Origin of the sequence: Herbidospora galbida, from assembly GCF_005233835.1 — a bacterium.
Taxonomy (GTDB): Bacteria; Actinomycetota; Actinomycetes; order Streptosporangiales; family Streptosporangiaceae; genus Herbidospora; species Herbidospora galbida.
On the sequence record NZ_SZQA01000027.1, the window covers coordinates 1 to 111,496 of the forward strand.

114 protein-coding genes (1 of these 114 cut by a window edge) are annotated in these 111,496 nt (G+C 71.0%); 63 read left to right on the forward strand and 51 right to left on the reverse strand.

The features are described from left to right. Positions 1-165: 165 nt before the first annotated feature. The 6 genes from FDA94_RS25100 (at position 166) to FDA94_RS25125 (ending at position 7,189) form a co-directional block, all read left to right on the forward strand. Complete coding sequence (locus FDA94_RS25100; RefSeq protein WP_246060144.1) at positions 166-798, forward strand: hypothetical protein; 633 nt, start codon at positions 166-168, stop codon at positions 796-798. After that, positions 795-1,871, forward strand: a complete 1,077-nt coding sequence (locus tag FDA94_RS25105) for a C40 family peptidase (protein WP_246060145.1) — start codon at positions 795-797, stop codon at positions 1,869-1,871. The genes FDA94_RS25100 and FDA94_RS25105 overlap by 4 nt, the downstream gene beginning before the upstream one ends. A gap of 6 nt (positions 1,872-1,877) precedes the next feature. Continuing rightward, the gene (locus FDA94_RS25110; RefSeq protein ID WP_137249543.1) at positions 1,878-2,270 is read left to right on the forward strand and encodes a (deoxy)nucleoside triphosphate pyrophosphohydrolase; all 393 of its coding nucleotides are present in this window, start codon (positions 1,878-1,880) and stop codon (positions 2,268-2,270) included. Between the two features lie 72 nt (positions 2,271-2,342). Next, entirely contained in the window at positions 2,343-3,875 is a 1,533-nt protein-coding gene (locus FDA94_RS25115) for a hypothetical protein (protein ID WP_137249544.1), read from the forward strand. Between the two features lie 105 nt (positions 3,876-3,980). Beyond that, a complete protein-coding gene (locus FDA94_RS25120; RefSeq protein WP_137249545.1) occupies positions 3,981-4,943 on the forward strand; it encodes a hypothetical protein in 963 nt (320 codons plus the stop codon). A gap of 224 nt (positions 4,944-5,167) precedes the next feature. Continuing rightward, the gene (locus FDA94_RS25125; RefSeq protein ID WP_137249546.1) at positions 5,168-7,189 is read left to right on the forward strand and encodes a glycosyl hydrolase family 28-related protein; all 2,022 of its coding nucleotides are present in this window, start codon (positions 5,168-5,170) and stop codon (positions 7,187-7,189) included. A gap of 210 nt (positions 7,190-7,399) precedes the next feature. Here FDA94_RS25125 and FDA94_RS25130 read toward each other — a convergent pair whose 3' ends face one another. From FDA94_RS25130 to FDA94_RS25160, 7 genes are all read right to left on the reverse strand, one after another. Then, positions 7,400-8,146, reverse strand: coding sequence for a succinate dehydrogenase/fumarate reductase iron-sulfur subunit (locus FDA94_RS25130; protein ID WP_062339010.1), 747 nt, complete (start codon positions 8,144-8,146; stop codon positions 7,400-7,402). Then, entirely contained in the window at positions 8,143-10,044 is a 1,902-nt protein-coding gene (locus FDA94_RS25135) for a fumarate reductase/succinate dehydrogenase flavoprotein subunit (RefSeq protein WP_137249547.1), read from the reverse strand. Before FDA94_RS25135 ends, FDA94_RS25130 begins: the two co-directional genes overlap by 4 nt. A gap of 3 nt (positions 10,045-10,047) precedes the next feature. Continuing rightward, positions 10,048-10,833 carry a hypothetical protein gene (locus FDA94_RS25140; protein WP_137249548.1) on the reverse strand — a complete coding sequence of 262 codons (786 nt, stop codon included), beginning with the start codon at positions 10,831-10,833 and terminating at the stop codon, positions 10,048-10,050. Between the two features lie 166 nt (positions 10,834-10,999). Next, positions 11,000-11,452: a response regulator gene (locus FDA94_RS25145; protein ID WP_137249549.1), complete on the reverse strand. Its 453-nt coding sequence runs from the start codon at positions 11,450-11,452 to the stop codon at positions 11,000-11,002. After that, positions 11,445-13,004: a sensor histidine kinase gene (locus tag FDA94_RS25150; RefSeq protein WP_137249550.1), complete on the reverse strand. Its 1,560-nt coding sequence runs from the start codon at positions 13,002-13,004 to the stop codon at positions 11,445-11,447. Before FDA94_RS25150 ends, FDA94_RS25145 begins: the two co-directional genes overlap by 8 nt. Position 13,005: 1 nt before the next feature. After that, positions 13,006-14,160 (reverse strand): PP2C family protein-serine/threonine phosphatase, encoded by a 1,155-nt coding sequence (locus FDA94_RS25155; RefSeq protein ID WP_137249551.1) that lies wholly within the window; start codon positions 14,158-14,160, stop codon positions 13,006-13,008. A 48-nt stretch (positions 14,161-14,208) separates the two neighbouring features. Then, positions 14,209-15,141, reverse strand: a complete 933-nt coding sequence (locus FDA94_RS25160) for a LysR family transcriptional regulator (protein ID WP_137249552.1) — start codon at positions 15,139-15,141, stop codon at positions 14,209-14,211. A 153-nt stretch (positions 15,142-15,294) separates the two neighbouring features. Here FDA94_RS25160 and FDA94_RS25165 point away from each other — a divergent pair, with 153 nt between their 5' ends. From FDA94_RS25165 to FDA94_RS25175, 3 genes are read left to right on the forward strand one after another with little or no spacing between them, the layout of a single operon-like run. Then, a complete protein-coding gene (locus FDA94_RS25165; RefSeq protein ID WP_342778523.1) occupies positions 15,295-16,032 on the forward strand; it encodes a succinate dehydrogenase cytochrome b subunit in 738 nt (245 codons plus the stop codon). Then, complete coding sequence (locus FDA94_RS25170; RefSeq protein ID WP_137249553.1) at positions 16,029-17,954, forward strand: fumarate reductase/succinate dehydrogenase flavoprotein subunit; 1,926 nt, start codon at positions 16,029-16,031, stop codon at positions 17,952-17,954. The genes FDA94_RS25165 and FDA94_RS25170 overlap by 4 nt, the downstream gene beginning before the upstream one ends. Then, positions 17,951-18,697: a succinate dehydrogenase/fumarate reductase iron-sulfur subunit gene (locus FDA94_RS25175; protein WP_137249554.1), complete on the forward strand. Its 747-nt coding sequence runs from the start codon at positions 17,951-17,953 to the stop codon at positions 18,695-18,697. Before FDA94_RS25170 ends, FDA94_RS25175 begins: the two co-directional genes overlap by 4 nt. A 65-nt stretch (positions 18,698-18,762) precedes the next feature. Here FDA94_RS25175 and FDA94_RS41375 read toward each other — a convergent pair whose 3' ends face one another. Further along, positions 18,763-19,344, reverse strand: a complete 582-nt coding sequence (locus FDA94_RS41375) for a Clp protease N-terminal domain-containing protein (RefSeq protein WP_137249555.1) — start codon at positions 19,342-19,344, stop codon at positions 18,763-18,765. A gap of 2 nt (positions 19,345-19,346) precedes the next feature. Beyond that, complete coding sequence (locus tag FDA94_RS25185; RefSeq protein ID WP_030451855.1) at positions 19,347-19,580, reverse strand: hypothetical protein; 234 nt, start codon at positions 19,578-19,580, stop codon at positions 19,347-19,349. Positions 19,581-19,741: 161 nt separating this feature from the next. Between FDA94_RS25185 and FDA94_RS25190 the strand changes: the two genes are divergently transcribed. Beyond that, positions 19,742-21,355 carry an ABC transporter ATP-binding protein gene (locus tag FDA94_RS25190; protein ID WP_246060146.1) on the forward strand — a complete coding sequence of 538 codons (1,614 nt, stop codon included), beginning with the start codon at positions 19,742-19,744 and terminating at the stop codon, positions 21,353-21,355. After that, positions 21,352-23,088: an ABC transporter ATP-binding protein gene (locus tag FDA94_RS25195; protein ID WP_137249557.1), complete on the forward strand. Its 1,737-nt coding sequence runs from the start codon at positions 21,352-21,354 to the stop codon at positions 23,086-23,088. Before FDA94_RS25190 ends, FDA94_RS25195 begins: the two co-directional genes overlap by 4 nt. On the opposite strand, the gene FDA94_RS25200 is transcribed toward FDA94_RS25195, so the two are convergent. Continuing rightward, positions 23,085-25,115, reverse strand: a complete 2,031-nt coding sequence (locus FDA94_RS25200) for a prolyl oligopeptidase family serine peptidase (protein WP_137249558.1) — start codon at positions 25,113-25,115, stop codon at positions 23,085-23,087. The genes FDA94_RS25195 and FDA94_RS25200 overlap by 4 nt on opposite strands. 19 nt (positions 25,116-25,134) lie before the next feature. On the opposite strand from FDA94_RS25200, the gene mshB reads away from it, so the two are divergent. The 5 genes from mshB to FDA94_RS25225 are packed head-to-tail and all read left to right on the forward strand — an operon-like array spanning position 25,135 to position 28,299. Beyond that, positions 25,135-25,923, forward strand: a complete 789-nt coding sequence (gene mshB, locus FDA94_RS25205; protein ID WP_137249559.1) for an N-acetyl-1-D-myo-inositol-2-amino-2-deoxy-alpha-D-glucopyranoside deacetylase — start codon at positions 25,135-25,137, stop codon at positions 25,921-25,923. Between the two features lie 9 nt (positions 25,924-25,932). Further along, complete coding sequence (locus FDA94_RS25210; protein WP_137249560.1) at positions 25,933-26,376, forward strand: DUF6113 family protein; 444 nt, start codon at positions 25,933-25,935, stop codon at positions 26,374-26,376. A 5-nt stretch (positions 26,377-26,381) separates the two neighbouring features. Next, positions 26,382-26,870 carry a flavin reductase family protein gene (locus FDA94_RS25215; RefSeq protein ID WP_137249561.1) on the forward strand — a complete coding sequence of 163 codons (489 nt, stop codon included), beginning with the start codon at positions 26,382-26,384 and terminating at the stop codon, positions 26,868-26,870. Positions 26,871-26,885: 15 nt separating this feature from the next. Next, positions 26,886-27,320: a hypothetical protein gene (locus FDA94_RS25220; RefSeq protein ID WP_137249562.1), complete on the forward strand. Its 435-nt coding sequence runs from the start codon at positions 26,886-26,888 to the stop codon at positions 27,318-27,320. Positions 27,321-27,348: 28 nt separating this feature from the next. Beyond that, complete coding sequence (locus FDA94_RS25225) at positions 27,349-28,299, forward strand: MBL fold metallo-hydrolase (RefSeq protein ID WP_246060147.1); 951 nt, start codon at positions 27,349-27,351, stop codon at positions 28,297-28,299. Here the strand turns inward: FDA94_RS25225 and FDA94_RS25230 are convergent. The 8 genes from FDA94_RS25230 to FDA94_RS25265 form a co-directional block, all read right to left on the reverse strand. Beyond that, positions 28,292-29,002 (reverse strand): hypothetical protein, encoded by a 711-nt coding sequence (locus tag FDA94_RS25230; RefSeq protein WP_137249564.1) that lies wholly within the window; start codon positions 29,000-29,002, stop codon positions 28,292-28,294. The two genes, FDA94_RS25225 and FDA94_RS25230, sit on opposite strands and share 8 nt — an antisense overlap. A 10-nt stretch (positions 29,003-29,012) precedes the next feature. Next, on the reverse strand, positions 29,013-29,975 hold the full coding sequence (locus FDA94_RS25235) for a GH25 family lysozyme (RefSeq protein ID WP_137249565.1): 963 nt from the start codon (positions 29,973-29,975) through the stop codon (positions 29,013-29,015). A 46-nt stretch (positions 29,976-30,021) separates the two neighbouring features. Then, entirely contained in the window at positions 30,022-31,851 is a 1,830-nt protein-coding gene (locus FDA94_RS25240) for a sigma factor-like helix-turn-helix DNA-binding protein (RefSeq protein ID WP_062339028.1), read from the reverse strand. A gap of 48 nt (positions 31,852-31,899) precedes the next feature. Beyond that, positions 31,900-33,954, reverse strand: a complete 2,055-nt coding sequence (locus tag FDA94_RS25245) for a UvrD-helicase domain-containing protein (protein WP_137249566.1) — start codon at positions 33,952-33,954, stop codon at positions 31,900-31,902. A 6-nt stretch (positions 33,955-33,960) separates the two neighbouring features. After that, the gene (locus FDA94_RS25250) at positions 33,961-35,667 is read right to left on the reverse strand and encodes a hypothetical protein (protein ID WP_137249567.1); all 1,707 of its coding nucleotides are present in this window, start codon (positions 35,665-35,667) and stop codon (positions 33,961-33,963) included. Between the two features lie 105 nt (positions 35,668-35,772). After that, entirely contained in the window at positions 35,773-36,525 is a 753-nt protein-coding gene (locus FDA94_RS25255) for a class I SAM-dependent methyltransferase (protein ID WP_137249568.1), read from the reverse strand. Positions 36,526-36,608: 83 nt separating this feature from the next. Then, entirely contained in the window at positions 36,609-37,700 is a 1,092-nt protein-coding gene (locus FDA94_RS25260) for an ABC transporter substrate-binding protein (protein ID WP_137249569.1), read from the reverse strand. 46 nt (positions 37,701-37,746) lie between these two features. After that, positions 37,747-37,953 (reverse strand): putative acetyltransferase, encoded by a 207-nt coding sequence (locus FDA94_RS25265; protein ID WP_137249570.1) that lies wholly within the window; start codon positions 37,951-37,953, stop codon positions 37,747-37,749. Between the two features lie 97 nt (positions 37,954-38,050). On the opposite strand from FDA94_RS25265, the gene fdxA reads away from it, so the two are divergent. From fdxA to FDA94_RS25280, 3 genes are read left to right on the forward strand one after another with little or no spacing between them, the layout of a single operon-like run. Further along, the gene (gene fdxA / locus FDA94_RS25270; protein ID WP_137249571.1) at positions 38,051-38,377 is read left to right on the forward strand and encodes a ferredoxin; all 327 of its coding nucleotides are present in this window, start codon (positions 38,051-38,053) and stop codon (positions 38,375-38,377) included. 25 nt (positions 38,378-38,402) lie between these two features. Beyond that, positions 38,403-39,488: a succinyldiaminopimelate transaminase gene (gene dapC / locus FDA94_RS25275; RefSeq protein WP_170991116.1), complete on the forward strand. Its 1,086-nt coding sequence runs from the start codon at positions 38,403-38,405 to the stop codon at positions 39,486-39,488. Positions 39,489-39,544: 56 nt separating this feature from the next. Continuing rightward, positions 39,545-40,156 carry a DUF4178 domain-containing protein gene (locus FDA94_RS25280; protein ID WP_137249573.1) on the forward strand — a complete coding sequence of 204 codons (612 nt, stop codon included), beginning with the start codon at positions 39,545-39,547 and terminating at the stop codon, positions 40,154-40,156. 6 nt (positions 40,157-40,162) lie between these two features. On the opposite strand, the gene FDA94_RS25285 is transcribed toward FDA94_RS25280, so the two are convergent. Further along, entirely contained in the window at positions 40,163-40,888 is a 726-nt protein-coding gene (locus tag FDA94_RS25285; RefSeq protein WP_246060148.1) for a hypothetical protein, read from the reverse strand. Between the two features lie 92 nt (positions 40,889-40,980). Between FDA94_RS25285 and dapE the strand changes: the two genes are divergently transcribed. From dapE to FDA94_RS25300, 3 genes are all read left to right on the forward strand, one after another. Further along, on the forward strand, positions 40,981-42,027 hold the full coding sequence (gene dapE, locus FDA94_RS25290; protein ID WP_137249574.1) for a succinyl-diaminopimelate desuccinylase: 1,047 nt from the start codon (positions 40,981-40,983) through the stop codon (positions 42,025-42,027). A 185-nt stretch (positions 42,028-42,212) separates the two neighbouring features. Continuing rightward, positions 42,213-42,983, forward strand: a complete 771-nt coding sequence (locus FDA94_RS25295) for an LOG family protein (RefSeq protein ID WP_137249575.1) — start codon at positions 42,213-42,215, stop codon at positions 42,981-42,983. Beyond that, positions 42,983-43,552, forward strand: coding sequence for an LOG family protein (locus FDA94_RS25300; protein WP_137249576.1), 570 nt, complete (start codon positions 42,983-42,985; stop codon positions 43,550-43,552). Before FDA94_RS25295 ends, FDA94_RS25300 begins: the two co-directional genes overlap by 1 nt. A gap of 9 nt (positions 43,553-43,561) precedes the next feature. Here the strand turns inward: FDA94_RS25300 and FDA94_RS25305 are convergent, their stop codons facing one another. Next, a complete protein-coding gene (locus FDA94_RS25305; RefSeq protein WP_137249577.1) occupies positions 43,562-43,759 on the reverse strand; it encodes a hypothetical protein in 198 nt (65 codons plus the stop codon). Positions 43,760-43,785: 26 nt separating this feature from the next. Between FDA94_RS25305 and FDA94_RS25310 the strand changes: the two genes are divergently transcribed. Beyond that, positions 43,786-44,139 carry a hypothetical protein gene (locus tag FDA94_RS25310; protein WP_137249578.1) on the forward strand — a complete coding sequence of 118 codons (354 nt, stop codon included), beginning with the start codon at positions 43,786-43,788 and terminating at the stop codon, positions 44,137-44,139. Beyond that, on the forward strand, positions 44,133-44,678 hold the full coding sequence (locus tag FDA94_RS25315; RefSeq protein WP_137249579.1) for a DNA-3-methyladenine glycosylase I: 546 nt from the start codon (positions 44,133-44,135) through the stop codon (positions 44,676-44,678). Before FDA94_RS25310 ends, FDA94_RS25315 begins: the two co-directional genes overlap by 7 nt. On the opposite strand, the gene FDA94_RS25320 is transcribed toward FDA94_RS25315, so the two are convergent. Beyond that, a complete protein-coding gene (locus FDA94_RS25320) occupies positions 44,668-45,435 on the reverse strand; it encodes a PaaX family transcriptional regulator (RefSeq protein ID WP_137249580.1) in 768 nt (255 codons plus the stop codon). The two genes, FDA94_RS25315 and FDA94_RS25320, sit on opposite strands and share 11 nt — an antisense overlap. A gap of 183 nt (positions 45,436-45,618) precedes the next feature. On the opposite strand from FDA94_RS25320, the gene FDA94_RS25325 reads away from it, so the two are divergent. Together FDA94_RS25325 and FDA94_RS25330 are read left to right on the forward strand one after the other, a co-directional pair. Beyond that, positions 45,619-45,786 (forward strand): DUF3117 domain-containing protein, encoded by a 168-nt coding sequence (locus FDA94_RS25325; protein ID WP_083502187.1) that lies wholly within the window; start codon positions 45,619-45,621, stop codon positions 45,784-45,786. Positions 45,787-45,937: 151 nt separating this feature from the next. Further along, a complete protein-coding gene (locus tag FDA94_RS25330) occupies positions 45,938-47,317 on the forward strand; it encodes a leucyl aminopeptidase family protein (RefSeq protein WP_137249581.1) in 1,380 nt (459 codons plus the stop codon). On the opposite strand, the gene FDA94_RS25335 is transcribed toward FDA94_RS25330, so the two are convergent. Continuing rightward, positions 47,301-47,930: an O-methyltransferase gene (locus FDA94_RS25335; protein WP_137249582.1), complete on the reverse strand. Its 630-nt coding sequence runs from the start codon at positions 47,928-47,930 to the stop codon at positions 47,301-47,303. The genes FDA94_RS25330 and FDA94_RS25335 overlap by 17 nt on opposite strands. 127 nt (positions 47,931-48,057) lie before the next feature. On the opposite strand from FDA94_RS25335, the gene sigE reads away from it, so the two are divergent. From sigE to FDA94_RS25355, 4 genes are all read left to right on the forward strand, one after another. After that, on the forward strand, positions 48,058-48,687 hold the full coding sequence (gene sigE, locus FDA94_RS25340) for an RNA polymerase sigma factor SigE (protein WP_030451823.1): 630 nt from the start codon (positions 48,058-48,060) through the stop codon (positions 48,685-48,687). Further along, positions 48,684-49,217, forward strand: a complete 534-nt coding sequence (locus FDA94_RS25345) for an anti-sigma factor family protein (RefSeq protein WP_137249583.1) — start codon at positions 48,684-48,686, stop codon at positions 49,215-49,217. The genes sigE and FDA94_RS25345 overlap by 4 nt, the downstream gene beginning before the upstream one ends. A 184-nt stretch (positions 49,218-49,401) precedes the next feature. After that, positions 49,402-50,784: a S1C family serine protease gene (locus FDA94_RS25350; protein ID WP_137249584.1), complete on the forward strand. Its 1,383-nt coding sequence runs from the start codon at positions 49,402-49,404 to the stop codon at positions 50,782-50,784. A gap of 75 nt (positions 50,785-50,859) precedes the next feature. After that, entirely contained in the window at positions 50,860-51,216 is a 357-nt protein-coding gene (locus FDA94_RS25355) for a sec-independent translocase (RefSeq protein WP_062339048.1), read from the forward strand. Between the two features lie 133 nt (positions 51,217-51,349). On the opposite strand, the gene FDA94_RS25360 is transcribed toward FDA94_RS25355, so the two are convergent. Continuing rightward, complete coding sequence (locus FDA94_RS25360) at positions 51,350-52,489, reverse strand: Mrp/NBP35 family ATP-binding protein (RefSeq protein WP_137249585.1); 1,140 nt, start codon at positions 52,487-52,489, stop codon at positions 51,350-51,352. Between the two features lie 136 nt (positions 52,490-52,625). On the opposite strand from FDA94_RS25360, the gene FDA94_RS25365 reads away from it, so the two are divergent. Beyond that, positions 52,626-53,003 carry a MarR family winged helix-turn-helix transcriptional regulator gene (locus FDA94_RS25365; RefSeq protein ID WP_246060149.1) on the forward strand — a complete coding sequence of 126 codons (378 nt, stop codon included), beginning with the start codon at positions 52,626-52,628 and terminating at the stop codon, positions 53,001-53,003. Here the strand turns inward: FDA94_RS25365 and FDA94_RS25370 are convergent. Next, positions 52,962-53,435: a DUF1003 domain-containing protein gene (locus FDA94_RS25370; protein WP_137249586.1), complete on the reverse strand. Its 474-nt coding sequence runs from the start codon at positions 53,433-53,435 to the stop codon at positions 52,962-52,964. The genes FDA94_RS25365 and FDA94_RS25370 overlap by 42 nt on opposite strands. After that, positions 53,428-54,636: a magnesium transporter MgtE N-terminal domain-containing protein gene (locus FDA94_RS25375; protein WP_137249587.1), complete on the reverse strand. Its 1,209-nt coding sequence runs from the start codon at positions 54,634-54,636 to the stop codon at positions 53,428-53,430. The genes FDA94_RS25370 and FDA94_RS25375 overlap by 8 nt, the downstream gene beginning before the upstream one ends. Positions 54,637-54,717: 81 nt before the next feature. Here FDA94_RS25375 and FDA94_RS25380 point away from each other — a divergent pair, with 81 nt between their 5' ends. Further along, on the forward strand, positions 54,718-55,665 hold the full coding sequence (locus FDA94_RS25380) for an EamA family transporter (protein ID WP_342778525.1): 948 nt from the start codon (positions 54,718-54,720) through the stop codon (positions 55,663-55,665). On the opposite strand, the gene FDA94_RS25385 is transcribed toward FDA94_RS25380, so the two are convergent. Together FDA94_RS25385 and FDA94_RS25390 are read right to left on the reverse strand one after the other, a co-directional pair. Next, complete coding sequence (locus FDA94_RS25385) at positions 55,649-56,014, reverse strand: hypothetical protein (RefSeq protein ID WP_137249588.1); 366 nt, start codon at positions 56,012-56,014, stop codon at positions 55,649-55,651. The two genes, FDA94_RS25380 and FDA94_RS25385, sit on opposite strands and share 17 nt — an antisense overlap. A 32-nt stretch (positions 56,015-56,046) precedes the next feature. Continuing rightward, on the reverse strand, positions 56,047-56,607 hold the full coding sequence (locus FDA94_RS25390) for a biotin transporter BioY (protein ID WP_137249589.1): 561 nt from the start codon (positions 56,605-56,607) through the stop codon (positions 56,047-56,049). 115 nt (positions 56,608-56,722) lie between these two features. On the opposite strand from FDA94_RS25390, the gene FDA94_RS25395 reads away from it, so the two are divergent. Then, positions 56,723-57,658, forward strand: coding sequence for an HpcH/HpaI aldolase/citrate lyase family protein (locus FDA94_RS25395; protein ID WP_170991117.1), 936 nt, complete (start codon positions 56,723-56,725; stop codon positions 57,656-57,658). A gap of 19 nt (positions 57,659-57,677) precedes the next feature. Here FDA94_RS25395 and FDA94_RS25400 read toward each other — a convergent pair whose 3' ends face one another. Then, on the reverse strand, positions 57,678-58,235 hold the full coding sequence (locus tag FDA94_RS25400) for a DUF6529 family protein (RefSeq protein ID WP_137249591.1): 558 nt from the start codon (positions 58,233-58,235) through the stop codon (positions 57,678-57,680). Positions 58,236-58,268: 33 nt separating this feature from the next. Continuing rightward, positions 58,269-58,946: a hypothetical protein gene (locus FDA94_RS25405; protein ID WP_137249592.1), complete on the reverse strand. Its 678-nt coding sequence runs from the start codon at positions 58,944-58,946 to the stop codon at positions 58,269-58,271. A gap of 146 nt (positions 58,947-59,092) precedes the next feature. Between FDA94_RS25405 and FDA94_RS25410 the strand changes: the two genes are divergently transcribed. Further along, on the forward strand, positions 59,093-60,022 hold the full coding sequence (locus tag FDA94_RS25410; RefSeq protein ID WP_137249593.1) for a CPBP family intramembrane glutamic endopeptidase: 930 nt from the start codon (positions 59,093-59,095) through the stop codon (positions 60,020-60,022). 513 nt (positions 60,023-60,535) lie between these two features. On the opposite strand, the gene FDA94_RS25415 is transcribed toward FDA94_RS25410, so the two are convergent. Further along, the gene (locus FDA94_RS25415; protein ID WP_137249594.1) at positions 60,536-60,802 is read right to left on the reverse strand and encodes a hypothetical protein; all 267 of its coding nucleotides are present in this window, start codon (positions 60,800-60,802) and stop codon (positions 60,536-60,538) included. A gap of 84 nt (positions 60,803-60,886) precedes the next feature. Between FDA94_RS25415 and FDA94_RS25420 the strand changes: the two genes are divergently transcribed. Then, complete coding sequence (locus FDA94_RS25420) at positions 60,887-63,625, forward strand: proline-rich domain-containing protein (RefSeq protein WP_137249595.1); 2,739 nt, start codon at positions 60,887-60,889, stop codon at positions 63,623-63,625. Here the strand turns inward: FDA94_RS25420 and FDA94_RS25425 are convergent. Further along, on the reverse strand, positions 63,622-63,987 hold the full coding sequence (locus FDA94_RS25425; protein WP_137249596.1) for an NUDIX domain-containing protein: 366 nt from the start codon (positions 63,985-63,987) through the stop codon (positions 63,622-63,624). The two genes, FDA94_RS25420 and FDA94_RS25425, sit on opposite strands and share 4 nt — an antisense overlap. A gap of 72 nt (positions 63,988-64,059) precedes the next feature. On the opposite strand from FDA94_RS25425, the gene FDA94_RS25430 reads away from it, so the two are divergent. Genes FDA94_RS25430 through FDA94_RS25440 form a run of 3 tightly spaced genes read left to right on the forward strand, consistent with a single transcriptional unit; the run spans position 64,060 to position 66,255 of the window. Then, positions 64,060-64,689, forward strand: a complete 630-nt coding sequence (locus FDA94_RS25430) for a DUF6758 family protein (protein WP_137249597.1) — start codon at positions 64,060-64,062, stop codon at positions 64,687-64,689. 10 nt (positions 64,690-64,699) lie between these two features. Continuing rightward, positions 64,700-65,416 carry an MBL fold metallo-hydrolase gene (locus FDA94_RS25435; RefSeq protein WP_137249598.1) on the forward strand — a complete coding sequence of 239 codons (717 nt, stop codon included), beginning with the start codon at positions 64,700-64,702 and terminating at the stop codon, positions 65,414-65,416. Positions 65,417-65,445: 29 nt separating this feature from the next. After that, positions 65,446-66,255 carry a RecB family exonuclease gene (locus tag FDA94_RS25440; protein ID WP_170991118.1) on the forward strand — a complete coding sequence of 270 codons (810 nt, stop codon included), beginning with the start codon at positions 65,446-65,448 and terminating at the stop codon, positions 66,253-66,255. Between the two features lie 386 nt (positions 66,256-66,641). On the opposite strand, the gene FDA94_RS25445 is transcribed toward FDA94_RS25440, so the two are convergent. Together FDA94_RS25445 and FDA94_RS25450 are read right to left on the reverse strand one after the other, a co-directional pair. Next, on the reverse strand, positions 66,642-67,517 hold the full coding sequence (locus tag FDA94_RS25445; protein WP_137249600.1) for an alpha/beta fold hydrolase: 876 nt from the start codon (positions 67,515-67,517) through the stop codon (positions 66,642-66,644). Between the two features lie 66 nt (positions 67,518-67,583). After that, a complete protein-coding gene (locus FDA94_RS25450; RefSeq protein WP_137249601.1) occupies positions 67,584-69,278 on the reverse strand; it encodes a DEAD/DEAH box helicase in 1,695 nt (564 codons plus the stop codon). 351 nt (positions 69,279-69,629) lie between these two features. Between FDA94_RS25450 and FDA94_RS25455 the strand changes: the two genes are divergently transcribed. Then, positions 69,630-70,283: a ferritin-like fold-containing protein gene (locus FDA94_RS25455; RefSeq protein WP_137249602.1), complete on the forward strand. Its 654-nt coding sequence runs from the start codon at positions 69,630-69,632 to the stop codon at positions 70,281-70,283. 328 nt (positions 70,284-70,611) lie between these two features. On the opposite strand, the gene FDA94_RS25460 is transcribed toward FDA94_RS25455, so the two are convergent. The 5 genes from FDA94_RS25460 to ligD (FDA94_RS25475) form a co-directional block, all read right to left on the reverse strand. Beyond that, a complete protein-coding gene (locus FDA94_RS25460) occupies positions 70,612-70,842 on the reverse strand; it encodes a DUF3107 domain-containing protein (RefSeq protein ID WP_062339067.1) in 231 nt (76 codons plus the stop codon). A gap of 87 nt (positions 70,843-70,929) precedes the next feature. Next, complete coding sequence (locus FDA94_RS25465; protein WP_030451799.1) at positions 70,930-71,550, reverse strand: TetR/AcrR family transcriptional regulator; 621 nt, start codon at positions 71,548-71,550, stop codon at positions 70,930-70,932. 115 nt (positions 71,551-71,665) lie between these two features. Then, positions 71,666-71,842 carry a hypothetical protein gene (locus FDA94_RS39440; protein WP_170991119.1) on the reverse strand — a complete coding sequence of 59 codons (177 nt, stop codon included), beginning with the start codon at positions 71,840-71,842 and terminating at the stop codon, positions 71,666-71,668. A gap of 22 nt (positions 71,843-71,864) precedes the next feature. Next, entirely contained in the window at positions 71,865-72,731 is an 867-nt protein-coding gene (gene ligD, locus FDA94_RS25470; RefSeq protein WP_137249603.1) for a non-homologous end-joining DNA ligase, read from the reverse strand. After that, positions 72,728-73,657: a non-homologous end-joining DNA ligase gene (gene ligD / locus FDA94_RS25475; RefSeq protein ID WP_246060150.1), complete on the reverse strand. Its 930-nt coding sequence runs from the start codon at positions 73,655-73,657 to the stop codon at positions 72,728-72,730. Before ligD (FDA94_RS25475) ends, ligD (FDA94_RS25470) begins: the two co-directional genes overlap by 4 nt. A gap of 77 nt (positions 73,658-73,734) precedes the next feature. On the opposite strand from ligD (FDA94_RS25475), the gene ku reads away from it, so the two are divergent. Then, entirely contained in the window at positions 73,735-74,565 is an 831-nt protein-coding gene (ku, locus tag FDA94_RS25480; RefSeq protein ID WP_137249604.1) for a non-homologous end joining protein Ku, read from the forward strand. On the opposite strand, the gene FDA94_RS25485 is transcribed toward ku, so the two are convergent. Together FDA94_RS25485 and FDA94_RS39445 are read right to left on the reverse strand one after the other, a co-directional pair. Further along, positions 74,562-74,804 carry a hypothetical protein gene (locus tag FDA94_RS25485; RefSeq protein ID WP_137249605.1) on the reverse strand — a complete coding sequence of 81 codons (243 nt, stop codon included), beginning with the start codon at positions 74,802-74,804 and terminating at the stop codon, positions 74,562-74,564. The genes ku and FDA94_RS25485 overlap by 4 nt on opposite strands. A 252-nt stretch (positions 74,805-75,056) precedes the next feature. Then, on the reverse strand, positions 75,057-75,629 hold the full coding sequence (locus FDA94_RS39445) for a hypothetical protein (protein ID WP_170991120.1): 573 nt from the start codon (positions 75,627-75,629) through the stop codon (positions 75,057-75,059). A gap of 184 nt (positions 75,630-75,813) precedes the next feature. Here FDA94_RS39445 and FDA94_RS25500 point away from each other — a divergent pair, with 184 nt between their 5' ends. The 12 genes from FDA94_RS25500 to FDA94_RS25555 all read left to right on the forward strand — a co-directional run bounded on the left by FDA94_RS25500 (position 75,814) and on the right by FDA94_RS25555 (position 93,514). Next, positions 75,814-76,701, forward strand: coding sequence for an alpha/beta fold hydrolase (locus FDA94_RS25500; protein ID WP_281286626.1), 888 nt, complete (start codon positions 75,814-75,816; stop codon positions 76,699-76,701). A gap of 65 nt (positions 76,702-76,766) precedes the next feature. Then, a complete protein-coding gene (gene moeZ, locus FDA94_RS25505; RefSeq protein WP_137249607.1) occupies positions 76,767-77,948 on the forward strand; it encodes an adenylyltransferase/sulfurtransferase MoeZ in 1,182 nt (393 codons plus the stop codon). Between the two features lie 32 nt (positions 77,949-77,980). Beyond that, positions 77,981-78,700 (forward strand): hypothetical protein, encoded by a 720-nt coding sequence (locus FDA94_RS25510; protein ID WP_246060151.1) that lies wholly within the window; start codon positions 77,981-77,983, stop codon positions 78,698-78,700. Then, on the forward strand, positions 78,694-79,893 hold the full coding sequence (locus FDA94_RS25515) for a S8 family peptidase (protein ID WP_246060152.1): 1,200 nt from the start codon (positions 78,694-78,696) through the stop codon (positions 79,891-79,893). Before FDA94_RS25510 ends, FDA94_RS25515 begins: the two co-directional genes overlap by 7 nt. An 88-nt stretch (positions 79,894-79,981) precedes the next feature. After that, positions 79,982-80,779 (forward strand): hypothetical protein, encoded by a 798-nt coding sequence (locus tag FDA94_RS25520; protein WP_246060153.1) that lies wholly within the window; start codon positions 79,982-79,984, stop codon positions 80,777-80,779. Continuing rightward, complete coding sequence (locus FDA94_RS25525) at positions 80,773-81,900, forward strand: S8 family serine peptidase (RefSeq protein ID WP_137249609.1); 1,128 nt, start codon at positions 80,773-80,775, stop codon at positions 81,898-81,900. The genes FDA94_RS25520 and FDA94_RS25525 overlap by 7 nt, the downstream gene beginning before the upstream one ends. A 67-nt stretch (positions 81,901-81,967) precedes the next feature. Continuing rightward, positions 81,968-82,327, forward strand: coding sequence for a hypothetical protein (locus tag FDA94_RS25530; RefSeq protein WP_137249610.1), 360 nt, complete (start codon positions 81,968-81,970; stop codon positions 82,325-82,327). Further along, positions 82,324-82,629: an MGMT family protein gene (locus FDA94_RS25535; protein ID WP_137249611.1), complete on the forward strand. Its 306-nt coding sequence runs from the start codon at positions 82,324-82,326 to the stop codon at positions 82,627-82,629. Before FDA94_RS25530 ends, FDA94_RS25535 begins: the two co-directional genes overlap by 4 nt. 51 nt (positions 82,630-82,680) lie before the next feature. Continuing rightward, positions 82,681-85,569: a CDP-glycerol glycerophosphotransferase family protein gene (locus FDA94_RS25540; RefSeq protein WP_137249612.1), complete on the forward strand. Its 2,889-nt coding sequence runs from the start codon at positions 82,681-82,683 to the stop codon at positions 85,567-85,569. 49 nt (positions 85,570-85,618) lie between these two features. Beyond that, positions 85,619-87,100 (forward strand): beta-N-acetylhexosaminidase, encoded by a 1,482-nt coding sequence (locus tag FDA94_RS25545; RefSeq protein WP_212735505.1) that lies wholly within the window; start codon positions 85,619-85,621, stop codon positions 87,098-87,100. A gap of 19 nt (positions 87,101-87,119) precedes the next feature. Further along, positions 87,120-90,284: an ATP-dependent helicase gene (locus tag FDA94_RS25550; RefSeq protein WP_137249614.1), complete on the forward strand. Its 3,165-nt coding sequence runs from the start codon at positions 87,120-87,122 to the stop codon at positions 90,282-90,284. Continuing rightward, on the forward strand, positions 90,278-93,514 hold the full coding sequence (locus FDA94_RS25555) for an ATP-dependent helicase (RefSeq protein ID WP_137249615.1): 3,237 nt from the start codon (positions 90,278-90,280) through the stop codon (positions 93,512-93,514). Before FDA94_RS25550 ends, FDA94_RS25555 begins: the two co-directional genes overlap by 7 nt. Here the strand turns inward: FDA94_RS25555 and FDA94_RS25560 are convergent. Genes FDA94_RS25560 through FDA94_RS25575 form a run of 4 tightly spaced genes read right to left on the reverse strand, consistent with a single transcriptional unit; the run spans position 93,493 to position 98,721 of the window. Further along, positions 93,493-94,533, reverse strand: a complete 1,041-nt coding sequence (locus FDA94_RS25560) for a type III PLP-dependent enzyme domain-containing protein (RefSeq protein ID WP_137249616.1) — start codon at positions 94,531-94,533, stop codon at positions 93,493-93,495. The two genes, FDA94_RS25555 and FDA94_RS25560, sit on opposite strands and share 22 nt — an antisense overlap. Next, on the reverse strand, positions 94,530-96,035 hold the full coding sequence (locus tag FDA94_RS25565) for an IucA/IucC family protein (RefSeq protein ID WP_137249617.1): 1,506 nt from the start codon (positions 96,033-96,035) through the stop codon (positions 94,530-94,532). Before FDA94_RS25565 ends, FDA94_RS25560 begins: the two co-directional genes overlap by 4 nt. Continuing rightward, the gene (locus FDA94_RS25570) at positions 96,026-97,591 is read right to left on the reverse strand and encodes an IucA/IucC family protein (protein ID WP_137249618.1); all 1,566 of its coding nucleotides are present in this window, start codon (positions 97,589-97,591) and stop codon (positions 96,026-96,028) included. The genes FDA94_RS25565 and FDA94_RS25570 overlap by 10 nt, the downstream gene beginning before the upstream one ends. Continuing rightward, positions 97,588-98,721: an ATP-grasp domain-containing protein gene (locus tag FDA94_RS25575; protein ID WP_246060154.1), complete on the reverse strand. Its 1,134-nt coding sequence runs from the start codon at positions 98,719-98,721 to the stop codon at positions 97,588-97,590. Before FDA94_RS25575 ends, FDA94_RS25570 begins: the two co-directional genes overlap by 4 nt. Before the next feature lie 80 nt (positions 98,722-98,801). Here FDA94_RS25575 and nudC point away from each other — a divergent pair, with 80 nt between their 5' ends. After that, positions 98,802-99,716 carry an NAD(+) diphosphatase gene (gene nudC, locus FDA94_RS25580; protein WP_137249619.1) on the forward strand — a complete coding sequence of 305 codons (915 nt, stop codon included), beginning with the start codon at positions 98,802-98,804 and terminating at the stop codon, positions 99,714-99,716. 22 nt (positions 99,717-99,738) lie between these two features. Here nudC and crcB read toward each other — a convergent pair whose 3' ends face one another. The 5 genes from crcB to FDA94_RS25605 are packed head-to-tail and all read right to left on the reverse strand — an operon-like array spanning position 99,739 to position 102,085. Next, a complete protein-coding gene (crcB, locus tag FDA94_RS25585) occupies positions 99,739-100,101 on the reverse strand; it encodes a fluoride efflux transporter CrcB (RefSeq protein ID WP_137249649.1) in 363 nt (120 codons plus the stop codon). An 8-nt stretch (positions 100,102-100,109) separates the two neighbouring features. Beyond that, positions 100,110-100,439: a DUF190 domain-containing protein gene (locus FDA94_RS25590; protein WP_137249620.1), complete on the reverse strand. Its 330-nt coding sequence runs from the start codon at positions 100,437-100,439 to the stop codon at positions 100,110-100,112. After that, positions 100,436-100,834, reverse strand: a complete 399-nt coding sequence (locus FDA94_RS25595) for a fluoride efflux transporter FluC (RefSeq protein WP_212735506.1) — start codon at positions 100,832-100,834, stop codon at positions 100,436-100,438. Before FDA94_RS25595 ends, FDA94_RS25590 begins: the two co-directional genes overlap by 4 nt. Positions 100,835-100,838: 4 nt before the next feature. After that, the gene (locus tag FDA94_RS25600; protein ID WP_062339085.1) at positions 100,839-101,090 is read right to left on the reverse strand and encodes a mycoredoxin; all 252 of its coding nucleotides are present in this window, start codon (positions 101,088-101,090) and stop codon (positions 100,839-100,841) included. A 59-nt stretch (positions 101,091-101,149) separates the two neighbouring features. Further along, on the reverse strand, positions 101,150-102,085 hold the full coding sequence (locus FDA94_RS25605) for an alpha/beta hydrolase (RefSeq protein ID WP_246060155.1): 936 nt from the start codon (positions 102,083-102,085) through the stop codon (positions 101,150-101,152). A gap of 149 nt (positions 102,086-102,234) precedes the next feature. Between FDA94_RS25605 and FDA94_RS25610 the strand changes: the two genes are divergently transcribed. The 6 genes from FDA94_RS25610 to FDA94_RS25635 all read left to right on the forward strand — a co-directional run bounded on the left by FDA94_RS25610 (position 102,235) and on the right by FDA94_RS25635 (position 106,812). Beyond that, positions 102,235-104,277 carry an ATP-dependent DNA helicase UvrD2 gene (locus tag FDA94_RS25610; RefSeq protein ID WP_137249621.1) on the forward strand — a complete coding sequence of 681 codons (2,043 nt, stop codon included), beginning with the start codon at positions 102,235-102,237 and terminating at the stop codon, positions 104,275-104,277. Next, the gene (locus tag FDA94_RS25615; RefSeq protein WP_137249622.1) at positions 104,274-105,140 is read left to right on the forward strand and encodes an acyl-CoA thioesterase; all 867 of its coding nucleotides are present in this window, start codon (positions 104,274-104,276) and stop codon (positions 105,138-105,140) included. Before FDA94_RS25610 ends, FDA94_RS25615 begins: the two co-directional genes overlap by 4 nt. A gap of 133 nt (positions 105,141-105,273) precedes the next feature. Beyond that, positions 105,274-105,492, forward strand: a complete 219-nt coding sequence (locus FDA94_RS25620) for a hypothetical protein (protein WP_137249623.1) — start codon at positions 105,274-105,276, stop codon at positions 105,490-105,492. Between the two features lie 124 nt (positions 105,493-105,616). Further along, a complete protein-coding gene (locus tag FDA94_RS25625) occupies positions 105,617-105,880 on the forward strand; it encodes a WhiB family transcriptional regulator (protein ID WP_030451771.1) in 264 nt (87 codons plus the stop codon). 52 nt (positions 105,881-105,932) lie between these two features. Continuing rightward, entirely contained in the window at positions 105,933-106,115 is a 183-nt protein-coding gene (locus FDA94_RS25630; protein WP_137249624.1) for a hypothetical protein, read from the forward strand. A gap of 166 nt (positions 106,116-106,281) precedes the next feature. Then, on the forward strand, positions 106,282-106,812 hold the full coding sequence (locus FDA94_RS25635; RefSeq protein ID WP_137249625.1) for a DUF4240 domain-containing protein: 531 nt from the start codon (positions 106,282-106,284) through the stop codon (positions 106,810-106,812). Between the two features lie 54 nt (positions 106,813-106,866). Here the strand turns inward: FDA94_RS25635 and FDA94_RS25640 are convergent, their stop codons facing one another. Continuing rightward, complete coding sequence (locus tag FDA94_RS25640; protein ID WP_137249626.1) at positions 106,867-108,201, reverse strand: ABC1 kinase family protein; 1,335 nt, start codon at positions 108,199-108,201, stop codon at positions 106,867-106,869. Next, positions 108,198-109,310 (reverse strand): ThiF family adenylyltransferase, encoded by a 1,113-nt coding sequence (locus FDA94_RS25645; protein ID WP_137249627.1) that lies wholly within the window; start codon positions 109,308-109,310, stop codon positions 108,198-108,200. The genes FDA94_RS25640 and FDA94_RS25645 overlap by 4 nt, the downstream gene beginning before the upstream one ends. Before the next feature lie 437 nt (positions 109,311-109,747). Between FDA94_RS25645 and FDA94_RS25650 the strand changes: the two genes are divergently transcribed. The 4 genes in view from FDA94_RS25650 to FDA94_RS25665 are tightly spaced (at most 41 nt apart) and all read left to right on the forward strand, a layout consistent with a single transcriptional unit that may run on beyond the window. Continuing rightward, on the forward strand, positions 109,748-110,263 hold the full coding sequence (locus FDA94_RS25650) for a M48 metallopeptidase family protein (RefSeq protein WP_137249628.1): 516 nt from the start codon (positions 109,748-109,750) through the stop codon (positions 110,261-110,263). Further along, the gene (locus tag FDA94_RS25655; protein ID WP_137249629.1) at positions 110,257-110,841 is read left to right on the forward strand and encodes a hypothetical protein; all 585 of its coding nucleotides are present in this window, start codon (positions 110,257-110,259) and stop codon (positions 110,839-110,841) included. Before FDA94_RS25650 ends, FDA94_RS25655 begins: the two co-directional genes overlap by 7 nt. Before the next feature lie 41 nt (positions 110,842-110,882). After that, entirely contained in the window at positions 110,883-111,263 is a 381-nt protein-coding gene (locus tag FDA94_RS25660) for a helix-turn-helix transcriptional regulator (RefSeq protein ID WP_212735509.1), read from the forward strand. 5 nt (positions 111,264-111,268) lie between these two features. Next, a protein-coding gene (locus tag FDA94_RS25665; protein WP_137249631.1) for a VOC family protein crosses the window boundary here: on the forward strand, positions 111,269-111,496 show its 5' portion. It continues 192 nt past the right edge of the window; 228 of the gene's 420 nt are visible here — the first part of the coding sequence; the start codon lies at positions 111,269-111,271; its stop codon lies off the right edge, out of view.

Consider the following 111,496-nt stretch of genomic DNA (forward strand, 5'->3'; position numbering starts at 1 on the left):
AGAGCCGGCGCGGCCGGCCGATCGGCCCGCCCGCTCCTCCGACGCGCCGCCGCTGTGGCTGCCGGGCCGCTCCGACAGCGGTCGCGGCGGCGGGGGCGGCGGTAGCGGCAGTGGTGGTGACAGCGCCGCGCCGTTCTGGCTGCGGCCCCGCGACAAGGACTGATCATGAACGACGGCCGGAGGAAGGGCCTGTTCGTCGCCGCCGTCGTCGTACTGGCCGCGCTCGGGATCTATTTAACGACCCTGGACGACGGCGGCGGCGAGGTCGGGACGGCAGGCCCCGTTGGGCCGGAATCCACGCGCACGGTCACCGCTCCGCCGGTGGCCGTGCCGAGCCAGGTGGCGACCACGCCGTCGGCCGAGTTCGACGTCTACTCCTACCTGCCGCTGTCGCGTGACCAGCTCGGCGCGGCGGCCGACCTGGCCCGGCGGTTCACCGCCGCCTACGGCACCTACAGCTACGACGACCCGGTGGGCCGGGCTGGCCGGCTCAAGGCGTTCACCACGGTCGAGTTCGGCGACGACCTGACCCGTACGGTCACCTCCCCGGCCGCCGTCGAGCACGACTCGGCCGACCAGATCGTGTCGAAGGGGTCGGCGCGGCTGAAGTCGATCCGCGACATGTCGGCCAACTCGGTCGTCGTGGTCGTCGAGGGCACCGCCGAGATCACCGCGGTGAGCGGGGCCAGGAACCAGGTGGAGGACTACGCGGTCACCGTCGTCCAGGCCGGCGCCGACTGGCGGGTCTACGACCTGCAGCTGGCCGGCAGCGGCCAGGACGGGGACGTCACCCCGTGACCACGACCCGGCTCGCGAAGTGGAAGTGGCTGGCCGGGCTGCTGGCGGTCGTGGTCCCCCTGACCATGTTCGGCGCGATCGTGCTGATGACGCCGCTGCCCAACATCATGATGGGCGGCGGCTCGGCGGCCTGCGAGGTCGACACCTCCGACCTGTCGGAGACCGCGCAGGAGGACATCCCGCCGGAGATGCTGGAGCTCTACAAGCGGCACGGCGAGACCGTCGGCGTGCAGTGGAACGTGCTGGCCGCCGTCGGCAAACGCGAGACCGACCACGGCCGGTCCGAACTGCCGGGCGTGCAGAGCGGCACCAACTACGCGGGCGCGGCCGGGCCGATGCAGTTCCTCATCAGCACGTGGGGCGGCAAGGCGCGGATCCCGATCCCGTCGGAGTTCAACGGCTACGCCTCCGACGGCGACGACGACGGCGTCGCCGACGTCTACAACCCCGCCGACGCGATCCTGGGCGCGGCCAAGATGCTCAAACGCAACGGCGCCCCCGACGACCTGCGCAAGGCCCTGTTCGTCTACAACCGCGCCAACTGGTACGTCGACCAGGTGCTGGAGATCGCCGCCAAGTACGCCCAGTCGGGCTCGGTCGACGTGCCGCCCGAGGCCAACCCGGCCTGCGAGGTCGCCTACGACGCGCCCAACGCGGTGGTCGACCGGATCCTCGACTACGCCCTCGCGCAGCGCGGCAAGCCCTATGTCTGGGGCGGCACCGGGCCCGACGGCTACGACTGCTCGGGGATCATCTACATGGCGTACCGGAACGCGGGGTTGAACATCCCCCGCACCACGTTCGGGCAGTGGCCGTTCGGGGTGCGCATCGACGCCGGCGAAGAGCAGGCCGGCGATCTGGTGTTCTTCAACTCCGGCCCCGGGACCTCGGCCGACAACCCCGGCCACGTGGGGATGGTCGTCTCGCCGGGCAAGATGGTCGAGGCGCGCTGCACGCTCTGCGGCCCCATCAAGGTGACCACCTACCGCGACCGCGGCGCCATCGTCGGCTTCACGCGGCCGCTGCAGAATCCCGATGTGCTGGAGCAGCTCAAGCGTCAGGCCCTAACCTAGGCAGGCATGACACAGGTCGTCGTAGGGGCCGCGATCATCGCGGACGGCCGTCTGCTGAGCGCTCAGCGGGCCGAACCGCCGGAACTTCGCGGCGGATGGGAGTTTCCCGGCGGGAAGGTCGACCCGGGAGAGAGCGACCTCGACGCGCTCATACGCGAGTGCGAGGAGGAGCTCGGGGTCACGGTCGAACCGGGCAAGAAGGTGGGCGGCGACTGGCCGCTCAGCAACGGCTACGTGCTGCGGATCTGGCTGTCGACCATCGTGTGCGGGCGTACGCCGGAGGCGCGCGAACACCTGGCCCTGCGGTGGCTCGAGCCGTTCGAGTTCGAATCGGTGCCGTGGTTGCCCGCCGATCTCCCCATCGTCCGGGAGGTCCAAGATCTCCTCAAGGAGGGTTGAGTCGCCCCTCTCCGGCCATAACGATTACTGAGTGTAATCGGGGAGGGGATTCTGGTGGTCGCAGGACGTGTGGTGTCCCTAGTCGGGGCCGGAATCCTGGCGCTGTCGGCCGCACCGGCCATGGCCTCGGAGGATCCCGGCCGGTGGATGAGAACCGGCGACGTCTGGCGGTTCCGCCTGGCGCTCCCCTGTGATCACGCGGCGTGCTCGGGGCCAGATGAGGCGACCGCGCCGGGCTGGCGCTGCCCCGTCCAGACGAGTCCCGACCAGCCCGACCAGCCCGCCCAGACGATGACGGGCCCGGGGCTGTTCGTCGAGGCGCCGGCCGCGATGCGCCTGAACCTCGACACGGCCGAGCTGGCCCGCCGGGTGGCCGTCGTGTGCGCCCGCCTCAGCTCGCTGCCGCCCGGGAAGCTGAGCGCGCTCGCGGCGACGGGCGAGCTGGCCGACGGCGTGACCCAGTCGGCCGAGTCGGCCTCGGTGGCCGACGCGGAGGCCCGCGCCCTCGCCGGCCAGTTCGCCGAGGAGGCCGCCCGGGTGACCTCCCACGCCCCGGCGCAGGCGGGCGACTCCCAGGGCCACCCGCTGGTGTACGCCGCCGACAGCCAGGTCGTGCAGCAGATGGCCGAAGCGCAGGACCACAGCATGGTCGCGCCGCCGATGCAGCCCTTCGATAGCCAGGCCCAGCCGCCGGTCTACGCTCCGGCCGACCCCTCGACCCAGGAGATCATGTCGCGGCCCCGGACCCGGCACGCCGAGGGCCGGAACCGCCCGAGGGTCCGGGGGGCCGAGGAGCAGGGCCGCCCGAGGGCGCGTGGCGAGAAGCAACGCCGGCCCCGGGTGCACAAGGGCGAAATGCGAGACCGGCCCCGGATCACCGAGGCCGAGATGCCGAACTGGCCCGAGCTCCAGGGCGGGCCGGAGCAGGGCCCGCCGCAGGGCCCGCCGCAGGGCCCGCCGCAGCTTCCCGGTGGGGGAGAGCAGGGAGGGCCCAAGGGTCCCCAGCTCGTCGAGCCCATGGCTCAGCCGCAGGCCATGCCCGGCATCCCGGTGCCCGAGATGCCGGCCAATGTCAACCCTGGTCAGAGCCCGCTCGTCGACGGTGCGCCCGGCAAGCAACCGGATCTGCCCCCGGCGCCTCAGCCCGGCCAGGAGCCCCAGGTCGCCCCTGGTCAGATGGCGATCGGGGAGCCCGCCGGTCCGGGCGGGAACATGCCGCAGGGACCGCAGGGGGTGCCGCACCCGATGCCGAACGCGGCCCCCGCGCCCATGCCGGGCGAGCTGATGCAGGAGCCGTTGTCAGGAGCGTTGTCGAATCTGCCGCCGCTCCCGCAGTTGCCGCCGGGCGCGCCGCTGCCGCCCGGGATGGTCGAGGGCGGCACGCCGCCCGAGCTGCTGATGCCGATGGCGACGCCCACGCCGAGCGGTCCGCCGCTGACCCGGTCGCTGAACAACACACAGGCGATCGCGCAGGAGGATTCGGGTCTGGACCTCGTCAAGGGCTGGCCGGGCGTGGTGGCCGCGATCGCGGCCCTGATCGCCGTGCTGGCGCTGCAGATGCGGCTCGGACGGCGCAAGGTCGTTTCCGACCCGCAACCAAAGTGAGGTTTGCCGTTACTTTGCCGGACTAGTATTTGTTTGACGTACGGAGTCAGGCAAAAGCGGCGGAGGAACCCGGTGGTCGGTCGAGCACCCAGGAGAGCCGCGGCGGTGCTGGCCGCGGTGGTCGGTTCGCTCGGCGTGGCCGTGATGGTGGCGGCCGGCGCGAGCGCCGCCAACCCGGTCGATCCATGTGACGTGAACCAGTCCTGCGACACGGTGACCACGACGGTCACCATGACGCCGTCGCCGACCCCGTCGGAGGCCGTGGTCACCGTCACCCAGACGGTCACCCCGTCGCCGACGAAGAAGCCGACGACCCCTCAGGCGCAGCCGACGCAGGACGAGGAACCGACGCAGGAGCAGCCGATCCCGACGGTGACGCAGGAGCAGCCGGTCGCGCCGCCCACGAACGACGTCGCGCCGCCGCCCGCCGAGACGGTGCCGAGCGAGCCGGCCGAGTCGGAGCCCGGCGTCAGCCTGGCCCCGGCCGAACCGCCCGCCGGCACCCAGCCGTCCCAGGGCATGAACGAGCCGGTGCCCGAGACGGCCCAGGTGGAGATCCGCAACGCGACGCCCTACTTCGACGAGGTCACGCTCAGCCGCAAGCTGGCCGTCCCGGCCGCCGTGCTGGTGCTGCTGGCGCTGCTCGCCTGGCTGATCTTCGAGGGCCGGCTGCGCCGCCTGGCCCACGCGGCGGCGGTCCGCAAGGCGGGCCCGCAGCTGCCGCCGAACATGGCGATGATGCCCTACCCGGGCTACCCGATGCAGCCCTACGGCCCGCAGGCCTACGCGCACCCCTACGGCCCGCAGCCGTACGCGCAGCCCTATCCGCAGCAGCCGCCGCAGCAGGTCGTGAACTACGTCCCGGTGCCCTACCCGATGCCGTTCCCGACCCCGGCCGCCCCGCCGGCGCAGGACTACACGCAGCCCTACGTCTACCAGCAGCAGCCGCCGACGCCTCCGCCGGCACCCACGCCGCCGTCGCCGACCTATGCCAAGGGTTACGTCCTCGAAAGCTCCAACCATCCGCCCGACGACGACGAGACGCAGCAGGGCCGCCGCCCCTACTGATCAGACCCTGTGACAGCCCTCCTGACCGGAGGGCTGTTTCTTTTTGTGCACATGACGTCCGACCTGGTCGTGCGTTGCGTTCGCGCGCAACACGCGACTTCAAAGCGCGCAAGAAAGCGAGAGCGTTACGAAACTATTTCGCAGGACTCTTGTGGAGCGGGGCACGGGCGACCTACTGTCACCTCACCCTCAGGTGTTCACCCCCCGACAGAAACGAGCACGAGATGTCACGAAGAGTGGCGTTGGCGGCGGTCACGGCCACCGCCGTGGGCTTGGGCCTGGTGGTGGCCGGCCCGGCGGCGGCTCATCAGACGGCTCATCAGACGGCGACCCCGACCGCGGTGACGCGGGCCGCACTTGACCCGTCGCTGGTGGCGGGCCGCGGCGCGAACGTCCCGTTCGTCGAGCAGGAGGCCGAGAACGCGGCCACCAACGGCGTCGTGATCGGCCCCGACAGGAACGCGTACACGCTCCCGGCCGAGGCCTCGGGCCGCAAGGCGGTCAAGCTGGCCCCCGGGCAGTGGGTGGAGTTCACCCTGCCGAAGGCCGCCAACGCCGTCACCGTTCGCTACAGCGTCCCCGACGCCCCGAACGGCGGCGGCATCACCGCTCCGCTGAACCTGACCGTCAACGGCGGCAACAAGAAGACCCTGACGCTGACCAGCCAGTTCGCGTGGCTCTACAACCAGTATCCGTTCACCAACGACCCGAACGCCGGGCTGCTGCACCCCGACTGGTGGATCACCGAGTGCCAGTGCGTGCCGGCCGCGACGAGCCCCACGCCCGAGATCACCAAGCCGTTCCGGCCGATGCACTTCTACGACGAGCAGCGGCTCCTGCTCGGCAAGACGTACAAGGCCGGTGACAAGGTCCGGCTGACCGCCCCGGCGAACACCAACGCCGCCTGGACGGTCATCGACCTGCTCGACTCCGAGGTCGTCGGCGCCCCCCACGTGCGGGTGCTGGCCGCCAACGTGCTGCTGTTCGGCGCCGACCCGACCGGCCGCAAGGACTCGGCCCCGGCCATCGAGAAGGCCATCGCGTTCGCCAAGCGGAGCAACCTGAAGGTCTACATCCCGCCGGGCACCTACCAGGTCAACCGGCACATCATCGTCGACGACGTGACGATCGAGGGCGCCGGGTCCTGGTACACGATCATCAAGGGCAAGGAGGTCGCGCTGCCGACCCCGGCCCCCGACGGCTCGGTGCACACCGGCGTCGGCTTCTACGGCAAGGACGCCGCCGACGGCGGCAGCCGCAACGTGCACCTGTCGGGCTTCACCATCGAGGGCGACGTACGGGAACGGATCGACACCGACCAGGTCAACGGCATCGGCGGCGCGATGAGCGACTCGACGATCAAGGGCCTGTACATCCGGCACACCAAGGTCGGGCTCTGGTTCGACGGCCCGATGGACAACATCAAGGTGACCGACAACATCATCGTCGACCAGATCGCCGACGCCCTGAACTTCCACGGCGGCGTGACCAACTCGGTGGTGGCCAACAACTTCATCCGCAACACGGGTGACGACGGCCTGGCCATGTGGTCGGAGAAGAACCCCAACGTCGGCAACGTCTTCGACCGCAACACCGTGCAGACCCCGACGCTCGCCAACGGCATCGCGATCTACGGCGGCAAGGACAACGTCGTCTCGAACAACCTGGTGGCCGACCCGCTGCGTGAGGGCTCCGGCCTGCACGCCGGGTCCCGCTTCGGCGCCGAGCCCTTCACCGGCACCCTGAAGTTCACCGACAACACCACGGTCCGGGCCGGCACCTTCGACCTGAACTGGCGGCTGGGCCTCGGCTCGATCTGGTTCTACGCGCTCGACCGCTCGATCGAGAACGACATCCAGGTCACCGGCGACCACTACCTCGACAGCACCTACAACGCGATCATGATGGTGAGCGAGTGGGGCGTGAAGGACCTCTACTCGATCACCGGCGTGAAGTTCAAGAACGTCAGAATCGACGGCACCGGCACGTCGGTCCTGAGCGCCCGCGTCAAGGGCGGCGCGTCGTTCGAGAACGTCGACGCCCGCAACGTCGGGGCCGTCGGCATCAACAACTGCGGCTCGTTCAACTTCCCGCCGACCGGCTCGGAGTTCTCCGTGACCGACCTCGGCGGCAACGACGGCGGCGGCACCACCGGCCCGTGGGCCGGCGCCTGGCAGCTGCCCAACACCATCACGTGCGACGACCGCCCGCCGGTCGTGGCGCCCCCGGCCCCGTCCCCCTGGTAGTCCCCTGAGCGAAGGCCGGCCCTGCTCCCGGGCCGGTCTTCCTTCTTTGCTCCGTTACGGCTCCGCCCACCCCGGCCCCGACCGCCGTCTCCGCCGCCCGCCGCATCCGGCGCCGGCCCCCGCTCCCGACCCGGCCGCGACGAGAACCGTCCGGCGGGAAGAACGAGAAAGCCGGCCTGGAGAACCAGGCCGGCCTTTTCACGGGTGGGGTCAGCGGCGGAAGATCTTGTTGCCGAGCCACACCAGCGGGTCGTACTTCCGGTCGACCACGCGCTCCTTCATCGGGATCAGCGCGTTGTCGGTGATCTTGATGTGCTCGGGGCACACCTCCGTACAGCACTTGGTGATGTTGCAGTAGCCCAGGCCGTGGTCCTCCTGCGCGGAGTCCTTGCGGTCGGCCACGTCGTAGGGGTGCATGTCGAGCTCGGCGATCCGCATGAGGAAACGCGGCCCCGCGAAGTGGGTCTTGTTCTCCTCGTGGTCACGGATCACGTGGCAGACGTTGTTGCACATGAAGCACTCGATGCACTTGCGGAACTCCTGCGAGCGCTCCACGTCGATCTGCTGCATGCGGTATTCGCCCGGCTTCACGTCCTTCGGCGGCGTGAACGACGGGATCTCGCGGGCCTTCTGGTAGTTGTACGACACGTCGGTGACCAGGTCTTTGATGACCGGGAAGGTGCGCATCGGGGTGACCGTGATGGTCTCGTCCTCGGTGAAGGTCGACATGCGGGTCATGCAGCCCAGGCGCGGCTTGCCGTTGATCTCCATCGAGCACGAGCCGCACTTGCCGGCCTTGCAGTTCCAGCGCACCGCGAGGTCGGGCGCCTGGGTGGCCTGCAGCCGGTGGATGACGTCGAGGACGACCTCGCCCTCGTTGACCTCGACCGTGAAGTCCTCCAGGCGGCCTTCTCCGCCTTCGCCGCGCCAGACGCGGAACTTGCCCTTGTAACTCATGACAACTCCTTGGCCGCGGCGTCGTACTCCGCGAGTTCATCCTCGGTGAGGTACTTCGAGAGCTCGGCCCGGTCGAACAGGGTGATCAGGTCGCCGCGCATGGACACCTGGGTCTTCTCGACGACCTGGACGTCGGAGCCGTCGGGCTTGGCCGAGCAGACCAGCAGCTTGCGGCGCCACTCCGGCTCCATCGCCGGGTAGTCGTCGCGGGTGTGGCCGCCCCGGCTCTCCTGCCGCAGCAGCGCGGCCTTGGCGACGCACTCGCTGACCAGCAGCATGTTGCGCAGGTCGATGGCGAGGTGCCAGCCGGGGTTGTAGATCTTGCCGCCGGGGGCGGTCGTGTTGGTCGCGCGCTCCTTGAGCTTCTCGACCACCTGCAGGGCCTCGGCGACCTCGTTCTCCTTGCGGATGATGCCGACCAGGTCGTTCATCGTGCGCTGGAGCTCGTGGTGGACCTCGTAGGGGTTCTCGCCGCCCTGGCGCTCCAGCGGGGCCAGCGCCTCGGCGTGGGCCTCCTCGACGCCGGTCACCTGCGGGCGCTTGGCGCCCAGCGAGTCGACGTACGCCGCCGCGCCCGCGCCCGCCCGGCGGCCGAAGACCAGCAGGTCGGACAGGGAGTTGCCGCCCAGGCGGTTGGAGCCGTGCATGCCGCCCGACACCTCGCCGGCCGCGAACAGGCCGGGCACCGAGGCCGCGCCGGTGTCGGCGTCGACCTCGACGCCACCCATGACGTAGTGGCAGGTCGGGCCGACCTGCATCGGCTCGGCGGTGATGTCGACGTCGGCCAGCTCCTTGAACTGGTGGTGCATCGACGGCAGCCGCTTGATGATCTCGGCGGCCGGGAGCCGCGAGGACACGTCCAGGAAGACCCCGCCCTGGGGTGAGCCACGGCCGGCCTTGACCTCGGCGTTGATCGCGCGGGCGACCTCGTCACGCGGCAGCAGCTCCGGAGGGCGGCGGTTGTTGGCCTGGTCGGTGTACCAGCGGTCGCCCTCCTCCTCGGTGGTGGCGTACTTGTCCTTGAAGACGTCCGGGATGTAGTCGAACATGAACCGGCGGCCCTCGGAGTTCGTCAGCACGCCGCCGTCGCCGCGGACCGACTCGGTCACCAGGATGCCCCGGACCGACGGCGGCCAGACCATGCCGGTCGGGTGGAACTGGATGAACTCCATGTTGATCAGGTTCGCGCCCGCGAGCAGGGCCAGCGCGTGGCCGTCGCCCGTGTACTCCCAGGAGTTCGAGGTGACCACGAACGACTTGCCGATGCCGCCGGTGGCCAGGACCACGGCCGGGGCGTCGAAGACGATGAACTTGCCGGTCTCGCGCCAGTAGGCGAAGGCGCCGGAGATCGCGTCGCCGTCCTTCAGAAGACGGGTGACGGTGCACTCGGCGAAGACCTTGATGTAGGCCTCGTAGTCGCCGTGGACCTCGAAGTCCTCCTGCTGCAGGGCCACCACGCGCTGCTGGAGGGTGCGGATCATCTCCAGGCCGGTGCGGTCGCCGACGTGGGCCAGGCGCGGGTATTCGTGCCCGCCGAAGTTGCGCTGGCTGATCTTGCCGTCTTTGGTGCGGTCGAACAGCGCGCCCCACGCCTCCAGCTCCCAGACCCGGTCGGGAGCCTCCTTCGCGTGCAGCTCGGCCATCCGCCAGTTGTTCAGGAACTTGCCGCCCCGCATGGTGTCGCGGAAGTGGACCATCCAGTTGTCGTCGGAGTTGACGTTGCCCATCGCCGCCGCCGCGCCGCCCTCGGCCATGACGGTGTGCGCCTTGCCGAACAGCGACTTGCAGATGATCGCGGTGCGCTTGCCCTGCTGACGTGCCTCGATCGCCGCCCGGAGGCCGGCTCCGCCGGCTCCGATGACGACGACGTCGTATTCGTGACGTTCCACGGTGAACAGTCCTTACGCGAACGGGAAGGTGATGACGCCCTTGGCCACCATGCGGACGTAGAAGTCGGCGATCATCACCGAGAACAGCGACGCCCACGCCAGCTGCATGTGCTTGGCGTTGAGCTTGGAGACGAAGGTCCAGGCCCGGTAGCGCAGCGGGTGCTTGGAGAAGTGGTTCAGCCGCCCGGCGGTGATGTGCCGGCACGAGTGGCACGACAGCGTGTACAGCACGATCAGGGCCGCGTTGATGAGCAGGATCCAGGTGCCCAGCCCCGCCGGCTTGTGGATCAGTGCGAGGATCGCGTCATAGCTCAGGATGGCGCCGATCAGGATCGCACCGTAGAAGAAGTAGCGGTGGACGTTCTGGATGACCAGCGGGAGGCGGGTCTCGCCGGTGTACTTCTTGTGCGGCTCACCGACGGCGCAGGCGGGCGGGCTCAGCCAGAACGACCGGTAGTACGACTTCCGATAGTAGTAACACGTGAACCGGAAGCCGGCCGGCAGGCCGAGGATGATCAGGCCGGGCGGCAACGCGAACCAGTCGCCGATCGGGGCCCAGCCGAACAGCCGGGCGCCCTCCGGGCACGCCGTCGTCAGACACGGCGACGAGAAGGGCGCGATATAGGGCTCGACGAAGTAACTCTTGTCGAAGATCGCCCAGAAACCGTAGATCAAGAAGAAGGTGAGACCGGCGAACGTGAGCGCCGGGGCGAGCCACCATCGGTCGGTGCGGAGCGTACGCACCTTGAGCTGAGCGCGTTGTTTTCTGGCCGGGCTCTCGGCCGTCTGCTGGGTCATCGGAGACCTTCCACCGGAACTGACCGCGTGACGCCGTGTTGGGCGGCTCGCGCCGAACCGCCGCGTCGCCACGCCGTATTGGTGGGGGCTACGTTACGACCATGTCATAGATACGTGTGAGGAGGGTCACTGACTTCTGGCCTGTGATTCCTGTCACGTTTCTTGATCATGACCCCCTGTGGGAATTGCCCGGGAGCTTCACGACAGTCACGAAGAAATCATCGATCTGTCGTACTACCCGGATGAACTGGTCGAAATCCACCGGCTTGGAGACGTACGCGTTGGCGTGCAGCTTGTAGCTCCGCACGATGTCCTCCTCGGCCTCCGACGTGGTCAGCACCACCACGGGGATCGAGCGCAGCTCCGGGTCGGCCTTGATCTCCTCCAGCACCTCCCGGCCGTCCTTACGCGGCAGGTTGAGGTCGAGCAGGATCAGGTCGGGACGGGGTGAACCGTCGTATTCGTCCTCGTGGCGGAGGAACCGCAACGCCTGCTCGCCGTCGTTGACGATGTGCAGCTTGTTGCGGACCTTGTTCAGTTCGAAGGCCTCCTGTGTGAGCAGCACGTCACCCGGGTCGTCTTCGACCAGCAGGACGTCGATCCAGCGCAGCTCATTCATCAGTGGCCTCCAGAGTCCAGCGGAACGTGGTGCCCTTGTGATCGGGGCTCTCTTCGAGCCAGATCCGGCCACCGTGATATTCGACGATCTTCCGGCACAGCGCCAGCCCGATGCCGGTGCCGGGATAGACGTCCCGGGGGTGCAGGCGCTGGAAGATCAGGAAGATGCGGTCGGCGTACTTCGCGTCCACACCGATGCCGTTGTCGGAACAGGCGAACTCCCACATTCCGTCTTTACGCTCGGCGGTGACGACGATCTTCGGGGGCTCTTCGGACCGGAACTTGATCGCGTTGCCGATCAGGTTCTGGAAGAGCTGGGTGAGCAGCAGCTTGTTGCCGCTGACCACCGGCAGGTCGTCGTGGACGACCGTGGCGCCGGTGTCCTCGATGCGGGCGCCCAGGTTGTCGAGCGCGGTCTGCAGCGCCTCGGTCGTCGAGGTGGGCACCCGGTCGCCGGTGACCCGGCCGACCCGGCTGAAGTCGAGCAGGTCGTTGATCAGCAGCTGCATGCGCTTGGCGCCGTCGACGGCGAACTTGATGTACTGCTTGGCCCGGTCGTCGAGCTGGTCGCCGTAGCGCTGTTCGAGCATCTGGCTGAAGCTGGAGACCTTGCGCAGGGGCTCCTGGAGGTCGTGGCTGGCGACGTAGGCGAACTGCTCCAGCTCGCTGTTCGAGCGCTTGAGCTCGGCGGCCTGGTCGGCCAGGGCCTGCTGCGCCCGCTGGGTCTCCCGCCACTCGCGCAGCACCCGGCGGCGCATCGCGTCGACGTGGCCCGACAGTTCGGCCATCTCGGCCGGGCGGGTCACGTTGAGCCGGGTGTCGAAGTCGCCCGCGGCGACCTGGCGTACCTGGGCCTGGAGGGCCGCGACGGGCCGTAGGACGACGTAGCGGACCAGGAGCGTGAAGGCGATCGCGGCCAGCAGCAGGACGGCGGCGAGGGTGGCGAGCGCGCCGTAGAAGACGTCCCAGCCCCGCTCCAGGCGGCTCGCGGCGTCGCCGTGGAGGAGGGTCAGGTGGCTCTGCTGGGCGGCCAGGGCGGCGCGGACGGCGCCGAACGCCTCGGTGTTCACCGGCGCCAGGTTGGAGGCCGTGTCCTTGCCGGTCTCGGGCACCTGCCGGACGATCTCCTGGGCGTAGACCCTTCGCCAGTTGTCGGTCGCGGCGAACAGGCGGTCGGCCTCGTCCCGCAGCTCGGGCACACGCGGCAGCAGGGCCTCGATCTTGGCTTTGGCGGTCGCCGACGCCTTCTCGGCGATGTCGTAGTCCTGCAGGTAGAAGGCCTCGTTGGTGCGGCCGTAGCCGCGCATGGTGCTCTCTTCGTTGGAGATCGACGTCGACATCTCCAGGGTGTGGAGCACGAGCGGGTCGATCACCTCGATGAGCGTCGCCCGGGCCTCGCGGGTGTCGTTCATCGTCTTGAGGGTGAACGCGATCGACGCCGCGAACAGCAACGTCACGATCGCGCCGACCAGGAGGAACCAGCGGCCCGCGGGGAGCCTGCCCAGCCCGCGCGGCGGCTTGGGCGGGGCGAGCGGACTGAGGGTCCTGCTCATGTCACCTCCGGGAGAGCGCGACGGCCGCGAGATCGTCGGTCAGCGCGTCGGCGTGCATGGTCTTGACCTCTTCGATCAACTGGTCGAGGAAGATACCGCCCTGCTCGCGGACCAAACGGATCAGCCCCTCGGTGCCCAGCAGGTCGCGGCCGTCGCCCACGGTGGCCTCGATGAGCCCGTCGGTGTAGAAGAGGAGCGACCAGGGCCCGCCCAGGGTGATGTCGACCGGAATCCACTCCATGTCGGGGAAGATCCCGAGCGGTGGACCCGACGGGATCTCGGTGACCACCTCGACGTCGTCACCGAGGATAACCACGGGCGGCGGGTGCCCGACCACGTAGAGCCGGGCCGAGTCGAGGCCGGGGGCGATCGTCGCGGTGACGAGCGTGGTGAAGATCTCCGGTGAGCCGCGCTCCAGCCGCAGCACCGAGTCCATCGTCCGGAGCACCCCGTTGCCGTCGAGCCCGGCCAGGGTGAGGGTCCGCCACGCGATGCGCAGGGCCGCGCCCAGCGCGGCCTCGTCGGGCCCGTGCCCGCAGACGTCGCCGACCAGGACGTGGATCGCCCCGTTGCCGGTCTGGATGGTGTCCCAGAAGTCGCCCGCGAGCAGCCCCGCCTCGCGGCCGGGCAGGTAGGTCGACTGGTGGACCAGGGCGTCGGTGTGCAGGATCGGCGTCGGCAGCAGCCCGTGTTCGAGCCGGGCGGTCTCCTCGCGGATCAGGCGCTGGGCCACCAGCTCGCGTTCGGCGATGTCGCCGCGCTTGCGCTCCATGGCGTAGCGGATCGCGCGGGCCAGCAGCTTGCCGTCGACGTCCTGCTTGATCAGGTAGTCTTCGGCGCCGGCCGCGACCGCGTCGATGGCGATCTGCACGTCGTTGAGGCCAGTCAGCACGACCACGGCCGTGTCGGGCGCCATGGCGGTCACCTGGCGGACGGCGTCGAGACCCATCGCGTCGGGCAGCGACAGGTCGACCAGGACACAGCTCACTTCGGCGGTGAACCGGTCGCGTCCCTCGGCGAGGCTGCGGGCCCAGATGATCTTCGGCGGCTTCTGCGCCTCGGCCAGCAGCTCCTCGACAAGGAAAGCGTCCTCGGCGTCGTCCTCGATCAGGAGGAGGGTGACGAGGTCGGGCAGACCATGGGAGAGAGCGGGCACGAAGGCCTCTTTCCAGAGGAGGGCACCCCAAATAGTAGCGACAGGCTACTAGTGCTGGGGGAGCGCTTCGACGCCTTCTGGGAGGGTGCCCTCGCGGGTCGCTTCGTCGAGGAAGCCCAGCAGAACGGCCCTGAAAGCCTGTGCCGCACGGGTCGGCTCAACATCCTTGCGGTGCGCCAGCGCAACGGTTCTGCGCAGCCCCGGCAGCAGGGGGGCGCCGACCAGGCCGGGCCGTCCGTCGAGCACCATCGAGGGCACCACGGCCACGCCGAGTCCGGCTTCGACGAAGCGGAGGACGGCGTCCATCTCGCCGCCCTCCACGGCGAACCGGGGTTCGAACCCCGCCTGCCGGCACGCGTTCAGGGTGGCCTCGCGCAGGTCGTACCCGCGCCGGAACATCACCAGCGGACGGCGCCGCAGCTCGTCGATGCGCACATGGGACCGGCGGGGGGCGGCCAGATGGGCGGGGGTGGCCACGACGAGGTGCTCCCGGAGGATCTCCTCGGTGACCAGCGACGGGTCGTCGCTCTGCAGCGGCAGGATGATCAGCGACAGGTCGAGCTGCCCCCGGGCCAGCGCCCGCACGAGGTCGCGCGAGCCGCCCTCCTCGACCTGGATCTCCACCCCCGGATAGTCGTGGTGGAACCGGGCGAGCGCGTCGGCCAGCAGCCCCGCGCACAGCGACGGCGTGGCCCCGAGCCTGACCCGGCCGCGCCGCAGCCCGGCGAGTTCGGCGACCTCGCGCCGGGCCGTCTCGGCGTCGGCCAGCATGCGCCGCGCCAGCGGCAGCAGGGCCTCCCCGGCGGGGGTGAGCGTGACGTTGCCGCGCGCCCGGCTGAACAGGGGCGCGCCGAGGTCGGTCTCCAGGGTCTTGATCTGCTTGCTCAACGACGGCTGGGCCACCCGCATCCGCTCGGCCGCGTGGGTGAAGTGACGCGTCTCCGCCACCGCCACGAAGTAGGCGAGCTGCTGCAACTGCACAGTTCATCACCTTACGGCTGTGACTTTCGTCGCATGCGATCACCCTGGCCGGAAGGGCTTCCGCGCCAGGCCAGAGCACATAGCCACCGGCTATCGAAACGAGAACCTCGATGACTTGGACGTCGATTGTGCAGGTACTTAGCGTCCTGTTACGTGACTGCCACTATCGACCGGGGCAAGGCCACCGAACCGGTCACCCAGATACCCACCAGGCCCCGGCGATCCCGGCGCCGGGTCTCGTCGAACTCTCTCAAGGCCGTCATGGCCGTGTCGGGCGCGGTCCTGGTCTTCTTCCTGGTCGCCCACATGGCCGGCAACCTGAAGATCTTCGCCGGCGCCGAGTCGTTCAACGGCTACGCCGCCTGGCTGCGCGAGGTCGGCTACCCGCTGCTGCCGCACCGGGGCCTGCTGACCCTTCTCGAGGCGGGCCTGGTCGTCGCGATCGCGGCCCACATGTACTCGGCGATCGTGCTGGCCCGCCGGGCGGCGCACGCCCGCCCGGTCAAGTACGCCGCCCGCGTGAAATCCCGCGCCAACGGCTACGCGACCCGCACCATGCGCTGGGGCGGCGTGATCATCTTCTTCTTCGTGATCTACCACCTGCTCGACATGACCTTCGGCGTGGCCAACCCCGAGGGCCACGAGGCCACCCCGTTCGCCCGGATGGTGGCCGGGTTCGAGCCGGCCCGGTGGTACATCACGGTGTTCTACGTGATCTCGGTGGTCATGGTGGGCCTGCACCTGCGGCACGGCCTGTGGAGCGCCCTGCAGACCCTCGGCCTGGCCCGGCGCTACCCGGTTCTCACATTGAGCGCGGCGGCGCTGAGCGGCCTGCTGACGATCGGCTTCCTGGTCGTCCCGCTGGCGATCACGTTCGGAGTGGTGAAATGAACTACCAGCTCGGTGAGCCGATCAAGGACACCAAGGCGCCCGAGGGCCCGATCGAAGACCGCTGGGAGAAGCGCAAGTTCTCGGCGCGGCTGGTCAACCCGGCCAACAAGCGCAAGATCAACGTCATTGTGGTCGGCACCGGCCTCGCGGGCGGCTCTGCCGCCGCGACCCTGGGCGAGCTCGGCTACAAGGTCAAGTCGTTCTGCTACCAGGACTCGCCCCGCCGGGCCCACTCGATCGCCGCGCAGGGCGGCATCAACGCGGCCAAGAACTACCGGGGCGACGGCGACTCGATCTACCGCCTCTTCTACGACACCGTGAAGGGCGGCGACTTCCGCGCCCGGGAGTCGAACGTCTACCGCCTCGCCCAGGTGTCGGTGAACATCATCGACCAGGCCGTGGCCCAGGGCGTGCCCTTCGCCCGCGAGTACGGCGGCCTCCTCGACACCCGCTCCTTCGGCGGCGCCCAGGTGTCGCGCACCTTCTACGCGCGCGGCCAGACGGGCCAGCAGCTGCTCCTCGGCGCCTACTCGGCGCTGGAGCGGCAGATCGCGGCCGGGACCGTCGAGATGCACACCCGCCACGAGATGCTCGAACTGATCGTCAGCGACGGCCGGGCGCGCGGCGTCGTGGTGCGCGACATGGTCACCGGCGAGGTCGAGACCCACCTGGCCGACGCGGTCGTGCTGGCCACCGGCGGCTACGGCAACGTGTTCTTCCTGTCGACCAACGCCAAGGGCTGCAACACCACGGCGATCTGGCGGGCCCACCAGAAGGGGGCCGTGTTCGCCAACCCCTGCTACACCCAGATCCACCCGACCTGCATCCCGGTCTCCGGCGAATACCAGTCGAAGCTGACCCTGATGTCGGAGTCGCTGCGCAACGACGGCCGCGTGTGGGTGCCCGTGAAGGGCGGCGACACCCGTCCGGCGGCGGAGATCCCCGAGGACGAGCGCGACTACTACCTGGAGCGCATCTACCCGGCGTTCGGCAACCTGGTGCCGCGTGACATCGCCTCCCGCGCCGCCAAGAACGTCTGCGACGAGGGCCGCGGCGTCGGGCCGGGCGGCCTGGGCGTCTATCTCGACTTCGCCGACGCGATCGCCCGTCTCGGCCGGGACGCCGTGGAGAAGAAGTACGGCAACCTCTTCGAGATGTACGAGCGCATCACCGGCGAGGACCCGTACACCCAGCCGATGCGCATCTACCCGGCCGTCCACTACACGATGGGCGGGCTCTGGGTCGACTACGACCTCCAGTCGTCCATCCCGGGCCTGTTCGTGATCGGCGAGGCCAACTTCTCCGACCACGGCGCCAACCGCCTCGGCGCGAGCGCGCTGATGCAGGGCCTGGCCGACGGCTACTTCGTGCTGCCGACGACCATCGGCGACTACCTGGCCGACGCGCACAAGTTCGACGCCATCGACGACCAGCAGGTCGCGGAGGCCGAGATCGCGGTGAAGAACCGGATCGAGAAGCTGCTGTCGGTGAACGGCACCCGCACCGCCGACTCCTTCCACCGCGAGCTCGGCAAGCTCATGTGGGACTACTGCGGCATGGAGCGGACCGAGGAGGGCCTGCGCAAGGCCCTGGAGCGGATCCCCGAGCTGCGCGCGGAGTTCTGGCGCGACGTCAAGGTCAGCGGCGTCAACGAGGAGCTCAACCAGGCCCTCGAACGCGCCGGCCGGGTGGCCGACTTCTTCGACCTGGCCGAGCTCATGTGCCTGGACGCCCTGCACCGCACCGAGTCGTGCGGCGGCCACTTCCGGGCCGAGTCGCAGGACGCCGACGGCGAGGCCCTCCGCGACGACGAGCACTTCGCCTACGTCGCGGCCTGGGAGTCCACCCCCGACGGCCCGGTCCTGCACAAGGAAGACCTCGAGTACGAGTACGTGAAGATGACCCAGCGGAGCTACAAGTGAACCTCACCCTGAAGGTCTGGCGGCAGAGCGGCCCCGACGACGACGGGAGGCTGGTCCGCTACCAGATCGAGGACGTCTCCCCGGACATGTCGTTCCTGGAGATGCTCGACGTGCTCAACGAGCGGCTCATCCTGGCGGGCGACGACCCGATCGCCTTCGACCACGACTGCCGCGAGGGCATCTGCGGCATGTGCTCGATGATGATCGACGGCGTCGCGCACGGCCCGCAGAAGAACACCACCACGTGCCAGCTGCACATGCGCCACTACAACGACGGCGACACCATCGTCATCGAGCCCTGGCGGGCCCGCCCGTTCCCGGTGGTGAAGGACCTGGTCGTCGACCGGTCGGCGTTCGACCGCATCATCCAGGCGGGCGGCTTCATCTCCGTCCCGGCCGGATCGGCGCCAGACGCCCACGCCACCCCGGTGCCGAAGCTCGACGCCGACTCGGCGTTCGACGCGGCGACCTGCATCGGGTGCGGCGCGTGCGTGGCGGCCTGCCCGAACGGCTCGGCCTCGCTGTTCACCGCCGCCAAGATCACCCACCTGGGCCTGCTCCCGCAGGGTCAGCCCGAGCGCGGCTCCCGGGCCCGCGCCATGGTCGAGCAGATGGACGAGGAGGGCTTCGGCGGCTGCACCAACACCGGCGAATGCACCGCGGTATGCCCTAAGGGCATTCCTCTCGACACGATCGCTCGCATGAACGCCGACTACCTGAGAGCATCCCGCAAGTCTGGGTAGGGACAGGGACGCTCGATCCCCCGCCAAGGTCCAAATGGCCGGTCTTGGCGGGGGATCGTGCTTTTTCAGCGCCGGCCGCTGGCCGGAGAGCCGAGTTCCTCGACGAGCGCCTCGCGGACCCGCGCCGGGGAGATGCCGGCCTCGACGATGATCTGCATGGCCAGGCCCTCGCCCTCGCGGAGCACACCCAGCAGGACGTGCCCGTCGGTGATGGCCTTGTGCTTGAGCGCGATGGCCTCGCGCAGCGACAGCTCCAGCGTCTTCTTCGCGCGCGGGCCGAAGGGGATGTGCTTTCCGCTGCGCAGGTGGCCCCGGTGGTCGCGGACCGGTTCGCGGTCGAGGGCGCCGGGCCCGAAGGCCTCCTCGACCTTCTCCCTGATGGCGTCGAGGTCGATGCCGATGGTGCTGAGCAGTTCGGCGTCGAGGTCGGGCCCGCGCCCGCCGGGCTGGTTGAGGATGTCGCGCAGCCGGGCCTCGGCGCCTCCGTGGTCGAGGCCCGTGAGGACGCGGGCGGCCAGCGACTCCGGGTCCCGGAGCATGCCCAGCAGGAGGTGTTCGGTGCCGATGCGCGGATGGTTCAGGCGCCGGGCCTCCACCTGGGCGGCGGAGACGACCCGGCGGGCGTCGTCGGTGAATCGTTCGAACATCGTCAGTCTCCCCGTCTGAGCAGGCCGCGCCCGCCCGCGTACTTCTTGTGGACGGCCTGTCTGGTGACGTCGAGGTGGACGGCGATGTCCTGCCACGACCAACCCTGCTCACGGGCGTTCTCGACCTGGAGGGCCTCCAGGCGGTCGACGAGGATCCGTAGCGCCCTCACGGCCCGCAGACCGATCGAGGGATCACGGCTGCTCGCGTCGGAGGCGAGCTGCGCTGTCTCGTTCATGGTGTCAATGTAGGTTGACGTCACCCTTCATGTCAACCCGCGTTGACGTAAATGGCTGGACGGCCGTTCAGCGAGGTTGCCACGCTGGAAGGATGCGCGCTCTTCCGGCCGGCGATCCCGGCGAACCAGACACGCGCGGGCCCGGCAGATACCTCTGGTGGATGGCTCGCGAACAGGGCCTGCCCCTCTGGCTGGGCATCACCTATGCCCTCGCCTGGTGGGTCGCCCAGGCACTCATCCCGGCCGCCCTCGGCAGCGGTGTCGACGCGATGATCGACAAGGACGTCCGCGGGCTCGCGCAGTGGTCGGCGGTGGTCTTCGCGCTCGGGGTGGTGCAGGCCGTCACCGGCATCCTGCGGCACCGCTGCGCCGTCTACACCTGGCTCAACGCCGCCTACAAGACCGTCCAGCTCACCAGCCGCCAGGCCACCCGCCTCGGCGCGACCCTGCCCAAGCGCCTGTCGACCGGTGAGGTGGTGAGCGTCGGCAACTCCGACATCGCCCACATCGGCAACGCGATGGACATCATCCTGCGCGGGTCCGGCGCGGTCGTCGCGGTCGCCGTGGTCACCGTCATCATGCTGTCGGCCTCGCTGCCGCTCGGCCTGCTCGTGCTGATCGGGGTGCCGGTGATGGCGCTGGCGATCACGCCGCTGCTCAAGCCGCTGCACCGCCGCCAGCACGCCCAGCGCGACCTCCAGGGCGACCTCGCCACCCGGGCCGGCGACATCGTCGCGGGACTGCGGGTGCTGCGCGGCATCGGCGGCGAGCAGGTCTTCGCCGACCGCTACCGCGTCGAGTCGCAGCGCACCCGGGGCGCGGGAGTGCGGGTCGCGTCGGTCGAGTCGCTGCTCGAAGGAGCGCAGGTGCTGCTGCCCGGCCTGCTGGTCGCGGCGGTGACGTGGCTGGGCGCGCGGTTCGCGCTCGCGGGCGAGCTGTCGGCGGGCGAGCTCGTCTCCTTCTACGGGTACGCCGTCTTCCTCATCGCCCCGTTGCGCACGCTGACCGAGGCGGCCGACCGGCTGACCAAGGGCGCCGTGGCCGCGAAGCGGGTCGTCCGCATCCTGTCGCTGGAGCCCGAGATCACCGGCGGGGCCGCCCAGCTCCGCCACGGCGACCTGCGCGACGAGGAGTCGGGCGTCGTCGTCCGCGAGGGCGTGGTCACCGCGCTCGCCGCGGCCATCCCGGAAGAGGCCATCGCCATCGCCGACCGGCTGGGCCGCTATTCGGACGGCCGGGTGACGCTCGGCGGCGTGCCGACGGAGGACCTGCCCAAAGCGGCCCTCAGGGCGCACGTCGTGGTCGCCGACAACGCCGCCGCGCTGTTCGCCGGGACCCTCCGCGACGAACTCGACGTCAGGGGGAACGGCGACGTCGAGGCGGCCGTCCACGCGGCCTGCGCGGAGGACATCGTCGACGCGCTGCCCGACGGCCTGGACACCCACGTGGCCGAGGCCGGACGGGAGTTCTCCGGCGGCCAGCAGCAGCGGCTGCGGCTGGCCAGGGCGCTGACCGCCGACCCGGAGATCCTCATCCTGGTCGAGCCGACCAGCGCGGTCGACGCCCACACCGAGGCCCGGATCGCCGAACGCCTCGCCAAGGCCCGCGCCGGGCGGGCCACCCTGGTCGTCACCACGAGCCCGCTCGTGCTCGACCGGGCCGACCACGTCTACTACGTGGAGCACGAGAAAGCGGTGGCCGAGGGCACCCACCGCGAGCTGCTGACCGCCAGCACCGCATACCGTTCCACCGTCACCCGGGGGGAGGACCGATGAGCCGAGAGATCCTGCCGGTCGCCGACAAGGCGCAGGTACGCGCCTACGCCCGGCGCCTGATGGTCAAGTATCCGAGGCGGCTGTCGGCCGCGCTGGCCCTCCACGGGCTGGCCGCGCTCTCCGGCCTGGCCGGCCCGGCGCTGCTGGGCGGCCTCGTCCAGGACGTCGCCGACGGCGCCAGGGACGTGAACGTCAGCGTGATCGCGCTGGCCATCGCCGGTTTCGTCGCCGCCCAGGCGGTGCTGACCCGGTTCGCGGTCTTCGCGTCCTCGCGCCTGGGCGAGAGGGTGCTCGCCGAGCTGCGCGAGGAGTTCGTCGACCGGGTCCTCGCGCTGCCGCTGTCGACGGTCGAGCGGGCCGGTTCGGGCGACCTGATCACCCGGACCTCCCGCGACGTCGACGCGCTGTCGCGGACCGTCCGCCACGCCGTGCCGGAGATCCTGATCGCGCTGGTCACCGGCGTGTTCATGGTCGGCGCGCTGTTCGTGGTCGGCGGACCGCTCATGGCGGTGCCGTCGCTGCTGGCGGTGCCGCTGATCTGGATCTCCACCCGGTGGTACCTGAACCGGTCGGGGCCCGCCTATCTGCGTGAGGGCGCGGCGTACGCCACCCTCACCGAGGGACTCGCGCAGACCGTCGAGGGCGCCCGCACGGTCGAGGCCCTGGGCCTGGAGGATCGCCGCCGCGACCGGACCGACGAGGACATCCGGGGCTCCTACGCGGCCGAGCGCTACTCGCTGAGCCTGCGGACCGTCTGGTTCCCGGCGGTCGAGATGGGCTACGTCATCCCGGTCGTCGCCACGCTGTTCATCGGCGGCCTGTTCTACACGCAGGACTGGGTCACGGTGTACCAGGTGACCGCGGGCACGCTCTACATCCAGCAGCTCGTCGACCCGCTCGACCGGCTGCTGTCGTGGATCGACGAGCTCCAGGTCGGCAGCGCCTCGATGGCCCGCCTCCTGGGCGTCGCCAACGTGCCCGACGACCGGGCCCCGTCCGGGGCGACCCCCGACGGCGACGCGATCAAGGCCGAGGACGTGCGGTACGCGTACCGGGAGGGACACGACGTCCTGCACGGCATCGACCTCGACGTCAGGCCGGGTGAGCGCCTGGCCATGGTGGGCCCGTCGGGGGCCGGCAAGTCGACCCTCGGGCGGCTGCTGGCCGGCATCCACGGGCCCCGGACCGGCACGGTCACCGTCGGCGGCGCCTCGCTGGTCGAGCTGCCGCTCGGCGAGCTGCGCGGCCAGGTCGCCCTGGTCACCCAGGAGCACCACGTGTTCAAGGGGACGCTGCGCGACAACGTCCTCATCGGCCGTCCCGAGGCCGATGACGACGCCGTGAGGCAGGCCCTGGAAGCGGTCGACGCCTGGGAGTGGGCCGAGAAGCTGGGCCTGGACGCCGAGGTCGGGTCGGGCGGGGTGAGCGTCTCGCCCGCGCAGGCGCAGCAGCTCGCGCTGGCGCGGCTGGTGCTGGCCGACCCGCACACGCTGGTGCTGGACGAGGCGACCTCGCTGATCGACCCCCGCCAGGCCCGCCACCTGGAGCGGTCGCTGGCGGCGGTCCTCGACGGGCGCACCGTGATCGCCATCGCGCACCGTCTCTACACGGCCCACGACGCCGACCGGGTGGCCGTCGTCGAGGACGGCCGGATCAGCGAACTCGGCTCCCACGAGGAACTGGTCGAGGCCGGCGGCCCCTACGCCGCCCTGTGGGACAGCTGGCGACGTTAACCGAGGGCACGGCGCAGGAACTCGACCTGGAGCAGCAGGAGGTTCTCGGCCACGACCTCCTGCGGCGTCATGTGGGTGACGCCCGACAGCGGCAGCACGGTGTGCGGCCGCCCGGCGGCCAGCAGCGCCGACGACAACCGCAGTGTGTGGGCGGCCACCACGTTGTCGTCGGCCAGGCCGTGGATCAGCATCAGCGGGCGCTCCAGCTTCTCCGCGTCCGCGAGGAGCGAGGAGTGCTCGTAGTGGCCCTCCGACGGGTGGCCCAGGTAGCGCTCGGTGTACGCCGTGTCGTAGAGCCGCCAGTCGGTCACGGGGGCGCCCGCGATGGCGGCGTGGAACACGTCGGGCCGCCGCAGCACCGCCAGGGCCGCCAGGTAGCCGCCGAACGACCAGCCCCGGATCGCGACCTTGGTCAGGTCGAGGTCGGGGTGGGGCATCGACTGGAGCACCTCGACCTGGTCGTCGAGGGTGATCGTGAAGTCGTGGTGGACCTCGCGCTCGAAGGCCGGGCCGCGTCCGGGCGTGCCGCGCCCGTCGGAGACGATCACCGCGAAGCCCTGCTCGGCCCACCACTGCGGCTCCAGGAACATCCGGTGCGAGTGGAGCACCCGCTGGGCGTGCGGCCCGCCGTAGGGGTCCATCAGGACGGGCAGCTTGGCCGACCCCTCGACGTGCCACGACGGCAGCAGGACGGCCGTGGAGAGCTCACGGGAGCCGGCCCGCGACAGGGAGATCCGCAGGTCGAGACCGGGCCGCTCGGCCACGCTCGCGATCGGCGCCGAGCTCCCGTCGAGCCGGATCACCCGCACCGACACGCCCTCGTGGTCGAGCGACTGGGCCACCACGACGGTCACGCCGCCGCTGCGGCGTCCGGTGAACACGCCCGCGTCGGTCGAGAGGGGGCTGAGGGTCCCCTGGGCGTACGCCCACAGCTGCACCTGTGCCGGGTCACCGCCGCTCGCGGTGAACAGCACGACGTTGTCGTCGACGTCGACCACGCTGCGGACCTGCAGCGACGGCGGCGTCACCGGGTCGGCGCCGACGAACAGCCGCCGCCCGCCGTCGGCGTCGGCGACCCAGACCACGGCGCCGTCGGCGGTGTGCGCCGGGACGCCCGGAGCCGCCTCGACCCACGCTTCGTCGACGTCTTCCCTGATCAGGGTGGTGCCGCCGGTCGTCGGGTCGACCGAGAGCAGCCGTAGCGACCTCTGGTCGCGGGCCAGCGTCACGATGAGCGGCCCGAACGCGTCCCAGGAGGCGGTGACGAGGTATTCGTGCTCGAACGGCACCTCGGTGCGGATCCCGTCGAGCCCCACGATGTAGAGGTTGACCCGCGCATTGGCGGTGCCGGCCGCCGGATAGGCGACCGAGACCGGGTCGCTGCCCGGGTTGGCCGGGTCGGCGATGTGCCAGATCTGCACCGGCGAGTCGTCGACCCGGGCGACCAGCAGCGCCGAGGCGTCGGGCGACCACCAGTAGCCGCGCATCCGGTCGAGCTCCTCGGAGGCGATGAACTCGGCCAGGCCCCAGGTCGCGCCGTCTTCCCCGGCCACCTCGAAGTCGGAGCCGGTCTCCAGGTCCTGCACCCGCAGGCGCCCGCCGCTGACGTAGGCGACCTTGCCGCCGTCGGGGGACAGGCGAGGGTCGATCACCCCGCCCGGGGTCTTCAGCCACCGGATCTCGCCGGCCTCCCAGACGTACAGGGCGCCGGAGAGGGTGAAGACGATCCGGTGCCCCGCGTAGGAGAACCCGACCACGCCGCCGGCCGACTCGCGGGCGCGCTCACGCCGGGCCCGCTCCTCCGGTGGCAGCTCCTCCTCGGCCGCGCCGAGGATCAGCGGGTCGACGAGCAGCCGCTCCTCGCCCGAGGCGACGTCGAGTTCCCACAGGCAGGTCACGGGGTCGGTGCCCGACTTGGTCCGCTGGAAGATCACCTTGTCACCGGAGGGGGTGAGGGTGAATCCGCGCGGCACCCCGAGCGTGAACCGGCGGGTCCGGGCATGCAGGCGAGGGAAGCTCTCAGTCATAGCCCCTTATAGTGCCAGCATGCTCGACCGACGCCTCCTCCTCGTCCACGCCCATCCCGACGACGAGACGATCGGCACCGGTGCCACGATGGCCCGCTACGCCGCCGAGGGCGCCCACGTGACCCTGGTCACCTGCACCCGCGGCGAAGAGGGCGAGATCATCCCCTCGACCCTGTCCCACCTGGGCCCCGACGACCTGGGCGCCTACCGCGAGCGGGAGCTGGCGGCCGCCTGCCGGGCGCTCGGCGTCGACGACCACCGCTTCCTGGGCTACCGCGACAGCGGCATGATGGGCGCGGCCTCCAACGACGACCCCCGCTGCTTCTGGCGGGCGCCGGTCGACGAGGCGGCCGAGCGGCTCCTCCAGATCATCGACGAGGTGCGCCCCCAGGTGATCGTCACCTACGACGAGAACGGCCTCTACGGCCATCCCGACCACATCCAGGCCCACCGGGTGGCCTGGCGCGCGTTCGAGCAGGCCGGCACGGTCGCGAAGTTCTACCAGACCGCCCAGCTCCGCTCCGAGATGCTGGAGGCGGCGGCCCGCATGGAGATCTTCCGGCCCGAAGACGTCGACGCCCTCGGCTACGGCCGCGAGACGGTGACCACCTCGATCGACGCCCGCGCCTACCTCGACGCCAAGCTCAACGCCCTGCGCGCCCACGGCACCCAGATCACCGTCGACGCCCCCCGCTTCGCCCTGTCGAACGGCGTCGGCCAGGAGGCCCGCGGCGTCGAACACTTCGTACGCAAAGCGGGACCCTCCGTGACGGGGTGCGAGGACGATCTGTTCGCCGGCATCGGCTAGCCTCGCCCCATGATGGTGAACGCCGCTCCCGAGACCGCCGAACACGACGACGGTCCGAGCGGCGCCGAGCCCGCGGTCACCGGCGCCGCCTACGGCGTGCTCTTCATGCTCGGCCTGGTCGTGGGCGTCGTCGGCGCCTTCGAGCACGAGTGGTATCTGTTCGGCACCCTGCCCGTCGGGGGCGTGCTGGCGGTGCTGGTGCTGTTCGCGGTCCCCTATGCGATGGGCCGGCTGATGGGCACCCGCCTGGCCGCCATGGCGGTGGCCGTCGGCTGGGTGATCCCGTCGATGATCCTGGCGGGCCCGCGCCCGGAGGGCGACCTGGCCATCGCCGCGACGCTGGGCGGATACATCTACCTTTACGGCGGTCTGGTGGCCGTCGCCCTGGCCGTCGTCCTCGCCCCGTCAACGGGAGGGTCCTGGCTGCTCAGGCAGAACGTCCGCATAAGGTAAGGTGCGTGCTCGCCGACAGGGATCTTTACCGGAAGGTGGCCGGCCGTTTCGCGACCGGGATCGTCATCGTCACGACGGTCGACCCGTCGGGGACCGACCACGCGATGACGGTCAACTCCTTCGCCTCGGTGTCGCTCGATCCCCTGCTGGCCCTGTTCTGCGCCGAGAAGATCGCCCGCTTCCACGACACGGTGATCAGCGCGGGCGTGTGGGGCGTCTCGGTCCTCGGTGAGGACGACGAGGAGGTCTCCCGCTACCTCGCCAAACGCGGCCGGCCGCTGGAGGGCCAGCTGACCGGGTTCCCGCACCACCGCGGCGCGCTGGGCGTCGCGCTGCTCGACAGCGCCATCGCCACCCTGGAGTGCCGGACCGTCGCCGTCCACGAGGCGGGCGACCACTCGATCGTCGTCGGCGGTGTGGAGACCGTGGCCACCCCGCGTGACGCCGCGCCGCTCATCTACCACCGGGGTCACTACTCGTTCCTGGCCGAGTGAGCGCATGATGTGCTGATGGGGCCGTACTTCCGCTTCCGCCGCGCCGTCAACTGGATCAACCTCTCGACCCCGCTGGGCCTGCTGATCGCCCGCATCGGCGGGGCGACCCTGCACAAGGGCGAACTCGGTCTCGTGTACGCCCACGGCTACCGCCTCTCGTTCCCCATCGCCGGGGCCTTCACCGTCGGGAACGTCGTGCTCACCAAGCACCCCCACGGCTACCTGAGCGGACGGCTCCTCCTGCACGAATCCCGCCACGCCAGCCAGTACGCCGCCTGCGTCGGCCTGCCGATGCTCCCGCTCTACGTCCTGTCGGTGCTGGTGTCGGTGCTGACGTGCGGGAACCCGGCGACGTACAACCCGTTCGAGCGCATGGCCGACCTCGACGACGGCGGCTACGCGCGGGTGCCCCCGTGGTGGCGGCGCGGCCGATCGCGCGGCGACGCATAATTCCCGTGTCAGGGGGATCTTCAAGAGGGTGACCCAGACGCACATTCCCCTCGAAGCACCGCGCTGGAGCGGGGGTTTCGCCGACCGGCTGCTCTCCCCGCTCGCCTCGTTCAAGGAACTGGCCTCGGTCGTCGGGTACGGCGAACTGCGCACCGACATCGGCGACGCCGACCAGATCCCCGTCCACCGCGACGGCCTGCCCTTGGCCACCGGCACCGACGCCCTGGTCACCTGGGTCGGCCACGCGACCTACGTCGTCCAGATCGGCGGCCTGACCGTGCTGACCGACCCGGTGTGGTCGCGCAAGATCCCCGGAGTCCGCCAGCGCCTCACCCCGCCCGGCGTCGCCTGGTCCGACCTGCCGCCGGTCGACGCGGTCGTCATCAGCCACAACCACTACGACCACCTCGACGCCCCGACGATCCGGCGCCTGCCCAGAGACACCGCCGTGCTGGTCCCGGCGAACCTGGCCGCGTGGTTCACCCGGCGCGGCTTCACCAACGTGGTCGAGCTCGACTGGTGGGAGTCGGCCCACGTGGGGGACGTCCGCTTCGACTTCGTCCCGGCCCGCCACTGGTCCCGCCGGGGGCTGTTCGACACCTGCCGGACGTTATGGGGCGGCTGGCTGCTGTCGTGGCACGACCAGAAGATCCTTTTCGCCGGCGACACCGGCTACGGCGACCACTTCGCCGAGATCGGCCGCCGCCACCCGGGCATCGACGTGGCCCTGATGCCGGTCGGCGCCTACGAGCCCCGCTGGTTCATGAAGAGCTTCCACGTCGACCCCGCCCAAGCGGTCGAGGCCACCCTCGACACCGGAGCCCGCCGCATGGCCACCATGCACTGGGGCACCTTCGTGCTGTCGGGCGAGCCGCTGCTGGAACCCGTCCAGGAGGCCCGCCGCGAGTGGACCCGGCGCGGGCTCCCGCCCGCCGACCTGTGGGACCTGGCCGTGGGGGAGACCCGCGCGATCAGCTGAGCGCGGGCGGGCGGCCGATGTCGATCGAGAGGTCGAGGGCCAGGATGTGGTCGGCGTGCAGGAAGGTCTCGAACTTCGACCCCGGGGGGACCTCGCGGTCGTCCTCCAGTTCGCGGAGGACGCGCAGCGCCCTCGGTGTGTCGAGGTCGTCGTCGAAGGCCTCGGTCAGCGCGGCGGCGCGGTCGGCGGCGATCGGGGAGCTGGGCAGCTCGGCCCACTCGGCCACCCTCCGGCGCCACCGGCGGATGGTGTCGCCGGCGTCGCGGAGGGCGTCGGGCGCGAGGGTGGTCTCGTCGCGGTAGTGGTGCTCCATGAGCGCGAGGCGGACCGACAGGGGGTCGAGGCCGTCGGGAACCGGCCCGTCGAGGGTGGCGGCGCTCCTGACCCGGTGCCGGACGGCCGCGTCGTCCACCGCCTCGTCGGTGTCGCTGAGGTAGAGGTCGACGCGGCCGCCCAGGAGGCGCAGCGCCCCCGCCATCCCGTCGGGGACGTGCTCGGCCGGGCGCACGTTCAGTGGCGTCAGGTCGCCGTCGAGGCTCCGGCAGGCGACCACCCGTACGCTCGACCGTTCGAGCACCCGCCGGATCAGGTCGGCGTACACCTGCCCCGGCAGATCGGCGGAGGCGTACGCGCGCAGCCCGCGCGTGCCGGGAGGCAGGAGCGGCTCCACGAGCCGGTGACGGGTGTCATAGAGCCGCAACATGCTTCCGACATTACTTGAGGGTCACCTTTATCGACCCGACGAGGAAGTTGATGCCGACCGGCTTCGAGCCCCTCGGCCTCGTCGAGAACTTCAGCGTGACGCTCCGGCCGGGGGCCAGGCTGTTGATCGCGCACTTGACGGTGGTCGCGGTGCGCTTGCACGCCTTCGGCGCGTAGGTGAGGCGGTTGTTCCCGAACGTCTTGCCCGAGATGTTGATCTTCGTGGCCTGCTTGGCGCCGGTGTTGGTGATCTTGAGGGCGTACTGCGACCGGCTCTTCGCGCCCCCGGAGATCAGCAGCCGGACCGGCGGGTCGGCCAGCGCGTGGAGCTGCGACAGCGAGCCGTTGAAGGCGTCGGAACCGCCGGCGTGGTCGGCCTTCTCGGCCTTCTGCCAGAACGTCCACTTCTGCCAGGCCGACGGCAGTTCACCCGGGTCGGCGCCCCAGCGGGCGATCCAGAGGGGGTTTTTGGCGAACTTCTTGGTGTCGCCGGTGCAGGTCTTCCACCAGGAGGTGGTCGTGTAGATGATCGCGTCGCGCTTGGTCCACGCCTTGTATCGGGACAGCCAGTCGCCGATCCACTTGACCATCTCGTCCTGGTCGAGGCCGTAGCAGCTGTTCAGGCCGTTGCGGTTGTTGTAGGGGTTGTCCTCGACGTCGAGCACCCCCGGCAGCGTCCGCCCCTCCTTGGTCCAGTTGCCGCCGTTGCGGACGAAGAAGTCGGCCTGGTCCTTGCCGCTCGACTCGTGCGGCTGGGCGAAGTGGTAGGCGCCCCGGTACATCCCCTCGGTCAGGGCGCCGGAGAACTGGGCGCCGAATCTCGGGCTCTTGTAGTCGACACCTTCGGTGGCGTGGACGAAGACGAACTCCGCGCCCTTGCCCTTCACGTCGGTCCAGTTGACGTCACCGGTCCAGTTGCTGACGTCGGCCCCCATGACGGTCGTCGACGCGACCAGTAACAAAGCGGCGTACATTCATGATCCTTCCCCGTGCGGAGAACGATCGTCCCACAAACGTTCTTTACAGATAGAGAAGAATGTCGCGATCCCCGCGTTCTCTCAGCCTTCCGAGGACGTCGTCCTTGCCCGCGCCGTCGGGCATGCCGATGCGGGCGCCGATCAGCCGCAGGCCTTCGGCCTCGGAGGCGACGGGGGCGGTGTATCCGATGAGGTGGAGGGCCTTGTTGAGCGGCGGCAGCCCGGCCGCGCCCTGCGGCAGGAACCGGGTCAGCAGCTCGCCGCCGTCGGAGACGGTCAGGAAGACGTGGTCGCCCTCGCCGGCGTTGTATTCGGCCAGGATCGGGCGGATCGAGCCCATCGTCGGCTGGTTGTGCCACGAGATCACCACCTCCCCCTGCGGGGTCGAGGCGGTGAGCTGGCCGCCGGGCGCCATGCCGAGGTGGGCCGCGAACCCGGTCGGCAGCGGGGAGCCCGAGCCACGCAGGTGCTCGGCGTTCACGTCGACCCGGTGCCACCAGCGGCCGTCGCGGCTGCGGAAGCAGCGGCGGGTCATCGACACGTCGCGGCGCGGCTGGTAGTCGGCCGGTTCGGCGCCCGCGACTCTGATCCAGCCGCGCTGGGTGCGCTCGAACCCGGGGCCGCCGGCGTAGGCGCGCACCGAGCTCTCGCTCACCTCGTAGCGGGAGGTCAGCGACGCCACGATCGTGTTGACCGAGGCCTCGCCGCCGGCCTTCTCGATCTCGCGGGCGATCATCTCGCGGATGCCGAGATACTCCTCGCCGCCCCAGCGGGCCAGGCCGTACTTGTTGCGGTCGAGCCGGAGGAAGCGGTCGTCGGCGGTCAGCTGGTTGCGGATGCCGACCAGGCTGTAGTCCTCGCCGATCCGGTTCTGGATCTCCTCGGGCGTGAGCGGGGTGCCGGCCACGGCCAGCACGGCCTCGGCCTTGTCGTTCACGCTCCTCGGCCACGGCACGACATGGCCTTCGAGCAGCCGCAGCTGCGGCACCGCCCCAAGCCAGCGCTCCCCGACGTCTTCGCGCACCCCGAGCTGGGCGACCATGCCGACCGCCTCGCCCAGCGGCACGGGCCCGTCGGTGAACAGCTGCCGCGTCTTCTCCCGCAGCTCGTCGGCGCCCCCGGCCACCAGCCACCCGTCGACCTGGTCGTAGCCGGTCAGCAGCGTGCGGACGAACCGCCAGGCCGGGATGCCCAGCGTGGCCAGCTCGGTGCGGTGCCAGGGCACCGCCGCCATCAGGTCGTCGGCCGGCACCGCCGACCCGAGCCGGGTGCGCAGCCACGTGAGGTGGGCGGTGAGCGGGGTCGCCTCCTGGCCCCGCAGCCAGTTGTCGACGTGGTCGCGCAGGTCGCGCTCGATCTGCCGGATGCGCTCGCGGGTGACCGAGAACCGCTGCGCCAGTTCGTCGAGGGTGGCGCGGTGCTCGGCGTAGAGCCGGTCGCGGGCGATCGCGCGCTGGCGGTCGTCGAGCCGCTGGAACAGCTCGTCGATGATCTCGGGCAGCGGCCTTTCCGGAACGGCGGGCGGCACGCTGGCCAGCGGGTTGAGCGGCTCGGTGTCCATGAGCCGGTCGAGCACCCCGGCGAACAGCAGCCGGACGCTGTCGCGGCTGCCCGGCGTGCGCTGGCTCTCGGCCGGAGCGGTGAACCGCAGCAGCGGCATGATGTCGCCGAGGATCAGGTGTCCCCAGCAGGCGGACGTGAGATCGGCCAGTTTGGCCGCGATCTGGGCCGGCCCGACCGTGGCGCAGGCGCGGTCGATCGGGAGCGCCTGCCACCACGAGTTCGGGAGGCCGGGATCGCTGGCGATCGGCTCCACCTGGCTGGGCGCGGTCCAGCGCAGGGGGGGCACGATGTCGCTCAGGCTCAAATTCATGCAGGTCCAACCGGCAAGGGGAATATATCCGCAGTTCAGATTAGGGGATCAGGCGGGAAGGAAGGGACTCGCGCGACCGGAGTAGGACACGTAGAGCAACTCGTTCGCCCGCGTGCACGCGACATAGAGCAACCCCCGTTCCCGCTGCAGGTCGTGCGCTCGTGCCATCGGATCCTCGGCGTGGGGCGTCAGCGCGTCGGGCGCCGGGATGATCCCCTCAGCGACACCTATCACGGCCACCCGCCGGAACTCCAGCCCCTTCATACCGTGCAGCATCGTGACTTTCACCTCGATACCCGCGTCGCGCAGGGCGGCGCGGGCCATCCGGACGATCTCGACCGTGCGGGCGGTGACGGCGATCTCCTCGGGGGCCACGCCGTCGGCCAGCCAGTCGCTCACATGGGCGACCAGGCCGCCGATCTCGGCCTCCTGGGAGACGTACTCGCGCACCAGCGGGCGCGGGCCGTGGACGGTGGAGCGGTAGCCGTACATCTCGGCCGCGCCCTCGACCAGGCCGTCGACGGGGCCGCCGCCCCGGAGCCGGACGCCGAACGAGAGGATCTCGTGCGGCAGCCGGTAGGAGATCTTCAGGTGGAACCGGCGGACCGGGATGCCCATGCCGGCCAGCGCCGCGCGGGTGTCGAACATGCGCTGGTGGGGGTCGCCCACGATGAACATGTCGTTGGGACCGGGCGGCACCGCCGCCCGGAGCAGCCGCCACTGCGCAGGGTGCAGGTCCTGAGCCTCGTCGATCACCACGTGCTTGTACGGCTCCCGCCGCGGCGCGTCGCTCTCGAGCACGTCGGTCGTACGCCCGAGCAGCTCGGCGCCCTCGGAGGCCAGCTGGAGCAGGGTGCGCCGCCCCGACTCGCGCAGGCGGCCCTCGACGTGCTCCACCGCCCGCCACACGCTGGTGCGGATGTCGGAGTTCAGCTGGACGCCCCGGCCGGGCCGTTCGGCCGCCAGGTACTCCTCCAGCGTCCGCAGGTTCTGGGAGAGGATCACCTGCTCCCACTCGCGCAGCAGGAACGCCGCGCCGAAGCGGCTCCCGGCCGCCTCCTCCCACAGCTTGGTCACGTCGCCGACCAGCGTGGGGGCCTTGCCCTCGTGGGCCGCGACGATGCGGTGGGCCAGCCGGTCGACGTTGGTGACCTCGACCCGCTTGCGCACGATCTCGTCGTCGATGATCAGGTCGAGCTTGGCCGACAGCTCGTTGGCGAGCACCTGCGAGAAGGTGGTCAGCAGGATCGGCCCGCTGTTCTCCTTGGCCAGGTAGGCCGCGCGGTGCAGCGAGATCACCGTCTTGCCGGTCCCGGCGCCGCCGGTGACCAGGACGGGCCGGTCGTAGACCGGCCAGTTGGCGTAGGTGTACTGCGGCGCGTAGAGGAACGTGCACCAGTGGGGCTTGGTCAGCACCCGGTCGAGCTCGACCCGGTCGGCGGCGAAGGCGGCCTGGCCGGGGGAGCGGTGGAGCGCGGCCTCGAGGTCGTCGAGGTCGAGGTTCTCGGCGGTGGTGACCCGGCAGCCGTCGAGTTCGCGCCAGGCCTCGGCCAGTGATCCGCCCCGGGCGAGGACGGCGAGGGGGGCGTACTGGCTCTCGGGGAGCAGGGGTTCCACGGCGGCCAGGTGGGCGTCGGTGGCCATCATCCGGACCATCGGCAGCAGCAGTTCCTGGTCGATGCCGATGTCGATCAGGTCGGTCTCGCAGATGTGGCCGTAGAGGCGCTTGCTCGATCCGGCCGCCGACCGGCGGAGGGCGGGCTCGACGCGGGCCAGAGCCTCGGCGTCCCAGACCTCGATGACGCCGATCGCGGAGTTCACGGTGAAGCGGTGCCGTTGCGCGTAGGTGTAGGCCTCGGCGTCGGGCAGTACCGTGACGAGCCAGTAGACGTCGCGCTGGCGTACGGCCACCGCCCGGTGCCGGTCGGCCAGGCGTAACGTCGTCACGCGGGGGTCGCGCGCGTTCCGCACCCGCTCGGGCACGGGGCCGGCGGGCGAGTTGTGCAGAAACCGTCTGACGGACACCACGGCGTCCCGCCGCACCGGGCGGGCCAGTGCGGCGAGTTCCTGAGTGAAGTCCAGGGAGACGGCGAGGCGGGGCATGGGGGCCTAACCCAGCAGGGACAGCAGGTCTCTGTCCCCACGTTCTCGGAGGCGGGCCCGCAGTTCGTCGGGCGGGGTCGGGCCGGTCAGGCCGATGCGCGTGGCGATCACGCGGTCGGCCTGGTCGGAGTTTCCGCCGGGGGCCGTGTAACCGACCAGGCGCAGCGCCCGCGCGATCGTGTCGCCGGAGTTGGCGGCGGGGAGATGGCGGACCCTGAGCATGCCCTCGTCGGAGAGGGTGAGAAAGATATGGCTGCCCTCCTTGGCCGCGACCTCGCTGAGGATGCGGCCGAGCGAGTCGATGGCGGGGGACTCCCGCCAGGTCATCGTGACGTCTCCGGCGGCGCTGCGCACCGTTCTTTCGCCACCCGGCGACAACCCCAGGTAGAGGGCGAAGCCCTCCGGGAGGCCGACCGACGTGCCCGCCAGATGACCGGCGTCGACGTCGACCCGCAGCCACCATCGCCCGTCGGGCTGACGGAAGCAGCGCTGCGTCTGCGACACGTCCGACGGCCGGGGCGGAGCGGGTGGAGCCGGTGGAGCCGCCGGAGCGGGCGCCGCGCCGTTGGGACTCTGTATCCGCAACTGCGGGACGTTCTCCAGCCACTCCTTGGCGACCTCGGGGTGGATGCCGAGGGAGGAGACGAGTTCGAGGGCCCGGGACACGGTCGGCGGGCGTTCGGCGTTCACGATCAGGCCGCGGGTGCGTTCGTGCAGCTCGGCCAGGTCGCCCTGGACGACCCAGTCGCCGGAGACCTGGTAGCCGGGCAGCGTGGCCAGCACGAACTGCCAGGCGAGGACGTCGAGGGAGGCCAGCTCGCGGGTGTGCCACTCGGCGGCGTTGACCAGCCGCGACTTGGGCGCGGCCACGCCGAGGAGGTCGGTCAGGTTGAGCAGGTAGCCGCGGTAGCGGGCGGCGGGCGGCGAGGCGAGCCATTCCTTGAGCCGGGCGCGCAGCGTGTTCTCGGTCACCTCGATGAGGCTCGCGGGCACGCCGAGCAGCTTGGAGAGGGACTCGGGCGAGGTGGGGGAGTCGGTGAAGACCCGGTTCTGCGCGACCATCCAGCTGTGGTCGTCGAGCGAGGCGAAGACCCGGTCGATCACGTCGGGGAAGTCGGGGTCGTCGTCCTCCCCCGTGAGCCGGGGCTGCGGGACCACCGGCGGCTGGGTGGCGTCGTCTTCGGGCTCCTCGGCCCGCGCCTTGGTCTCGAAGGGCGCTCTGAAGGGGGTCTTGAGCGCGGCCCTGGTCTCGTAGGGTTCCTCGGGCTCGGGATCCTCGGGCTCGGGTTCCACCGGCGTCCTGGACGGCACCTCGGTGGCCGCCAGCTTCGACAGCACCGCCGAGTAGAGCGCCGCGAGTAACGGCCGGGCCTTCACGAACGGCTGCTCGGTCAGCTCACGGCCGGTCAGCGCCAGCAGGCCGGGCCACGACCCCGCCCGGTCGAGCGCGATCCCCACCTGGGGGTCGTCGGCGTCGTCGGGGTCGAGCACGTGCAGCGCGGGCAGCACGTCGCCCACCGCCGCGGCCGGCCACTGTTCCAGGGTCAGGTCGGTCAGCAGCTCGGACAGGGCGTCGACCCCGAAGGCGGGCAGCACCCGGCCCATCGGGAGCGAGCGCCACCACGCGTCGGGTAATCCGGCCCGACCAGCCAGGATGGTGGCAGCGTCACTCCAGCGCAGCGGTGGCACGAGGTCACTCAGGCAGAAGTTCATCGCTATCCCCATCACTTCCGTAAGACCAGACCATAGTCTGGCAAATCCCCTGCCGTGGCGGGAGTTTCATCCGTGACGAACAGCCACAAACGATGGTGTCACCCTTCAGTGGCGCACCGCTGCGAAACGGAGTCTCACGTAGTCGGCCATCCAGCCGGCGTCGTTGCGGAGGGCGGGGGCGGCGAGTTCGTTCACCCGCCGGAGCAGCGGCTCGACCGTCGCCGGGGGCACGCCGTCGAGCAGCGACCCGGCGAACATCCGCACCCAGTCGGCGGCGCCGTTGGGGCACTCGTCGAGCGGCGTCGGCCGGTCGAAGTGCTCCAGGATGCGCAGGGTGAACCCGGCGCGTTCCAAACGGACGGCGTACTCGGCCGGGCTGGGGAAGAACCAGGGGAGTTCGGGCTCGCGCAGGCCGTGCTCGCGCCAGGCGGTCAGCATGGCCGAGGTGAGGGCGGCGCAGTTGCCGGCCCCGCCGAGCTCGGCCACGAACCGGCCGCCCGGCCGCAGCGCGTCGCGGACGGAGTCGATGACCGCGTCGGGGTCGCGGCTCATCCAGTGGAGGGCCGCGTTGGAGAACACCGCGTCGAACGGCTGGGCGACGGTGAAGTCGTGGCCGTCGCCCACGGCGAAGTCGAGCCGGGGGAACTGGGCGATGGCCGTCTCGATCATCGCCTGTGAGCCGTCGATCCCCAGCACGTAGGCCCCGCGGACGGCGATCTCGCCGCTCAGCACGCCCGTACCGCAGCCGAGGTCGAGCACGCGCTCACCCGGCTGCGGGTCGAGCAGCTCCACGAGGGGAGCGCCCTGCGCCGAGACATAGCCGAAGGAGCTGTCGTAGGCGCGAGCGTTCCACCTCATGAGCGTAGGTGTGTCATATCGCAAGATCGGCTCACTTCCACGGTTGTCCGCATAGAGTACGCCAGCCGTGGAATCAATGTTTTTCAGCTCATTTGCTGAGACCAGTGTTTCTGGAGATACATCTTGGCCGCGTCCTGCTGCGGGATGGTCATGAACACCGGCGTCCCGTTCGCCTTCGGCAGCTTCCCTGCCGCCTCGTTGTCGAGGGTGCTCTTCATCTGCATGGCCTCCATCCGCGAGGGCCGCGCGTAGCCCCTGAGCAGGATGTTCTGGCCCTCGTCGGAGAACAGGAACTCGGTCCAGAGCCGGGCCGCCGCCGGGTGGGGCGCGCTCGCGCTGATGGCCTGCACGTAGGGCGAGGCCAGGATCGCGCCCGCCGGGATGGTCACCTGCCAGGTGGCCGCGTTGGCGGCCGACCGGGCCGCGTTCAGGTAGTCCCAGTCGAGCACCGCGGCGGCCTGCTCGGGCGCGGCGGCGACCGCCCCGGCCTTCTTCAGCGCCGCGAAGGCCTGCACGCCCTTGCGGGCGTCGAACTTGCCGCCCTGCGCCGAGGACTGCATCGAGGCCGCCATCACGCCGTTGAAGCCGCTCGCGTTCTTCAGCGGGTCGCCCGCGAGCGCGACCGTGGTCCCGGCCGGGCGGCCGGCGGGCTTGAGCAGTTCGGCGTACGACGCCGGCGCCTTCATCTTGCGCGGGTCGTAGCCGATCGACATGTAGCCGCCGTAACCGGCGTACCAGGTGCCGTTGGCGGCCTTGACCTCGTCGGGGATGTCGGTCCAGCCGGTCACCTGGTAGGGGGCGAACTTGGCGGCGTTGGCCAGGGCCACGTCGATGCTGAGGTCGAAGACGTCGGGCTTCTGGGCCGTGGCGACGGCGTCGATCTGCTGCTGGCTGTTGGCCGCCGGGTTGAGCGACTCGATCTGGATGCCGTACTTGTCGGCGAAGACGTCCATCAGCTCGCCGTGGTTGACCCATTCGCGGGGCAGCCCGACGACGGTGAGCTTGCCCTCCTTCTGGGCGGCCTCGACCAGCCGGTCGAAGTTGCCGAAGCCCGCCTGGAGGCTGGCGCCCTTCACGTTGACCGGCGGGAGGGCCTTGGTCTCGCCGCCCTGGGACGAACAGGCCGCGAGGGCCAGCAGGGCCGCCAGCGCGGGAGTGGTCACGAGTCTGGTCACGGATCGAATGCTTGGGGCCGGGTCGCGCCGCGTCGAGACGGCACGCTCAGCCAGGGACGACCTTTGCCGCCGCCATGACCCTTTCTGGGAACTCCACGAGGGTGCCGTCGCGCTTGCGTACCGAGAGCACGCCGTTCTCCCAGGCCTCCAGCACGCCGACGACGTCGCGGAAGCCCTCGGGCAGCGCCCTGCGGACGGTGACGCGCCTGCCGACGTCGGCCGGCGTGATGGTCACCTTGAGCTGGAAGGCCATGACATTGGCCCCTCCTGTTCCGGCCACCTGACAGTCACCGCAATACTAGGACGGAGCAACCTGCGGCCCATGTCGTGCCGGAAAGAAGGAGCTAGAGGTGACCTACGTCATCGCGCAGCCTTGCGTGGATGTCCTGGACAAGGCGTGCATCGAAGAGTGCCCTGTCGACTGCATCTACGAGGGCGAGCGCATGCTCTACATCCACCCCGACGAGTGCGTCGACTGTGGGGCGTGCGAGCCGGTCTGCCCGGTGGAGGCCATCTTCTACGAAGACGACCTGCCCGAGCAGTGGAAGGACTTCTACAAGGCCAATGTTGACTTCTTCGAGGACCTGGGCTCGCCCGGCGGCGCCTCGAAGGTTGGCAAGATCGAGAAGGACCATCCGACCGTGGCCGCGCTCCCGCCGCAGGCGGAAGACCACTGACGCCCAGCACTGGAGAGAGTCCTTCGTGATCGCCCTGCCCGACTTCCCGTGGGACAGCCTGGCCTCGTACAAGACGACCGCCGAGGCTCATCCCGACGGCATCGCCGACCTGTCGGTCGGCACCCCCGTCGATCCGGTTCCCGAAGTCGTGCGCAGGGCGCTCGCCGAGGCCGCCGACAGCCCGGGTTATCCGCTCACCTACGGCACCGCCCGGTTGCGTGAGGCCGCGGCGGGCTGGCTGGCCCGCCGCCACGGCGTGACGGCCGACCCGGCCGGCGTGCTGCCCACCATCGGTTCCAAGGAACTGGTCGCCTGGCTGCCGACCCTGCTCGGTGTCGGCCCCGGCGACAAGGTGATCTTCCCGGCGCTGGCCTATCCGACCTACGACGTGGGCGCCCGGCTGGCCGGGGCCGAGCCCTTCCCGACCGACGGCCTGCTCTCGCTCGGCCCCGAGCGGGTGCCCCTGGTCTGGGTCAACTCGCCGAGCAACCCCACAGGCAAGGTGCTGCCGGCCGAACACCTGGCCAAGGTGGTCGCCTGGGCGCGCGAGCGCGGCGCGGTCGTCGCCTCCGACGAGTGCTACATCGAGCTCGGCTGGGAGAAGCGGCCCGTCTCGATCCTGCACCCCGACGTGTCGGGCGGCTCCCACGAGGGGCTGCTGGCCGTCCACTCGCTCTCCAAGCGCTCCAACCTGGCGGGCTACCGCGCCGCTTTCGTGGCCGGTGACCCGGTCCTGGTGAAGCGCCTGCTCGAGGTGCGCAAGCACGCCGGCATGATCGTGCCGGAGCCCGTCCAGGCCGCCATGACGGCCGCCCTCGACGACGACGCGCACGCCGACGAGCAGCGCGAGCGCTACTCGGCCCGGCGCACCGCCCTGCGGGCCGCGCTCGAATCGGCCGGCTGGCGGGTCGACCACTCGGAGGCCGGCCTCTACCTGTGGGCCACCGACGGCACCGGCTGCTGGGACCAGGTCGCCCGGCTGGCCAAGCTCGGCATCCTGGTGGCGCCGGGCAGCTTCTACGGCACCGCCGGAGAGAGCCACATCCGGGTCGCGATCACCGCCACAGACGAAAGAATCGCCGCAGCGGTCGCACGACTCACAGTCGCATAGCGAGCCGCCCTCATACGGGCGGATATGGCGCGTTTGTGTTGATAGGATCGCGCGCCATGACGACAGCGGTGGTGCTCGGTCTGTGCCTCGCGGCGGTGGTCGTCGTGCTGGTCGCCTACTTCGCCACCGCTCGCCGGGAGGGGCGTGGCCGGGCCCGTACGGCAGTCGAGGTCGAGGCCGACTTCTACGACGAATTCGCGGAGCTCGACTATTTCGACCCCCGCACCATCCAGGTCGGCGACACCGCCACCGTGGAGGGATCCCGGTTCAAGGCCATCGGCGCCCTCCACCTGATGCGGCAGGGCGACGAGTGGACCGAGCACCTGCTCGACGACGGCAGCCGCCGCGTCCACTGGCTCTCGGTCCAGGAGCGGCCCGAGGGCCTTGAGGTCATGCTGTGGACGCCGGTCCAGGCGCAGGGCATGGTCCCGGCCAAGAGCATGCTCATCATGGAGGGCGTCGAGTTCTTCCCCGGCGACCGGGGCACCGTCGCCTACCGGGCCGAGGGCATGACCGGCCTGCCCGAACGCGGCCTGCTCGACTTCGCCGACTACCGCGCCCACGACGGCCGCCTGCTGTCGTTCCAGCGCGTCCAGGGCGGCCAGTGGGTCGCGTCGTACGCCTCGCCGCTGACGCCGGGCTCGATCCAGGTCGACCGCAAGCCCTGAGAGGGCCTAGCCCTCCTTGACCGGCTGCCACCCGTCTTGACCGGCGGAGGCGCTCCACACGTAGCCGTCGTGGACGACCTGGCGCAGCCCGTAGACCGGGGCGTGGGTGACGAACCAGGTCGCCTTCAGCCAGTCTTCCCGGGAGGCGCCCCTGGCCCGGTTGAACTCCTTCTTCGCCGCGGCGTCCTGCGGGGGCGGCGGCGACTCCTTCGGCGGATACCAGCAGTGGACCGCCCGGGGCTGGTCGCCCCGGAAGGCGGTGGCCAGGATCTCGGCGCTGCGCCGGTGGTCGGCGTAGGCGCCGCCGTCGGCCGACCGCTGCACGGCCTGGGCGGCGTCGTGGAGGCTCATGTCGAGGTAGCCGTCGACCTTCTCCAGGGCGGCGAAGAAGCGGCGGGTGGAGTAGACCGGGTCCATGATCTGCTTGACCGTGCCCCAGCCCTGGGAGGGCCGCTGCTGGAAGATGCCCACCGAGTCGCGGTCGCCGAAGGAGATGTTGGTCATCTTCGACTCCTGGATCGCCGTGATGTAGGCGATCTCCAGCGCCTGCTTGGGCAGCTTGCGCCGGGCCGCGACGGCGGCGATGGTGGCCGCCACCTGCGACTGCTCCAGATCGAGGTCGAGCGTGCCCGCCGGGACGGTGATCGTGCACCCCTCGCCCAGCACGAACGTGTCGGCCTTTTTCATCAGCTGGTAACCGGCGAAGAAGATCGCTCCCGCCAGAACGACCACGATGGCCACGATGGTCAGTGCTGTTCTGGATGGACGCCGTGTCACAGCCCAAGAACCTACCTTCTCGCGGCCCTGCCGTAGGCTCGGCAGACATGCGACTTGATCAGGACGTGAGGACGTTGACCGCCGATCTGGTGGACGTCCGATCGGAGAGCGGTGACGAGCAGGTCCTGGCCGACGCGATCGACGAGGCGCTGCGGCGGCTGCCGCACCTGACCGTCGACCGCCACGGCAACAACGTGGTGGCCCGCACCAACCTCGGCCGGGCCGAGCGGGTCGTCGTGGCGGGCCACCTCGACACGGTGCCGATCGCCGACAACGTGCCGAGCCGGGTCGAGGGGAACCGCCTGATCGGCTGCGGCGGCACCGACATGAAGGCCGGCGTGGCCGTACAGCTGAAACTGGCTCTGCTCAGCGCCCCCAACCGCGACCTGACCCTCGTCTTCTACGACCTCGAAGAGGTCGAGGCGGCCCGCAACGGCCTCGGCCTGCTGGTGCGCGAGCACCCCGACTGGGTGCGCGGCGACTTCGCGGTGCTGATGGAGCCGACCGACGGCGTGATCGAGGGCGGCTGCCAGGGGACCATCCGGGCCGAGATCCTCTCCCGCGGCGTACGCGCCCACAGCGCCCGCAGCTGGCTCGGCTTCAACGCCATCCACGGGTCCGCCGAGATCCTGAACCGGCTCGCCGGCTACACGCCCCGCGAACCGGTCGTCGACGGCCTGGCCTACCACGAGGGGCTCAACGCGGTGCTGATCCGCGGCGGCCACGCCGGGAACGTCATCCCCGACGAGTGCGTGGTGACGGTCAACTACCGCTTCGCCCCCGACCTCACCGAGGAACAGGCCCAGAACCACCTGCGCGAGGTCTTCGACGGCTTCGAGGTGACGATCACCGACTCGGCCCCCGGCGCGCGGCCCGGCCTGGAACACCCGGTCGCGGCGGCATTCACGAGAGTGGTCGGCGGCGAACCCCGCGCGAAGGTCGCATGGACCGATGTGGCCCGTTTCTCCGCACTTGGAGTTCCGGCGGTGAACTACGGTCCGGGCGATCCGGCGATGGCTCACAAAGTCGACGAATACGTCGAACTCGACAAGATCGTCGAGGCTGAGCGCGTCATGACCGCCTGGTTGACCTGAGGAAACTGCCTGCAGAAAGAAGAAAGTGGCTTTCCTCGCCGGCCATTTGGCGGGGAAAGCCACTTTCCGTCCCGAGCAGCACCCTCGACTGTTAGACGCGGCCTGAACGAAATCCGGTTCCCCGGTTCCGTGTGGATTCTCAAGATTTTTTCCACGGCCATCCTGAGGGGCTAGCGTGGCGTCTCATGAACACGATTCGCCGTGAACGTCGCCAGGGGCCGCAGCTGCTCCGGGGCGAGATGGTGCCCGACTCCACCCACGACCAGCGCCTGCTCGACCGGCGCGGACCGGCCGACTGGCTCCACATGGACCCGTGGCGGGTGCTGCGCATCCAGGCCGAGTTCGTCGAGGGCTTCGGCTCCCTGGCCGAGCTGCCGCCGTCGGTCACCGTCTTCGGCTCGGCCCGCACCAAGCCCGACTCGCCCGACTACGAGCTCGGCGTCCGCCTCGGGGCCGCGCTCGCCGACGCCGGCTACGGCGTCATCACCGGCGGCGGCCCCGGCTGCATGGAGGCCGCCAACAAGGGCGCGATGGAGGCCGGCGGCATCTCCGTGGGTCTCGGCATCGAGCTCCCGCACGAACAGTCGATGAACGAATACGTCAACCTGGGCGTCGAGTTCCGCTACTTCTTCGTCCGCAAGACCATGTTCGTCAAGTACTCCTGCGGCTTCGTCACCCTGCCGGGCGGCTTCGGCACTCTCGACGAGCTGTTCGAGGCGCTGACGCTCGTCCAGACCCGGAAGGTCACCTCGTTCCCGGTGATCCTCATGGGTTCCTCGTTCTGGGGCCCGATGGTCGACTGGATCAAGTCGTCGCTGCTGGGCGAGGGCAAGATCTCCCCCCAGGACGTCGACCTGATCAGGGTCACCGACGACGTCGACGAGGCCGTGCGGATCATCGTGGAGGCCGACCGCCGCCGTGAGCAGGAGGCGAGCCTCGTGGGAGACGCCCAATAATGTTCGTCTGCGTTTTCTGCGCCTCCTCCCAGAAGATCGACCCGAAGTACTTCCGGCTGGCCGCCGACGTCGGCGCCGAGCTCGCCCGGCGCGGCCACCACCTCGTCAGCGGGGGCGCGATCGTGTCGTGCATGGGCGAGGTCGCCCGCGCCGCCCGAGCCGGCGGCGCCCAGACCATCGGCGTGATGCCCCAGGTCCTGGTGGACATCGAGATCGCCGACACCGACTCGACCGAGCTGGTCGTCACGACCGGCATGCGCGAGCGCAAGAGCGTCATGGACGCCCGCTCCGACGCCTTCCTGGTCCTCCCGGGCGGCATCGGGACGATGGAGGAACTCTTCGAGATCTGGACCGCCCGGGTCCTCGGCATCCACCAGCGCCCGCTGGTCCTGCTCGACCCGTGGGGCCTCTACACCCCTCTGAAAGACCTCGTCGAGGGCATGTACGACCAGGGCTTCACCCGCCCCGACGTCTTCGACGGCATCGCCTGGGCCACGACCGTCGAAGAGGCCTTCGACCTGCTCGAACAGCCCACTCCCCGGATCACCCCCGGGGTCGACGAGGCCTAGCCGGCAGGCCTACGCGAGCCCGCGCCGGGCCAGGGCCGGTGGCCTGCGCCCGGCGATGGCCTCGGTCATGGCGACCGCCTGCCCGATCGCCTCGGCGTGAGCCGGGTCGGCCAGGCGGAACTCGGCCGGGCCGCGCCAAGCGGCGAGGGCGGCCACGGCGATGGCCTCGTCGAGGTCGGCCGGCAGCTCGATGATCTCAGTTGCCACGTGGTCGATGCTCTCACGCTCACCACATGTGGCACGATTCGTATGTGCTGGTCGTACTCGTTCTCGCCGCGCTCGCGGTCGTGGGCTGTGTGGTCTGGGTCTCCATGGGCCAGGGCGGGGCGATGGCGGAGTTCCCGCCCGACGTGCCGCCGCTGGAGCTCCCCGACGCCGCCCAGGTGACCGCCGTCGACCTGGTGACCGTGCAGTTCCCGGTCGGCCTGGTCGGCTACCACACCGGTTCCGTCGACGAGACCCTCCAGCGGGCCGCGACCGCCATCCGCGACCGCGACACCCGCATCGCCGTCCTGGAGCAGAAGGTGGCCGAGCTCATGGCCGGCCGCCTCCAGGCCAAGTCACTCGATTCGGAAGAAGCATGGTAGAGATCGTCCGCTGCGCCTGGGCCACGAGCGATCAGCTCTACCTCGACTACCACGACCACGAGTGGGGCCGCCCGGTCCACGGCGACGACAAGGTCTACGAACGGGTCACCCTGGAGGCCTTCCAGTCGGGCCTGGCGTGGATCACGATCCTGCGCAAGCGCGAGAACTTCCGCCGGGCCTTCGACGGCTTCGCCATCGAGAAGGTCGCGGCCTACACCGAGAAAGACGTCGAACGCCTGATGGCCGACGCGGGCATCGTCCGCAACCGGGCCAAGATCGACGCCGCCGTCGCCAACGCCAGAGCGGCCCTGGAGCTCCCCGAGGGCCTGTCGGCCCTGGTCTGGAAGTACGCCGAGCCCGACTCCCCGGTGCGCAAGACGATGGCCGACATCCCCTCGTCGACGCTGAACTCCCAGGCGCTGGCCAAGGAGCTCAAGAAGAAGGGCTTCCGGTTCGTCGGCCCCACCACCGCCTACGCCCTGATGCAGGCGATCGGCCTGGTCAACGACCACATCGAAGGCTGCGTGGCTAGGACGTGAGGGTCCGCTCCACGAAGGCCGCCGCCTGCGGCATCAGCCGCGAGGCCTCCTGCTCGAAATAGGCCCGCGCCTTGTCGCCCGGCCACCCCGAGGGCAGCAGCGCCGCCGGGAGCCCCGGGTCGCGGAACAGGAAGTTCCGCCAGGTGTGCACCAGCCGCGACCTGACCGCGAAGACCTGGTCGTCGGGGGAGTCGTCGGGCAGCCCGTCGATCAAGGGCCGGGCCCCCGCGAGCCACTCCTCGTACGCCCGCCCGATCGCGTCGAGATCCCAGGCCCTGGCCAGCAGATCGACCGGATCGCCGTCGAGCACGGCCTCGAACCGGTCGGCGTGCAGATCGAGCTGGTCGAGCTCGGCCGAGGCCCGGGGGCCGATCCAGGTGGTCTCCGAGAGGGGGGCGTACCCGAGGAAGGACAGGTGGGCCCGCAGGCGCTCACGCCGGGTCCGGTCGCGGACGGGTTCGATCACCAGCAGGTGCCAGCGGCCCGGCCAGGTGATCGTGCCGCCCCGGTAGACCCGGGCGGCGGCCTCGTCGAGACGTCGCACGCATTTCGGCGTGGCCGCGTATCCGGGCCCCTGCGGCAACCTGACCGGATCGAGCCACCCCTGCCGGACCATCCGGGAGATCGCGGTCCGGACGGCGGGCGCGGCGATCTCGAGAGGGGCCAGCAGCCGGACCAGGGCGGCCACCGACGCCTGGCCTCCCCGGCTGCGCAGATGGTCGCCGTAGAGGTCGAAAAGCGCGGCTCGGGCGTTCATCCCACCCAGTGTGGAGTCAGGAACTTGCTCCGACAATCCATAGGCGAACCGCTTTGATCCTCAACCGAGTCCTCTCCCGTTACCTTTTTGAACCCGGAGGCGGGATAATAGGACATCACAGAAGACGTGAATGCGCCGGCCACCCTTCATTGGACGGCCGACAACGCGGGAAGGGATACACGCATGGCGGCGATGAAGCCGCGGACTGGTGACGGTCCGCTGGAAGTCACCAAGGAAGGCCGGGGCATCGTCATGCGGGTCCCGCTCGAAGGTGGCGGCCGGCTTGTCGTCGAGCTATCGGCGGATGAGGCCAGCGCCCTCGGTGACGCGCTGAAGAACGTGGTCGGCTGACTACAGCCGGATATCGAGCGACGTCGGCCCCGCCGCGGACTTCCGCGCCGGGGCCGAATTCCTTTGGGGCAGATTCCCAGCACGAGCCACGGCCGGCCGCGGCTCGTGTCCTCAGGGCAGATTCCCAGACATTCCCCGACGTGGAGAGACCGTGCCCATAGAGACCACCGTGACCACCGTGGCCCGTGCGGACGGTGACGCCGAGTTCCTCGCCGTCCCGTTCGGCCCTGACCTGGCCCCCGACGTCGAGCTGCCGGTCTCCGCGCCGGCCCTGCTCGCGCACTACGAGGCCAAGGGCGAGCCCGGAGAGGTCGTCGAGATACCCGTCGCCGCCGCCGACGGCGTGCGCCGCGTCCTCCTGTACGGCACCGGCCCGGCCCCGGCCGATCTCCGCAAGGCGGGCGCCGCCCTGGCCGGCCGCGTCAACGGCCGCGAGCGCCTGACCATCGTCGCCCCGACCGAGGGCGACGTGGCCGAGCTGGTCGCCGGAGCGCTGCTGGGCACCTACACCTTCAAGCTGGGCGAGCCGAAGACCACGCCGGTCCACGAGATCGTGCTGTCGGGCGCCGACGACGCCGCGGTCGCCCGGGGCAAGGCGGTGGCCAAGGCCACCAGCGACGCCCGCGACCTGACCAACACCCCCGCCTCGATCAAGTCACCGGCCTGGCTGGCCGAGCAGGCGATCGCGCTGGCGGGCGAGGGCGTCGAGGTGACCGTCGACACCGAGCTGGTCGGCTTCGGCGGCATCCGCGCCGTCGGCCAGGGGTCGGTCAACCCGCCCTGCCTGATCAAGATGACCTACGCTCCCGAGGGCGCCACCCGCCACGTCGTGCTGGTCGGCAAGGGCATCACCTTCGACAGCGGCGGCCTGTCGCTGAAGCCGTCGGCGTCCATGAAGGACATGAAGACCGACATGGCCGGCGGCGCCGCCGTGATCGCCGTCCTGTCGGCGCTGCGGGCCTTCGACGTGCCGGTCAAGGTCACCGGCCTGATCGCCTGCGCCGAGAACTCCATCGGCGGCAACGCCCAGCGCCCCAGCGACGTGATCACCCAGTACGGCGGCCGGACCGTCGAGGTGCTGAACACCGACGCCGAAGGCCGCCTGGTGATGGCCGACGCGATGGCCTACGCCGACCGCCACCTCGACCCCGACGTGCTGATCGACATCGCGACGCTCACCGGCGCCGCCAAGGTCGCCCTCGGCACCGGTTTCGGCGCCCTCTACGCCACCGACGACGCCCTGGCCGCCGGCCTGCTGGCCTCGGCCGCCCGCAGCGGCGACCGGCTCTGGCGGATGCCGCTGATCGACGACTACCGGACCGCCCTCGACTCCGACGTCGCCGACCTCGCCAACGTCGACAAGAAGGGTGGCCTGGGAGCCGGGTCGGTCCAGGCCGCCCTGTTCCTCCAGGAGTTCACCGGCGGACGCCGCTGGGCCCACCTCGACATCGCCGGCCCGGCTCGCAACGAGAAGGGCGGCACGGGCTTCGGCGTCAGGCTGCTGCTCGACTGGCTCAGTTCGTCAGCTTGACGGCGGCGAGCAGGCCGTCGCCCAGCGGCAGCATCAGCGGGCGCAGCCGCTCGTCGTTCCTGACCACGCGGCCGACCTCGCGGACCGCGACCGATTCGGGGTCGCGCTGCGTGGGGTCGGCCACCCGGTCGTGCCACAGGGCGTTGTCGAAGGCCACGATCCCGCCGGGCCGCAGCAGCCGCAGCGCCTCGCCCAGGTAGTCGCCGTATTCCTGCTTGGCGGCGTCGCAGAAGACCAGGTCGTAGCCGCCGTCGGCCAGCCGCGGCAGCACGTCGAGGGCCCGCCCCACGATGAGCCGGGTGCGCCCGCTGGCGAACCCCGCCTCGGCGAAGGTCTGGCGGGCCAGCCGCTGGTGCTCCGGCTCGACGTCGACGCTGGTCAGCGTGCCGTCAGAGCGCATTCCCCGCAGCAGCCACAGGCCCGAGACACCACAACCGGTGCCGATCTCGACCACCGACCGCGCGTTGACCGCGGTCGCCAGGAAGCAGAGCGCGGCGCCCCCGCCGGGCAGGATGGGCGTGGCGCCCACCTCCTCGCCGCGCTGTCGCGCGTTGCGCAGGACGTCGTCCTCCGGGACGAAGTCCTCCGCATGGGCCAGGCTCGCCGTGTTCATGGTTGGCAAGCGTAGGGGAGTACGCCCCGATCGGGAACTCACGCCGCAACGGGGACGTTGCAGCTTTGAACGGTCTTTGTTTAGTCCGTTCGCCGCTGGTACGCAGGAAGGGGCGAAACCAGGCACTATGGCTGTAGCAACGGTCCTGGAGAGAGGATTGCCGGTGGACGATCACGACCACCAGGCGGGTGCTGAGGCGTCCACCTGGACACCTCCCACCTGGGAGGAGGTCGTCAGAAACCACTCGGCACGGGTATATCGGCTCGCCTACCGGCTGACCGGCAACGTCCACGACGCCGAAGACCTGACTCAAGAGGTCTTCGTCCGGGTGTTCCGCTCTTTGTCCAGCTACCAGCCGGGCACGTTCGAGGGCTGGTTGCACCGCATCACCACCAACCTGTTCCTCGACGGCGCCCGCCGCAAGCAGCGGATCAGGTTCGAGGGGCTGGCCGACGACGCCGCCGAGCGCATGCACGGCCGCGAGCCGTCCCCCGAGCGGGCCTACGACGACAACCACCTCGACGCCGACATCCAGGCCGCGCTCGACGCGCTCGCGCCTGAGTTCCGGGCCGCCGTGGTGCTCTGCGACATCGAGGGCCTCTCCTATGAGGAGATCGCGGCGACGCTGGGCGTCAAGCTCGGCACCGTCCGCAGCCGCATCCACAGGGCGCGCGCGCAACTGCGTGACGCGCTCGATCACCGCGCGCCGCGCGGTGACCAGCTTCCCCCTTCATCGTTCACCCGGGAGGGAGCATGACGCATCTTGGTGAGCGCGTTTCCGCGCTGATCGACGGCGAGCTCGCGCACCACGAGCGCGAGCGCGCCCTCGCCCATCTCACGTTCTGCGCCGACTGCCGCGACGAGGTCGACGGGATGCGGGCGCTGAAGAGCCGCCTGCGCTCCCTCGACCCGCCCGCGATGCCGGCCGACCTGACGATGTCGCTGCTGCGGTTGGGAGACATGGGCCCTCCGGCCCGCCCGCTATCGGGTCAGCTGCCCCGGCAGCTGCCCGGCCCCTACAGCATCGCCCCCGCCGACACCCGCCCGGCCCGCCGTCCTTTTGGCGCGACCGGCCCCGGCCGTAGCCCCCGCCGCCGCGCGGCCGGTTACGTCGCGGTCGGGGTGGCCTCGGCGGCGGTCGCCCTCGGGTCGCTCTTTCTGGTCAACGGCGAGCCTCGCCCTGCCCCCGCGCCCGAGATGATGTTCCCCCCGCAGGTCACCGCGTCACCCCACAGCCGGCTGCCGGGTTCTCCGTCGCCCGGTCCCTCGCCCAAGCTTGTTCCTTGACGCGACTAACCGGCACCACGTCTGGGCAGTGAGACGGCATACGATCTGGCGTGAGAACACGGGTCGTATGCCTGGAGCGAGACGCTGACGGCCGAAGGCCGGCTGCGTCTCGCGTCGGAATCTGCCCCGAAGAAGCTGAGACTGGGTGGCGGCCCCGCCACAACCGCTGGGAGTGACTGCACCGATGACCGACGACACGCGTGACGACGACGCGTACGGGCGGCCTGAGTTCTATCCGGCGGGCGAGTGGGGCGAGGAAGACCACGCCCCCCGCCAGCCCCAGCAGCCGGGCGCGGCCCACCCGCCGCCCCCGCTTCCCGGCGGAGAGCCGACCCAGACCTATTTCCCGCCACCCCCGCCGCCCAACGCCTACGGCATGGGGCAGGGGTGGGCGCCGCCGCCCGGCGCGACCGCCGAACTGCCGCGGCGGGAGCGCCGCGCCGGTCCCCGGACCGGCACTCTGGCCGCGCTCGGCCTCGTGGTCGCGCTGGTGGCCGGAGGCGCGGCCTCCTGCGGCACCTATCTGCTGACCCGCCCGACCGCCGGCATCGACCCCGGCTACGCGATCCCGACCCCGGCCGCCGCGCCGACCGGGCGGGCGCCCGAGTCGGTCGCCGGGGTGGCCGCCAAGGTGCTGCCCAGCGTCGTCTCGCTCGAAGTGCAGGGCAGCGGGCAGGCGGGCACCGGCTCCGGGTTCCTGATCCGGGGCGGTTACATCGTCACCAACAACCACGTCGTGGCCGCCGCGGCGCGGTCGGGCGGGGCGATCCGCATCCGGTTCGCCAACCGCCAGTCGACCACCGCGCAGATCGTGGGGCGCGACCCCAACTCCGACATCGCCGTGGTCAAGCCCGACGAGACGTTCGGCTCGCCCGAGGTGGCGCTGGGCAACTCCGACTCGATGGTGGTCGGCGACCCGGTCATCGCGATCGGCTCGCCCCTCGGCCTGAGCGGCACGGTCACCACCGGCATCGTCAGCTCGCTCAACCGGCCCGTCGAGGCCGGCGGTGAGAGCGGGCGCGACTCGGCGCTGATCAACGCCATCCAGACCGACGCGGCGATCAACCCCGGCAACTCGGGCGGCCCGCTGGTCAACGGCCGAGGCGAGGTCATCGGCGTCAACTCGGCCATCGCCACGATAGGGGCCGGCCAGCAGCTGGGCGGCCAGCAGTCGGGCAGCATCGGGCTCGGCTTCGCCATCCCGGTCAACCAGGTCCGCCGGATCGCCGAGGAGCTCATCTCGACCGGCTCGGCCCGCACGTCCCGGATCGGGATCACGATCGACCAGAGCTACCAGGGTCAGGGCGTCCGCATCGCCGACGCCCCCGACCGGGGGGTGCCGCCGATCACGCCGCAGGGGCCCGCCGACAAGGCCGGGCTCCGGGCCGGCGACGTGATCCTCGAGGTCGACGGGCAGCCGATCAGCGACAGCCGTGAGCTGATCGTCACGATCCGCAGCAAGACGCCGGGCGACCGGGTCCCGTTCAAATACAGCCGGGCGGGCGCCGAGCGAACAGTTGATGTCGTGATCGGGGCGGCGCCCGCTCCGTCGGCCCAGCCCTCGTAGCACGCCTGTCCGGGCAGTAGTGTGATGGCCAACGTCTGATTCACGACGGTTCGGGCAGGGCAAGGGAGATCTACGGTGTTCGGACTCGGCTGGGCGGAGATCCTGGCGCTCGTGGTGATCGCGCTGCTCGTGTTCGGGCCGGAGAAGCTGCCGGGAGTCGCCTCGCAGGCGGGCCGGACGCTCCGGCAGATCCGGCAGATGGCCAACAACGCCCGCACCGACCTCGAGGCCAACCTGGGGCCGGAGTTCAAGAACTTCGACCCGACCGACCTCAACCCCAAGAACTTCGTCCGCAAGCACCTGCTCGACGACGTCGAGAAGGACTGGAACGCCACTCCGGAGGAGACGGCCGCGGCCGACCCGCCGCCCCCTCCGGTGACCGTCGAACTGACGGCGGGCGAGATCCCGCCCTACGACAACGAGGCGACCTGAGCCGAACGAAAAGGCCCGCTCCCTAGGAGCGGGCCTTTTGCTTGGGCGGGCGCGGCCGGTTGGCGCCGGTTGCGGCGCCGCCCGGACGCGACGGGCGGTGTCAGGGTGGGCGGAGCCGTAACGGAAGAAGCTTTTAACGGCCGGCCGGGCTGATGTCGAGCTTCATGCCCTTGAGGCCGCCCCTCTTCTTGCTGAGGCCCGCGGCGATGCGGCGGAGTTCGGCGGCGGCCGGGGCGTCGGGGTCGGTGAGGACGAGGGGCTTGCCCTCGTCGCCGCCCTCGCGGAGGCGCATGTCGATCGGGATCTGGCCCAGCAGCGGGACCCGGGAGCCCAGAGTGCGGGTGAGCGCGTCGGCGACGGTCTGGCCGCCGCCCTCGCCGAACACCGAGATGCGCTCGTCGCAGTGGGGGCAGGGCAGCCAGGACATGTTCTCGATCACGCCGGCGATCTGCTGGTGGGTCTGCGCGGCGATCGACCCGGCCCGCTCGGCCACCTCGGCGGCGGCCTGCTGGGGCGTGGTCACCACGAGGATCTCGGCCGACGGCATGCGCTGCGCGACCGAGATCGCGATGTCGCCGGTGCCCGGCGGCAGGTCCATCAGCAGGACGTCGAGGTCGCCCCAGAACACGTCGGCGAGGAACTGGTGGAGCGCCCGGTCGAGCATCGGGCCGCGCCACACCACCGCGCTGTTGCCCTCGGGCTTGAACATGCCGACCGAGATGACCTTGATGTCGTGGGCCACCGGCGGCATGATCATGTCTTCGACCTTGGTCGGCCGCTCGCCGACGCCCAGCATGCGGGGCACGCTGTGGCCGTAGATGTCGGCGTCGACGACGCCGACCTTGAGGCCGGAGGAGGCCATCGCGGCGGCCAGGTTGACCGTCACCGACGACTTGCCGACGCCGCCCTTGCCGCTGGCGACCGCGAAGACGCGGGTCAGCGAGCCGGGCTGGGCGAACGGGATCTCCTTCTCGGGGCCCCGGTTGCCGCGCAGTTTGGTCTGCAGAGTTTTACGTTGTTCGGCGCTCATCACGTCCATCTCCACGGAGACGCGCGTGACGCCCTCGATCTTGGAGACGGCGGCGGTGATGTCGCGGGTGATGGTGTCTTTCATCGGACACCCGGAGACCGTGAGGTAGACGCCTACGCGCACCAGCCCGTCAGGGGCGATGTCGATGCTCTTGACCATGTCGAGCTCGGTGATCGGCCGGCGGATCTCGGGGTCGTTGACCGTCGCCAGAGCCGCGGTCACCACTTCTGGGGTCGGTGCCATGTAGTCATGCTACGAACTGGCGACCTGTCATACGAATCGAGGTCGCGCCTCTAGGATTGCGCGCGTGAGTCCGACAAGTCCGCCTGTCCTGTCGGCGGAACAAATCGAGGTCTGGCGCACCATGCAGCGTGCCCAGATGCGGATCACCCGGAGCATCGAATCCGACCTCCTGGAGTCCCACGATCTGGCGATGGCCTCGTACGACGTGCTTCTCCAACTGTCCGAGGCGCCCTACAAGCGGCTGCGGATGAACGACCTCGCCGGCCGGGTGCTGCTGTCGCGCAGCGGGCTGACCCGGCTGATCGACCGGCTGCAACGCGACGGCCTGGTCGAACGGCAGGCCTGCCCCAGCGATGCGCGCGGCCTCTACGCCGTGCTCACCGACAAGGGCACGGCCCTGCTCGACGAGGCCACCCCGACCTACCTGCGCGGCGTGCGGGCCCAGTTCGTCGACCGGCTGAGCGGGGCCGAGCTAGGGCAGTGTGCCGCGCTTGCCGTCAAGCTGATCGACTAGCCACTCGGCCTCGGCCTTGATGAAGTCGCGCGTGGCGACCTCGCCCAGGGCGATGCGCAGCGAGGCGATCTCCCGGGTCAGATATTCGAGCTCGGCCCGGTTCTGCTCCGCCGCGTGGCGGTCCTGCTCGCCCTGAACCCGGTCGCGGTCGTCCTGGCGGTTCTGCGCGAGCAGGATCAGCGGGGCGGCGTACGACGCCTGGAGCGAGAGCATCAGGGTCAGGAAGATGAACGGGTAGGGGTCGAACCTCATCGGGCCCAGAGTGTTCCAGGCGACCCAGACGATCACGAATGCGGTCATGTAGACGAGGAACCTGGCCGTGCCCAGGAAGCGGGCGAACTTCTCCGACCATTTGCCGAACGCCTCGGGGTCGTACCGGATGGGCAGTTGCCTGCGCAGTTCGCGGGGCTGGTCGAGCCGGCTCTCAGTCATGTCGCTCCCGCCAGTCTTCGGGCAGCAGGTGGTCCAGAACGTCGTCGACGGTGACCGCGCCGATCAGGCGGCCGTCCTCGTCGATCACCGGGGCCGCCACCAGGTTGTAGGTGGCCAGGTAGGAGGCCACCTCGGGGAGATAGAACTCGGGCCTGATCGGGTCGACGCTGCCGTCGACGAGTGAGCCGATCAGGGCGAAGCTGGGCTCGCGGAGCAGCCGCTGGATGTGGGCGATGCCGAGGTAGCGGCCGGTGGGGGTCTCGGTCGGGGGGCGGGCCACGAAGACCTGGGCGGCGATCGAGGGCGGCTGCTCGCGGTTGCGCAGCCGGGCCAGCGCCTCGGCGACGGTGGCGTTCGGGGGCAGGATGACGGGCTCGGTGGTCATCATGCCGCCGGCGGTGTCTTCGGCGTAGCCGAGGAGGCGGCGTACCGGATCGGCCTCTTCGGGGATCATCAGGGCCAGCAGGCTCTCGGCCTGGTCGGGTGGGAGCTCCTGGAGCAGGTCGGCGGCGTCGTCGGGGCCCATGTGCTCCAGCACGTCGGCGGCCCGTTCGTCGTCGAGGTTGCTCAGGACCGTGACCTGGTCGCGTTCGGGGAGCTCCTCCAGCACGTCGGCCAGCCGGTCGTCGTCGAGCGCGGCGGCGATCTCGGCCATCCGCTTGCCGGGGAGTTCCTGGAGCACTCCGGCCAGGTCGGCGGGGCGCATCGCGTCGAAGGCGGCCAGCAGGCTCTGGGCGCCCTGGTCCTTCTGCGCCACCTCGAAGCCGCTGACCTGGCCCCAGTCGACGACCGTGGTCTCGCCCCGGCGGCGGGTGCCGCGCCGGAAGGCGACCTTGGTGATCAGCCAGTCGGGCGGGTCGGGCTGCTCCATGGCCAGGTCGAGGACGGTGCCGGGCTCCTCGCCGACGGTGATCTTCAGGTCGAGGAGCTCGCCGATGGCCAGGGTCTCGGACTCGCGCTGCTCGAAGCGGCGCAGGTTGAGGCGTCCGGTGAAGATGACCGCCCCGGCCTCCACCGAGATCACCCGGGTGACCGGCAGGAACACCCGGCGGCGCGGCTGGACCTCCACCACGTAGCCGTGGACGCGCGGGGGCAGCGGGCCGCGCAGTGCGACGACCACGTCCCGGATCCGGCCGATCTTGTCACCGGCGGGATCGAACACCGCGAGCCCGGCCAGCCGGGCCACGAAGATCCGCTCCACCTTGGCAGGTTATGGGGATGCCCCGGTCCGGACGGATATGACAGGATCAAAGTAGGTCAACGGTAGTTACAGGGAAGAGTCATGATCCGGTCAGTCAGCCTTGGAATCGCGGCCGTGTCCGCCGTGTGCTTCGGGTTCTCCGGACCCATGGCGAAGTATCTGAACGCAGCCGGGCTCGCCCCGCTGGAGTCGGTGTGGGTGCGGATGGCCGGGGCCGGGCTGCTGCTCCTCGCCGCGCTGGCGCTGCTGCGGCCCGCCGCGCTGCGCATCCCCCGTTCCCAGTGGCTCTTCTTCGGGGTGTACGCCCTGGTCGCCGTCGCCGGAGTGCAGGCCCTGTACTTCCTGGCCATCCAGCGGCTGCCCGTCGGCGTGACGCTGCTGATCGAGTACACCTCGCCCGTCCTGGTCGTGCTCTGGGTGCGGTTCGTCCGCCGGATCAGGCTGCCGAAGGCGGCCTACATCGGCGCGGTGATCGCGGTGGCCGGGCTGGCGGTCGTGGTCGAGGTCTGGGACGGGCTGCGGCTCGACGCCCTCGGCCTGGTGCTGGCCCTGCTGGCGGCGGCGTGCTGCGCGGGATACTTCCTGATGAGCGACAACCTGCACGTCGACCCGCTCGGCCTGGTGGCCTGGGGCATGATCGGCGCGGCGGTCGTGCTGCTGCCGTTCGCGCGGCCCTGGTCGATCGAGTGGGCGGTCTTCGGCGACGTCGTGACCGTGGCGGGCAACACCCTGCCCGTCGCCGGGGCGGCCGGCTGGCTGATCCTGGTGGCGACGGTGGTGGCGTACATCGCGGGCGTGACCGCGGTGCGGCGGCTGTCGGCGGCGGTGGGGGCGACGGTGGCCTCGCTGGAGGTCATCACCGGCGCGCTGATCGCCTACTTCCTGCTGGGGGAGGCGCTGGGCGCCTACCAGATCATCGGTGGTGCGGTCGTGCTGCTCGGCGCGCTGCTGGCCCAGACGGCGACCGTACGGCGGGCTCCCGCTGAGGCGCCCGCCGCGCGCGAGCCCGTGCTCAACCCGTCGGCCTGAGCCGGACCACCGAGGAGCGCCTGGCCCACCGGGCGGGCAGCCCGGCCGCGTCGGGGGCGTTCAGCCGCTCCTTGGCGAGGGCGGCCACCACCTCGGGGCTGGTCTTCTGGTCGACGACCTCGACCGCCGCGGGGAAGCGGACGAGCTGGGCGCCGTTGTCCTTGCTCCGGAGCACGACCTCGATCTCGTGCTGGGCGGTGAGGCCGGGGAGGTTCTGCTCCCCGCCCCCGACCACCATGTAGATGGCGTCGTCATGCCAGACGTGCCAGGCCAGGCGGGTGCCCTCGGGCAGCACCACCCACAGCACGCTCGACCGCTTCGCGGCGTCTTCGATCAACGCGAGGCTCATGACGGCCAGTTTTCCATAGGTCAAAACGCCTGTCAGGAGGCGATTTTCCATGCTGCGGGAAGCAGTCCCGCGGCGATGAGGACCTTCAGCCCGTCGCCGATCAGGAAGGGCACGACGCCCTTCTCGATCGCGGTCGCCAGGCTCATGTCGGCGGCCACCGCCAGCCACGGCACGCCGACGAGGTAGATCAGCACGGTGCCGACGATCATCGTCACGACGGTCTTCCCGACGGTGCGGTCGCCGCCCCGCCCGGCCAGCGCGCCGACGACCGACGCGGCCAGGAAGAAGCCGACCACGTAGCCGAGCGTGGCGTCGCCGGCGGCGGTGAACCACGGCACGCCCGCGAGGCCCGCGAGCAGGTAGAGGGCCATGCCGGCGGCGGCCCTGTAGAGGCCCAGGGTGGCTCCGGAGAGCAGGACGGCGAAGGTCTGCAGGGTCACCGGCACGGGGCTGCCCGGCACCGGGAACGCCACCTGGGCGGCCAGGCCGGTCAGCGCGGCGGCGCCGACGACGAGCGCGACGTCGCGGACGATCGTGCCGGGGATGAGGTCGGACAGAACCGCGGGACGGCTCGCGGCGACGGCTCGGGACATTGTCTGGCTCCCTGATGGAAGAGGCATTACCTCCTTATTAATCACATAGATCACCCGGGATCCCCGTATGCGCCCTGGCACAACGTCCACTGCCCGGCTTTGTAGGGTTGGGCGCATGCGCGCGCGACGTACGTGTCTGGCGGTACCCGGGAGCAACCCCCGATTCCTGGAGAAGGCCCAGGGGCTGCCCGCCGACGAGGTGTTCCTCGATCTGGAGGACTCGGTGGCCCCGCTGGCCAAGGAGCCGGCGCGGGGGAACATCGTCGCCGCGCTGAAAGAGGGCGACTGGGGCGGCAAGACCGTCGTCGTGCGGGTGAACGACCTGTCGACCTCGTGGACCTACCGCGACGTCATCGAGGTGGTCGAGGGCGCGGGCGACCGGCTGCACTGCCTGATGCTGCCCAAGGTCGAGGACGCGTCCCACGTCCGGTGGCTCGACGTGCTGCTGACGCAGGTCGAGAAGGCCGTCGGGCTGCCCGTCGGCGCCATCGGGATCGAGGCGCAGATCGAGAGCGCCCGGGGGCTCGTGAACGTCGACGAGATCGCCCAGGCCTCGCCCCGGGTCGAGACGCTGGTGTTCGGGCCGGCCGACTTCATGGCGTCGATCGGGATGCGCACGCTCGTGGTGGGGGAGCAGCCGCCCGGCTACCCCGAGGGCGACGCCTACCACTACATCCTGATGCGCATCCTCATGGCGGCCAGGGCCCACGGCCTCCAGGCGATCGACGGGCCCTACCTGCAGATCAAGGACGTCGACGGGTTCCGCCGGGTCGCGGCGCGCGCGGCGGCGCTGGGGTTCGACGGCAAGTGGGTGCTGCACCCCGGGCAGATCGACGCCGGGAACGAGGTCTTCTCGCCCGCGCAGGACGACTACGACCACGCCGAGCTCATCCTCGACGCCTACGACTACTACACGACGGTCGAGAGGCGCGGCGCGGTGATGCTCGGCGACGAGATGATCGACGAGGCGTCGCGCAAGATGGCGCTGGTGGTGGCGGCCAAGGGCCGCGCCGCAGGGCTCGCCCGAACTCGCCGGTTCGAGCGGCCCTGAAGCGAGCCGGCCTGCTCTCTCAGAACTGGACGCCGATCGTGGTGAAGAACCAGAACGACGAGGTCAGCCAGAGGCCGATCAGCAGGGTGAACAGCAGGCCGCCGACGACCGGCAGCGTCCAGCCGGGCAGGCCGCGCTTGGGCAGCGACAGCATCTTGGTGACGAACACGCCGTAGAAGACGCAGCCGAAGATCGAGTGGAACATGACGCGCGGGTCGTCGTAGCGCGCGCCCACCGAGTAGAGGCAGTGGAAGGCGACCGGCACGGTGGCCAGGAACGCCAGGCGTCCCGACCAGCGGTGCACCACTCCGGGCCACGAGCCCCGCACGGGGATCTTGCCCCAGATGGCGAACGCCGAGAACACCTGCACGATCGCCAGGAGCGCGGCGAGCGTGGTCAGCCAGACCTTCATGGCCAGCGGGCCGGAGAAGCCGGCCAGGCCGTAGGCGAAACCGGTCGGGGGGTGCAGTTCGCCGTACACGCCGAGGGCGGCGGCGACCAGGCCGCCCGCGAGCACGGGGATGACGAGGGCGGCGACGGCGCCACGGTTCTGTGGGGCGACTTGGGTGTGAGACATCTCAGGCTCTCAAGCGTTCGGGGGCGTCGGGGTTCAGGAGGCCGGGGCAGCCGGGGACAGGAAGGAGTCGATGAACTGGTCGGGGTCCTGCGGGGTGAGGGGGATGCCGTACCACTCCTGGACGCCGCCGTCGAAGGCCGCCGCGGCCTCGCCGGAGTTCTCGCCGAGCATGATGCGGCCGACCGACTGGCCGTTGGGGAGCTTGATCCAGCCGCCGACGACACGAGCGCCGCGGACCTGGGCGGTGGCGCGGTAGAGGCCCGAGGGCTTCTTCACGGTGGCGGCCGAGAAGCGCCAGCTCTTGTTCTTGTACTCGATGCGGCCCTGCGCCTTGCCACCGCGCAGGGCGGCGGTGACCAGGGTGTCCTTGCCTTCGAGGGTGACCGTGTTGTCGGCGGCGGTGCCCCTCAGCCACGCCTCGATCTTGCCGTCGCAGAAGTAGCCGACGACCTTGCCCTTCCTGATCGAGATGGCGATCAGGCCGCCGTTCTGGTCGACGACGCCCGCGTAGTCGGCCTTCTTGGGGGTGGGATCCTCCTCCTGCTCGGGAGCGGCCACCTCTTCGGGTTCCTGGGTCGCGTCGGGGGTGGCCTCCTCGGTCGCCTCGGGCGTGGCCAGCGGGTCGGCCCCCCCGGCCGCCGCCGGGACGGCCGCGGTCTCCTGGATCTGGGGGGAGGCGGTCGCGCTGGCCACCGTCAGGCCCGCGGTCATCACCACTCCCACGGCCAATGTGTAAATGGGTCCTAGCCGGCTCATGTTCCGTCTCTCCTGAGTTTGTTTCCTGTCCCAGAGTGAATCGCGGCGGGCCGCGTCTGTCTGTGGACTAATGCGCACTCGTCTGTGATGAGAATGGGGACGTGATCCAGCAGCCATCGCTCACGTCGTGGATCGTCCCGCCGCCTCCGGGTCTGCGGTACGACCAGCTCGCGCGCACTCCCGTGCACCGCTGGTGGCGGCCCCTGCTCGGGACCGTGCTGGTCGTGGTCGTCTACGTCGCGCTGACGGCGGCGCTCGGCCTGGTCGCGATCCTCCTCATGGCCGTGTCCGGGGCCACGCCGATGGCGCTGTCCCCGGGGCGGATCCTCTTCGAGGATCCGGTGCTCGACCTCGCGTTCCAGCTCGTGTCGATCGCGATCCTGATCCCCCTCTTGCTGGGGGCGGCCTGGCTGGTGCAGCGGCGCCCTCCCGGAACTCTGTCGTCGGTCGCGGGACGGGTCCGGTGGCGGTGGCTCCTGCGGTGCGTTCCATTGGCGGTCCTCGCGGTGGTGCTGGGGGAGGTCGCCCAGAGCCTGGTCCTGCTGGCGACGGGGGTTTCTCCGGGATACGGCTGGGCGGGCTGGTCGAATCTGCTGGTGCCGTTGCTGGTGATCCTTTTCCTCGTGCCCATGCAGGCGGCTGCAGAGGAGTACGCGTTCCGGGGCTGGGTGGTTCAGGCTTTCGGCGCTTATTTGCGCAATCCCTGGTGGGGGATCATCATTTCGTCGGCCGTGTTCGCGGCCTTCCACGGCTACACCGACTTCGGAATCGCCTACACGTTCGGGTTCGGCGTGCTGATGGGATGGCTGTCGGTCCGCACCGGCGGGCTAGAGGCGGCCATCGCGCTGCACGCGGTCAACAACGTGGGGGCGTTCGGGGTCGCGGCGGTGGCGGGGGAGCTCGGCTCGGCGCTGCAGCAGGGTTCGCTGCCCTGGCAGAGCCTGGTGGGAACGATCGTGCAATTTGGTGTTTTTGGGGTTGGTGTCGTGGTTTTGGCTCGTAAGTCGGGAATTTCAGTGGAGGGCGGATAAATCTCACTAGAGAGGAGGTGATCGTGGGTTGCGGGAGGGGTATCAGAGGGATTGCGTCCCTCCCAGACATATGTGGAACGGTCCTGATAGAGGAGGTAAGTGGCCGTGCCCCCCGAAGACGAGGAGCAGCCGGATGTGCCCCCGAAGCTCCACCACTCGCCACCGGGCCCTGCCACGACCCCTGAGGAGAGTTCCCGCCCGCGCACCTCACCCTGGGCCCTGCCCCCCTTCGCCGCCCCGACTCCGGAAGACCCTCCGGTACGCGGCCGCCGGCCCTACGACGCCGCGGCCGAACTCGACGACCCGGAGCCCCGTCCGGGCGACCTGGAGACGACCCAGCCCCGGCGCGCGATCGGCTCGTTACCCTTCGAGGCTCTGGGCGAGCGCCGCCATGGGCCGATCGGGCCGCGCCCGGGCGAACCTCAGGACCAGGTGATCTGGCCTCTGGGCAAATCTCCGTTACCCCCGCCGCCTGCGCCCTCGGGCGAGGGCGAACCTGCCAGAGCGGAGGCTTCAGACCCGCTGGGCTTGCCCGAGCGGGCGGGCGAGGGTCTCGGTGGCGCACGTGGCGCTGATTCCTATGAGGATGCCGGTCGTCCTGTGGGCGCGGTGGAGGGCCTTGGCGGTTCGCGGGGCGCTGATCCGTATGGCGAGGTCGACAGGTCGCGAGGTGCTGAGCCGTATGGCGAGCCCGGTCGGCCCATAGGCGCGGTCGCCGGGCTCGGTGGGGCGGGCGACGATGATCTGGGTCGATCGCGTGATCCCCTCGGAAGCCCGCATACGGACGTGGGGTCTCCCAGTGATGTGGCGCGTTCAGGGGGCGGAGTCGCTCGGGAGGGCGGACTGCCGCCCGGCGTCGAGCCCATGTATCCCCTCGACCCCGCCGTGCGCGGTGAAGAGGCGACGCCTGAGGGGATCTATCCGCCCGACCCCGGGTTGCGGCAGAGTCGGCCGTCTGATTTTCCGCCTCGGCATCACCGTCCCTACTCCACTCCGCAGCGGCCCGATGACGACGAGCGGCCCGGGCGCAGAGAGTATCCGGACAAGCTGGTCGCATCCGGGCCGCCGCGTGAGCATGGGATCCGGGTCCGGCCGGCCATCGCCGCGGAGCCCGAGTTCGTTCCGGAGCCCGAGTTCGGGCCGGGGCGGCGGGAGAAGGACGTACCGGCGGCGGTTCCGGCTGTTCGGAAGGGGCCGCCCGAGCGGATCGGGAAGCCGCCTGGTGGGCGGCCGTTGCGGCCCGACGTGCTGGCCACGCTGGGGCCGCCGCGTGGCGGGAAGCACGGGCGGCGAGGCGTGCGGGCGCAGCGGCGGCGGCCGAGGATCGGGTTGCCGTTGCTGGTCATCGTGGCGGTCATCACGGCCGCGGCGTTCGGGCTGTTCGTGGTGCGGTGGGCGACGGCGCCGGCGACGTCCGGGATCCGGCTCGCCGTCGGCGACGGGCAGTCGGGGGACTCGGCGTTCCAGGCCCCGGGGCTGCCGGGCAACGGCTCGCGGCAGGTGCTGACCTCGGTCGCCTCGTCGGGGTCGACGATCGTGGCGGTCGGCACCGACACCACCAGCGCCATCGCGCGGCCCCTGTTCATCGTCTCGGTCAACGACGGCAAGGACTGGACCCTCGGCGAGGTCAACGGGCCGCCCGGCTACGAGGCCGCGCCGGGATCGCCCGGCCGGGTCGTCGGGAGCGGCGGGAAGTGGCTCGCGGTCAGCACCGACCCCGCCGGGCCCGAAGGCAGAGGCATGTGGACGTCGGCCGACGGCCAGTCGTGGGCGGCGGTTGACCCGGCCCGGCTCGGGATGTTCCTCGAATCTGACCGGGTGACCGATCTGGCCCGGACCGCCACCGGGTTCGTCGCCGTCGGCAGCACCATGCAGGCCGACGGCACCCCGGGCGCGGTCGCCTGGACCTCCGCCGACGGGCAGGCGTGGACGCGGGTGGAGACCCCGAGGATCGGCACCCCGGACATGATCCGCACCGTCAAGGCGGTCGTGGCCAAGGGAGACAAGGTCGTCGCCCTGGCCGAACCGGGCGCCGGCACCGCGACCGTGATCCTGCGATCGGACGACGGGGGGCGGACGTGGCTGCGTACGGCGACGGCCCTGCCCGACATCAGGCCCGAGACGGGCGCTCTGGCGGCGTCGGGTGACGGCTTCGTGCTGGTGCCGACCGGGCAGCGGTTCTCAGGTCCGGGTGTACGGGTCCACTGCTCGCCCGAAGGCCAGAACTGGACCGCCTGCGGGACCATCGGCCCGCTCAGCCCGGCCGGGAGCGGCGTGCGCGGGCTGGCCGCCTCGGGGGCGGGCCTGGCCGCCGTGGTGGAGTCGGCGTGGGAGGAGTACGCCCTCTTCACCAGCGACGACGGCCGCGACTGGCGCAAACGGGCCGACCTCGGCCTCATCCCGGGGACCCTGCGCGGGCTGACCATCACCGACAGCGGACGCCTGGTCGCCGGTGGCGACAAGCGCGGCGCGGGTGACGTGGAGAACCTGCCCGTCCTGATGACGGCGGAGAAGGGCAAGGCCGCCAGGGCAGTGCCGCTGGAGAGCGTGCCGGGCCTGAACCGGCTGGCCCGCAACACCTCCGGCGTGCTGGCGGCCGGGGGCGCGTTCGTCGCGGTCGGCTCGGCCAACGGCGACGCCGGCATCTGGACCAGCGGCAACAACGGCGCCAACTGGCGGGCGATCAACTCCCAGTGGCTCGGCGGCTCGGGCCGGCAGGCGCTCTCGGACGTCGCCTACGGCCCCAAGGGCTGGCTCGCGGTCGGCAGCACGATGGCCGACCTGCTGGTGACCAAACCGCTGCTGGTGGTGTCGTCCGACGGCAAGGGCTGGCGGCCGGGGCCGGAGATGTCCGCGCCCGAGGGCCACTACTACCTGGCCCCCCAGACGGTCGCCGCCGGCCCCAAGGGCTACGTGCTGGCCGGGGAAGACCAGACCGGCGCCGGGATCGGCCCCGCGCTCTGGTTCACCGGCGACCTGAAGAAGTTCACCCGGGTGGGCGAACTGCCCGCCGGGGCGGCCGAGGTGCGCATCCACGACGTGGCCGCGACCGACGACGGCTTCGTGGCCATCGGCGGAACCGGCCGCTCCGAACGGGAGAACGGGGTCGTCTGGGTGTCCGGTGACGGGCTGAAGTGGGAGGCCAAGAACCGCGTCCTGCCCGACGACGCCCAGTCGGCCGGCCTGCGCCACATCGTCGCCCGCGACGGAAAGCTGATCGCGACCGGCACCGCCCTGACCGACGACGGCACCCGGCCCTTCTCGGCCGTGAGCGGCGACGGCGGCGACAGCTGGGAGTTCGCCTGGCTGCCCGCCGAAGCGCCGGCCGTGGTCCTCGACCTGACGGCCAGCGAGCGCGGCATCGTCGCCGTGGGCGCCCACGGGACGGGCAGCGAGGTCGACAGCTCGGTATGGGCGTCGGAAGACGGTCTGGTGTGGGTCCGGCACGGGCTCGTGGAAGACGGGCTCGGCGGGGTGGGCGCGCAGTGGCTGGAGGCGGTGACGATCTCGGGCCAGCGGGTGATCGCGGTGGGCCGCTCGACGACGAGCAAGACCGACAACATCACCATCTGGCGCAGCACCCTGTCCTCGGGGGACGCCTAACGGGGGAGGTCGTTCAGGAAGTCGAGGAGGCCCTTCGTCAGCGGGAGTCGTACAAGATCATCGGTGGTGGCCCATGTGGCCGCCGCCGCGTCGTCGCCCGGTCTGAGGTCGCCGCCGGTCACGTGGGCGTGGTAGTCGAAGATCTCATAGAAGCCGATCACGATCGTTCCGGCCAGAGCGCCCACCTGGATTTCCAGGCCGGTCTCCTCGCGGATCTCGCGGCGCAGGGCGTCGTCGTCGGTTTCGCCCTCTTCGACGCGGCCGCCGGGCAGGGACCACAGGCCCTCCGACGGCGGGTGACCGCGCTGGATGAGCAGGAGGCGACCCTCGGTGTCGCGGATGATGGCCCCCACACAGCGCATAACGCCAAGATTACGGCTAAAAGGTCCGGGGGGCCTTGACGGGTCCCGGGCATCGGAGCACGGTGAGTAACTGTGAGAGCCGCGCCCACCTGTCCCCGGTGCTTCGGCCAGCTGAGCGAGCCCAATGTCTGGTCAAGCGCCTGGCGGTGTCTCGTACACGGCGAGGTGCTGCCCTATCGCTCCCATCGGCCCGGTACGGCCGCCGTCGAACTGATCCGGGGTTCGACTGTGCCCGTCTGGCTGCCGTGGCCCCTGCCCGCCGGATGGCTGGTGACGGGGTTCGGCGAGGCCGGTGACCGGGCCACCGTGGTCGCGGTCTCCGGGCCCTCGCTCAGCTACGGGCCCGCCGATCTGCTGATCATCTCCGAGGAGCCGGGCGTGGGTCTGGGGTCCGCGTACGCCGGCCTCCCCGGTCCCGACCCCGGTGACATCGTCACCCGGACACCGGTCACCAAGATCGACGCCAACGGGCACTCGATCCCGCTCTGGGTGGTGCGGAACGGCGTACCGGGGGACAGAGCGGTTTATGTCGGTGAGGCCGCCGGGCGGTGGCTCTGGACCATCGCGTGGCCCGCCGAGGCCGGGAATCTGATCACTCTGATGCAGCTCGCGCTTGCCGATCTCCGCGATCTCGAGTGGGACGTGCCGTTCGGGGCGTTCTCTCCACGTCTGACGGGGGAAGGCGCAGCGGGAACGGGCTAGAGTGCTGTTCGTGACAGCGCGTATCGAGCGAGTGGTGACCTCGGGGGTCGTCGAGATCGACGACGTCGAGCACAAGGTTGAGAACAACACCTGGATCGTGGGTGACGACGAGGAGGTCATCGTCATCGACCCCGCGCGTGACGCGGAGAAGATCCTGGAGAAGGTCGGCGAGCGACAGGTTCTCGCCGTCATCTGCACTCACGGGCTGCCCGACCACGTCGGCGGCGCCATCGAGGTGGCCGCCCGCGACGAGGCCGTGATCGCCCTGAGCCCCAAAGACAAGCGTCTGTGGCGGCAGACCTGGGAAGACACCTGGCCCGACATCGAGATGGAGGACGAGGGCCTGTTCGCCGTCGCCGACACCGAGCTCGAGGTCATGAACACCCCGGGTGTGACGGCGGGCGGCGTGTCGCTGCTGGCCGAGTCGCTGGGCGTCGTGTTCACCGGCAAGACCCTGCTGGCCGACGGCCCGGGCAAGCTCGGCGGCGAATACCCGGCCCTGGCCGACCAGCTCACCTCGATCGGCGAGCGGCTCTTCACCCTCCCCGGCGACACCCGGGTCCTCCCGGCGCACGGCGAGGAGACCACGATCGGCGATCTGGAGCCCCTGTTCGACCGGTGGCTCTCCGGTTCGCTGACCGCCGACCCCGAGGAGCAGCAGCCCGAAGGCCCGCTGACCGACGGCACCCGCGTGTCGGGCATCCGCCTCAACGCCGACGACGACTGAGCGCGGTGGAGCAGCTCCCCCTGGAAGGAATGCCGCGGCGGCTCTTCTCGTGTACGCCGTCGCGGCTCAACTCCTGGCTCGACTGCCGCCGGCGTTACCGATTCACCTACCTCGACCGCCCCGCGCCCCAGAAGGGCCCGCCGTGGGCGCACAACAGCGTGGGCGCGTCGGTCCACAACGCCCTTGCGGCATGGTGGCGGGAGCCCTACGAGCGCCGGACCCCGCTGTCGGCGGCGATCCTGGTCTCCAACGGGTGGATCACCGAAGGCTTCCGCGACGCCGAACAGTCGCTGAGATGGCGTGACCGGGCCCGCAAGATGGTCTCCGGCTACACCGCCACGCTCGACCCCTCCGACGAGCCGGTCGGCGTGGAGCGCACGGTCGCGACCCGCACGTCGGTCATGGCCCTCTCGGGCCGCATCGACCGCCTCGACCGCCGCGGCGACGAACTGGTCGTGGTCGACTACAAGACCGGCCGCAGGCCGCTGACCAGCGACGACGCGCGGGGCTCCCTGGCCCTGGCGGTCTACGCCGTCGCGGCGAGCCGGGTGTTACGACGGCCCTGCCACCGGGTTGAGCTGCACCACCTGCCGACCGGCGAGGTCGTGGAGTGGGAACACACCGACGAGTCCCTGGCCCGTCACCTGTCCCGGGCCGACCAGATCGCGGCCGAGGCCCAGGAGGCCGACGAGGCCTACCGCGCGGGCGAGGCGACGGATGAAACTTTCGCGCCGTCGCCTGGCGTGCTCTGCTCATGGTGCGACTTCCGCAAACACTGCCCGGAGGGCCAGGCGGCCGCCCCCGACAAGGAACCGTGGGACGGTCTGGCCCCGATCTAGGCGGGCGGCGCCGCACTTGGCGACGCGGGCATCGCCCGGAGCAAGCGCGAACAGACCGCCCGTTGAATATTCAGGCGGCTGGGCCGCCCGAAATTTCGATATATCGCCCCTTGCGAAGCTTGGCTCGCCCCTTGTGAGGACGGCGCCCCACCTCAGCACGCCCCATGCCGTCGATCACGGGCGGCCATCGAGGGCGACGCCGCCCCCGCACCTTGTTCCTCGACGTTCCTCGACATCGTGTAGGTGGCCGAGACCGGGCTCAACCATGGCACGGCCGGCGCCGGAGCGGGGCACATGTGGCAGGCCGTCAGATGCAGGAGAGCCGCAAAGGCCGGGAACCCTGCTGATGTCAGGGCTTCGGCGCCTTCCCGGGAAGCCAGGCTTCGTCAGCGGGCCAGCATGGTGCTTTCGGCGGTGTTCCAGAAGCGGGTCAGTGCCGCCGCCGTCGTCTCCGGGGCCTCCACCGCCGGGGAATGGACTGCCCCCGGCACCACGACGCACTCGCAGTCGAGCCGGTCGGCCATCTCCGCCTGCAGTCTCGGTGGCCAGCCGTCGTCGTGCTCCCCGTAGAGGACCAGGGTCGACAGGCCCGTTTCGGCCAGTTCGTCGACGCGGTCGTCAGCGTCGAGGACGGCTCGGCCCATGCACTCCAGCCCGACCAGCGAGTTGGCGAACAGCCTCCGGCGGAGGAAGGCCACGATCTCCTCGGGCACGCCGGCGCGCAGGGCGTCGGGTTCCATCTTCTCGGTCCACATGGCTTCCAGGCCCAGCTGGGGCATCTTCTCCAGCATGCGCCGGCCGGCCACCTCGCGGGCGCCCACCATCCCCGCAGGGCCGGAGCTCATGAGGGTGTAGGACGCCAGTTTGCCGGTGCCGTCGAGGACGGTCTCACGGGTGACAAGGCCGCCGAACGAGTGGCCCAGCAGGTGGACGGGCTCTCCGCCGCCCACGACGGCCACCAGGGAGTCGACGTCGCGGCCCAGGGCCGCGCACGTGTAGGCGGCGGGGTCGTCGGGGCCGGGTGTCTCGAACTGGCCTCGCAGGTCGATGGCCACCACGCGGCGGCCTGCCTGGGCCAGCGTCTGCAGCACCGAGAGGAAGTCTTCCTTGCTGCCGGTGTAGCCGGGCACCAGCAGGGCCGGCCACCGGTCGGGCAGCCCGCTGCCGGGCAGGGCCTCCAGGGCGGCGAACACCCCTTCAGGGGTTTCGATCCGCTTGGGGCTCACCCCGGGTGGCAGGTCCAGGAATCTCGGCGTACTCACGTGAAGCCACGATACTGAAACCCGCAGGGCGCCGCAGATGAGCAGCGGAGCCCTGCGGTGTTCGGGCTAGTTCCGGCGCGGGCGCGGGCGGTTGCCGCCGGAGCCGGAGTGACGGCCGTTGCCGCGCTGGGCCTTGCGCTCGGTGGCGGCCGAGGGCGCGGGCAGATCGTCTTCGGTGGCCAGATCGGGCGAACGGAAGATGATCGCGAACGGGCTGGCCGGGATGATCTTCTCGGGTTCGGCCGGCCGGGTGGTCTCCATGGGAGTCACCTCCACCTCTTCCTCAACTTCGTGAATCTCATCGTGGATCGGATCGAGGATGTCGCCCTCGAAGAGCGCCGGGGCCGCGGGGGCCTCGACGACGTCGACGACGTCGACGACCTCCGGGAGCTCGGCGACGGTCTCAGCGACGGTCTCGGCGACGGTCTCAGCGACGGTCTCGGTCTCGGTGACCTCGTCCGACGTGCGGCCGCCCCGGGTGCGACGACGGCTGCGGGCCGGGCGCTCTCTGCGCTCGTCCTTCTCCCTGTCGCGGTCCCTGTCGCGGTCTCGATCCCGATCCCTGTCCTTGTCCTTGTCGCGGCGGCTGCGGGTGCGGCCGGTCTCGCCGAGGTCTTCGATCTCCTCGGCGTCGAGGCCGGCCCGCGAGCGGTTGGCGCGCGGCAGCACGCCCTTGGTGCCCGCCGGGATGCGCAGCTCTTCGAGCAGGTGGGGCGAGCTGGAGTAGGACTCGGCCGGCTCGGGGTTGCCGAGGCCCAGCGCGTTGTTGATGACCTTCCAGCGGGTCATCTCGGTCCACTCCATGAACGTCACCGCGACGCCGGTGCGGCCGGCGCGGCCGGTCCGGCCGATGCGGTGGACGTAGGTCTTCTCGTCCTGCGGCAGGTCGTAGTTGACCACGTGGGTGACGTCGTCGATGTCGATGCCGCGGGCCGCCACGTCGGTGGCCACCAGCACGTCGATCTTGCCGTTGCGGAACGCCCGCAGGGCCTGCTCGCGCTGGCCCTGGCCGAGGTCGCCGTGGACGGCCGCCGCCGCGAACCCGCGGTCGCGCAACTGCTCGTGGACCATGTCGCAGGCCCGCTTGGTCTCGCAGAAGACCATCGTGAGACCCCGCCCCTCGGCCTGCAGCAGCCGGGCCAGGATCTCGATCTTGTCCATCCGGTGGGTGCGGTAGACGTACTGGGTGACCTGGGAGGGGGCGTCGTTCTCCGCCTCGGTGGTCTCCGCCCGCACGTGGATCGGACGGGTCAGGTAGCGCCGCGACAGCGCCACGATCTCGCCCGGCATGGTGGCCGAGAAGAGCATGGTCTGCCGCTGCTCCGGCACCAGCTTGATGATGCGCTCGATGTCGGGCAGGAAGCCCAGGTCGAGCATCCGGTCGGCCTCGTCGAGCACCATCATGGTGATCTGGCTGAGGTCGAGGTGCTTCTGCTTGATCAGGTCGAGCATCCGGCCCGGGGTGCCGACGATCACGTCGACGCCGCTCTTGAGCGCCTCGACCTGTGGCTCGTAGGCGCGCCCGCCGTAGACGGTCAGGATGCGGGAGCCGAGCTTCCCGGCGGCCAGGACGAGGTCTTCGGTCACCTGGAGGGCCAGCTCACGGGTCGGGACCAGAACGAGGCCCCTGGGCTTCTTGCGGTTCTTGCGTGGCTTCCCGACGGACTGGAGCATCGCGACGCCGAAGGCGTAGGTCTTGCCGGTACCGGTGCGGGCCTGGCCGATGACATCCTGGCCGGACAGCGCGAGGGGGAGAGCCATCTCCTGAATAGGGAAAGGTGAGACGATGCCCTCGGTCTCCAGGGCATCGGCGATCTCTGGGATGACACCCAGGTCTCGGAACGTCGTAATCGTCGCCTGCCTCAGTCGTGTGGCGAAGGCGGTTTCGTGACCAAACGGGCTCGCGTGCCGGGTCCTTACGAAAGGCGCCTTCGACGTCGTACGCGACCGCGCGCAGCCAAACTCTCTGGGGGTTACCGGGAACAGATACCCCGGATCAACACAGTGCGGTCGCACTTCTCACCGAGCAGTCTACTCGATACCACAGCTGCTAACCGATTTGCGGCGTGTTTCGCATGTTTCTTCGTGAGCCCCTCCCCCTACGCTGCTGCCATGACCATTTCCCGGCCCGGTGTCGTCGACCTTCTGGGCGTGCTCGCCTACGCCGAGCTCACCGCGTTCCTCCGGATGGCGCAGGACGCCTCCGTGCTGGCCCCCTCGCTCACCGACAGGGCCGCGCTCGGCGACGTGGCGGCCACCGAATACGGCCACTTCCGGCTGGTCCGCGACCGGATCGCCGACCTGGGAGCCGACCCGGAGGAGGCGATGGCCCCCTTCGCCGACGCCCTCGACGCCTGGCACGAGCAGACCCAGCCGGGAGACTGGTACGAGGCCCTGGTGAAGGCCTACGTCGGCACGGGGCTGGCCGGCGACTTCTACCGGGTGGCCGCCCGGCGGGTCGACGAGGAGACCCAGAAGCTGGTCGACCAGGCGCTCGCCGACGAGGCCCGCTCGGAACTGGTCGTCGAGCGCGTCAGGAAGGCCCTGGAGGAGGATCCGCGCCTGGGGGGCCGGTTGGCCCTGTGGGCGCGGCGGCTGGTCGGCGAGGCGCTGAGCCAGGCCCACCGGGTCGCCGCGGCCCGGCCGGAACTCGCCGAGCTGCTCGTCGACGGCGACGACCTCGCGGCCGTCGGACGGATGTTCGCCCAGCTGACAGAGGAGCACGGCAAGCGGATGTCGGCGCTCGGGCTGACCCCCGGAGGCTGAATCAGGCGCCCCAGAGTGATGATCGAGAGGCGTGAAGGCGCCATGGGGTTGTACCGTGCGAGTTATGAGGGCCTCGCGCCGCTACGGCAGTTCCTTGACAAGATGTGGACCGAACCGATGGGCCTCCCGCGCCGTGTTGCGCAGGGCGAGCTCAGGATGCCCGACCATCAGCAGACGCAGGGACGACGCACACATCCCACGCAGACGTCCGCCGGGCTGTATCCACGGTCCCCGTTAGAGAAGCCAATGGGCGCCGCCGTCCAAAAGCGGCGCCCGAAGGCGTTCAAGCGAGATGCGGCCGTGGCTCGCGCCGGTGAATCCGCCTAGATCAGAGAGTGCCGCCGAACCCGACCGAACGGCTGGCTCCCTCTCCGATCTCGATGAAGCCGAGCGCCGCTACGGGCACGATCACCCGGTTTCCCTTGACGTCGGTGATGGAGAAGACGCCTCGGTCGGCCGCGAGCGCGTTGCGGATCTCCGCCTCGATCTCCTCGACGGTGAGGTCGGTCTCGACGACGAGTTCACGGTGCACCGACTGAACGCCGATCTTGATTTCCATCTGGGCCCCTTTCGAGAGGGTTCCATGGTGGCCCCGGAAATCGCTGCGGCAGAGCTCTGATCGCGGCGGGCGTAACTCCGGGCGTGGCTAGGTCGTGCGCGGGAAACCGCCGATGCCGCGCCAGGCCAGTCGGGCGATGAGCCCGGCCGCGGCGTCTTTCGGGATCGCGCCGCCGCTGGTCAGCCAGTAGCGGGCGCTCACCTCGGCCATGCCGACGAGCCCGACGCCGAGCAGGTGGGCGTCTTCGCTGGAGCAGCCGGTGTCTTCTTGGATCACCTCGGCGATCGCGTCGGCGCTCTGGCGCAGCGATCGTTCCATGCGCTCGCGGACCGCCGCGACGTTGCGCAGGTCGCTCTCGAAGACCAGCCGGAAGGCCTCGCCCTGGCTGGAGACGAAGTCGAAGAACGCGCCGATGGCGGCCTGGACGCGCTGCTTGTTGTCGGTCGTGGAGGCCAGCGCCTCCTTGCAGCGCGACACCATGTCGTCGACGTGGACGTCGAGCAGCGCCAGGTAGAGCTCGAGCTTGCCCGGGAAGTGCTGGTAGAGCACCGGCTTGCTGACACCGGCCCGCTCGGCGATCTCGTCCATGGCGGCGGCGTGGTAGCCGTTCTCCACGAAGACCTCTTGGGCGGCGCTGAGCAACTGGCGACGGCGGGCGAGCCGGGGCAGCCGGGTGCCCCGGGGCTTGGCGTCCGGGGTAGCGGTCACGGCCTCTCCTTGCGCGCGGGCTTCTTCGAGCAGGTTCCTGGCGCGAGCCACTGCCGGCCTTCGGCCGTCAGCGTCTCGCTTTCGGCGGCCCCCATCCTACGGCTGGGTCACCAGGTCAGCGATAGTCGTCCTCGTCGTCGGCATATGCCCGCTTCTGGTCGGTGGCGTCCGCCGGGTCGACATCCAGGGGCAGATCCTCCGGCCAGGGGTTCTCTTCGGGTTCGTCGTCGAGGGGGCGGTTCTGCTCGGCGACGTCGGCCTCAGTAGCTTCGCTTCCGCTCTTCTCGGACATGGCGTCCTCCTCTCGGCCCACACTACGGGAACAGGTCTCCCGACGCCTCGACCCGCGCCAGCACGTCGGACGGCGTGAATCTGAGCTGGTCAGGGTGGTCGCAGGCGGCCACCTCGTCCCAGGTCAGGGGGGTGGAGACGGTCGGGTGCGGGTTGGCGCGCATGGAGTAGACGGCGACGGTGGTCTTGGCGGGGTTGTTCTGGCTCCAATCGATGAACACCTTCCCCGGGCGTTCCCGTCTAGCCATCACGGCGGTGACGAAGTCGTGCCGGCGGGCGAGCCGTTCGGCGAGGGCCTTCGCGTACTCCGAGGTGGTCACCTCCGAGGTCCACGGCACATGGAGCTGCATGCCCTTGTTGCCGCTCGTCTTGGCGTGGCAGTCGAGGCCCTCCTCGGCCAGGGCGTCGCGCAGCAGCAGCGCCACCTCGCAGCACTCGACGATCGTCGCCGGCGCTCCCGGGTCGAGGTCGAAGACCAGCAGATCGGGGGGCAGCGGCTCGCCCTCGCCCGACACCCGCCACATGGGCACGTGCAGTTCCAGGGCGGCCAGGTTGGCGTAGTAGACCAGCGTCGGCAGGTCGTCGACGATCGCGAAGTCGATGGTCTCGCGGTCTTTGGTGCTGCCGGGGACGGGCAGACGTACCCGGCGGACCCATGACGGCGTGTGGGCGGGCGCGTTCTTCTCGAAGAAGAAGGCCCCGCCGACGCCGTTCGGGTAGCGCTTCACGGTGAGCGGGCGCCCGCGCAGGTGGGGGAGCAGGACGGGCGCGATGCGGGTGTAGTAGTCGATCACCTCGGCCTTGGTGAACCCGGCCTCGGGGTAGAGGGTCTTGCCGAGGTTGGTCAGCACCAGGTCGCGACCCTCGACCTGGACGGGGACCTTCTTCACAGCCGTACCTCCGCCGGGATCACGTCGGGGCGCAGGCCGCGCCAGGCGGGGGCGCGCAGGCGGCCCTCGGCGGTCTGGTTGGCGTAGGTGACCTCGCCGACGAGTTCCGGGCGCACCCAGCGCGCGTCCCTGGCGATCTCCCTGGGCAGTTCTCTCGTGTACGCGCTGCGCGGGATCTCCAGCGGTACGAGCAACGTGAACAGCTGATCGAGGGCGGCGTCGCTGAATCCCGTACCGACATGACCCAGGAAGACGAACCCGTCGGCGCCGAAGGCGCCCATCAGCAGCGACCCGATCCCGCCCGACCGCCGCCCACGGCCCGGCCGCCAGCCGCCGATGACGACCTCGCGTTCGACGACGTTCTTCACCTTGATCCACCAGGGTGACCGGGTGCCCGGTCGATAGCGCGAGTCGACGTGCTTGGCCACCACCCCTTCGAGCCCCTGCTCTTTCGTCGCCGCCACGACGTCGGGATGGCACGGGAAGGTGGGCGCCACCGTGATCCCGAGCGACTCCAGCAGCGCCCGCCGCTCGTGGTAGGGCCGGTCGAGCAGTGCCTCGCCGTCGAGGGCGAGCAGGTCGAAGGGCATGTACGTCACCGGCACCGCCCGCAGCAGCCCATGGGCGGCGGGGTCGCCGACGTGCATGCGCCGCTGGATCAGCTCGAACGACGGCTTCCCGTCGTGGTCGAACGCGACGACCTCCCCGTCGAGCACGACCGAGTGGCCGGGCACCTCCAGGCCGCCGACCTCGGGATAGCGCCCGGTGACCTCGACGCCCTTGCGGCCGAACAGCCGGGGCGCACCCTCCAGGTAGGCGAGGACCCGGATGCCGTCCCACTTGACCTCGAGCACGTAATGGGCGCCGTCCGACGGCAGCGGGCCGGGGACGGCGAGCATCGGTTCGACCGGGTATGGCAGTGCCACAGGGGGTATGTGCCCATTAGGTAAGTCATCTGAATCCCGACATGGCGGTATTCGAACACAGAGACGAGAATGTGGCTATGCGCAGCATCTGGAAGGGCGCCATCTCGTTCGGCCTGGTGACGATCCCCGTGAAGCTCTACTCGGCCACCGAGCAGAAGGACGTCTCCTTCCACCAGGTGCACCGTGAGGACGGCGGCCGGATCCGATACAAGCGCGTGTGCACCGTCGACGGTGAAGAGGTCGCCTACGCCGACATCGCCAAGGGCTACGAACTGCCCACCGGCGACATGGTGGTGCTGACCGACGACGACTTCGCCGACCTGCCGCTGTCGAGCTCCCGCCGCATCGACGTCCTCCAGTTCACCCCCGTCGAGCAGATCGACCCCATCTACTTCGCCAAGTCCTACTTCCTGGAGCCCGACGCCCAGGGCGCGAAGCCCTATGTGCTGCTGCGCGACGCCCTGGAGCGGTCGGGTCAGGTCGCGATCGTGAAGGTCGCGCTGCGCCAGCGCGAGTCGCTGGCCACCCTGCGGGTACGCGACGGGATCTTCGTCCTGGAGACGATGCTCTGGCCCGACGAGGTGCGCACCGCCGACTTCGCCTTCCTCGACGAGGACATCGACCTGCGCCCGCAGGAGCTCAAGATGGCCGAGTCGCTGATCGAGACGATGGTGGCCGACTTCGACCCGGGCGAGTACAAGGACGCGTACAGAGAAGCGCTCCAGGAGGTCATCGACGCCAAGGTGGCCGGGCGCGAGGTGATCCAGGCCGAGGCGCCGGCCGAGGCGGGCCCCGCCGTCGACCTCATGGCCGCCCTGCGGGCCAGCGTCGACGCCGCGAAGCGCGAGCGCGAGGGCGCCCAGAAGAAGAAGGCGGAGCCCAAGAAGAAGGCCCGCAAGACCGCCTAGTAGCGGACGAGGTCGAGCTCGAACCTGTTGCCTCTCCTCAGATAGGCGTCCTGGGTGTAGCCCACCCGGCCGTTGCCGACGCCGACGACCCGGCGCCACCTGTTCTCCTCGCCGAAGAGCCGGCAGCTGCCGGTGATGAAGTCGCCGAGGTTGTAGAGGTCGTCAATGATTTTGCTCTTGACGTCGGGTGCCGCGTGGACCGGGGCGGCCGCGTTGAACATCGTCTTGGCGCCCCTCATGAGCTGATACGAGCAGACCTCCGCGTCCGCGGGGGCCGCAGCCGCGGTCACGAGGGTGCCGGAGGCCAGGGCCGCCGCGATGGCCAAACCAGTCAGACGGGTTATCATCATCACTCCCAGTAATCAATATGCTGCTCTGGGTGATAACCCTGCGTGACCAAACGAAACGTGCCGCGATGACCGGAGTCATCGCGGCACGATCGTCGCTGGGATCTCAGAAGACCACTCAGGTCATTCCGTGATCAGGTCCTGCTAGTTGCGGTGCCAGCGGTACTGCTTGTGGAGGTGCCAGCCCTCCGTGAAGCCGCTGCGCGGGCTCCAGCGGTGACGCTTGAAGTGCGACTTGACCTTGTGGAAGTGGTGGCCGCCGTGGAAGCCGTGGCCCCAGTCGCCGCCGTCGCCGCCCCAGTCGCCGCCGCCGTCGCCGTCCCAGCCGCCGCCGCCCCAGCCGCCGCCGCCGTGGTGGTGGCCGCGGACCGGGTGGCACTTACCGATGGTGTAACCACCGGAGTGCAGGTAACCGACGATCCGGCTGCGGTGCCACGGGCGGTGGTAGACCCGCACGTAGTGACGGAAGCGGCCCGCCGGGAACGCACCGTGGTGCAGCTTCGGGTCGGCGTGGTGCGAGCCGTGCCGCACCTTGAAGACGCAGGTGTGGTTGTGGAAGTGGTGGTGACCGTGGTGGCCGTGCCCGTGGCCGTAGTCGTCACCCGACCACTCGTAGCCACCGCCGTCGGCGGCGGCGGGAGCGGCGAGGGCGATGACGGCGCCGCCGCCGACGAGGGCGGCGGTAGCCAGGGTGCTGGCGAGCTTCTTGAGCTGCATCAATTACTCCTTGTGATTGGCTGGTGCCTGATCGTGTTATGTCCTCACTCAGGGTGACAAAACGGGCAGTATCCGGCTTTTGCGGTCACTTAGCGTAGTCATGGAGTACGATGGCGTGGATTGTCCGTAAACGGCGGGAGGACGTGGCGTGACAAACCCGATTCCTTCGGAGAAAACGGGCCCGGTGCCCGACTGGCCGAGCGACCGGGTCGATCTTGGCGATCTGCGGCTCAATTACCGGACTACGCCTGACGGGCCCCAGGAGAAGGCCGTGATGGTCCACGGCCTCGCGGGCTCGGCGACCAACTGGACCGACCTCTCTGACCTGCTCAAAGACCAGGTGCGCACGTTCGCGCCCGACCTGCCGGGCGCCGGGTGGTCACCCGAGCCCGAAGACCGCGACTACTCGGTGTCCGCGCACGCGCGGGCCATGGTGCGGTTCATCGAATGGGTGGGCGGGCCCGTTCACCTGTTCGGCAACTCGCTGGGCGGTGCGGTGTCCGTACGGGTGGCCGCGCAGCGTCCCGATCTGGTGAAGTCGCTGACGCTGATCTCGCCGGCGCTGCCCGACCTGCTGCCCCGGGTGGGCCCGGCGCGGGTCGCGCTGTCGGCGGTGCCCGGCGTGGCCGAGTTCGTGGTGCGGCGGATGTCGGTGACCGTGCCGCCCGAGCGGCGCATCCAGGCCACCATCTCCATGTGTTACGGCGACCTCGACTGCGTCCATCCCGACCGGCTGGCCGCCGCGATCAAGGAACTGCGCCGCCGCGACGACCTGCCCTACTCCGCCTCGGCCATGATCGGCTCGGCCCGGGGCATCGTGCGCGAGTACTTCCGGTCCGACCTCTGGCGTGAGGCGGCCCAGGTCGAGGCCCCCACCCTGGTCATCCACGGGCGCCGCGACCGCATCGTCGACGCGCGCATGGCCAGCCGCGCCTCCCGCGCCTTCCGGGACGTCCGCATCGTGACGCTGCCGTGGGCGGGACACGTGGCCCAGATGGAGTCGCCACAGATCGTCGCCCGCGAGGCCCGTGCGCTGATTCGGGAATGCGCGGACGCGCCGGTTAGGTTGTGATGTGGAGCGTGCCCCTCCGGGGGCGCGAGCCTTACCCTCGAACGCCCTGAAACGGGAGTGGAACTGTGTCGTTGCCACCGCTGGTCGAGCCGGCCCCCGAGCTCACCGTTGACGAGGTGCGCCGCTACTCGCGCCACCTGATCATCCCCGACGTCGGGATGACCGGGCAGAAGCGGCTGAAGAACGCCAAGGTCCTGTGTGTGGGCGCCGGCGGTCTGGGTTCCCCCGCACTGATGTACCTGGCCGCGGCGGGCGTGGGCACGCTCGGCATCATCGACTTCGACGTGGTCGACGAGTCGAACCTGCAGCGTCAGATCATCCACGGCCAGTCCGACGTCGGCCGCCTCAAGGCCGAGTCGGCCGCGGCGACCGTGCGCGAGATCAACCCGCTCGTCAACGTGGTGATCCACAACGTGGCCCTCACCACCGACAACGTGATGGACATCTTCTCGGGCTACGACCTGATCGTCGACGGCACCGACAACTTCGCCACCCGCTACATGGTCAACGACGCGGCGGTGCTGCTCGGCAAGCCCTACGTGTGGGGCTCGATCTACCGCTTCGACGGCCAGGCCAGCGTCTTCTGGGCCGAGCACGGCCCCTGCTACCGCTGCCTCTACCCGGAGCCCCCGCCCCCCGGCATGGTTCCGTCGTGCGCCGAGGGCGGCGTGCTCGGCGTGCTGTGCGCCTCGATCGGATCGATCCAGGTCAACGAGGCCATCAAACTGCTGACCGGCATCGGCGACCCGCTGGTGGGCCGTCTGATGATCTACGACGCGCTTGAGATGAAGTACCGCGACGTCAAGGTCCGCAAGGACCCCGAGTGCGTGCTGTGCGGCAAGAACCCGACGGTCACCGCGCTGCTCGACGACTACGAGGCGTTCTGCGGCGTCGTCTCCGACGAGGCCCAGGCGGCCGCGCAGGGCTCGACGATCACCGCGCTCGAGCTCAAGAAGTGGCAGGACGACGGCGAGAACATCTACCTCGTCGACGTCCGCGAGCCCAACGAGTACGACATCGTCAGCATCCCGGGCGCGACGCTGATCCCCAAGGGCGAGTTCCTCAACGGCTCGGCCCTGGAGAAGATGCCGCAGGACAAGAAGATCGTCCTGCACTGCAAGTCGGGCGCGCGCTCGGCCGAGGTGCTCGCGGTGCTGAAGAGCGCCGGGTTCTCCGACGCCGTCCACGTGGGTGGAGGCGTGCTGAGCTGGGTCAAGACGGTAGACCCGTCTCAGCCGACTTACTGATACGACCCATCTGGCCCGGTTAAAGTCGGTCCGTGACGGAAAGACGCAGTTGGCCGGCGCTCGTCGTGGCGTCGGCCCTCACCGTGAGCTGCGCGGTCGTCGCGGGGGTGGGGGTCAGTTCGGCGATGACCGAGCTGACCCGTGGCCCCACCAAGCAGGAGCGCCGCGCCGCCGCCGCCGAGGAACTGGCCCGCCGCTGGCGCACCTGGCCGGCCGGGCGGATCTTCCCCGAGCACCTCGGCTACACCTCCGAGCAGGGCGGCCGTGAGGTCGCCCGCCGGGTCGGCATCGGCCCCGAGAGCGGCTGCGCGCGGGCCGTCGACGCCGCGCTGCGGACCGCCATGGACGAGGCCGGTTGCCGCGGCCTCATCCGCGCCACCTATCTCGACGAGGTCGAGGGCGTCGTGGTCACCATCGGGGTGGCCGCCTTCCGCGACGCCGCCGCCGTCATGGCCGCCACCACCGCGCTGCCCCGCGAACACCGCCCCTCGCCGGGCCTGCGCCCCCTGACCTTCCCCAAGACCGCCACCGAGCGGTTCGGCGCCGCCGGCCGCCAGTACGGCACCTACCACCGGGCCGGTCCCTACCTCGTGATGGTCACCGCCGGGCAGGCCGACGGCCGCCCCGCCAAGGCCCTGGGCCGGCCGATGACCTCGATGTTCACCTTCACCGACGAGCTGTCGGAGCAGATCGCCCGCGGCCTCGTCGCCCCCGAGCCCGCCACCTGCGACGCGGAGGGCTTCCTGTGCTGATCCGGGCCCTCGCGGTGGCGCTCCCGCTGCTCTTCCTCTCCGGCACGGCCTACGCCGACGGCGTCCGGGGCGGGCAGACCGGCGCGCTCGGCATGATCGGCATCAACCAGGCCTGGCGCGAGACCAAGGGCGACGGCGTGCTGGTGGCCGTGCTCGACTCGGGCGTCGACCCCGGCCACCGCGACCTCGCCGGGTCGGTCCGGGTGGGCCGCGACTTCACCAAGGGCGCCAACCCGCCCGACGTACGGCCGCAGCGGCTGCACGGGACGTACATGGCCTCCCTCATCGCCGGACACGGCCACGGGCCCGGGGGGCGCGACGGCGTGATCGGGGTCGCCCCGGAGGCCGAGATCCTGTCGGTCCGGGTGATCCTGGAGGACGACGAGCCGGGCTTCAAGAAGTTCAACATGGACGAGCGCTACGAGAGCGTCATGGCCAGGGGCATCCGGTACGCCGTCGAAGAGGGCGCCGACGTGATCAACCTGTCGATCGCCAAGGGCGCCGCGACGGAGGACGACCGGGCGGCGGTGGCGTACGCGATCTCCAGGAACGTGGTGCTGGTCGCGGCGGCCGGGAACGACGGCGCCGAAGACACCGGCGGCCACTACTCCTACCCGGCCTCGCTGCCCGGGGTGATCTCGGTCGCGGCGGTGACCGGGACGATGCGGCGGGCCTTCTTCTCCACCCGCAACGCCTCGGTGATGCTGGCCGCGCCGGGGGTCGACATCCTCGGGGCCGGGCCCGGCGACGAATACTGGGTCGGCCGGGGCACCTCTCAGGCGACGGCTCTGGTCTCGGGGGTGGCCGCCTTGATCAAGGCGAAATATCCGAGGCTGTCACCGGCGCTGGTCGCCCAGGCGCTGGCCGGCTCGGCCGTCGCCCCCAAGGGCACCGGCTACAACACCGGCACCGGATTCGGCGTGGTGAACGCCGGCCGCGCGCTGGCCGCGGCCGCCCGGCTCGCCGGGCATAGACCGACGGCCTCGGGGAAGGAGGCCCACGATCCCGACCGCCCCTTCTCCACCGCCTCCCCGGAACCGATCGCCATGGTCCAGCGCGACCGCCGGATGATCACCTTCTACGGCGCGGCGGGCGCCGCCGGGCTCATCGGCGCAGGCGGCAGCGTCGCCGTGATCGTCGTCTGCGCCCGCAGGGCACGGCGCCGGGAGGCTTCACCAGAAATCGCCACCTAGGAGACCTCTACCGAATCGTTGGCGTATGGAGTCTTCGGCGTAACATTGAGGAATGTCGCCACAGCAGCCGCGAGCCCAGCGAACGCGGGTGCGCGCATGGCCGGCCACGCGCGGGCGCGCGGCGGCCGTGCAGGCAGCCAAGGAGCGGCGGGAGCTCGAGAAGGGCATCCGCCGCCGTGGCATCGTCACCAGCCTGCTGACGGCCGCGGTGCTGGTGGCGGCCGTCAACGCGGTGATCGCCGGCGTCGGCATCGTCCAGGAGACCCGCTCCCGGCCCCTGACCGGCCAGGAACGCGCCGACTACGTGAAAGAGGACGTCGCGCGGCGCTGGCACGACTGGCCGGCGTCCATGGTCTTCCCCGACGAGCTCGAATACGTCGGCCTGGCCCGGTCGCAGCAGTTCGCCCGCCGGGTCGGCATCGCGCCCGAGATCCCGTGCTGGGCGGGGGTCGACCGCTCGGTCGCCTCGGTCTTCCGCGAGGTGTCGTGCCGGTCGCTGCTCCGGGCGACCTACGTCGACCAGTCGGGCGCCTTCGCGATCACCATCGGCGTGGCCGTCATGGCCGACGAGGAGGCCCGCACCTCCGCCGCCGCCAAGCTGCCGATCGACGACCGGGTCGGGGTGCGGCCGGTGGCCTTCCCCGGCACCGTGACCGACCTGTTCGGCGCGGCCCAGCGGCAGCGGTCGGGCTGGGTCGGGGTGGGGCCGTACATCGTCTTCTACACCGCCGGGTACACCGACGGGCGGACCCGTGACGCGATCCCGCAGGAGGAGCTGTTGCACAGCGAGCTGTGGCCGACCGCGCAGGCCCTCGGCGGCCGGGTGGCCCGGTCGCTGGGCGAGGAGCCCGAGGTGCCGCGCTGCACCCAGGGGAACGAGTGCTGAGGGCGGCCGCCCTGGCGGCGGCCGCGCTCCTGGCCGTCGCGGCGGCCCCCGCGCCCCTCGACGACCTCGGCGTCGACGCCGCCTGGGCCCAGACCAAGGGCGCCGGGGTGACGGTGGCGCTGCTGCACGACCGCGTCGGGGAACCGGCCGGCCTCAAGGGCCGCGTCGTCCAGGCCCCCGACATGACGGGAACCCTCTTCGAGGGCGACGAGATGCGCACCAACGACTACTCGACCGTCCTGGCCGGGCTGGTCGCCGGGAACGGGGCCGGCGGCGGCCCGCAGGGCACCGCCCCCGAGGCCACGGTGCTGTCGGTGCCGATCACGTCGATGCCCCTCGAAGGCGGCCTGGTCGACCCCGAGGGCCCGCAGGGCACCCCGCTCGACAGCCCGATCGCCCGCGGCGTGCGCTACGCCGTCAACCACGGCGCCCAGGTGATCGTGGTCCCGATGGGCATCTTCGGCGTCGGCCGGGTCGAACGCGACGCCGTCGCCTACGCCCTCCAGCGCGACGTGGTGATCGTCTCGGGCACGGGCGACATCGGCCAGTGGCCCTCGTCCACCACCAACGGCACCTCCTACTGGCAGTTCCCGGCCGGGTTCCCCGGCGTGATCGGGGTGGCCGCCGTCGACGACGCGGGCGTGCGGGCCCCCGCCAGCTCCGACAACCTCTCGGTCCTGGTCGCCGCCCCGGGCGTGCGCATCCCGGCGGGCCGGGCGGGCGGGCGGCCGCTGGCGGTGAACGGCACCCAGGCGGCGAGCGCCCTCGTGGGCGGAGTGGCCGCGTTGATCCGGTCCAAGTTCCCCCGGTTGCCCGCTGAACTGGTCGCCCGGTCGATGTCCGACTCGGCCGGTCCGCACCCCGGGAACGGCTACGACGACAAGGTCGGCTTCGGCGTGGTGAACGCGGGCAAGGCGTTGAGCCGGGCCGGTGAGCTGGCGAGATACCAAGAGGCGGTGCCGGTGGGCGGCGACCTCTACTTCGGCGGGGGGCCCAAGTCGGCCGGCCCGCAGCCGCCCGGCCCCGACCTGCTCCGGCTGTGGGTCTTCGGCGCGGGGGCGGTGCTGAGCCTGGCCGCCTTCGGCCTTCTCGCGGGGCTGCTGGCCCGCAGAAGGAGATGACGACTTAGAGGGAAACTTGCCCTTTCTCATCACAACAAGGGGCAAAGGTTCGCTATCGTCGCGCCTCATGGGTTACGAGCTGCGCGTCGAGCGTGAATCAGCGCTCGCCTACGCCGAACTCGTCCGGGCGCTGTCGGGCCACTCCGACCTTGAGGTGCGCGGATCGGCTGAGGCGGGAGAGGTCGTCGCGCGGCATGGCGACGACGGCCACCGGGTCGCCGAGTGGACGGGCCGCCTGTTCGGCTCGCCCGAATCCGACTGGCACCTCGCCCATCTGGCGCGCGTCGCCGAGCTGCTGGGCGGGCGACTGGTCGGTGAGGACGGCGAGGTCTACGGCGTCCGTGACGGAATTCTGGAGCAGGGCGACGTCGAGTTCGGCAAGCTGGAGGACCTCCTCTACGCCGGGCCGACAAGCTGGAGCCAATGAACGATCACCCGCCACCGTTCGCCGACCGGGTCCTCGACCTGGTCGACCGGATCCCGCCCGGGAGGGTCATGTCGTACGGCGACGTGGCCGAGTACCTCGGTGAAGGCGGGCCCCGGCAGGTGGGGCGGGTGATGGCCACATGGGGCGGCGCCGTCCCGTGGTGGCGCGTGATCAGAACCGATGGGAGCCCGCCGCCGGGCCTGGAGGCCGAATGTCTCCGCAGGTGGCGTACGGAAGGAACACCGGTGAAAGGGGAACGCGCGTTGATGCGTGAGGCACGATGGGACGGAATCCCCCTTTAACCGGCATTACCATTTCTGAAACACCGGTCATCCGAAGGGTGGTGCCCCCTTATGACACCCGCTCGCCAGGGCGATTCCGTCGCCGATCGACTGCGGGCTGTCCAGGAGCTCTATGACCGGGGCGAGCCACTCGACGCCCTGGTGGAGCTCATCCGCGCGGAGGGCCTGAGCGGCGCCGAACGCGCCCGGCTCGACGCGGAGGTGCTGGCCGGTTGCCTCGGTGCCCGGCTCGACGCCGCCGCCAAGCGCGGCCCCGCCCGCAGGGCCCAGGCCATCGAGGTGCTGCGCCCCTATCTGGCCACCGTCGACCCGAAGGTCAAGCGCGACCTGCCGGTCGGCCGCCGGGTGGCCTTCCACCTGGTCGAGACCGCCGACACCAAGACACTCGCCGACGGTGACGCGCTGGCCAAGCTGGCCGCCGCTGCCGCCGAGCCGTCCCGCCGCGTCCGCAAGGGCCTGCGCTGGTACGCCGACCTCCCCGTCGAGGTCGCCGACCAGTCTCTGCTGCGCCTGCGCCCCGCCGACATGGTGCCCGTCACCCAGATCGACGACATCACCTGGGAAGGCGGCACGCTCCGCATCACCGGCCACGCCTACCTGGCCGGTCTGTCGGTGCGCTCGCGCCGCTTCAACCGGGCGACGGTGGTCCTGCGCGGTCCGCGCTGGCTGCCGCCGGTCACCCTCAAGACCACCCGGGTCTACCGGCCCGAGGCCACCCACGACGCCCGCGAGCCGGGCTGCAACTACGACTGGGCCGGTTTCCAGGCCGAGCTCAACCCGTTCTCGCTGCGCTGGCGGGCCGGGGTGCGGGCGCTGGTCCGCGGCGCCAAGCGGATGCTCAAGCGGCGCCACACCGTCCAGGACACCACCACCTGGCGGGCCGAGATCGTGATCTGGTCGCGCGCCGCCCGCGCCAAGGGCGTGCTGCGCGGCCCGTCGATCGGCCGGGTCGAGCGGCCCGCCGGGCGGCGGATCCGCGACCGCTGGTGGGTGCGGCCCGTCTGGACCTCCGACAAGGCGCTCCAGGTCGTGCTCCAGCCCACCCGGGCCGAGCTGACCGGGGTCAAGCTCGACGGCGAGCAGATCGAGCTGACCGGCTTCCTGCCGGGACGTCCGGTCAGCAAGGGCAAGGCCCGTGTCGGCGGCCACCGCATGCCGGCCGAGTTCACCCCCGCCGAGGGCGGCAGCGTCTTCTCGCTCTCGCTGAGCGTGCAGACGCTGCTGACCGCCGACGCGCGGCGGCTGTGGGTCGAGCCCAAGGGCGACCCGGCGGCCTCGGTCATGCTGGAGGGCACTCCCGAGACCCGGCTGCTGCTGGGCGACCGCGAGATCACCGTCCAGGGCGACCGGCGCGACCGCGTGGTCATCTCGGGCCACAAGGTGCTGCCCGTCATCAAGGCGATGACCTGGCGTGACGGCGCTCTGCACCTGAGCGGCGAATACCCGGCCGAGGCCGGCGACCGCGACCTGGTGCTGCGGCACCGGGGCGGGCTGACCTACCGGGTGCCGCTGCGCCGCGAGGGCACCGCCTTCGAGGTGGCGTTCGCGCCCGGCGCGATGCCCCGCTTCGGCGACACCACCCCGCTGGTCGAGGGCACCTGGACGATGTCCGTCGCCCCGCCCGGCAAATACGGCCCCGCGATGGTCCCCGTCCGGGTCGACCACGCCGCCCTCGACACCATCGACGAGGAGCAGCGTACGGTCGGCGGCCGGGTCTACCGGTTCGTGGCCACCCGCTACGACGTGCCCGTCCTGGTGGCGGCCGAGGAGCGGCCCGGCGACGAGCGCAGCGCGGCCGGGGTGTGGGCGCTCAGCCGCACGTTCTACCCGGCCGAGAAGGCCAAGCCGATCCGTCAGGCCACCGTCTACGCCTCCTTCGACGGCCGGTCCTACTCCGACAACCCGCGCGCCATCTACGAGGAGCGGGTGCGCCGGGGCGACGAGGGCGAGCACATCTGGGTCGTCCGCGACGGCGCTTTCGTGCCCCCGGGCTCGGCGGAGCTGGGGCTCGGCGAGGGCATCGTGCCGACCGTGGTGCGCGAGGGCAGCCGGGAGCACTACGAGGCCCTGGCCCGCGCCCGCTACATCGTGGCCAACCAGTTCCTGCCGCCGTGGTTCCGGGCCCGCGACGACCAGGTCTACGTCCAGACCTGGCACGGCACCCCGGTGAAGCACATCGGCCGCGACCTGCCCCACATGCGGCGCGAGCCGCGCCCGCCGGTGTACGCCCGGCAGACCACCGAGGTCCGCCAGTGGGACCTGCTGATCTCCCAGTCGCCGTGGGCGTCGGGCGTCCTGCGCAAGGCGTTCGGCTACGAGGGCGAGCTGCTGGAGTGCGGCAACCCGCGCAACGACGTGCTGTTCCACCGCGACGCGCTGGCTCCGGCCATCCGCCGCCGGCTGGGCATCCCGGAGGGCAAGCGGGTCGTCCTGTACGCGCCCACCTTCCGCGACTGGGACCGCCGCAACGCGGCCGTCAAGCTCGACCTGGCCGACGCGCAGCGGGCGCTGGGCGACGACCACGTGATCCTGGTCCGCGGGCACATGATGCAGGCGTTCCCGCACGTCCAGTCGCTGGGCGGGTTCGCGATCGACGTCACGACCTACCCCGATATGGCCGATCTGCTGGTCATCGCCGACGTGCTGGTCACCGACTACTCCTCCTGCGCGTTCGACTTCGTCGCCACCGGGCGGCCGATCGTGCTGTTCACGCCCGACCTCGACAAGTACAAGAGCAGCCGGGGCCTCTACCTCGACCTGGAGGCCCAGCGGCCCGGCCCGCGCCTGGCCAGCTCGGCCGAGGTGGTCGAGGTGCTGCGCACCATCGACTCGGTGTCGGTGCGGCTCGCCGACCGCTACGCGGCCTTCGCCCGTACGTACGCCCCGCACGACTCCGGGAAGGCCACCGCCCGCCTGGTCGACCACGTCTTCACCGGATAACGTTAAAGAAACTTTCCTATTGCCGCCGTCACGTGATCCAATGAGGGTCGTGTGGCGGCGGCTTTCGTTGGGACTGGTGATGCTGGTGACGTCGTGTGGTTCGGGGACTCCGGCGCAGCCCGAGCAACTCGCCCTCGTGCCCTATCCCGCCTCGGTGACCCGGCTGGAGCAGGGCTTCACCATCGAGTCCGGCGACACGGTCACCTCGGCCGAGCCGGCCGTCGCGGCCCAGCTCGTCGCCGGGATCAGCGCCGACACCGGCCTGGAGCTCACCACCGGCCCGACCGGGCGGATCAGGCTCGACCTCGACGCCCCCCAGGCCGGCGCCGAGGGCTACGAGCTCACCGTCGGCCCCGGCGGCGCCCACATCAGCGCGGCCACCGCCGAGGGCCTGTTCCGGGGCGCGCAGACCTTCCGGCAGCTGGCCCGCGAGCGGGCCGTCCCCGGCGTGCGCGTCAGCGACCGTCCCCGCTACGCCTGGCGCGGCGCGATGCTCGACGTCGCCCGCCACTTCCGTCCGGTCGCCGACGTCAAGCGCTTCGTCGACCTGATGGCGGCCTACAAGCTGAACGTCCTCCACCTGCACCTCACCGACGACCAGGGCTGGCGCATCGCCGTCCCCGGCTGGCCCAATCTGACCACGGTCGGCGCCTCCACCGAGGTGGGCGGCGGCCCCGGCGGCTTCTACACGGCCGCCGACTACCGGGAGATCGTCCGGTACGCCCAGGAGCGGTTCGTCCGCGTCGTGCCCGAGGTCGACGTGCCCGGCCACACCAACGCCGCCCTGGCCGCCCACCCGGAGCTCACCTGCGACGGGGTGGCGCCCGAACCGTACACGGGCATCAAGGTCGGCTTCTCGGCCCTCTGCCCCGGCAAGCCGGAAACGGCTCGGTTCCTGAACGACGTACTGAAGGAGCTCGCCGCCCTGACCCCCGGCCACCACCTGCACATCGGCGGCGACGAGGTCGAGAAGCTGAGCCCGCGCGAGTACGCCCAGATCGTGGAACTCGCCACCCAGGCGGTGACCGCCAACGGCAAGGAGGTCGTCGGCTGGCAGGAGGCCGGCGCGACCGTCCTGCCCCCCAACTCGCTGATCCAGTACTGGCAGACCAACGGCGGCCCCGAAGACGTGAAACGCGCGGTCGCCCAGGGCGCGAAGGTCATCATGTCCCCGGCCAGCCGCGTCTACCTCGACATGAAGTACGACGACTCCACCAGGATCGGCCAGACCTGGGCCGGCACGACCGAGATCGACGACGCCTACGACTGGGACCCGGCCACCCTGATCGAGGGCATCGGCGACGACCGCATCGAGGGCGTCGAGATGGCCCTGTGGACCGAGACCGTCGTCACCATGAACGACGTCGAACTCTTGGCCTTCCCCCGCCTCCCGGCCATCGCGGAGGTCGCCTGGACCCCGCAGTCACAGCGCTCCTTCGACGCGTTCGCGACCCGCCTGGCCCCGCTGGCGACCGTCTGGGACCGATGGGAGGTCGACTACCACCGTTCGCCGCGCATTGCATGGCCATGATCTGGTGCAATAGAGCGTTATGAGCTATCGGCTGGTGCGGCGTGGGGGCGTGGGACGGGGTCCCGGTCCTGTGCTCGACGAGCATCAGCGGGCTGTGGTGGCCCATGAGAGCGGGCCGTTGCTGGTTCTGGCGGGCCCCGGGGCCGGGAAGACGACCACCATAGTCGAGAGCGTCGTCGACCGGGTCGAGTCGCGCGGGGTCGACCCCGAGCGCATCCTGGTGCTCACCTTCAGCCGTCGTGCCGCCGGAGAGCTGCGTGACCGCGTCACCGCCCGGCTGCGGCGGACCACCCGCACCCCCCTCGCGCTGACCTTCCACAGCTACGCCTACGCGCTGCTGCGCCGGGAGGCGCTGGAGGCGGGGCAGCCGCCGCCCCGGCTGCTCACCGGGCCCGAGCAGCTGCTCGAAGTGCGTCGGCTGCTGCACGGCGAGCTCGAAGACGGGGCCACGCGGTGGCCCGAGGCGATGCGCGAGTGGCTCAAGACGCGGGGGTTCGCCGAGGAGGTCCGCGACTTCCTGGCACGGGCCCGGGAGCGAGGGCTCGACGGGCGCGCCCTGGTCGAGCTCGGGCACACCCACGGGCGGTCCGACTGGGTGGCGGTGGGCCGGTTCGCGGCCCGTTACCAGGAGCGGTTCGACCTCGATCCGGTCTGGACGCTCGACTACGCCGAGCTGATCCGGGAGGCGGCCGCGCTGCTGGCCGACGGGCCGGTCAGAGATCGTGAGCGGGCCGCCTACGACGTCGTGTTCGTCGACGAATACCAGGACACCGACCCGGCGCAGGAGGGGCTGCTGCGCGGGCTGGCCGGCGACGGGCGCGACCTGGTCGTGGTGGGCGATCCCGACCAGGCCATCTACGGGTTCCGGGGCGCCGAGGTGCGGAACATCCTCGACTTCTCCGAGCGTTTCCGGACCGCCGGCGACGAGCCCGCGCCCGTGGTGGCGCTGCGGACCTGCCGCCGCAGCGGTGAAGACCTGCTGGCCGCCTCGCGCCGGATCGCGAACCGGCTGCCGGTGCCTCCGGGGTGGCGCGACACCTCGCACCGCGACCTGCACGCCGTCGACGGGCTGGAGCCGGGCGAGGTCCGGGTGGTGATCGCCGACAGCGTGTCGCAGGAGGCCGCCGTGGTCGCCGACACGCTGCGGCGGGCGCATCTGCTCGACGGCGTGCCGTGGCAGCGCATGGCGGTGCTGGTGCGCAGCGCGACCCGGCAGGTGCCGATGCTGCGGCGGGCGCTGCACACCGCCGGGGTGCCGGTGGTCGTGACGGGCGACGAGGGGCCGCTGATCACCGAGCCTGGGGTCCGACCCTTGATTCTGCTGCTCAAGGCGGCGGCGCGGCCCGAGTCGCTCGACGTGGCCACCGCCGAGGAGCTACTGACCGGCCCGCTGGGGGGCACCGACATGATCGGTGTACGCCGCCTCCGGCGCGGTCTGCGGATCGCCGAGCACGAGGCGGGGGTCGTACCGCCCCGATCGAGCGACGAGCTGATCGTGGCCGCGGTGCAGAGCCCCAACGAGCTGACCCTGCTCGAACCCCACGTCGCCGCGCCCGCCCAGCGGCTGGCCAACCTGCTGGCCACGGCGCGGCAGACGGTGGCCGAGGAGCTGACCGCCGAAGACGCCCTGTGGGAGGTCTGGAAGGCCAGCGGCCTGTCGGAGCGCTGGACCCATTCGAGTCTCGGCGGCGGGGCGCGCGGCGGCCAGGCCGACCGCGACCTCGACGCGGTGGTGAACCTGTTCGACTACGCCGCCAAGTTCGTCGACCGGCTGCCGCAGGCCGGGGTCGAGGTGTTCGTCGACGACCTGATGGCGCAGGAGATCCCGGCCGACTCGCTGGCCGCCCAGGCCCCCGACGGCGAGGCGGTCCGGATCCTGACCGCCCACCGCTCCAAGGGCCTCGAATGGGACGTGGTGGTGGCCGCCGGGGTGCAGGAGGGCGTCTGGCCCGACCTGCGGGTGCGGGGGTCGCTGCTCGGGGTCGAGTCGCTGGTGGAGGTCGCGGGCGGGATCGCGCTCGACGGGACCGAGGCCGAGAAGTTCGCGCTCGGCTCCAAGATGCTGGCCGAGGAGCGGCGGCTGTTCTACGTCGCCGCCACCCGTCCGCGCTCCCGGCTGGTCGTGACGGCCGTCGGCGGCGAGGACGCCGACGAGCGCCCCTCGCGCTTCCTCAACGAGCTGGTCCCTGGCGGCCTGGAGAACGCGACGGTCGACGACCGGGCCCGCTGGCTGAGCATGCCCGCCCTGGTCGCCGACCTGCGCGCGGCGGTCTGCGACCCGACCCGTCCCGAGCCGATGCGCCGCGCCGCCGCCCGCCACCTCGCCCGGCTCGCCGACGAGGGCGTGCCGGGGGCCGACCCGTCGTCGTGGTACGCCCTCACCGAGATCTCCGACGACCGCCCGCTCGCCTGGCCCGACGGGGTCGTGCAGATCTCGCCGTCGGCGGTGGAGAAGTTCACCAAGTGCGGCCTGCGGTGGGTGCTGGAGACGGCGGTCGGTACGGGCGGCGAGAGCGTCCCCCAGGTCTTCGGCAACGTCATCCACGCCATCGCCGTGCTCGCGGCCGAGGAGCACACCACCGACGAGCTGGCCAAACGGCTCGACGACGTGTGGGACGACCTCGACTTCGGCGGCATCTGGTTCAACCGCAAACAGCGCGTGGTCGCCGAGAAGATGGTCGACCGCTTCCTCACCTGGCATCGCGAGAACCCGCGCGAGCTGGTCGGGTTCGAGGAGTCGTTCACCCAGGTCGTCTCCGACGGGATCGTCATCAAGGGCCGGGTTGACCGGGTCGAGCGCGACGGCGACAACCGGGCCGTGATCATCGACATCAAGACCGGCACCGCCAAACCGCGCGACGACGAGCTCGACCGCCACCCGCAGCTCGGCGTCTACCAGCTCGCGACGGTTCTGGGCGCGTTCGAGCGCCACGGCATGACCGAGCCCGGGGGAGCGGCGCTGCTCCAGGTCGGCAAGGCCGCCGGGACCGGCCCGCTGGCCAAGGAGCAGTCGCAGATCCCGCTCGCCGACGACGTCAACCCCGAGTGGGCGCAGGACCTGGTCACCACGGTCGCCGCAGGCATGTCGGCCAACCTGTTCGTCGCCAAGGTCAACGACGGGTGCCGCACCTGCGCGGCCCGCTTCTCGTGCCCGGTGAACGACAGCGGGGGCCAGGTGTGCTGACCCCGTTCGACCTGGCGGCGACGCTGGGTGTGCCACCGCCGACGCACGAGCAGGCCGGAGTGATCTCGGCCGACCTCGGGCCGATGGTCGTCATCGCCGGGGCCGGGTCGGGCAAGTCCGAGACCATGGCCGGGCGGGTCGTCTGGCTGGTCGCCAACGGCTTCGCCAAACCCGAGCAGATCCTCGGCCTCACCTTCACCCGCAAGGCGGCGGCGGAGCTCGCCGAGCGCGTGCACAAACGGCTGACGACGCTGGCCGAGAAGACCGAGACGCCGATGGACCTGGAGGTGGAGCCGACGATCTCCACCTACCACGCCTACGCCGCCCGCCTGGTCACCGACCACGCCCTGCGGGAGGCGATGGAGCCCACGATGCGGCTGGTCACCCCGGCCGTCGCCTGGCAGATGGCGGCCCGCGTCGTCGGCCAGTACGACGGCCCGATGGACCAGATCGACCTCGGCCCCCCGAGCGTCACCGCCGCCGTGCTCGACCTGGCCGGGGAGATGGCCGAACACCTGGCCACCGCCGACGAGGTGCGCGACTACGGCAGGCGCTGGTCCGAGCGGCTGGCGATGCTGCCGGGCCGGGTCACCCAGGCCCAGCGCAGGCCGGTGCAGGTCCACGCCGTGCGGGAGCAGCTGCTGCCGCTCGTGGAGGCGTACCAGAAGCTCAAGCAGGCCCGTGAGGTGATCGACTACGGCGACCAGATGGCGCTGGCCGCCCGCATCGCCTCGCGGCACGAGGAGGTCGGCGAGATCGAGCGCGCCCGCTTCACGGTGGTGCTGCTCGACGAATACCAGGACACCAGCCACGCGCAGCTCGTCCTGCTGCGGTCGTTGTTCGGGGGCGGGCATCCCGTCACGGCCGTCGGCGACCCGTGCCAGTCGATCTACGGCTGGCGGGGCGCGTCGGCGGGCAACCTGTCGCGGTTCCCGCACGACTTCCCGACCGCGCAGGGGGAGCCGGCGCCGGTCCGGCAGCTGTCGGTCAGCTTCCGCAACGGCGAGCGGGTGCTCGACGTCGCCGCCCGCATCCAGACCGACCTGCGCCGCGAGAGCGCCGAGGTGCCGGTGCTGACGCCGGGCGAGAACCGGGCCGACCGGGGCCGGGTGGTGTGCGCCTACCACGCCACGGCGCACGACGAGGCCGAGTGGATCGCGGAGGGCGTACAGAAGCAACTGGGCCTGGAACTCGCGCCCGACGGGCTTCCGTGGGGGGAGGGCGAGCGGAGCAAGCCCCGGCAGGGCCCGGCCCTGCAGCCGGGAGACGTGGCGATCCTGGCCCGCAAGCGCTCGCAGTTCCCCACGCTCCGCAAGGCGCTGGAGGCGCGCGGCATCCCGGTCGAGGTGGTCGGGCTCGGCGGGCTCCTCACCGTGCCCGAGGTGGCCGACATCGTCTCCACGCTCCGGGTCATGTACGACCCCACCGCCGGCGACGCCCTGATCAGACTGCTGGCCGGGCCGCGCTGGCGCATCGGCCCCGCCGACCTGAAGCAGCTCGGCGACCAGGCCAGAGAGCTCAACCGCGAGCGCGACGAACGCGGCGGACGGCCCAGCGACCCCCTCGACCAGGTGGTCGCCGACCTGGAGGCCGAGCGCGGCAGCATCATCGACGCCCTCGACGAACTCCCCGACCGGCCCGAGTGGCTCGACCCGTTCTCCCCGCTGGCGCGGGAGCGGCTGCCGAAGCTGGCCGAGGAGCTGCGGACGCTGCGCTCCCACGCGGGGCTGCCGCTGCCCGACCTGATCTCCGAGGTGGAGCGCCGGACCGGCCTCGACGTCGAGGTGGCCTCCCGGGGCGGCAGCCCCCTGGCCGCCCGCGCCGACCTCGACGCCTTCCTCGACGCGGCGGCCCGCTTCGCCGGAGACGCCGAAGACCCGACGCTCGGCGCGTTCCTGGCCTATCTGAAGGCGGCCGAGACCGAGGAGTTCGGCCTCGAAGGCGGCCGGGTCGGCGAGACCAACAGCGTCAAGCTGATGACCGTGCACGCGTCCAAGGGCCTCGAATGGCCCGTCGTGATCGTGCCCGGCCTGTCGGAGGTCACCACGGCGGCCGGTGGGCTGGCCCGGGGCAGCGTCTTCCCGGCCACGCCGGTCACCAACTCGCGGTGGACCGACAACCCGCGCAAACTGCCCTACGCGCTGCGGGGCGACGCCCGCGACCTGCCCGCCCTCGAAGGGCTCACCAAGGAGGAGCTGGCCGACTTCGACGCCGCCAGCCGGGAGCGCGACCTGCGCGAGGAGCGGCGCCTGGCCTACGTGGCGGTGACCAGGGCCCACTACCTGCTGATCGCGTCGGGCTACCGGTGGGGGACCGCGTCGCGTCCGCTGGAGCCGTCGCGGTTCCTGCTGGAGGTCCGCGACCAGGCCTCGACGGTCGCGGTCTGGACCGACGACGACGCCGTGGAGAACCCGCTGCTGGCCGAGCCCGCCGAGGCGGCGTGGCCGGCCGTGGCGGTCCGCGACGGGATCGCCGAGGGCGCCAGGTTCGTCCGGGAGGCTCTCGACGGCCTCGACGAAGAAGGCGTCGGCGAGGTGCGCCAGTGGGAGCAGGAGCGGATGCAGTCGTGGGCCCGCGACACCACGCTGCTGCTGCGCGAGCGCGACCGGCGGCGCGAGGGCAACCTCGTCGAGCTGCCGCTGCGCCTGTCGGTCTCGTCGCTGGTCTCCCTGGCCAAGGACCCGTCCGCCTACGCCCGCGAGGTACGCCGCCCGCTGCCCCACAAACCCGCGCCGCTGGCCCGGCGGGGCACCTCGTTCCACCGCTGGCTGGAGACCCGGTGGGGCCAGCAGCGGCTCATCGACGAACTCGACCTGCCCGGCGCGGCCGACGACCTCAACGAGGCCGACCAGCAACTCAAGGTGCTCCAGGCGCGCTTCGAAGAGAGCGAGTGGGCCGAGCGCACCCCGATCGACCTGGAGGTCCCGTTCGAGACCGTCATCGCCGACCGGCTGGTGCGCGGCCGGATGGACGCGGTGTTCCCCTGGAACGACGGCTATGTCGTGGTCGACTGGAAGACCGGCGGACGGCCGCGCGGATCGGCCGCCGCCCGCATCCAGGCCATCCAGCTCGCCGCCTACCGGCTGGCCTGGGCGAAACTGGCCGAGGTGCCGCTGACCCGCGTCAGCGCGGCCTTCCACTACGTGCTGGAGAACCGCACCGTCCGGCCGGTCGACCTCATGGGCCTCGACGACCTGACGGCGCTGATCTACGGCATCCCCGAGACGTAGTGGAACTCCGGCTTCGGGTGCATCAGGAAGTCGTGGTGGGAGATGTTGTACGCGTAGGCCCCGGCCATCGCGAAGGCGACGACGTCTCCCGGGTTGAGGGCGGCTCTGACGCGGCGGGCGAAGACGTCCTTCGGGGTGCAGAGCTGGCCGACGAGCGTGACCTCTTCTTCCGGCCCGCCTGACCCGAAGACGGTGAAGGGCTGGTCGTGGCCCTTCGTGACGGGCGTGCGGAGGTGGTGGGTGCCGCCGGTCAGGATCGCGAACAGCTCGCCGTGGACGCGCTTCACGTCGAGGACCTTCGTGAGATACCAGCCGCAGTAGGCGGTCATCGCCCGGCCGGGCTCGATCCTGAGGGTCTGTACGCCCAGGCCGCGCAGGCCTTCCCCGTAGGCCGCCCAGTCGAAGAGGTTCGCGGGGTCGGCGTAGTCGACGGCCATGCCGCCGCCGACGCACACCTCCTCGCCGGGCCGGGCGTGGTCGGCGATCGTCTTGGCCAGGCCCGTGAGGGCGGCCGCGTCGAGGCCGCTGGCGAGATGGGCGTGGATGCCTCTGATCCGGGCCTTCGCCGGTCTCCGGCGGCACTCCGCGACCATCGCCGGGTCCATCCCGAACGGCCCGCTCATCGCCAGGGCCGCGCCCGCCGTCTCGGTCCGGAGGTTCACCCGCAGCAGCACGTCGCCCGACTCCAGCAGGTCGAGCTCCCGGGGGCTCTCGACGTGGAAGCGGTAGGGCCGCCGCGTCAGGTCGGAGGCGGTCTTGCCCGGCCCGCCGAACGCCAGCCGCTTGCCCGGGAACAGCGCCGAGACGTGGTCGAACTCGCCGCCCGACGACACCTCGAACCCGTCGACGTGGGGTTCCAGCGTCCGCAGGATCGCCGGGTCGGGGTTGGCCTTCACCGCGTAGTAGAGCTCGATCCCGCTCGTCGCCGCGCGGACGCGGGCCGCGTGGGCGTCGAGTGCGGCGAGGTCGTAGACGTAGGCCGGCACGTCTCCCAGCCGTGCGGCGAGGTCCGCGATCACGCGACCACCAGCGGGTTGGCCACCGGCACGTAGGTCGCCGCCCGGTCGGCCCGACGCTCCCACCGCACGGTCAGGTTGGCCTTCGCCGGCAGCGGCACCCCCGACATCAGCCGGGCCAGCGGCTCGGGCCACCCGATCGAGTCGCCGTAGGCGCCGATCTCCTCCGCCGCCACGCCCCACAGCGTGTCGAGGGGCGCGTCCACCGACGCCGCGATCTCGGCCAAATGGTTCACGACCAGGCAGTAGACCACCCGGTCCCAGCCTTTCTCCGGCGTGTACGTCATCGCCCGCGCCACCTCCTCGCGCACTCCGGCCAGGTCGTGCCCGACCAGCTTGGCGCCCTCCAGGTCGCGGAACACCGCCTGCACCGGCCGTCCGGCGGCGTCGAGCCCGACGAGCACGTTCTGGAGATGCGGTTCGAGCACCACCCCGTGCGTCAGGAAGGCCTCCAGCACGGGCAGCGCGACCACCTCGACGTAGGAGCGCCACCACGCGACGGGGTCGTCGCCCCCGAGGTCGCGCAGTGCCAGCGCCCCGGCCAGGACCGGCGTGACGCCGGGCCCGCACCGGCCGAGCGGGCTGCACCGCACCAGCACGCCGAGCCCTTCGAACAGCTCCCCGCCCAGGTCGGCGGTCCGGTAGCCGGGCTCGGGCAGCCACCGGGTGCCCGGGAACCGCTCGGTGAGGGCCGCGAACACCGGCGTCAGCCGCCGCGACAGCTCGACCCCGCCGGCCAGTTCGTACCAGGCGTTCTTGCGGACGCAGTTGGTGATCCGGACGTCGAGGGAGAACTTCAGGCACTTGTCGAGCAGGGGATCGTAGACGGTCCGCACCGACGACGTCGGCAGCACGTCGTGCTGGGCCGGGCCGAGATCGAGCAGCCGGTCGCCGTCGACCGGGGGGCGGATGAGCTCGTACTGCCACGGGTGCGCCGGCAGCAGCCGGTAGCCCGGCGGCACGTCCGCCGGGATCCCGTCGAGGGCGCTCACGTCGCCTTCTTCGACGACCAGGTCCTCGCGTACCGCCAGCAGCCGGAGCGGGAACCGGGCGTACGCCTCGGGCGCGTAGGCGAGCCAGTCGCCCCTGGCCGCCTCCCGGGCCTTGGGCGCCGGGTGGAAGGGATGCCCGAACACGAGGTCCTGCTCGGAGGCGAGCCACTCGTCCTCCGGCGGCTTGCCCTGGGCGCGGGCCGCCAGGAGCCGCTCGACGACCTCCCGGCTCCCGGCCACCTGCGCAGCGAACTCCCCGTTGACCCCGGGAAGCTCCCGCGCGACGAGGTCGACCAGGTCGGCCGAGGTCAGCGGCTCCCAGGCCGACCCGGTCAGGCGCTCCGGCTCGGTGATGCGCAGGGCCGTGCCCCCGCCCGTCTTCGCCCGCAGCCACACCCCGCCGACCCGCACCATCGTGTACGGCCCGGCCGGGAACGCCTGGCCGGGCAGTTCGCGGATGCAGCACCGGAGGAGGGCCGCGACCGTGGCGTGCTCCGCGACGTTCATGTACATGGGCCGGGGGACCCCTTTCGCAGATAGTTCGGGCCGCTGGTCCCGTAGAACTTGTTGATGTCCTTCGCGCCGCTCCTGGCCTTGGAGACGAGGCTCCCGGCGGTGACCATGCTCTTGCCGACCAGCCGGGCGGCCTCCAGCGTGCGGTTGCGCAGCAGCCGGGCCATCGGGTGGTCGCCGTGCTCGTGCAGGGCCTCGGCCAGCGCGGCCCGCACCAGGTCGGGCCGCAGCGTCACCGCGGCGGCGGCCAGGTGGAGGGTGATCGTCACGAACACGTCGGCCAGCGCGTGGGGGTCGCCGGTCAGCATGCGCTCGTCGGCGAAGCCGGGCGCCTCGATCCCGGCCGCCGCCAGGTGGTCGGGGGAGGCCAGCAGCCCGTCGTTGTCCTTGACGAGCAGCCGCATCGGCCCGTCGCCGAAGACCAGCGCGAGGTTCTGCTGATGGGCCTCCAGCGCGACGCCGTAGCGGACGAAGAGCGTGACGTTCCAGGTCAGCAGCGCCCGCAGGTAGTCGTTGAGGAGCGCCTCGGCGTCGCCGCGATAGTGGCGGCCGGCCAGCGCGCCGAGGACGCCGGGCGCGTTGAGCGCGGCCACTGAGACGATCTCGCCCTCGGGCAGCCGCCGGGCCATCCAGGCCAGGAACTCGTTGCCCGAGTGGGCGTACTCCTGCTCCCCGGCGAGGCGGACGGGCAGGCCCGGGTGCCGGTCGAGCACCTCGCCGAGCAGCCGCTCGGCCCGCGCGCCGTCGTCGAGCACGCCCGGTTTGATCGACCGCCGGTTGCGCACCCCGAGCGTCGCGGTGGCGAGCGGCATCTTCAGGTGGGTGCGGGGTGACACCTCGACCGTGCGCATCGACAGCGTGGGGCGTACCGGAAGGAAGTCGAGCGGCGCGACCACGGCGTTCACCTGCGGCAGCGAGAGCGGATGCACCGGGAACAGGCGGTGGGTCGCGGCCAGGCCGGGCGGCAGGCCGACGGCGGCGAACGACGGGAAGAACTCCGGCGAAGGCCCGGTGCCCGGCACGGCCGCCCAGCGCAGCGTGAAGCGCGGCGCGAACTCGGGCGCGTAGGCGAGCAGCTGCTCCTCGGTCAGGCCGTGGCGGCAGCGGGCGGTCGGATAGACCGGATGGTCGCTGAACGCGGCCAGCACCTCGTAGCCGATCGGCCCCAGCTCGGGCAGCCGGTCTTCGACCGAGGCGCGGTGGCGGTCGAGCAGCTCCAGGCCGGTCAGCGTCTGGCGGCACTCCTCGCGGAATGCGGCCACCCCTTCGGCGTCGGCCGGGTCGGCGATCCTGGCCAGCGTGGCCAGCACCTCGCGCAGCCGCACGGTCTCGCCGTGGGCCACCGTGAAGTCCTGGAAGAGCCCTTCGAGGCCGCCCGAGGGGAACCCCGGCGCCAGCCGCACCCGCCGCGAGGCCGACAGCGGGACGTAGGCGCCCGCCTTGTCCCAGCTCAGGCGGCCGGCGAGACCGCCGACATCCTCTCTGATCAGGGCGTTGAGCACCCGCGCCGCCAGGTAGCCGTCGCGGCCCACCCGCACCGCCGTGGCGTTGGTCACGCGACCACCCACGGGTGGGCGTCGAGGAAGGCCTTGGCGGCCGTGTCGACGGCGTCGCGGGTGGGGCCGACGGCCCGCAGCAGGGCCAGATAGTCGCGGTTGGTGTGGGTCACCGAGACCGCCTGCCCGGCCTCCTTGAGCGGCAGGTGCCAGAGCCGCACGTCCTCGTGGGCTCCGGTCAGCTCCCTGGGCGCCTTCATGATCGTGCCGGGCCGGGTGGCCAGCACGCTGATCGCCGCCGCGTGCCCGCCAGGACGGGGCGCCTCCGGCGCCGGTTCGCCCGCGTGCACCCGCAGGATCCACTCGAACAGCGGCACGTCGAGGTGGTCGGCCAGCAGCAGGTCGCAGTTGTCGCCGATGACCCGGTAGTTGACCTCGACGACGCGCGGCCCGTTCTCGGTCAGGACGTATTCGGTGTGACAGGCCCCGAATCCGACGCCGAGCGCCGCCAGTCGCGAGAGAACCTCGTCGGCGCCCGGGAGTTCCGGCGACCAGTCGAGGCGTTCCTCCACGAAGTGGGGCAGCGGCCCCAGGGTGGTCTGGAACCCGCCCAGCACCCTGGTCGTGACCCCGTCGCCGAGGGTCTCGAGCGTCATCAGCGGCCCGTCGAGGTACTCCTCGGCGACCAGCACCGCCCCCGGGCGGCGCGTCCAGATGTCGCGCGCCGCCGCGCCGAGGTCGTCTCTGACCAGGACGACGTCCTCGCTGGCCACGCCCTCGCGCGGCTTCACCACGACGGGGTAGCCGACCTCGGGCAGCGGTTCGCCGGGCACCACCCGGGCCGAGCGCACGTCGCCGAGCGCGCGCCGGGTGAGCGCCTTGTTCTTGGTGGTCAGGCAGACCCGCCAGTCTTTGCCCGGCAGGCCGAAGTAGTCGGCGGCCAGGGCTGTCTCGACCTGGAGGTGGTCGGAGTTGGAGAAGATCACGTCGGGCCGGTGGTGGCGGGCGATGACGTCGATGACGGCTCTCGGGTCGCGTACGTCGGCCGGGATCGTCTCGTGGCCGGGATAGTCCTCCGGCCGATCGGTCAGGATGGTGACCTCCCACCCGAGGGCCTTCGCGGCGGGCAGGAAACCCCGCGTGACCGAGTCGGTGGGGTTGAGCGTGGTGAGGTACAGCCGCAAGTGCATCCCCTGAGGTAAGGCTTACCTAACCTCTAGAACCTTAGTGGGGAACGGGCGTCTGCGTGCGCCGATGAAAGAATAACCCCGTGGACATCACCGAGGGACTCCTGGGGCCCCTGCTACTCAGCCGCAGCACCATCGACCGTTCCGCCCAGCTCCGGCACGACCCCGACTGGCTTGAGCGGGTATGGCATGACCCGTCCACGCGCGTCCTCGTCATCAGCGACGGCCAGACCCTGGTCAAACGGTCGGGTGACGAGGCCGAACTCGTCCTGCTGACCCCCGCCGAGGCCCCCGAGGGCCAGCGTCACCTGCTCGGCGTCGCCGACGGCGTGGCCTACTTCTCCGTCTCGGCCAAGCTCCCCGACGACGCCGACTCCGCCGGCCTGCGCGAGGCCGGGTCGATCCTCGGCGACCGCGACGCCGGCCTGTTCGTCTACGCCGTGGCCCTGGAGTCGTGGCACGCCACCCACCGCTTCTGCCCCCAGTGCGGCGCAGAGACCACCGTCACCCAGGGCGGCCACGTGCGCGTCTGCCCCAACGACGGCTCCCAGCACTTCCCCCGCGTCGACCCGGCCGTCATCATGCTGATCCGCGACCCCGACGACCGCCTTCTGCTGGCCCGCGGCCCCCAGTGGCCCGAGGGCCGGATGTCGGTCCTGGCGGGCTTCGTCGAGCCGGGCGAGTCCCTGGAGGCGGCCCTGGCGAGGGAGGTCTTCGAAGAGGTCGGCGTACGCGTCTCCGATCCCCGCTACCTCGGCAGCCAGCCCTGGCCGTTCCCCCGCAGCCTCATGCTGGGCTTCTTCGCCCGCGCCCTCACCAGCGACCTGACCCTCGACCCGAAGGAGATCGCCGAGGCCCGCTGGTTCACCCGTGAGGAACTCCGGGTGGCCGTCGCGACCGGCGAACTGCGGGTCCCGCCCCCCGTCTCGATCGCCCGCAGGCTGATCGAGACCTGGTACGGATCGGCGATCGACGAGCAGGGCTCCTGGGGCCGCTGATCAGACGCTGATCAGACGCTGATCAGCCGCCGACGGCGCGGGCGAGCAGCACTCCGCAGGCCCCCGCGCCCAGGCCGCCCGCGATGCTCACCACCACATTGGCCGCCGCCGCCAGCCGCGCCCCGTCTTCGGCCAGGCGCAGCGTCTCGTAGCTGAAGGTCGAATACGTCGTCAGCGCGCCGCAGAAGCCGGTCCCGGCCAGGGCCATGACCGCGTGGTCGGCCGGCAGGGCGACCAGGAAGCCCAGCAGGGCCGAGCCCGCCAGGTTGACGCCGAACGTGCCCCACGGGAACACGCTGTCGTGCCGCGACTGGATCAGCCGGTCGGTCAGGTAGCGCAGGGGAGCGCCGATCGCCGCGCCCGCCGCCACGAGCAGGGCGGTCAGCAGCCCGGTCACCGGGGCCTCCCGCCGTAGTGGCGGACCTCGACCTCGTCGACCATGACCAGGCCCTCGCCGATCAGCTCGTCGAGCTCCGGCAGGAACGCCCTGATCCGGTCGGGTTCGTCGACGATGACGATCGCCACCGGCAGGTCCTCCGACAGCGACAGGATGCGGGTGGTGTGGATGTGGTTCGAGGCGCCGTAGCCCTCGATGCCGCGGAAGACGCTGGCCCCGGCCAGGCCCGCGGCGTGGGCGCGGTGCACGATCTCGTGGTAGAGCGGCCTGTGGTGGCTGGTGTCGGTCTCACCGACGAAGATGGTCAGCCGCAGCCCCGGTGTCATGTCCGCCTCCCCAGTCGCCGGGCCGCCGCCCGGGTGACGGCCGTGCCCGCCCACACGGCGGCCAGCGCCAGCAGCGGCGTCGCCACCAGGTAGACCAGCGCCGACGTGGGCGCCTCGCCCGCGACCAGCAGGCCGATGTCGGCGATGTAGGTGGAGAACGTGGTGTAGCCGCCCAGCACCCCGACCCCCAGAAGGGGGCGTACCCAGGAGGGGGCGGCCCAGATCTCGGTGATGGCCACCATCAGGACGCCGATCAGCAGGCATCCGGTGACGTTGATGAACAGGGTCGTCCACGGGAACCCGGGGGCGCTCGGGAAGAGCACCCCCAGCCCGTACCGGACGAGAGATCCCGCGACCCCTCCGGCCGCGATCACAGCCAGGATTCGGGCCGGCACGTCGCTAGATCGACTGGCCCATCGTCGCCAGGCGACGCTTGACTTCGATCACCGACGGGTTGGTCGCCGCGCTGCCGTCGGGGAACACGACGGTCGGGACCACGCGGTTGCCCTTGTTGACACTCTCGACGAAGGACGCCGCCTGGGGGTCGGCCTCGACGTCGACCTCCTCATAAGCGATGCCTTCGCGGGTCAGCTGGCTCTTGAGCCGCTTGCAAGGCCCACACCACGAGGCGGTGTATACCGTGAGCGCCATTGTCGTCCCTTTCTGTCGGCAGTCATTGCCAACACAACGGATGGTGCTCATCTTCCCATCTAGTACGCCAGATGTCCGATGACCCACGACTGGATCGTCTCGGCCACGCCGGGCTCCCGGAACAGGGGCGAGCTGTGATAGCGACCAGGGTAGGCCCGGACCGACATGTCGATGCCGTAGACCGCCAGCGACTCGCGGAGCAGTTCGCTCTGGTAGGGCGGCACGAACTCGCGGGCCGAGTGGACGCTGAGCATCGGCGCGTCACCGTAGGAGGCGTGGAACGGCACCTCCATGCTCGACCAGATCCGGGGGCATTTGTTGGGGCCGCAGCCACCGGCCAGGGCCACCGCCGCCTGGCGCAGCTTGCGCTGCTCGTGGGTGGCGCCGTGGCCGCCGTCGGAGTAGGCGGTCAGCGGGGAGATCACCGGCGAGACGCCGACGACGGCCCGTAACCCGGGCTGCCCGTTGCCGTAGGTGCCGACCGAGGCCGCGATGTGGCCGCCGGCCGAGAAGCCGATGATCGCATAGCGGTTGGGGTCGAGGCCGAACTCCGAGGCCATGCGCCGGGTGGTCGCGATCGCCTCGAGGGCGTCGTCGCGCTGCGCCGGCCACCGCGCGTCGCCCGACAGCCGGTAGTTGACGTTGACCACGACGTAGCCGAGGTCGAAGTAGCTGCGGGTGACGGACTTCATGTAGGCCTTGTCGCCGCCCGACCACCAGCCGCCGTGGATCATGAACACGACCGGGCGGATGAGCTGGTCGTTGGCGCGCCAGTAGACGTCCATCCGCTGCCGCACGTGGCGGCCGTACTTCACGAGCGTCTTGCGCTCCTGAACCGGCGGCGGCGTGGCCGACGTGCTCGGCGAAGGCGAGGCGACCGGCGTCGGCGAGGCCGTGGCGGCCGGCTGCGGGCTGACGGCGTGCGCGCCCGCGCTCATCGGAGCGACGAGGACGGCGGCGAGTGCGAGAGCACCGGCGACGGCCGCTTTCTTCAAGGGTCTGAAACCTCCCCGCGCGGCCCCCGTCGTGCCCTCCGGGGACGCTCCCTCTTTGCCTTCTGCGACCCGGCTCTTGAGACGCGCTTGGCCGGGTGCTGGAAGGATGATGCCAGCAGATCACCCGCCGCGCACGTTGGAGGCCGCATTTGGACGTCCTTTCGGGCCTCGATCCCGAACAGCGGGCGGTGGCCGAAACGCTGCGGGGTCCGGTGTGCGTGCTGGCCGGTGCAGGTACCGGCAAGACTCGGGCGATCACCCACAGAATCGCCCATGCCGTACGAACCGGTATCGCCGACGCGCCGAGCGTCCTCGCTGTGACGTTCACCACCCGCGCCGCCGGAGAGCTCCGCCACCGGCTGCGCGAGCTCGGTGCGCCGGGCGTCCAGGCGCGCACCTTCCACGCCGCCGCGCTGCGCCAGCTCACCTACTTCTGGCCGCGCGTCATCGGCGGCGACCCGCCCCAGGTGGTCGAGTCGAAGCTGCCGCTGCTGGTCGAGGCGGCCCGCATGCTGCGCCGCAACCCCGACCGCGCCGAGCTGCGCGACGTCGCCAGCGAGATCGAGTGGGCCAAGGTCACCCAGCACGCGCCCGACGACTACCCGGCCGCCGCCCTGAAGGCCCGCCGCACCCCGCCGATCCCGGCCGAAGACGTCGCCCGCCTCTTCGACCAGTACGAGAAGCTGCGCCGCGCCCGCCACCTGGTCGACTTCGAGACCATCCTCGAACTCACCGCCGCGGTGATGACCGAGCACCGCGAGGTCGCCAACCAGATCCGGTCGCAGTACCGCTACTTCGTGGTCGACGAATACCAAGACGTCAACCCGCTCCAGAAGCTCCTGCTCGACACCTGGCTCGGCGGCCGCGACGACGTGTGCGTCGTCGGCGACCCCAACCAGACGATCTACAGCTTCACCGGCGCCAGCCCCCACTTCCTGACCGGCTTCGGCGTCGAGCACCCCAATGCGGCGGTCGTGAAGCTGGTCCGCGACTACCGCTCGACCCCCGAGGTCGTCACCCTGGCCAACCGGGTGATGGCCCGCAGCCCCCACCGCCTGGAACTCGTCGCCCAGCGCGAGCGGGGCCCCGAACCGGTCTTCACCGAATACGACGACGAGCCCGCCGAGGCGATGGGCGTCGCGCTCCGGGTCAAGAAGCTGATGGCCGACGGCGTCCCGACCAGGGAGATCGCGGTCCTGTTCCGGGTGAACGCCCAGTCGGAGGCCTACGAACAGGCCTTCAGCCAGGCGGGCGTCCCCTATCTGCTGCGCGGCGCGGAGCGCTTCTTCGAGCGTCCCGAGGTCCGCCAGGCCGTCGTGCTGCTGCGCGGGGCCGCGCGCTCGGCCAACGACGAGGAGCCGCTGGCGCCGGCCGTCCACGCGATCCTGGCCGGCATCGGCCTGACCCCCGAACGGCCCGGCGGCGGCGCCGCCCGCGCAAAGTGGGAGTCCCTGAACGCCATCGCCGAACTCGCGGAAGACCTGGCCGCCAAGGGCGGCGACCTGCCCGCGTTCGTCGCCGACCTCGAACGCCGCGCCGCCGAACAGCACGCCCCGCCGGTCGAGGGCGTCACCCTGGCCTCGCTCCACGCCGCCAAGGGCCTCGAATGGGACGCCGTCTTCCTGGTCGGCCTCACCGAGGGCATGCTCCCGATCGTGTACGCCGAGACTCCCGACCAGATCGAGGAGGAACGCCGCCTTCTCTATGTGGGGATCACCCGGGCCCGCGTCCACCTCAACCTGTCGTGGGCGCTGGCCCGCTCCCCGGGCGGCCGCCGGTCGCGCCGCCCGTCGCGCTTCGTGGAGTCCCTGGCCGGCACGCCGGCGACCCAGCCCTCCTATCCGTCCCCGCAGCCCGCCCGCCGGAGCGTCGCCGCCCCCGCGACCTGCCGGGTCTGCACCCGCACGCTGGCCACCGGCCCCGAGCAGAAGCTCGGCCGCTGCGCGACCTGCCCGGCCGAATACGACGAGGCGCTGCTGGAGGAGCTGAAGGCGTGGCGGGCCGAGGCGGCCAAAGAGGCCAAGGTGCCGAGCTACGTCGTCTTCACCGACGTCACCCTGCAGGCCATCGCCGAACGCGCTCCCGCGACCGAGGAGGCCCTCCTTGCGATAGCCGGGATCGGCCGCGTCAAACTGGAGCGATACGGTCAAGCCGTACTCTCCCTCGTCCGAAGCCGTCTGGAGGCCTCGTGAACTCCGCCCTCAAGGAGTTGCTCGACCTGCTCGACCTGGAGCAGATCGAGCTCGACATCTTCCGCGGCCGCAGTCCTGAGGAGCGCATCCAGCGGGTCTTCGGCGGCCAGGTCGCCGCCCAGGCCCTCATGGCGGCGGCCCGTACGGTCGGCGCGGAGCGTCAGGTCCACTCGCTGCACGCCTACTTCATCCGTCCGGGCGACCCGGCCGTCCCGATCGTCTACACGGTCGACCGCGTCCGCGACGGCCGCTCGTTCAGCACCCGCCGCGTGGTCGCCGTCCAGCACGGCAAGGTCATCTTCACCATGTCGGCCTCCTTCCACATCGAGGAGGAGGGCGTCCACCACCAGGCGGCGGTGATGCCCGACGTGCCGAGCCCCGAGAGCCTGGCCCCTCTGCAGGACAGACTGCGCAAGCTCATCGGCGACGACCCCGAGTGGTCGGGCTGGCTGTCGCGCCCCCGCCCGCTCGACGCCCGCTACGTCACCCCGCTGACGTGGGAGGCCAACCGCGACCCGAGCCTGATCGGCCCGGAGAACCAGGTCTGGTTCCGCTACGACGCCGACCTCCCCGACGACCCCCTGCTGCACGTCGTCCTGGCCGCCTACGCCTCCGACTACACGCTCGTCGACACGGTGCTGCTCGCCCACGGCCTGGCGTGGGGCCCGTCGAACATCTCCGGCGCCTCCCTCGACCACGCCATGTGGTTCCACCGCAGGTTCCGCGCCGACGACTGGATCCTGTACGCGCAGGAATCCCCCTGGTCCGGCGGCGCCCGCGGGCTCGCTCAGGGCCAGATGTTCACCGCCTCCGGCGAGCTGGCCGTGTCGGTCGTCCAGGAGTGCCTCATCCGGGTTGGCTGAACCCGGAAAATTTCTATGTAATCGCAGGTTGAAAATGTGTTGCCCACTCGGCAGGTTGCCGTTTAGGGTCATGCACATGCGAGTCGGACGCTACTGTCCGGCCCCCCGAGAAAGTCACCAGGAGGTGAGCCCAGTGCTGAGCATCACGAAGACGACCGCCACGCCGTGGCTCGCCGCCGCACGCCCTGCCACCGATGCCGCCCGTTATGGCTCGCACGCCAAACTGCGCGTCGATGGCGCCTTCGCGCCGAACCAGCTAGTCCGGCGCATGCGTATTGAGCAGACCAGCCACACCACCACCGGTGGAGTGGGGCGTCCGCGTCCTGCCTGGAGTCGACCAGTCACAACCTGACCGGTCAGTCAGCCTCCAGGCCGCGGATCCCCACATCGGATCCGCGGCCTTCTTGTTTTCTCCGGCCCGTATCCCCCCACTGCAGAGGACAACGACCAACCCGATTCACAAAGAGGTGACGCAGATGGCGGCCCCGGTCATGGACCTGATCGAAGCCGAGATCCCCTGTCGTACCGACCCCGACCTCTGGTTCGCCGAGTCTCCCGAAGACGTCGAGTTCGCGAAGGCGCTCTGCGGCGGCTGCCCCATCAGGGAGACCTGCCTGGCCCGGGCCCTCGAGCGTGAGGAGCCCTGGGGCGTCTGGGGCGGCGAGCTGATCCTGCGAGGCACCGTGGTTCCGCGCAAGCGGCCCCGTGGTCGCCCCCGCAAGACCCCGCTCCCGCTCTGACGAACGACCGACAGACAACCCGACCCGAAGACCTGCAGAAAAGAGAAGTCCGATGACCTTCCACACCTCGACCGCCCCACATCTGTTCCAGGAACTGGTAGATGAGCGAATACGAGGGCTCCAGCGGGAAGCCGCGGAGCACCGCCTCGCCAGCCGTGTGGCCAACGCGAACAAAGCCCGCAAGCGGGCCGCCCGCGCCACCGCCGCCCTCCAGGCGGCCCTGTCGAGGCTCTAACGGCCACTTGTAGAAAAAGGCCCGGGTGTACCACTACACACCCGGGCCTTTCTGCGTGCCCGGACCGAGCCGGACCTCCTCGTCACCCGCACGGCCTACGACACCGTCGCCTCCCGATACGGCCAGGACATCGCTCCCCGCGCGCGCCCCCTGGCAGACTCCTCCGGTGAACCGTGACCAGTTCTGGGCCATGATCGACAAGGTGCGCGCCGACCTGCCGCAGCCCGATGAGGAAGAGATCGCGACCGGCGTCACCGACCTGCTGGCGGCCATGCCACTGGCGGACATCCTGGACGCCCAGCAGCTTCTCTGGGACCTGATGGCCGAGTCCTACCGCACCGACCTGTGGGGCGCGGCCTACCTGATCAACGGCGGAGCCTCCGACGACGGCTTCGACTGCTTCCGCGGCTGGCTGATCTGCCAGGGCCGGGCAACCTACGAAGCGGTCGTGGCCGACCCCGACTCGCTCGCCGCCGTCCCCGCCGTGATCACCGCCGCCGCCGAAGGCACGGACCTGTGGGCCGAGGACATCCTCGGCGCCCCCTATGATGCCTACCACCGCCGCACCGGCCAGGACCTTCCACTGGACGCCTGGACGATCGCCTATCCGGACCTGGAAGGGGATTGGGACTTCGAGGACTCGGAGGAGGCCTTCCGCCACCTGCCCCGCCTGGCCGAACTCCTGGAACCTCGGTGAGCCCGGCCTGGCTGAGGGCAGCCATCGTCCGCACGACGAGCGGTGCCACCGGGGTCAGGAGGCGGGCGTCGGTTTCTGGTTGTCGTCGTCGGCGAAGCCGGGGACCCAGGCGAGGACCTCGTCGCGGAAGCGGGCCGTCGTGCCGAGCTGGCACAGGACGCCCACGCCCGCCGCGTGGACCCGGTGGATCAGCACGTAGGTCGCGGGCAGGTTGAGGTGGCGGACCACGTTCGTCGGGCGGAGGTCGGTCGCGCTCGCCGCCTGGGCCTGGAGCCACTCTCGGCTGAAGCTGAACTCCTCGACCTGGGTCGGTTCCACGTAGGGGGCCAGGAACGCCCGCAGGGCCTCGACGTCGATCTCGATGTGCGGGCGGATGAAGCCCTCGGCCCGCAGGCCTTCGACGACCGTGTCGATGTCGCCCTGGTTGAACAGGCGCACCAGGCGGCCGAACACCGGAGGGTAGCCCTCGGGCAGGCGGTTGACCGCGCCGAAGTCGAGCACGCCCAGACGGCCGTCGGGCAGCATGCGGAAGTTGCCGGGGTGCGGGTCGGCGTGCAGCATCCCCACGCGGGCGGGGGAGCTGAACAGGAACCGGGTCAGCAGCAGGCCGGCCCGGTCGCGCTCCTCCTGGCTTCCGTCGGTGATCACCTTCGACAGGGGGGTGCCGTCGATCCATTCGGTCACCAGGACGTGTTCGTTGGCGGCGATCACGTCGGGGACCCGGAAGTCGGGGTCGTCCTTGAAGCCGACCGCGAAGGCGTGCTGCGCCTCGGCCTCCAGGAAGTAGTCGAGCTCCTCGACCACCCGGTCTTTCAGCTCCGCCAGCACGGCCTTGACGTCGAGGCCCGGCAGCAGCGCCCCGAACAGCTTGCCCAGCCTCGCGAGCTGGTTGAAGTCGGAGATCAGCGCCTTGCCGGCCCCGGGATACTGGATCTTCACGGCGACCTCGCGGCCGTCGTGCCAGACCGCGCGGTGGACCTGCCCGATCGAGGCGGCGGCGGCCGGCCGGTCGTCGAAGGACAGGAAGTTCTCCCGCCAGTCGTCGCCCAGCTCTTCGGCGAGCACCCGGTGCACCGTCGCGGCGGGCAGCGGGGGCGCGGCGTCCTGAAGTTTCGTCAAAGTGGCCCGGTAGGGTCCGGCGATCTCGCTCGGCAGCGCCGCCTCGAAGATCGACAACGCCTGGCCGAGCTTCATCGCCCCGCCCTTGAGCTCACCGAGGATCTTGAAAATCTGCGCCGCAGTACGGTCCTGGATCTCCTGGGCGACGATTTCCGCGGACTTCCCGCCGATCCGTTTCCCCAGGCCGAGAGCGGTGCGCCCGGCGAACCCCAGGGGCAGGGCCGCCAGTTTCGCCGAGCGCGTCACGGCGTTGCGCGGAAGGTCACTCACGCGACCATTGTTAGCCCAGCCTGGTCGTTTCGACTACAACGGCATCGGGGATGACGCGGCCAGACCCGGCGCCGCCACTGTAAATCAGGCAGGATCTCGGCCGTTCCGACGGCGTCGACCCCACGTCTGTCGAGGAATGCGAGCACCTGCCCGGCCGCCTGACCCGCGACCAGACCCGACGTGATGGTGTCGCATCCCGACTGCCCCCTGATGGCGGCCCGGACCGACGGCCAGCCCGGATCCCGATCCCGCCGGGTCAGTTCGATGCACCCCAGGCACGGCGACTGCCCCGGCACGACCATCGGCCCGACCGCCCCGCACCCCTCGGCGCACGTGGCGAGCAGATGGGGGATGCCCAGCGTGGTCAGATCGTGGGCCAGCAGCGGATCGGGCGCTCCGACGGGCGCCAGCACGACCAGGTCGGGCGCGGCCGCGCCGTCCATGAGACCGGCGGCGGCCCGACCCGCCCAGGCCGTGACGCTCGGCGCGACCGCGGCGGCCACCGCCACCGCGCCCTCCTCGCGGGGCTTTCCCACGTGCTCCCAGCCGAGCCCGCCGGGCACGACGTCTTCGGCCCGCGCGCCCTCGGGATCGACCACGCAGATCCGCCCGACCCCGGCCGCCGCCAGCAGCGCGGCCACACGGGCCCCTATGCGCCCGGCACCGTAAATCCGGACATAAGACCTCTGTCTGGCCGCGAAGGCCTGCAGGCCTCCGTCCAGGGCCGGAGGAGGGGACTTCTGCCCGGAGGCGCTCTCGGGGAGTTCGTAGACGGTGGGCGGCAGCGACAGCGCCTCCAGGTCGGGCCGGAACCGGTCGCGCTCGTCGCGGCTGAGCGTGGTCAGCGGGGCCGGCCCGGAGACGTCGTCGAGCAGCCCGCGCCCGGCGAGGAGCTCGATGATCCGGACGGCGATCGTCTCGTCGACCCGGGAGTCGGTGATGGCCTGCGCCAGCGTCCTGGTGCCGTCGAGACTCCCCACGAAGCGCCGCCCCCGCTCGTCGAGGCCGGTCAGCAGCACGGCCCGCGCGGGGTGCAGCCCGAACTGCAGCGTCTCCTCGTCGCGCGTCGCGACTCCGACGGCGGGCTTCACCCGCGGCCGGCTGGACATACCCAAGGGTTGTGTCATGGCCCGGAAACTGTCACACCGCGCCCGCCGCCCGAGCCGCTTTCCCACTGCCTGTGGATAACCCCGCACGGCTCATCGGGCCGAGAAAGATCAATCAAGCGAAGCGCCATTGCTCAGTCGCGCATTCCGCTCTCACGGACACCCCGTCCATATGATCACTCCGGCGCCTCTGCCGCAGGTCAGGTCCACTGTGATCCGCTCCAGCAGGTTTTACTTTTACGCCGCCGCCCATATCCATTCGTTGCCCCGCAATCCCGGAAACCTGCCGCACATCGGCCTTCCCGGGCGCTCTCACCAGCCCGTCTCCGGGCGACAACTGGGGCGGGTGTTCCGGTTTAACATGCGGGAAACGTTGATTGACCAGCGGGAACGTCAGTGACCCCCTGTGGAATTCCGCGCGTGTCGAGTACCGTGCATATGTGCCCCCCGAGACAGTCGAGGTTCGTCGGAGCGCACGACGGCGGCGAACCGTTTCCGCGTACCGCGATGGAGACAAGACCATCGTGCTGCTGCCTGCCGGTCTGAGCACGACCGACGAGGAGCAGTGGGTACGTCGCATGCTCGAACGCCTGGCGGCGAAGGAGCAGCGTAAAAGACCCAGCGACGACGACCTGCTCGATCGCGCCCGGGAACTGTCGGCCCGCTACCTCGACGGACGGGCCGCGCCATCGAGTGTGCGCTGGGTCGAGAACCAGAACCATCGATGGGGGTCATGCACTCCAGATCATGGCACGATCCGATTGTCGGGCAGACTCCGGGGCATGCCCGCGTGGGTCGTAGACTACGTGATCATGCATGAGCTGGTGCACCTGCTGGTGCCGAGCCACGGCCCCCGCTTCTGGGCGCTGGTCGAACGTTACCCCAAGGCCGAACGCGCACGCGGTTTCCTGGAGGGATTCTCCATGGCCGCGAGCGGCACCCCGGAGGAATGTTGACCGAACGGCTGGTGGCCGTCCTGGTGACCCCGTCGTGCGGTGACGCCGCGCCACCGGGAGTCGGCCGTGACGAGTTCCTTCGCGCCGTGGCCGAGGACACGTACGAGATGGTCGCGGGCCTCGACCTGGTGACCCCCGTGATCCTAGCGGTTGGAGTCACAGGTTTGGAGGAGATCGCCTGGCCGGGCACGCCGGTGATCTCCATCGACTCCGTCGGCCAGGCCTTCGCCGCGCTGCCCCCGGCCGACCAGGCCGTGGTGGTCTGCGGCGACGCGCCCGACCTGCCGCCGCTGCTGATCGGGAAGCTCTTCCGCGAGCTCGGCCGCGCCGAGATCGCCGTCTGCCCGGCCGACAACGGGGGAGCGGTCGCGGTGGCCGCCCACCTGCCGTTCCCCGAGTGGGCGACCCTCGACGTCGACCACCCCGAGGTCGTGAAGGCGCTGCGCGCGCAGGCCCCCGGGCCCCGCAAGGTCGCCACCGGGCCGGGCTGGCACCGCCTGCGCACGCCCGACGACCTCGCCCGCCTCGACCCGGGCCTGGAAGGGTGGGACTCCACCAGGGCGTTGGTGCTGGCGTGAACCGCGACGACCTCGTCCGGCTGCGGAAGGTCCGCGACATGATGGACCGCGACTACGCCAGCCCCCTCGACGTGCCCGCCCTGGCCCGGGCCGCCCTCATGTCTCCCGGCCACTTCTCGCGCAGCTTCCGGGCGGCCTACGGCGAGACGCCCTACAGCTACCTCATGACCCGCCGGATCGAGCGCGCCAAGGCGCTGCTCCGCAACGGCGGCATGTCCGTCACCGACGTCTGCTTCGCGGTCGGCTGTACGTCGCTCGGCTCCTTCAGCTCCCGGTTCACCGAGCTGGTCGGAGAGAGCCCCACCGCCTACCGCGCCCGCTCCCACGACGAGGCCGCCGCCATCCCCGCCTGCATCGCGAAGATCCACACCAGACCGGTCAGGAACGGAGAAGCCAACGCCGCCGGTCGCCCTCTAGCGTGAGAAGCATGGACATCAAACTGCACACGTGCTTCATCGCCGTGGACGACCACGACACCGCGCTCGCCTTCTACCGCGACGTGCTCGGCATGGAGGTCCGCAACGACGTCTCCTACGAGGGCATGCGCTGGGTGACCGTCGGCTCCCCGTCGCAGCCCGACGTGGAGATCGTGCTCGAACCGCCGCTGGCCGACCCCAACGCCTCGGCGGAAGACAAGGAGACCATGTCGGAGCTG

Bases quoted from the DNA above. Each gene is read 5' to 3' on its own strand.
- FDA94_RS25440 (WP_170991118.1), top strand. From the start codon at position 65,446: ATGCCGCGGCGGCTCTTCTCGTGTACGCCGTCGCGGCTCAACTCCTGG.
- FDA94_RS25125 (WP_137249546.1), top strand. From the start codon at position 5,168: ATGTCACGAAGAGTGGCGTTGGCGGCGGTCACGGCCACCGCCGTGGGC.
- FDA94_RS25450 (WP_137249601.1), bottom strand. From the start codon at position 69,278: ATGGCTCTCCCCCTCGCGCTGTCCGGCCAGGATGTCATCGGCCAGGCC.
- FDA94_RS25335 (WP_137249582.1), bottom strand. From the start codon at position 47,930: ATGAACACGGCGAGCCTGGCCCATGCGGAGGACTTCGTCCCGGAGGAC.
- FDA94_RS25255 (WP_137249568.1), bottom strand. From the start codon at position 36,525: ATGAGGTGGAACGCTCGCGCCTACGACAGCTCCTTCGGCTATGTCTCG.
- FDA94_RS25220 (WP_137249562.1), top strand. From the start codon at position 26,886: ATGGGGCCGTACTTCCGCTTCCGCCGCGCCGTCAACTGGATCAACCTC.
- FDA94_RS25230 (WP_137249564.1), bottom strand. From the start codon at position 29,002: ATGTTGCGGCTCTATGACACCCGTCACCGGCTCGTGGAGCCGCTCCTG.
- FDA94_RS25540 (WP_137249612.1), top strand. From the start codon at position 82,681: ATGACACCCGCTCGCCAGGGCGATTCCGTCGCCGATCGACTGCGGGCT.
- FDA94_RS25655 (WP_137249629.1), top strand. From the start codon at position 110,257: ATGTTGACCGAACGGCTGGTGGCCGTCCTGGTGACCCCGTCGTGCGGT.
- FDA94_RS25530 (WP_137249610.1), top strand. From the start codon at position 81,968: ATGGGTTACGAGCTGCGCGTCGAGCGTGAATCAGCGCTCGCCTACGCC.
- FDA94_RS25295 (WP_137249575.1), top strand. From the start codon at position 42,213: ATGAACACGATTCGCCGTGAACGTCGCCAGGGGCCGCAGCTGCTCCGG.
- FDA94_RS25350 (WP_137249584.1), top strand. From the start codon at position 49,402: ATGACCGACGACACGCGTGACGACGACGCGTACGGGCGGCCTGAGTTC.
- FDA94_RS25110 (WP_137249543.1), top strand. From the start codon at position 1,878: ATGACACAGGTCGTCGTAGGGGCCGCGATCATCGCGGACGGCCGTCTG.
- FDA94_RS25250 (WP_137249567.1), bottom strand. From the start codon at position 35,667: ATGAACTTCTGCCTGAGTGACCTCGTGCCACCGCTGCGCTGGAGTGAC.
- FDA94_RS25190 (WP_246060146.1), top strand. From the start codon at position 19,742: ATGGCTCGCGAACAGGGCCTGCCCCTCTGGCTGGGCATCACCTATGCC.
- FDA94_RS25600 (WP_062339085.1), bottom strand. From the start codon at position 101,090: ATGGCGCTCACGGTATACACCGCCTCGTGGTGTGGGCCTTGCAAGCGG.
- dapE (WP_137249574.1), top strand. From the start codon at position 40,981: ATGCGACTTGATCAGGACGTGAGGACGTTGACCGCCGATCTGGTGGAC.
- FDA94_RS25185 (WP_030451855.1), bottom strand. From the start codon at position 19,580: ATGAACGAGACAGCGCAGCTCGCCTCCGACGCGAGCAGCCGTGATCCC.
- FDA94_RS25360 (WP_137249585.1), bottom strand. From the start codon at position 52,489: ATGGCACCGACCCCAGAAGTGGTGACCGCGGCTCTGGCGACGGTCAAC.
- FDA94_RS25415 (WP_137249594.1), bottom strand. From the start codon at position 60,802: ATGCGGGCTTCCGAGGGGATCACGCGATCGACCCAGATCATCGTCGCC.
- FDA94_RS25170 (WP_137249553.1), top strand. From the start codon at position 16,029: ATGAACTACCAGCTCGGTGAGCCGATCAAGGACACCAAGGCGCCCGAG.
- FDA94_RS25565 (WP_137249617.1), bottom strand. From the start codon at position 96,035: ATGTACATGAACGTCGCGGAGCACGCCACGGTCGCGGCCCTCCTCCGG.
- FDA94_RS25420 (WP_137249595.1), top strand. From the start codon at position 60,887: ATGTATCCCCTCGACCCCGCCGTGCGCGGTGAAGAGGCGACGCCTGAG.
- FDA94_RS25210 (WP_137249560.1), top strand. From the start codon at position 25,933: ATGATGGTGAACGCCGCTCCCGAGACCGCCGAACACGACGACGGTCCG.
- FDA94_RS39440 (WP_170991119.1), bottom strand. From the start codon at position 71,842: ATGTCCGAGAAGAGCGGAAGCGAAGCTACTGAGGCCGACGTCGCCGAG.
- FDA94_RS25325 (WP_083502187.1), top strand. From the start codon at position 45,619: ATGGCGGCGATGAAGCCGCGGACTGGTGACGGTCCGCTGGAAGTCACC.
- FDA94_RS25200 (WP_137249558.1), bottom strand. From the start codon at position 25,115: ATGACTGAGAGCTTCCCTCGCCTGCATGCCCGGACCCGCCGGTTCACG.
- FDA94_RS25405 (WP_137249592.1), bottom strand. From the start codon at position 58,946: ATGACCGCGGGCCTGACGGTGGCCAGCGCGACCGCCTCCCCCCAGATC.
- FDA94_RS25240 (WP_062339028.1), bottom strand. From the start codon at position 31,851: ATGAATTTGAGCCTGAGCGACATCGTGCCCCCCCTGCGCTGGACCGCG.
- FDA94_RS25425 (WP_137249596.1), bottom strand. From the start codon at position 63,987: ATGCGCTGTGTGGGGGCCATCATCCGCGACACCGAGGGTCGCCTCCTG.
- ku (WP_137249604.1), top strand. From the start codon at position 73,735: ATGCGCAGCATCTGGAAGGGCGCCATCTCGTTCGGCCTGGTGACGATC.
- FDA94_RS25100 (WP_246060144.1), top strand. From the start codon at position 166: ATGAACGACGGCCGGAGGAAGGGCCTGTTCGTCGCCGCCGTCGTCGTA.
- FDA94_RS25625 (WP_030451771.1), top strand. From the start codon at position 105,617: ATGGCGGCCCCGGTCATGGACCTGATCGAAGCCGAGATCCCCTGTCGT.
- FDA94_RS25645 (WP_137249627.1), bottom strand. From the start codon at position 109,310: ATGTCCAGCCGGCCGCGGGTGAAGCCCGCCGTCGGAGTCGCGACGCGC.
- FDA94_RS25150 (WP_137249550.1), bottom strand. From the start codon at position 13,004: ATGAGCAGGACCCTCAGTCCGCTCGCCCCGCCCAAGCCGCCGCGCGGG.
- FDA94_RS25400 (WP_137249591.1), bottom strand. From the start codon at position 58,235: ATGTCTCACACCCAAGTCGCCCCACAGAACCGTGGCGCCGTCGCCGCC.
- FDA94_RS25385 (WP_137249588.1), bottom strand. From the start codon at position 56,014: ATGAGCCTCGCGTTGATCGAAGACGCCGCGAAGCGGTCGAGCGTGCTG.
- FDA94_RS25380 (WP_342778525.1), top strand. From the start codon at position 54,718: ATGATCCGGTCAGTCAGCCTTGGAATCGCGGCCGTGTCCGCCGTGTGC.
- FDA94_RS25245 (WP_137249566.1), bottom strand. From the start codon at position 33,954: ATGCCCCGCCTCGCCGTCTCCCTGGACTTCACTCAGGAACTCGCCGCA.
- FDA94_RS25310 (WP_137249578.1), top strand. From the start codon at position 43,786: ATGTGGCACGATTCGTATGTGCTGGTCGTACTCGTTCTCGCCGCGCTC.
- FDA94_RS25630 (WP_137249624.1), top strand. From the start codon at position 105,933: ATGACCTTCCACACCTCGACCGCCCCACATCTGTTCCAGGAACTGGTA.
- FDA94_RS25130 (WP_062339010.1), bottom strand. From the start codon at position 8,146: ATGAGTTACAAGGGCAAGTTCCGCGTCTGGCGCGGCGAAGGCGGAGAA.
- FDA94_RS41375 (WP_137249555.1), bottom strand. From the start codon at position 19,344: ATGTTCGAACGATTCACCGACGACGCCCGCCGGGTCGTCTCCGCCGCC.
- FDA94_RS25460 (WP_062339067.1), bottom strand. From the start codon at position 70,842: ATGGAAATCAAGATCGGCGTTCAGTCGGTGCACCGTGAACTCGTCGTC.
- FDA94_RS25575 (WP_246060154.1), bottom strand. From the start codon at position 98,721: ATGCACTTGCGGCTGTACCTCACCACGCTCAACCCCACCGACTCGGTC.
- FDA94_RS25195 (WP_137249557.1), top strand. From the start codon at position 21,352: ATGAGCCGAGAGATCCTGCCGGTCGCCGACAAGGCGCAGGTACGCGCC.
- mshB (WP_137249559.1), top strand. From the start codon at position 25,135: ATGCTCGACCGACGCCTCCTCCTCGTCCACGCCCATCCCGACGACGAG.
- FDA94_RS25145 (WP_137249549.1), bottom strand. From the start codon at position 11,452: ATGAATGAGCTGCGCTGGATCGACGTCCTGCTGGTCGAAGACGACCCG.
- FDA94_RS25660 (WP_212735509.1), top strand. From the start codon at position 110,883: ATGGACCGCGACTACGCCAGCCCCCTCGACGTGCCCGCCCTGGCCCGG.
- FDA94_RS25590 (WP_137249620.1), bottom strand. From the start codon at position 100,439: ATGACACCGGGGCTGCGGCTGACCATCTTCGTCGGTGAGACCGACACC.
- FDA94_RS25280 (WP_137249573.1), top strand. From the start codon at position 39,545: ATGACGACAGCGGTGGTGCTCGGTCTGTGCCTCGCGGCGGTGGTCGTC.
- FDA94_RS25390 (WP_137249589.1), bottom strand. From the start codon at position 56,607: ATGTCCCGAGCCGTCGCCGCGAGCCGTCCCGCGGTTCTGTCCGACCTC.
- FDA94_RS25345 (WP_137249583.1), top strand. From the start codon at position 48,684: ATGACGCATCTTGGTGAGCGCGTTTCCGCGCTGATCGACGGCGAGCTC.
- FDA94_RS25315 (WP_137249579.1), top strand. From the start codon at position 44,133: ATGGTAGAGATCGTCCGCTGCGCCTGGGCCACGAGCGATCAGCTCTAC.
- FDA94_RS25140 (WP_137249548.1), bottom strand. From the start codon at position 10,833: ATGACCCAGCAGACGGCCGAGAGCCCGGCCAGAAAACAACGCGCTCAG.
- FDA94_RS25535 (WP_137249611.1), top strand. From the start codon at position 82,324: ATGAACGATCACCCGCCACCGTTCGCCGACCGGGTCCTCGACCTGGTC.
- FDA94_RS25265 (WP_137249570.1), bottom strand. From the start codon at position 37,953: ATGGCCTTCCAGCTCAAGGTGACCATCACGCCGGCCGACGTCGGCAGG.
- sigE (WP_030451823.1), top strand. From the start codon at position 48,058: ATGGCTGTAGCAACGGTCCTGGAGAGAGGATTGCCGGTGGACGATCAC.
- FDA94_RS25370 (WP_137249586.1), bottom strand. From the start codon at position 53,435: ATGACTGAGAGCCGGCTCGACCAGCCCCGCGAACTGCGCAGGCAACTG.
- FDA94_RS25485 (WP_137249605.1), bottom strand. From the start codon at position 74,804: ATGAGGGGCGCCAAGACGATGTTCAACGCGGCCGCCCCGGTCCACGCG.
- FDA94_RS25550 (WP_137249614.1), top strand. From the start codon at position 87,120: ATGAGCTATCGGCTGGTGCGGCGTGGGGGCGTGGGACGGGGTCCCGGT.
- FDA94_RS25235 (WP_137249565.1), bottom strand. From the start codon at position 29,975: ATGTACGCCGCTTTGTTACTGGTCGCGTCGACGACCGTCATGGGGGCC.
- FDA94_RS39445 (WP_170991120.1), bottom strand. From the start codon at position 75,629: ATGCAGCTCAAGAAGCTCGCCAGCACCCTGGCTACCGCCGCCCTCGTC.
- FDA94_RS25395 (WP_170991117.1), top strand. From the start codon at position 56,723: ATGCGCGCGCGACGTACGTGTCTGGCGGTACCCGGGAGCAACCCCCGA.
- FDA94_RS25455 (WP_137249602.1), top strand. From the start codon at position 69,630: ATGACCATTTCCCGGCCCGGTGTCGTCGACCTTCTGGGCGTGCTCGCC.
- FDA94_RS25320 (WP_137249580.1), bottom strand. From the start codon at position 45,435: ATGAACGCCCGAGCCGCGCTTTTCGACCTCTACGGCGACCATCTGCGC.
- FDA94_RS25300 (WP_137249576.1), top strand. From the start codon at position 42,983: ATGTTCGTCTGCGTTTTCTGCGCCTCCTCCCAGAAGATCGACCCGAAG.
- FDA94_RS25365 (WP_246060149.1), top strand. From the start codon at position 52,626: ATGCGGATCACCCGGAGCATCGAATCCGACCTCCTGGAGTCCCACGAT.